This is a genomic window from Ercella succinigenes (genome assembly GCF_900002895.1).
In genome coordinates, this window is sequence record NZ_CDHP01000072.1 from 57672 (window position 1) to 158462 (window position 100791).

The window sequence follows — 100791 nt, forward strand, 5'->3', positions numbered from 1 at the left end:
TTTTTCTATTTCCTCTAATAAAGACATAAGGTCTGTTGATGTATTATTACTGAACCAGAGACCATAATCATCTGACTGATTTTGAAAATTTGCCTTGCCGGATTTAATAGTTGGGTTTTGCAGAAGAGAATTATTAACTGTTTTTATCTGTATTCTTGATTCATTTCGTGCTGCTGCCGTTATTTCAGCCGGGGTTCCTGTTTTGGCAATTCTGCCTTTTATCAAAATAGAAATACGATCGCATAATGACTCTGCCTCTGCCATGTCATGAGTTGCCAGAATAATAGTTTTGCCTTGGTCTTTTAATTCTCGAATAGCACGATGTAATTCGGATCTGCCTTGTATATCCAGACCAGCTGTAGGTTCATCCAGAATAATTAACTCAGGATTATTTGACAGTGCCAAGGCAAGATGCAACCGTCTTTTCTGTCCTGTAGACATTTGTCTGTATTCTTTTTTTCTCAGTTCTGCCAGTCCGAATCTTTCCAAAAGATCATAGCGGACAGATATTTTGTGATGTGAACAGACCAGCTTCATTGCCTCATAAGGTAGAATGTTTTCTGGTAAAGACGAAACTTGAAGCTGTATACCAAGCAGTTTGCGGATTTCTTTTTCTTGCTTTTGTGAATTAAACCCAGAAATTATGATTTCTCCTTGATCAGGTTTTCTAATTCCTTCCATACATTCCAGAGTGGTTGTTTTTCCGGCACCGTTAGGGCCTAAAATACCATGTATTTCACCTTGGTTAATATTTAGAGATATATTGGAAACTACCTCTTTATTGTTATATTTTTTTGTTAGTGATTTGATTTGCACCATAGTTTTATGGTTTTCAATTATTTTTAACATTATAAAAGCACTCCTGTTTTTTATTGTTTGTTCAGCCTGATAACATACTGTATTTCTATGCTATATCTCAGGCATTTCAATTCCCTGACTAGCAAAATAAATGCTTAATGCTTCGCCCAGTAATTCCATTGCTTGATGAAGATCATGTGACTCTTCAGGCCAATTTGAAGTATCGGCACCCTTGGCAAACATTTCTGTAATCCTGGTCTGATCACCGTTTGTAAGTTCCAACACAATATCCCACCAGTTTTTAGCCATAATCTGACAAACTTGACTATCAGGACTCTCTTTTCTCTCGTATAAAAGCAAAAGCTCGGCTGTAAGGTCTTTAAGTTGATCATTTAATTGCCGAAGTTTATTGCTTTGATCAATCTGATCAGCATAATAGACGATGTCTTCTTTGGGCATGTTTCTGAGCATAAAAGCATAAGGGTTGTTTTGCATAAGAGCACCAACTATGGCAAATAAATTATCCAGTTCGGCTGTTTGTCCTGATTCAATTTCATTGAGAGTTTGATCAAGAAGTTTTTTGCCATTACGAAGTTGTTTAATCTGATCGTCCATCATCTGCTTTTGCTTTTTCAAAAGATAGGAAATTTCTTTTGGTGAGGAGGACGGCAGAATCTGATCACGTATTTCTTCCAACGAAAATCCCAATGTTTTCAGAAAAAGTATTTGCTGCAGCTTTAACCCATCTTGTCTGGTATACATACGCCTGCCGCCTTCGCTGTGACTGCTCGGTTTAAGAACATCACATTTGTCATAGTATTGAAGAGTTCGCACAGTAACACCACTTTTTCTGGCAAGTTCTCCTACAGTAAAAAGTGTTTTTGGCATTTCTGACATTTAATCACCTCCGCTTAATGGTAATCAATAAAATCTTCTGGATTTCAAGACAGATCACCTTTGTTTAAGCAGATTATATAACGTTACGTTACGTCATGAGCAAGAGGTTTTTCAGAAATATTTTCAGGAAAATATTTTTTCTGTTTCAATGCAGCAATAATAGCAATTGCTGCCATCAAGATCAGTATCCCTTCTACTACCCAAACACTCAAATTCAAGTAGGACATAAGTGCGGCCGGAGCATTTACCAGACCGTGAAGTATGATTGCAAGAATAAGAAGAAGGGGCTTGCCTTTGGCAACAGCAAGACAGACAATAACTGAAAATAATATATGAATAGGGAAAACTGCTAGTCTTTCAATACCTGCAAGGAAAAAATGAGAAGAAGGTGTAGATATTAAAGCTTCGTAAACAGTATCTGCCTGTTCCCCAAGCGCTGGCGCGATTAGTGTGGCAAAACTTCCTGTGTTGATTAATAAGCTTATTATCAAGTTGTTTAATGTAGTCAACCCTGTTAATACCAATGCTTCTATGCCGGCATGTCCTATGCCGAAGGCTACAGCATTTTTCCAATCCAGATTGTTTTTTCTCAAAAATCTAAATCCCAGAAAACGCCCGCTTTCCTCAAATACACCTGCACTTAAGGCATAAACCAGCAATAAAAAAAGCACATTATTACTATTTTGTCGATGCCAGTCTGTTAAAGAGATTACACTTAGCAAAGGAAGACGGATTAATATTTGAGTGACAAAGAAAACCAGTGAACCTATGAAAATTGATGAAATGCGATAGCGATAACGTCTATATAATAGAATGGCTAGAATTAAAGGAGTAATCAAGACGACCAATAATGTAAAAAACATCCCCATAAAGGAAAGTTGATTAACCATAGTACTTCCTCCTCTGGATTTAATCTATTGTTGTATTTTGCAATTTTAGCAAAGCAAGTAAATGTTTAATTTGAAATTCATTAATTTTTGCTTATAACAAGTTTAGTATACTATAATCTTAAAGAGATATGCTTTTTCAATGATTTTAATTGAAAAATTTGAATGAAAGATGTAAAAATGAATCTATCTTTAATTAATAAGGACAAAACGAGACAAGAAATAATTGTGTATCAGGAGGAATAAAAATGGCAAAGATATCTATGTATGGACAAGGCACAGCTTATTCGATAGCAAATATAATTCAACAAGGAATGCAAAGAAGTGCTCTTTCCTGTGAATTGGTAGATAGCGTAGGTAGAACGGTTGGAGATACCAATATAATTGTTCTGGTTTTTGATAAATATTATATGCGTACATCAAACAGAGCCAGTCTTACAGCAGTGATTACCGAGAATAATAATCAGGTAACTGTAGATGCAATCGGAGCTGGTGGCGGACAAGGTGCGGTTTTCAGATTCTCTTGGGGGGCAGAAGAGGATTTTGTTAAAACAGTTGCCTCTATATTAAGCCAGCAAGGCTTTAGATAAAAAAAATAGGGGGATAAAGATATGAGCAGGTGTGCAGCTTTTTTCGATGTAGATGGAACAATAACCCGTGAAGGTCTTATTAGTGAGCTGTTTCGCAAAATGGTCAGATATGAATTGATCGATGAAAGCAAATGGCATTTTCAGGTTAAACCAGCTTTTACACGTTGGAACAGACGTGTAGGTGAATATGATCACTATTTGCAGAAGATGGTAGATGTTTATCTTGACGCAGTAAAAAATACTGATTCGTATCTAATGAATTATATTGCCAAAAAAGTGATTGAACAAAATTATGAACGCGTATATACATATACACGTGATAAGCTAAAATGGCATCGAGAGCAGGGGCATCTCGTGATTGCTATTTCAGGTTCCCCTGCGGAATTGGTTCGTGAAATGGCTTCAAAATATAAAATGGATGATTTTAAAGCAACAGTATACGAAATAGATGATGATGGTAAGTACAGTGGTAAAATAATCCCGATGTGGGATTCTCGCAGCAAACGGGAAGCAGTGTTAGAAATGGCGGATAAGCACGATTTGAATCTAGATGCTTGTTTTGCTTATGGAGATACTGCGGGTGATTACACAATGCTGGATATGGTTGGCAACCCTTATGCTATCAATCCAACCAGAGAGCTCTTGAATAAAATCACGGAAAATGGTGAGTTGCGAGGTCGTGTAAACATAATAGTTGAGAGAAAGGATTCAACTTACCAGCTGGATATTAATTCTTTGAATCTGATTTAATATCTATGCAGATGTTTGATCACAATCTTTTGATATTAATCAATACAAGCGGCTTTTTTGTATATTTCTACATAAGTAGCAGCTGAGAATATAACAATAGTAGCTGTTAACATTTCGGACAAAAGAGGTGTGAGCCAAATCCCGATAGATCCGATCTGAGCTGGCAAAAACGATAGTATTATGGCTGGAAACAGAAGACTTCTGACTATCGCGATAAACAGTGACTTGCCAGCCTGTTCAATAGCCGTGAAAAAAATAGAACCAAACATAGCAAGAGGCATAAAAATAGCCGACCACTTAACATATTTGGCGATTTCTGCTGCTAGTGTAATTGCTGCAAAATCTTCTGGCAGAAAAAGTGTAAAAAGAGGGGCTGTCTGAAAAGACATTACAATAAAAATTATAATTCCTGTAAAGGTAGATGCGAAAGCTGCTGTAAGAGATATTGATCTTACTCGATCAAAGCATTTGGCTCCGAAATTAAAACTTATAGCTGGCTGAAGACCGTTTCCTATACCCATAACAAATGCCATTCCTATCATAAGCAAGAATTGAACAATAGTAAAAGCTGCAACTCCAGAAGAGCCTACATAAAATAAAATCATCCTATTGAACAAAAAAGTTGTTACACCTACTGCTAAACTATTGAAGAACTCAGAAGATCCATTAAAGGTTATTACTAATAACCATTTCAATTTAAACTCCGGCCTGCCAATATATAAGCCTGGTTTTTTGCTTGTTTTCTTGTGCAAGAAATATACTAAAAAAACAAAAGCTCCTGCTGTCTGAGAAATGCCTGTTGCAAGAGCAGCTCCTTCTATGCCCATATCAAGAATAAAAAGAAAGAACCAGTCAAGCAAAATGTTTGTAATGGCAGAACCAGCCATTACAAGACTTGATAAAACCGCTTGTCCATCGTTTCTTACAGACTGGGATAAAATAAACATAAAAACCATCGGAGTGAAAAAAGGAAGAAGCTGACGCAGATAATCTGTGGCAAAAATTCCCATTTCACCTGAGCTTCCCAGTATATTCATAATGAGTGGCATTCCTAGTAAAGTAATTAAGCTGAGAAAAACACCTATAACTGTTGCTATAGACATGACCAGACCCAAAAATCTATTTGCCTTTTCTGTTTTTCCTGCTCCCAGCAAAATAGCGATTCTTGTATTTCCGCCAACCCCTATCAAAACTGCAAGCCCTGATAATAAAGCGATAACAGGGTACAGAATATTTACGGATGCGAGTGCTTCTGCACCTAGTTTTCTTCCCACAATCATACCGTCAATTATTTGATAGAAAGCCATAAAAAGCATAGAAACAACTGCTGGTCCACCGTGCTTGAAAAGAAGATTAACTGGTGACATTACGGCAAAATCGGACGAGGTTTTATCGATCATTTTGATTTAGCCTGCCTTTCAATAATTTTTTTTGCGATCTTTATCATTTTTTCGGTAGCCAGATTCAATTCTTCCTGATCTTCTGCAGGCAGTTTGTGTATAAAAACACCAAATTGATCCAAAATAAATTTGTCGGCTTTTTTGCATGTTTCAATCCCTTTTTCGCTCAGTCTTAAAAGCACTTTTCTTCTATCATCAGGATCAGGAACTCTCAAAACAAGTCCTTGCTCAACCATTGAATTAATCATGACCGATAGATTAGAAGGTGCTACCATTAAGTTTTGAGAAAGTTTTTTCAAACTGATGTCTGGTTGGAGATTTAATTCGTACATTGCGATATAGCGCTCTTCGGTAAGTTTAATTTCGGTAAAAAGGGATGGCAGCCAGTCATTCATAGTAATTCTTGTAAAAAGAGACAGAGTGCTGACAAGTTCCATAAGATTTTTGGCTTTGTTTTCAAAATTATTTTTAGCAGACATTTTTTGTTCTCCTCCTGTTATTTTAAAACTACGAAACTTTAATAAGAGATTTGATCACACTATAATTGTTCTTAATAATGATTATGGTTAATAACTATTATTATGCATATCTAATTCACTATGTCAAGTAGAAAAACTATTCTGGATTTTAGCATTTGCACAGCGTCAATCATCTCCTCAGGACGATTAAAAGTTGTATAATTATAGTTAGTAAAAATGAAATCTGAAAAAGATTTTTAATTTATTTAGATTTTCTATAGTAGAAATATTTTGACAAGGAAGAAGGTATGTTTAATGGATAGAATTAAATTTGGGTTTTTAGGAGCCGGTGGAATTGCAGAAAAAATGGCACAGACTATAGCAGGTATACCTGATGTTGAGGCATATTCAGTAGCGGCTAGAGATTTAACCAGAGCACAGGATTTTGCCGATAGGCATGGTGTTGAAAATGCTTATGGTTCTTATGAAGAAATGCTTTCAGACCCGGAAGTAGATCTTATTTATGTTGCAACTCCACACTCTCATCATTACGAACATATGAAGTTGTGTCTGAAATATAATAAACATATTCTTTGCGAAAAAGCTTTTACCCTAAATGCAAATCAGGCCAGAGAGATAACAAAACTTGCAAAAGAGAAGAATATTTTATTGACTGAAGCCATCTGGACCCGTTACATGCCGCTCTCTCTAAAAATAAATGAATTAATTGCAAATGGAGCAATAGGTAAAGTTACTGGTTTAACAGCTAATTTAGGATACAAAATTTCTCATGTGGAACGCCTTAGGAAACCAGAACTTGCAGGTGGTGCTTTGCTTGATCTGGGTGTGTATCCGATAAACTTTGCCTCAATGATTCTGGGTACAAAAATAAAATCCATAACTTCGTCGGTGACAAAATTAGAAACAGGTGTTGACGCTCAAGATAGCATCACTCTGATATTTGAAAATGATGTTATGGCTGTTTTATACGCCAGCATGATGAGTAGGACGGATCGAAAAGGCATTGTTTACGGAGACAATGGGTACATGGTAATAGAGAATGTGAATAATCCTCAAATTATAAAAGTTTATAATTTTGACTGGGAGAAGGTTGCTGAATACCCTGCACCTAAACAAATTACCGGCTATGAATATGAGGTATATGCCTGTGTTCGTGATATCAGAGCAGGGAAAACAGAATGTGTTGAAATGCCGCATGCAGAAACCATCAGAATAATGGAATTAATGGATGGCCTTCGTAGTGAATGGGGTATTCGCTACAGTGCTCTGGGAGAGTGAGAATATATTTACTGGCAGATTTTTGCCTATCCTATACCTTTAGTGATCCACGAAAACCCCTGCTGCTATAGTATGAGTCTGCACCATTATGAAAAACAAAGACTGTATCATAACGACGATCACAAAAAAGAGCACCTCCTAGTTTTCTGATTTTTTCAGGAGTTTTAACCCAGCTGGAAGTTTTAGTATCAAAATTTCCGTGCTTTTGTAATTCCCTGTATTCAGCCTCCGATAGGATCTCAATTCCCATTTTTGCTGCCATCTCCAAAGCGCTATTTGAAGGAGGGAACTTTTTCCTTGCCTCCAAGGCCTCTCTGTCATAGCAAAGATTTCTGCGTCCAGAAGGACTTTCTGCAGAAAAGTCATAAAAAACATATTTATCGTCTGCTTTGTCATAATTTATTATGTCAGGTTCTCCACCTGTTATTTCCATCTCATAAAGTGAATATAGTTTTTCCGGATTTTTTTCAAGTCTGGACTGAACATCTTTCCACTTAATTCCCTCATGTCTATGCATGTGTTTCAAAAAGCGTTTTTCTAAAATCGCTAAAATCTCCTCAATTTGTTGATTTGATAAATTAACAGCTTGTTTTGCTTTGTTTTCAGACATTTGCTATACCTCCTTTTATGAACCGCTTCTGATTGCATAAATATTGGTCAAAGTGATTATTAATAATTTTTACTCTACTATATTTTACTGGAAAAATACCGCAAAATGCGTATCGTGTGAGCATATAATAACTTGAATAGATTTTTCTTTGACCGTATGAACAACAATTGCATATATAGAAGTTAATTAGCTAAATGATATATAATTAATTGACTGGCAAAACAAATTTGTTTTAAAAGATAATTGTTGCTTAGTAGATTTCACAGTGATAAAAAGCAAAGCAGGTGTACTATGAAAAAAAAGATATCAAATCTGATTGAGCTTAACAACGACACTCAGACGCATCTCTTTGATGGAGCTGCATTCTGGGCAAAAACAAAAATTAGACTTTTGGTAGCAATGTTGCCTGGATTCGCCGTCTCTCTTTTTATCATTTACCGCTGGATTAGTATGTACAACATAAAAGCGGCAAGAGGAATAAGTCTGGGAGAACAACTGTTCGAATTATTTGTGTTTCTTTTGTTGATTTTTTTGTTTCTGCAGTTGGGTTGCCTAATTGTTTTTTTCTCTGTTAAAAAAGCAAGAAGGTGCAACTGCTTTTTCACAGAATCCGGTATCCCTGTATGGCGCAAAAGCAGTACAAATTTGGGAGATGAACATGATCCTGATTTTATAATTCGTGATTATAGAATCAAGAGAATAAAGTCCCTATCAAAGAAAAGTAATGGGACCATAATCGTCCAAGGTGAAATAGATAGCGTAGAACTCCATAATGATGGTGAACCGAAAAAAACTGTCATAAATGATAAACTCGTTGATGACATTAAAACAAGAAAGAGAATTACTATTCCTCCATATTATCAAAAGATGGATGTTATCTGGAATATTTTAACCACTCATTATCAAAAAGTAGACCCAGAAAAAAATATAATATCTGCCAAAAGCAACTGCTGCAAAGAGGACAAAACTGCATCTATCGACTCAAAGCAGAATCAACAGGAAGAGGAAATCGATGCTTTGATAGCTGCGGCTGCAAAGCAAGATCCGGAGGCAATGTTTAAGATAGGCCTTTTGTATTATGTTGGTAATGAATCATCTGCATTGCAAAAACTAGGCGATTATTATTATGGAGGGAAAGATGTACGGCAAGACTATGCCAGAGCCTTTGAATGGTTTGCCGATGCTGCCGATGCAGGGCATAGTAAAGCCGCCCTCTATGCAGGCAAGATGCTGCAAGACAAAGGCGGCTCTGTTATTAAAGGTAAAAAAGGACAAGCACGAGCTTACTTAACCATGGCAGCAAATGCTGGAGATGAAGAAGCCAGAATAATTCTTGGGCAAAATGAATAATTCAATACTTTATTCCCAGACCTTTATCCTGTTATGTCCTGCTTGCAGTTTTTCAAATGGTCCGGCAAGAGGGTTGATGCCTCGTGAATTAGACAAATAATCTTTATCCAAAGTTATAGGATTGCCATTTGGATCATCAAAAATTGCATCAACTATTCTGACGGTGCCCAGAGAATCTGTGGAATGAATTTTTGTAGTTAAATTCTCTATTTCTTCAGGAATGGTTATTTCCAGATATACACCGTCATTTTCTTCTACGATTGCAACTTTGGGATCAAATTTTGGCAAAACAATATTATTCTGTTCACTATTGAAGGCTTCTGAACCATGAAAATAAACATTGCCGTCAATATATACGGGTTGCTCAATCTGGAAAAATTTCTCATGATCGCCATTTCCTGCGTCAAGAATTTTTTTGTGATAGTCTTCAAACGAGGGAGAAAAATCGTTGTAACCTGCTGTGCCGCTGAAAGATTCTTCTTCTGGTATTTCAAAACCGCCAACGAATATATTATTGTAAAGACGGTCGTCACCACTATAAATAACTGCTACGCCTGCAACCTGAGTAGAATGAGCAAAATGATAAGGTGTGGCTCTGTCCAGTGTTTTTATTCTCCTCATTGAGCCGCAGCAAAGATTATTTACATAGGCGCCTCCTTGAGCAACATTATCAAAACTATAGGTTGATGCAAAAATATTATTATCGACTAAATGTGGCCCATGTGTTACTTCTATAAACAAATCACGATCATTTCTATAATACAAATTGTTATTGACACGAGCTCCCTGAGCCTGCCAGTCAAGCCAGGTTCCGAGGGTGCAATCGTGAATTCTGTTATTATGTATTTGTACATCGATTGCAGCATGTAATTTTATTCCTGCAATTTCATAACCGAAAAACTCGTGCTTAACGGCTATATTATAAATATGATTATTATAAATCTCACTGAAGGCACAGCCCATATGACCAACTATTCCGTTTTGTCCGCAGTCAAAAATGACATTGTTTCTAATAATATGAGAACCGATTTTCTCTTTTGACCAGCCTATCTGAAGCGCACGGAATACTGCTTCCATCTGATATTGATAACCAGGTTTTTGCTGACGCCTTGTGCATAGATTGTGACCTGTTGAGGCTTCTTTACCAATGCTGATAGCACTGCATTTCGAATCATGAATTATATTGTCTTCTATGATCCAGCCTTTGCTCCAGTTTGCTCCGATTAAACCCGGCTGATCAGCGGTTGGCGGAGTCCATGGAGTAGCGGCATGTGCCATTTCAAATCCTCTGACCGTAATATAATTCATACCTGTTTTTTCTGGATAGAAACAGCATTTGCGAACATTTATTTCTACCAGCTCTTTGTTTGGATCAAAATTATGAAAGTTAGCGTAAATAGTAGTAGTTTTATCATCTGTTTCGCAGTACCACTGGTAGATTGAACCTTCAGGATCAAGCAGTTTTTCTGTACGCTTTGTCCATGGAGGATTTGTTCCAATTTCTCTTTTGATCGGATTGCGAATTTCTTCCAGAGATGCTGCTTCATACAGTGATTTGCCATTAAGATACACTTCGCCTGGATGCAAAACTCTATCTGCAGGGTGAATAAGCCAGTCACCTGATAAAATTTCTTTATAGGGATTATAGTCACCAAAAATTTCATTGGATAACATAACTTTCCAGACACCGTTTCCTAAGGCTTCCCAATTTTTAATAATCTCAGAGCCTTTTATTACGACCTTATCGCCTTCGGCAGCCTCATAAGTTATACGGTTTATATTGCTGTAGCCACTATGTGCTGGTTTAACCCATTCTCGGTATTCGCCTGCATGCACAATTATATGCGAACCGGTTTCGGCAATTTCAGCAGCTTTTGATATCGTGCGGAAAGGATCGCTTTGACTTCCGCCATTATTATCATTTCCATTAACTGAAACATGATAAATTTTATTCATTAAAAACACCTCTTTCTCAAATTCTATTGGATATTTTTTATAGATGGCATCTTTCAGCCTACATTCAAGATAATACTGCTGCTTTAATCAAACTACTTAATATTTGTGATGTTATGCTCAAATATTGCTATAATTAGTTAATATCAATATTTGTTTTTAGGCATAGCTGCTTTTATTAGAATAGGTTGGGGCTGGTAAAAATGAAAGATCCGTCTATTTTTGAGAATAATCATTTCTATAATGGCTATTCATATAGCATTTTTTATTTCCAGGAACTGGAAACTTTTCCGTTGCACTGGCACCATTATGTTGAAATCATTTACACTATGCAAGATGGTTTAATATATGAAGTAAATGGACAGACTTATAATATGAAAAAAGGAGATATTCTTTTCGTCTGGCCTGGAGAACTGCATTCCATTATTTATCAACCAAGACCAAATAATACTTTGATGTTGCAGTTTGATTCACAATTATTGACTGATAGGCTTGATTTTCAGAAAATGGCATATCTGTTTTACCGGACAAGATTAATCACCTCGACAAAAGACCTTGGTGCCAGTCTCAAAGATATTTTATTACAGATATTGGATGTTTCTGTTAATGAGAAAATTTTCCCTGAAATTAAATCATGTATGTTAATTTATGAATTCATCTTGTTGCTTGGACAAAATCTATTGTCTGAAGGTAGTATAAAAGACAGGAAAGTTATTAAACACAGGGATCAGGTTGAACAGCAGATGTTAAGAGCCTGCAATTTTATAACGACTCACTGCAATCAGAAAATATCTTTGGAAAATGCAGCCTCGGTAGCAGGATTTTCTAAATATCATTTTTCAAAATTATTTAAACAATATACGGGCCATAGTTTTCCGGAATTTCAGGCAAAGGAACGTTTGAGAATTGCCGAGGTACTTTTGATGGATCCGTCGATCACTGTAACAGAAGCTTCTCTGGAAGCTGGATTTGAAAGCATTTCTACTTTTAATAGAGTCTTCCGGCAGTTTAAGAAAGTAAGTCCGACACAGTTCAGAACAATGTACATGCTTTCTGATTCTGAAGACCGCAAGAAAGAAGGAACATAATAATGAACAACTTGCTTTTAGAAGAGTTAAAAAAAATAACATCAGAGGAACAAGATATATTGTCCGGCAAATCAGAAATCAACAGAACCTTATATATGAGTAAGGAATCCGATCAAATTGACTCTTCGATACTACTTGAGCAAGGCCGGTTAATTACTTTGCGTAAGCATACAAGATTTATTCATTTCCCGGAACATACGCATAATTTTGTGGAAATGATTTATATGTGTAATGGCAAGACCAGACATAAAATAAATGGAAATGACATAATTTTGAATAAAGGTGAGATTTTACTACTAAGCCAGAATACGACACAGGAAATATTTCCTGCGGAAATGGATGACATTGCGGTAAACTTTATCATTTTACCACAGTTTTTTGACACAGCAATAAAAATGATGGGTGAAGAAAAGAACCAGATTAGAGATTTTTTGCTTGATTGCCTGCGAGGAAATAGTGGAGGGAAAGGATATCTGCTTTTCAAGGTAGCAGACATATTACCAATACAAAACCTGATGGAAAATCTGGTCTGGATTTTTGTCAGTCAACAAGGTAACAAAAGAAGTATAAACCAATTAACGATGGGGTTGTTATTTTTACATCTTGCCAATCACACTGAGAATCTGCATGTAGAGCCTGGCGATGAAAGACAGCAGCTGCTCCTTCATGTTCTAAGATATATAGAACAGCATTACCATGATGCAGAATTAAGAAAGCTGGCAGAAGAACTGCATTGTGATGTAAGCTGGCTAAGCCGCGAAATAAAGAAACAATCGGGAAAAACTTTCACAGATCTCTTGCAGAACAAATGCCTTGATCAGGCTTGTTTTTTGCTAAAGACAACAAAATTCAAGATAAGTGATATCTGCCAAAGTGTCGGTTATAAAAACTTCAGTTATTTTCATCGTCTGTTTTTCTCCAGGTATGGTGTATCGCCAAAAAAATATCGTGATAACAAATAAGGACAGTTTTTTAGTCATCTCATGTACTTTTTAGCTGCCTCTTTCTCTATTAAAATTAGTGTTAACAGTTTATGATTCAGGACACTAATAATTTCAGTATTTCTGGTAAAAACTTACAGTAAATAAACTTGGACAGATCAAAATTCATTAAAAGGAGAATGTTTTTATGAGTAACAGATATGAATCTGCTAAAGAAATCTATGCTTCTGTTGGTGTAAACACTGACGAGGCAATAAGCAAGCTCAAAGATATCCCTGTGTCACTTCATTGCTGGCAAGGTGATGATGTTACCGGTTTTGACCATGATGGTCCTTTGACCGGAGGCATTCAGACAACAGGAAATTATCCTGGCAAGGCAAGAAATCCGGAAGAACTTCTTCAGGACATGGATAAAGTAATGTCACTTTGTCCTGGAAAGAAAAAACTGAATGTCCATGCCTGTTATGCAATCTTTGAACCAGGTGAATTTGTCGATCGTGATAAGTTAGAACCAAAACATTTCAAAAAATGGGTTGAGTTTGCTAAAGAACGCAATGTAGGTATAGATTTTAATCCTACATTCTTCTCACATCCAAAAATGAAAGATGGACTTACTTTGTCCAGTCCCGATAAAGAAATTCGTGATTTCTGGATAGAGCATGGTAAAGCTTGCGTACGTATATCACAGTATTTTGCTGAACAGACCGGAATCCCCTGTGTCATGAATATCTGGACAGGCGATGGTTTTAAGGATATTCCTGCCGATAGAATGGAACCACGTATACGTTATAAGGAATCTATCGAAGCGATCCTTGCAGAACCTTTTGATAAAAAGCTGGTAAAACCATGTGTTGAATCAAAAGTCTTCGGTATAGGCGTTGAATCCTATACGGTTGGGTCTGCCGAATTTTCGTTGACTTTTGCGGCTACTCATGAAGGATGTCTGCCACTGATGGATAATGGACATTATCATCCCACCGAGGTTGTTTCTGACAAAATACCTTCTTTGCTCAGCTTTTTCCCTGAAATTGCTCTGCACATAACACGCCCGATTCGCTGGGATTCAGATCATGTGCTGCTTTTTGAAGATGAACCGCGTGAAATGGCAAAAGAAATCGTTCGCTGTGATGCTCTCGATCGTGTTTATATGGCTCTTGACTATTTTGATGCCAGCATTAATCGTATATCTGCCTGGACAGTGGGTTTCCGTAGTTGGCAAAAAGCTTTGCTGATGGCTTTATGTACACCTCATAAACTTTTAAAACAGCTTCAGGATGAAGGTAGATTCTCAGAACTGATGGTTGTTCAGGAAGAACTAAAGACACTTCCCTTTGGGGATGTCTGGACAAAATATTGTGAAGACAACGGAATAATTGCCGATGCTTCATGGTTTGATGAAATCAAAAAATATGAGGCTGAAGTTCTTAGTAAAAGGCAATGATAGATTTAAGGTTTGCCCAATATAATAAATCTTGATTAGAAAAAGCCACTGTGTCTGTTCCCAAAGGTTTAGACACAGTGGTTTTTTGATAAATTTATAGTTTAGAAATAAGATTACACATTTCAACGGCCGTTACTGCAGCATCAAAACCTTTATTTCCTGCCTTGGTACCTGCACGCTCAATTGCCTGTTCAATACTGTCAGTAGTAAGCACACCAAAAATAACAGGTTTTCCAGTCTGCAATGTTACATGGGCAATTCCTTTTGAAACTTCATTAGCCACATAATCAAAATGAGGCGTGGAGCCCCTGATTACTGCCCCCAGGCAAATAACCGCATCATATTTATCGGATTGGGCCATTTTTTGTGCTATCAGAGGTATTTCATATGCACCAGGAACCCAGGCTATCTCAATATTGTTTTCATCAACACCATGTCTTTTAAGACCATCAAGAGCACCACCAATAAGTTTATTAGTTATAAATTCATTAAACCTGCCGGCAACAATGCCGAATCTCTGTTTATTGGCAATTAGATTGCCCTCAATTATTTTTACCATTTTTTTCTCCTTTCAAATTGCAAACCGCTTAAATTTATTCAAATTTTTTGAAACAAAATACTAAGGTATAAAAAAGCATTTTGGAAATTAGTCAGTTTTTGCGTGCTTCATTCAATCAAGTGTCCCATTTTATCCTTTTTTGTTTTCAGGTAAAAATTATTTTCAGCTTTTGCTTCTATTTCTATCGGGACTCTTTCGACAATTTCCAGATCAAAGCCGCTTAAACCGTTTATTTTCTGAGGGTTATTAGTCATAATCCGAATTTGGCGAATTCCTAAATCACTGATAATTTGAGCACCTATCCCATATTCTCTTAAATCAGCATCAAATCCTAAAGAAAGGTTTGCTTCCACTGTATCTTGCCCTTTATCCTGTAGCTGATATGCACGTATCTTATTAACAAGACCTATGCCACGACCTTCTTGACGCATATACAGGACCATACCTCGACCTTCCTCGGCAATGCGTTTCATAGCTGCATCAAGTTGTTCTCCACAATCACAGCGCAGTGAGTGGAAAGCATCTCCTGTCAGACATTCGGAATGTACTCTTAGTAAAACAGGTTCTTCTGAAAAACTTTCCTCACCAAGCGTAAGTGCAACATGATGTTCCCCTGTAATCTCATTTTCATAAGCATGAATTGTGAAATCACCGTATTGCGTTGGTAGTTTAGCTTTAGCAGCATGACTTACCAGCTTTTCCTGCTCGTTTTTTCGTCGCCACTGGATTAGATCGGCAACCGTTATCAAGCTCATCTGATGTTTTTGGCAAAACTCAATCAGCTGAGGTAATCTTGCCATTGTGCCATCATCGTGCATTATCTCACAAATAACACCTGCAGGTTTTAATCCTGCTAGTTTGGCAAGGTCTACTGCCGCCTCAGTATGACCTGCTCTTTGCAAAACACCACCTGATCTGGCAATGAGTGGGAAAATATGACCTGGCCTGACAAAATCATCGCTTGCAGCAGCAGGATTAATTAACTGTTTTATAGTTTCTGCCCTTTCAAAGGCAGAAATTCCGGTATGTACTGATTTGGCATCGACAGTGATGGTAAAAGCTGTACGCATGCTTTCGGTGTTTCTTTCTACCATCAAAGGTAATTCAAGCACATGTGCTCTTGCTTCCGTTAAAGGAACACATATCATTCCTTTTCCGTAGCTTGCCATGAAGTTAATTGCCTCTGGCGTAACCTTATCGGCTGCCATTAGCAGATCCCCCTCATTTTCTCGATTTTCATCATCAACGACAACAATCATTTTGCCTTGACGAATATCCTCAATTGCCCGTTCTATTTTTGTGAACATAAAAGCCTCCTTACCAGTCTTGTATTTGCTATCTTAGCTAACAGAATCTGTCTCTTATTTTCTGGTTTGTTTTGAAATTATTTTTGTTTTTAGTAAAAACCATGCTCTTTCAAATAATTAAAATTGATTGCCGAATTTTTACTTTCTCCAGATTTCATATCATTTGGATTATTATTATTTTTAAATGTTAATAAGCGTTCTACATACTTGCCGATCAGATCACACTCTATGTTGATGTGATCGCCTGGTTTATAACTGCCGATAATTGTTGCTGCTGCGGAATGAGGGATAATAGAAACTGAAAAATCATTGTTTCCGGCATTAATTAGAGTTAAGCTGACTCCATCTAGTGTTACCGAGCCTTTTTCTATCATATATTTCAGCAATTCCGCGTCGGCTTTAATTTTTAAAATTATTGCATTTTGCTCTTGAACAACAGATAGCAGAATGCCTGTTCCATCTATATGACCACTAACAATATGTCCTCCTAAGCGATCGTTCAAACGCAGTGCCCTTTCGAGGTTTACCTTGCTGCGAAGTTTCAGTTGAGATAAATTTGATCTTCTGATAGTTTCAGGCATAACATCTGCTGTGAAACTGTCTGTTTGCACCTCCGTGACAGTTAAACATATTCCGTTAACAGAAATGCTGTCACCCATATTAGTACCACCTAGTATCTTGTTTGCTTGAATAACCAGTTTAGTTTCTTTGCCAAAATTATTTATTGCTTTAATTTGACCTGTTTCCTCGACAATACCTGTAAACATTTTGCGCCTCCTGTAAACATTTTATGAGTGTCTCTTTTTGAAAAAATTAAAATTGTTATGTGTAAACAGGGTAACCCTCTATAAGCAAGTCTTCGCCACAACCAGTAACAGTAAGATCAGAAACCTCTATTGCCTGTGACATTTTTTCTATTCCGCAGCCATTAAAGCAAGATACAGCATTACAACCACCAATGATTTTTGGTGCCATAAAAAGCATAATTTTATCAATTAAACCCAAACGTAAAAACGCTTCATTTAATTTCCCGCCGCCCTCCAACATAATGCTGTCAATTCCTATTTCCCCAAGATAAGATATTAAGGAGCAAAGATCGATCTGTTTCATCTCGTTTTCCACACAGACAACTTCAACTCCTTTTTTTACAAGAGTAGCAGCTTTTTGAGGGCAAAAACGAGATGTAGACGCAAGAATGACCTTTGTCTGATTATCGCAATCAAAAACTTTGCTATCCGGATTAAGGCAATTGCTGCTATCTAAAATAATTCGAACGGGATTTTTCGTATCTTCGTCTGCCATTCTGGTGGTTAAAGAAGGATTATCAAGTAAAACTGTATTTTGACCGACCATTATTGCTGCAATTCGGTTTCGCCAGTGATGTACAATTTTTCTTGAATCAGTTCCAGAAATCCATTTAGAATCTCCTGAATTTGCTGCTATCTTACCGTCAATGCTCATTGCTGTCTTCATCAGAATAAAAGGCAGACCTGTCGTTATATATTTGATGAAAATTTCATTGAGTTTTTTAGCTTCTTTTTCACGAATACCTATCTCAACTTTGATTCCGGCTTTTTGCAGTTTTTCCACCCCTTTGCCTGTGACCAGTGGATTGGGATCCTTCATAGCAATGGCAACAGATTTAATACCTGATTCAATAATCAGATCTGCGCATGGAGGTGTGCGCCCTTGATGTACACATGGCTCAAGATTGACATAAAGTGTCGATCCTTCAAGGTTAACTCCTCTTTTTTTCGCGTCATTTATAGCTGCACGTTCAGCATGATCATGACCTAGTGCCGCATGGTAGCCTTCCGCAAGTATTTTGTTGTTTTTGACAATAACGCATCCTACCAAAGGATTAGGATTTGTTTTGCCCCAGCCCTTTAAGGCAAGATCAATTGCATAATCCATCCATTTATATTTCTGATCATTCATAGTAATCTCCCCGTTGCGGAGACAAAAAATCCCCGAAGTTAAAACTTCAGGGATCATAATCAGTTAATCTGAAAACCAGATGAATCGTAATTCAAATAACAGACTTGCTCTTCTTCCATCCAGACTTTACTGTCGGCTCCGGAAATTATCCGGATCTGCCTTTCGGCTCGCGGGCTTTACCGCCGGTAAGGAATTACACCTATCCCTGAAGAACTTTTATTTAATTATGTTAGAACTATAACACCACTGTTTATTTTCGTCAATATGATAAGTGCGGTATAGGAATGCTAAGAAGTATATTCTCATCAATGTTTTCAGGATTAATGCAAAAGTAACAAGAAATGGCAAATAAAAATTTTGGCGGCGATGAAAACAACATCTTAATTTTTAACAAAAACATTAAACAAATCTTAAGAAATTATACTGCTTGTTTTAATAAACGATACTGTATACTTGGCGTCGGAGGAAATGAAAATGAACGTTGTAACTGTATTTAATATCGTAATCGCCATATTGTTTTTTTCTTGTTATGCCTATCAGATAGCATATATACCGGTATCACTATTTGGCAGAAAATTTTCGAAAATGAATAAAACTAATAGACCAAGAGAAGACATAAGTAATAAAGAAAAACAACTACCTTCAGAAACAAATAATTATGCGATCCTTATTTGTGCCAGAAACGAAGAAAATGTTATAGGGGAACTCATAAAAAGTATAAAAAAACAAAATTATCCAGAAAAAAGCATAAAAATTTTTATAGTTGCTGATAATTGCACGGACAGAACAGCAGAGTTGGCGCGCAGTAAAGGTGCTTATGTTTGGGAAAGGTTTAATGAGCAAAAAAAAGGTAAGGGATATGCATTAGAATTTTTGCTCACTAAGATTGATCTGGCATTCAAGTTAGACAGCTTTGATGGCTTTCTGGTACTGGATGCAGACAATATTCTGGACGAGAACTTTCTCTATGAGATGAACGAAACTTTTTGCTCCGGCTATGAAATTATCACAAGTTATAGAAATTCAAAAAATTATGCTGATAATTGGATTTCTGCTGGCTATTCCCTCTGGTTTTTAAGAGAAGCACGTTATCTTAACGAAGCAAGGATGAATCTTGGCACAAGTTGTGCCGTTTCCGGTACAGGGTTTATGTTCAGTCGCAATATCCTTAGATCTTGTGGAGGTTGGCCTTTTCATCTTTTGACAGAGGACATTGAGTTTACAGTTCATAATGTAATAGGAGGCAAAACCATAGGTTATTGTAGGAAAGCAATTTTATATGATGAACAGCCTGTAACTTTCAGTCAGTCTTGGCGACAGAGAATGCGTTGGGCTAGAGGGTATTTGCAGGTTTTCGGTAAATATGGAAAAAGCTTAGTCTCTGGTATCGCTGGCAAAAGCTTTTCGTGTTTTGATATGACGATGACTATAATGCCGGCAATTGTACTTACTTTGCTTTGCATGTCAGTAAATACAGCATTTGGTGTATTCAGCTTGATTTCAGGAACTTCACCGATTGAGCTTATTCTGCCCTCAATTTTTAATGTATTAAGACTATATTTCGGCCTTTTCTTTATTGGAGCCATTACTACAGCAACGGAATGGCATAGTATCCATGCAAGTATCAGGCATAAAATAATCTATACATTTACTTTTCCGATATTCATGCTTACATATATACCAATTTCCGTTGCTGCTATGTTCAAAAGAGTAGAATGGCAGCCGATAACACACAGTAGAGCAGTTAATCTCGATCAGATAAGGAGGCGTAATATCTGTCTGCCTGATTAAAATCTTATAGGTATCAGCTCGACAAAATCATCAACAGTCCCATCAGACATACAGCAAGCAATTATTTTTCTGCCGAGTGGATGTAATTCAGGAACATCAAACTTAGATAATTCTCTCTTGAAGAAATCAGACAATATTTTAGCACCTTTGTTGAAGCCTTCATCACCTACCTCATGTTGTCTATTTACTTCAAGGAGGTCTTTTGGTAAAACTGTTCCTTCAACTTTTATACCCTTTAGAGAATAGCCAAGCAAAGAGCATTTTGACTCCTTAAGCTGATCTGCGCTGAATTTTGCACCACCACGTCTGGCCAGATATTCGCGAGCGATCCACTGCGACATAAAACCAACCTTATATGCACCTATATGCTGATTAGGTATCAGAATATAGCGTGTATTTGGTGTTTCAAGAATCTGCTCAAGCAAAAGATTTGCCTGATCGACCTGTTTTCCGGTAGCAAAAGGCCAATAAGAACCGATACCTTCACTGCTCATGCCTTGAGTATCCGTAATACTAGGATTATCATGTCCTCTTGGAGCAACCAAACGCCATAACCAAGCCAAAGCCGGAGGTAATATATGGAAAAGCCCAATTATGCCATAAGTTGGATGCTCTTTTGTACAAGGAGGAGTACGAACTCCAAAACTTCTAATATCAATTTCACATGGCTGATTTTCAATATTAGGAACAAATCTCCTCGGCATTATGACTCGAGGATTCGGACATGCTTTATCGGGCGTATCCATAATATGTTCCCATAAAAGACAAGTTGAACCTGGAACGGCATCATAATTCATAAAAATCAACGGGCCTGGTGGATGTATACACATACTCTCCAGATAGGGATCGGTATTATATTTTTTTATGTGATTGGTACGCAAAAACCAGCCTTGTTCGGCATCTGTTACAACCAATTTTTTGCTTTCGTTTTGCAACTTTGGATGACAAAGAGCCATATCATCTGTTACAGGTCTTAGCTCACAGGTATCTGCTATTTCTATATAGTTTTTGTCTTCAGAAATCACATTTTTTGAAAGAAGGATTCTTCCATCTAGTTCACGATGCATCTCTTCTATCATTTCGCTCTTGCCACCGCCGCTGGCACCTTCATGCATAATTGTAATTGAATTATCATAAGGTGTAACGATTTTAACAGTAGAGCCATGAGCTGTTATCCAGCCTTCTTCCTCGCCTATCTTTATTAAAACTCCATAAACTCCTTTTTTGGCACTGGGTCCTGGATAAAGATTATATGAGAACAATTCATAAACGTCATCAAGACGATTATGGACTACCATTTGTTTGCCCTCAAAATGAGTATGGCGAAATGTAGGTGCCAGATATATAATAGCTCTTGGCTCAAAATCATCAGGAATTTTACTTGCAGGAATAAACCCTTGAAGATCTGCCAGTCCTCCAGCGAAAAAACCAGCATTATGCGGCGCTACTAAAAGAGCCGGGTACCCTAATTCTTCTCCACCTGCCATAAAAGGCATCATAATCAGATCCTGACTAGCAAGCCATTCAAAACTTAGATTTCTCAGTGAATCGAAATCATTTCCATATCTATCTTTATAACGCTGCTTATCAGTTTTACCCTCGTCTGCAATAACCATGCAATCAGGATCGCGGCGTCTCATATATAAGTCTGTGTAATTCACTACCGCACCATTCTTGCATTTGGCAACAGTTGCCTCAACAATGCGTCCTTTGCCAGGTACATCATAAGCAACCTCGAAAAGATCATTATTTGCCGAACCCAATGCCATATGCAGCAAATCTTCGCGGCTTTCAGGGATTGTGATTTTCATTCCTTTACTGACAAGATTTTTTAGCTCCTCAGTTAATACAATTTTAGAAATTTCTACACTCATTTTTACTTTTCCTCTCTAAAAAATAAAAGCCAATATTTAAACTCCTTTAGGAATTTAAATATCGGCTTACTAATCGTCTTGTTGCGGCGCAACCCTACGACTGGTCTTCCAACAAAAATAGTGATTGTGTTTACATCTACCGTTTGAATCTGTCTTCCAGATTCTCACTAACAGTAATAATGATTATTTTTTCGCCTGTTTTAGTGCTTACATCAGAATGTGTGCTGATCACGTCAACATCCACAACTTCCTGAATCAGCGCCACAAGATAGTCACGAGAATTCTCAAAGAGCATAACTCTTACTTTTTTTAACAAATCAACTCCCTGACCATTCTCTGCCAATTTTTGTTCCGATTGACTTAGAAAGCCCTTGAGTCTAATGATTATAAGATCCTGAACAATTAAAGTTCTTATCTGTTTAGGACCACGTCCCATGAACTCGATCTCGAACTTACTTACTACTTCACTGATCTTTGCTTCTACTTGACCCTTTGTCATAATATCACCTGCAATTACCTCTCATCGTACCATGTTCATGTGTTTTGGTCAATAGCAACAAAGCAAAAACAAACAAATTATGCAAGTTGAATAATTTACAATTGCAAAAATAGTCGGTTGTTGGCTTGTTGCACGCTTTTGTGATAAATAAAATGAATAATTGTGCCGCGTCATATTCAAAAATGCCATTAGTGAATTTTTATGCTGCCCGCCCGGTTAAATCTTTCTGTAGTAAACATATCTATTTTCATTAGATTCAAAATAACATAGTTGTTTTCTGATATTGCGGCATCAGGCAATTGATGATTTGGTGATAAATCAACCTTAATTAGCTGAGAATCTATTTGATAGCTGCTATTTATATCAATCAGGAATAATCCATCTTTATTCTGTTGCATTATGACTTTCTTTATTCCGTCATTTTTGGCTTTGTTCAGCATAGGAGCAAAATATTCATTGATTGAACTATGAATACCTTCATTCGTTTTTACAATAGAAAAAATAGCAAAAATATTGCCTTGTTTATCTACCATAGGAAAATGAAGAGAATACAATTTTTCATTATTAGTCAGATCATTTCTTGTATGTTCTGGTGTTACCAATCTTACGGGGTGCAAAAAAGATATTTCTGAAAAACCTGTTGTATTAAAATCAAAAACATCAGGTCTTTTTTCAACAGATGATAACAACTCTGGATAATCACTTATAATTGTCGATAAAATTTCTTTTTCTGTTATAGAATTCAGATTCCTAGCTGCATTGTTATTTAGGCTAGGCAGAGTTACAGCATTCCCCCTCGTGACAAGGAGGAATACTACAACAAATAACAAAAATAAGGATAGCATAAGAATACTCAAATAATGCTTTTTCACTTTGGATACCTCAGGATCAGTGCCTGATTTCTGAACTATAACTGGTAATAGTTTCATAATTATTATTGTTATATACAGTAAAAACACTCTTCACGCGGTATGTACCACTTGCAACTGTCTTGGCTCTTGACATCGATCCCCGATGGCTGTTAAATGTTCCACTCCAGCTCTCTTCTGTAACCCACCATAAAAGCACTTTTCTTTCCAGAGTCATTGATATGTGTATCTGTGTTGTGATTCCCTGATAGCCCGTAACTGAACTTTCACAGATGACCTGTCCATTAACTGAACTTATTCTGGTAGAATGATTAGCAGTATAATCATACATCGGCAGAATTAGTACATTTTGAGACCCTGTCATTGTTTCTTGATCAGCAAAAACCGGAATAAACAGAAACAATGATGTTAATAGTATTACGGTGATGTAGGAAAAAAATTTCTTTTTAGCCATATTTGATCCTCCTCAAATTCGCTTATAAATTTATGCCTCTATAAACTATAACGATCGGGATGACCATTTTGTGACAAGATTTCGAAAAAATTTTTTTGATTTTTTTTTTGCCGCTTACAATTTAAATAAGAAACTTGAAAATTTGCGACTTTAGCTGCTGGAAGACTTTATTTACTTATTCCTTAAATGAAGTTTTATTTGCTTATTAATTTCAAATAAGGAACAAATTTAGAAAAATTTGCGTCTAAGCAAATATAAAGCTCGAGACTTTAAAAACTGAACACATGAAAAGGAGTTGTTTAAAATGAAAAAAGTACTTTCCGTTATCACATTATTGGCAGTAATATTTAGCTTTTCCGTAGCTGCGCTTGCTGAACAAGAGATTTTAGAAATCGAGTTGTATGATGTAGTAGAAGGAGTAACAAATGAAATTTTGTTAGAAGATGCGGTGGTAGGTGAAAATATTGAAATTAGTGATGATGAGATGAAAATAGTTTCAATTGACGAAGTATTACTCCAAGAAGAAAATGATTTAAGAGAAGAAGTACTAACTGAACTTCCACTAGATGGTTCTGTAGCAGGTGAAGATATTGAAATTAGTGAAGAAGAAATGAAAATAGTTTCAGCTGATGATGCCGTAGTAGGTGAGGATATTGATATTGGCGAAGATGAAATGAAAATAGTTTCTGCTGAAGAAGAATTTTTAATGGGAGAAAATGAATCTGCCATTGTTTCTGCTGGAGATGAAAAAGCGGAAAAAAATAATACTCAAACTATATTAATAATAGTTGCAGCAGCAGTTCTTGTTGTGATAGGACTATTTATTTCCCTTAAAAGAGTTTTTGCCAACAGAAAATAAAACAAAAACATTGAAAAAGCTATATCCCCCCACTAAATAGTTGATTTTTGTGGGGGGATATTAAAGCTTTCACTTAATTATTCTAATTCCCTGATTATTTTTATAATTTCATTTGGTTTAAGAACCTTTCCATATGAAACCACTTTGTTGTTTATAACTAGAGCAGGTGTAGACATAACGCCATAGGCAGCGATTTGAGCAAAATCAGTAATATGATCAATTTCGGTCTTTATTTCCAGCTGTTTAAGTGCATCTGAAGCCGCTGCTTCTAGTTTATTGCATTTTGAGCAACCACTACCAAGAACTTTAATAGAAGAAATAGCAAAATCTTTAGAGCTCAAATCAGCTTTCTCTACATTTGGGTTTTCTACATTTGAGCTGCCGCAGTTGCCATTACAACAACATTGGTTTGCCTCTTCTTTACTTTTTCTGCCAAAAAGTTTCATGATTTTATTCCCCTTTTCAATTAAATTTTTGTCTTAAACATAATGTTAGACAAGAAGTGTTTGTAAGATATTGAATAGATAGCCAACGATAACAATACCAATTGTACAAATAATAATAAAAACTGCTAAAAGTTTTGGCTTTACTGCACGGCGTAACATGATCATTGATGGTAAAGAAAGAGTAGTTACTGACATCATAAAAGCCAGAACAACACCCAGTTGAGCACCTTTTGCAAAAAGTGCTTCAGCTATGGGTATAGTACCAAAAATATCTGCATACATAGGCACACCGATAATTGTTGCTATGATTACTCCTAAAGGATTATTACTGCCAAGCGCAGTTTCAACCCAATTCTCAGGGATCCAGTTATGGATAGCTGCACCAATACCTACACCTATAAGCACATATGGCATGACCTTTTTAAAAGTTGAAATCATCTGATCTTTAGCAAAAATAAGTCTGTCTTTTTTTGTCAGTTCTGGCGAGTTTATATCAGTGCTGCCCGCGTTTATAATGAAACTTTCAACATGTTTTTCCATTTTAAGCTTTTCAATTAAGGATCCCCCAAAAATTGCGATAATTAGTCCTACTATGACATAAATTATGGCTACCTTTGGTCCAAATATACTCATCAGAAGAATTAATGAACCAAGATCAACCATAGGAGATGAAATAAGAAAGGAAAAAGTTACTCCCAGAGGAAGCCCTGCCGATGTGAATCCAATAAAAAGCGGAATCGAAGAACAGGAGCAAAAAGGTGTAACTGTTCCTAGCAGGGCAGCCATTGTATTAGCACCTATACCATGAAAACGACCAAGAATATTCCGGCTGCGTTCAGGAGGGAAAAAACTTTGAATATAACTGATCATAAAAATTAAAGAGCACAAAAGAATAGTAATTTTGATTACATCGTAAATAAAAAAATGCAAACTGCCAACCCATCGGTTGTTAAGATCTAGTCTCAAGACCGATAACAGTTTGCTAACTGAATCATAAAGCCAGTCCATCCCCAATATTTGATTTTGAATAAAGTCCCAGATGGTTTTTATACCTTGCATTTTATTTGCTGCTCCTCACTCAATTTGAACGATTTAGTATATTAAAAAAGTTAATTTTTAGCGGCAAATTAAATTAGAACATATTAAAGAGCTGCATAAAAAAAGAATATCAACATTACGAAAGCCAATATGATAATAAACTTTATATCGATACATGTCAATGTGTCAATATATCAAGTGGTTTTGAATTTGTCAGAGACTATATGTAATTTGTGATATTATAGATACGCCCAAAGTTTTTTTGATAATATACATCCAGTTGATAAGGAGAAAAAATTTGAACAAGAAAATATTTGTTAAAAAATATGATGACAACAATCTTCCGAAAAGTATAACACCGGAATTAGCAAATATGTATATACGAATTCATGGTGATGATTATCATGAAACCGGCAATACATATTTTTATGGAACAATACGTGTATTTGTTTTTGAAAAGAAACCGTTGCCGGAATTAATTGAAATGCTGACTAAATTGGAAAACCAGTCTTCATATAACTATCGCTTAAACAAAGAAGTTATTACAGTTGAGCGAGTAGATAATCCAAAACTTCTTAGTGGACGTTATAGATTTATTAGAAAATAGTATTTGATGAATTAGTAATTGGATTGATCAAACTTAGGTAAAAATAATTATGAGGGAGGGATTGAAGTGAAAAAAAGTTTTGTAATTAATACACCATGTGAAAATTGCATGATTGACATAACACAGCAAATCAGAGATTTTGTGTCTGAGACTAGAGTTCAGTCTGGAATTGTTCATGTTTTCATACCACACACAACCGCTGGTATCACAATAAATGAAAATGCTGATCCAGATGTTGTACATGACATTCTGATAGGACTGAATAAAGCATATCCTGAGCAAACGGCTTTTCGCCATTACGAAGGCAATTCAACAGCACATCTAAAAGCCTCAGCTATGGGTTCTTCCTGCACTATTTTGCTAGAGGAGGAGAAAATTTTATTAGGAACATGGCAAGGTGTATACTTTTGCGAATTTGATGGGCCAAGACAAAGGAAGTTCGTTGTTAAAGTGGTTGCTGACTAATTAGCAATATCTTGTTTAGTTTCACGGCAATTGGGGAAATTAGGGCAGCCCCAGAATGATTGTCCTGCCTTACTACCTCTTGAGGCTTTTCTTTTTACCATTTCGATATTGCATTTAGGGCAAATTACTGTTTGCTGGGCGTCGATATTAGTTTTATTGTTGTCTGAAAATTCTCCAGCACTTTCTTCGTTTTGTTGTTCTTTAATTATAGATTCATCATTAGATTGAACAGTCAAAAGTTCTGCTGCAATTAAATCTGTTAATTCGTGGATATTATATGTAGTTTTTACCGGAATCCGCACAAGCTTTAAATTTGCATCTTTTAATGCCCTGTCTTTTACCTCGTCTCTTTTTTGTGCGCTGATCTTTTGGTGAGAGCTATCATCTAGCTCGATTGCTAAAACAGGAGATAGTGACAGAGGATCCAGGAGTATAAAATCAATGTGTTTTCTGTTTATTCGATTAAGTAGTGATTGTCTAAGGCTTCTATCTATACCCTTTTGAATGAATAAGACATCCCCGAGATTAACCTTTGGACATATTAGATAATTGTTTCCTGTAATTTGCCTTAACACACCGAAAAAAGATTGCTCTGCTGCTGACAAAAAATTATTATTAACTCCCAGTGGCCAAGGTGTATCACTGTCTTTTGAGGTATTGGTTGCTGACCGTTTAATTAATAACACAATGAATAAAATAATGATTACTATGGCAATCACAAAGGCGAAAGAAAAAGTTTGAATGTGGTTTAATGCTTTCATAAGATTTGCCTCCCAGTTTTTTATGATGTGCTTTTTTGCGCTAGTTTAGAATGTCAATTAAAACAGAAACAATTTCAGGATCAAATTGCTTGCCGGAATATTTTTTCAGCTCATTTGCAGCAGTTACCTGATCTACTGCTTTTCTATACGGTCTTTCATTGGTAATAGCGTCAAAGGAATCTGCAATGGCTATTATTCTTGCACCCAAAGGAATTTCCTTAGCTTTTATCCCGTTAGGGTAGCCTGTTCCGTCATACCTTTCATGATGGGATAAAACGATATAGGCGATATCTTTGTATTCGGTAGTATTTTCAAGAATCGCTGCTCCTTTGGCAGGGTGTAATTTCATCATTTCCCATTCGTTATCATCAAGAGGGTAAGGTTTATTAAGTACAGGTTCATCGATGCCTATTTTCCCTATATCATGAAGATATCCTGCTACTCTTATTTTATCAGACTCAGATTTCTTCAAATTCATTTTTTGGGCAATTTTCTCAGCTAGTATACCTACTCGCTCTGAATGCATCTTTTCCCTTTCACTTTTGGTAAACAGAGTATCCATGATAATATCAATTGTGTTACTTCTGATACTTTTAGAACTATAAAATTTTCTGTTATACATAAATGCCTCAGCTTCTTCAAACACCTTGTCCAAAGAATCCTTAGAATCTCTTTGTATTCCATAGCCCCAAGAAATTGTAATTAATTCCTCTTTTTTAGAATTTTCTGAACTATCCTCAAAAAGCAGATTTAATCTATCCAGATATTTTTTTATTTCAGTTTCGGTTTGGCCTGATACAATAATAGCAAACTCATCTCCGCCTATACGTGCAAGCACATCATTTTTGCCGATGATAGACTTTATTCTATCTCCTGCAACTTTCAAAATTCTATCGCCTTCAAAATGTCCAAAGGTATCATTAAAAATTTTGAAACCATCCATGTCTCCCACCAGAATAGCAATAGGGAAGTCTCCTTTATCACTTCTGCGTTCAAAATCTTCTTCAAAAAATCTTCTATTATAAAGTCCTGTCAAAAAATCATGGTATGCCAGAAATTCGTTTTGTTTTGCTATTTCTTCTCTTTTAGTTACATCGAAAATTATTGAAAAAAGCACCTTATGCTGATCATACTCTATAGGTGTACTGTAAACATCAACAATCTTTATTTCTCCACTTTTTAATCGGTGTGGGAATGTGAATTTCTTTTTTTTGTCATTAAATTTATCTTTTTGCAAATCGCTGATCTCTTCTTTGCACAAAGTGTTTATATCCTGAATTGTCATGTTAAGCAGCTCTTCTTTTGAATATCCGTAAAAGCTTGAAGCAGCTTTGTTTGCTTCTATTATCTTACCTGATGAAGGTTCAATAAGCAGCATAGATGCTTCGTGGTTATCAATCATAGACTGTGTACGGTTAAGCAGATGCTTAAGTTGATCTTCGATTCCTTTTCTGTCTGAAATATCGAGAACTATACCTTCAAGAACTTTAACATTGCTTTGTTCATCATAAATGGGTTCCCCCATTTCTAAAACCCATTTCCTTTCGCCTGAAGCTGTTATTATTTCATATTCATACTTAAAAGACACTTTTTCTTTGATTACACGTCTCCATTCTTCGCTTAAAATTTCGCGGTATTGTGGCGATATTAAATCGTTAAAAGATAGGTCTCTGTTATATATAAGTCTGTCCGGTGTGTATCCTGTAAGTTCATAACAGCCTTCTGAAACAAAAAGCATTGTCCATTCGGAATCATACTTGCAGCTATAAGCCATGCCTGGAAGGTGAGCGAGCAATACGGATTTGCTTCTTTCACTTTCTGTTAAATGACTTTCTGCTAGTTTGCGTGCAGATATATCTTGTAAAAGACAAAGGTGCACATCGTTTTTATTGGAAGAACCGATAATTGGAGAAACACTCATATTTGTCCAGACGCTTGATCCATCGGGTTTTATAAATCTTTTTTCCATGGAATAGAAATTTTTTTGATTTTCCTTGAATTTCTTGAAGTTATTGATATCTTCCTCTAGATCGTCAGGATGTGTTATTTCTGTCCACTTGAGCCCTTCAAGCTCTTGTCTGGTTCTGCCCAAAATGTTTTCAAAAATTGGATTAATATTTGACTTTCCTGTTTCTGACTGAGATACAAAATTTTCATTGTGCACCAGAGCAATACCTATTGGTGCTTGTTCAAAAACACTTCTATATAAAATTTCATCCATTATTATTTTGTCGTTGAGTTTTTTTAGATCTTCGCGTTGTGTCTTCATAAGGACAAAAGCAAGAGAAATGATGATGATGCAAAAGACAACAATAATATCAGGTATCATCTGCTCCCATAGATTCAACTGCCACTCGGAAGCTGAAAAATCTATCCCCAAAACAGCAATAACCTCTTTGCTGTTTGGATCTTTTATCGGGGCAAGAGCGCTGATCCATGTTCCCCAACGATCGGTTACAGGCGAGGTTATAATTGTTTCTCCTGTAATAAAAGGTTGCCAGTAGTCATCCTCTGCTTCGTGAAAAATCTGACCTGGAGGCGAATAATCATCAGAACCTGGAGGCTCCGAATCTACAAGAAGTATTAAATGATCATTTTGCTCTTTCAATAGATATGCAAAATAAATCCTGTTCGATGTGTTTTTTAGGTCTTCTAAACTGCGTTTGAGCAAATTATAATCAGATTTTATCAGATCTTCGTTTGACCCTGACAATTCAGATATTTGTTCGTATTGTAGAAGTGCTTCCATAGATTTAGCTAATTGAATAGCTTCATGTGAAGCCATATTTTGATATCTTTGCCACTCGAAAAGCAAATACATGCTGCATAACAAGACAACAATTATCACAGAAACAGTCACGGTTAGTATTTGCTTTGATTTACTACTATTATCTGATAAAAACATGTTCAAATCCTTTTCTAATTTGCTGTTTCATCTTCCAGAATACTAATAAATATTTGTGCAATATCAGGATCAAATTGTGTGCCGGAACTTTTTTTGATTTCTTCTATTGCTTCTTTTGACGATCTTGCTTTGCTGTATACTCGATCAGACGTTATAGCATCATATGCGTCTACTACGGCAATAATTCTTGAAAGCAAAGGGATTTCTTTGCCATGCAAACCTTGTGGATATCCTTTGCCGTCCCATCTTTCATGGTGACAAAGAATGTATGTTGCTATAGGAGCCAGGTTTGGAGATGTCATGGCTATTCTATATCCTATTTCGGGATGCTTTTTCATTTCGATCCATTCTTCCTGCGTTAATTTGCCCGGCTTTTTTAAAATGCTTTCCGACACACCTATTTTGCCTATATCATGAAGCGTTGATAGAAGTTCAATATGGTCGAGTTCTATTTGAGATAATCTTAATTTTGCCCCTACTTTTTTTGCTAAATACGCAAGTCTTGCTGAATGTTCCTCGGTTTCAAAACTCTTTTCTTGCATTGCCGCTCTAATTGAAGTAATTATGGCACTGTTAGCACTATTTTTTTTGAGTAATTTGCTCTGCTTTAGAAAGTCCTCGGCTCTTTTATGGACTTGTATGAAATCGTCTGTTAATACTTTTCTTGTTTCAGTGCCAAATGCAAGGCTGATATGGTAAGCTTCATTTGAAATCTCAGAATTGTACCGGTCACATGCTGTTTGGATTGAGTTTATAAGAGCAACAGCTGATGGGTTATCCTTTTTAGGCATAAGAATGCTAAACTCATCTCCACCTGTTCGAGCGAGAATATAATCTTCCTTACAACAATTACTGATTATATTTGCTGATGTTGATATGATTTTATCACCTTCAGATATGCCAAAAGAATCATTGATAAGTTTTAGACCATTTATATCAACAATGACAATAGATAATGGTAAAGCATCTTCGTTATTGAGACGTTTTACCTCTTTTTCATATCTTCTGCGATTATAAATTCCTGTAAGATCATCGTGATCAATAAGGTATTGGAGCTCTTCTTGTGCTTTTTTCAACATAGTTATATCTCTTGAAACACCAAGAAAACCAATTGGTTGATCTGATAGATCCCGTATCATAGAAATATTCATACCTACCCAGATAATAGTTCCGTCTGCACGATATTGCTCTAGTTCAATAATACGAGTTCTGTCTTTGTCGCGTTGGCTGTCGTACTTGATTTCTTCAGCTAAAATATCATGAATTTTAGCTAGAGAAGCAGGAGGGAATTTTTCTTTAAGAGAACGACCTATATGTTTTTCGATACTTTCTCCCAGTAATTTTTCGATTGAAGGGCTTATAAAAGTTGATTTCAAATTCAGATCAGTCGTCCAAACCACATCAGTTATATTTTCAGTAATCTGTCTATATTTTTCCTCTGATTGCTTCAAATCCTTCTGCGCTTTTCTTATTTCCTGCTGGCGCTGTAACAACAGATTTAATATAACGGAAGCAACAGGATATATCAGCATTACAGGTGCGGTTATATTTTTAATGACATTAATATTAACAGGGTAGGGCAGCAAAAGCATACATAAAATCATTACAATATGAACCAGCACACTCATCAGATAAACGCTTACCCATTTTAATTTTTTTGATTTGGGATATATCCATTGACGCCAGGCAAGGCCTATAATAGCACTAGATATTATTACAGCTACACCAGGCACAGCCCCTGCACCGCCGCCGATCAATCTGTACATGACAGCAGTTATAGCCGTGATAATTGTGGGGATTGGTCCAAAAATAAGCCCTGTGATGCTTATTAGAATTGATCTGGCATCATAAACTATGCCGGGCTGCAGGGTAAAAGGCATACTCATTGATAGCGACACATATGCCGGCGATAAGAAGACCGCTGAAAAAAGGTCTTATTTTACGGTGTTTTTGAGGAATGAAATATGTTATTTCATATATAACAGACAGTACAAGTAAAAGAGCCACATTATTCAATAAAGCAACTACTACTATTCGCTCCATGCTACCTCCTGGTGTTTTGAGGGCTGTCATTAATGAAACAGAAAATCCTTTTCTATTGTTCCATTAGCTTAACAAAAGCGTCTACAACCTTAGGATCGAATCTTATTCCTGAATCTTTTATGATAATTTCAAGAGCTTTTTGCTTGCGTTTTTCAATAGGTTCAATTCCTTTGTTGAGAACTCGATCATATACTTCAGCTACTGAAATAATTCTTGAAATCAAAGGAATTTGTTCACCTTTGATTCCTCGAGGATAACCCTTGCCATCCCAGCTCTCGTGATGATTATAGATATATTCGGCAATATCAAGTGTATCATCAAATAAATTCAGTAATCGATATCCTACAATTGCATGTTGCTGAATAGCGGCTTCCTCTTCAGAAACTAGTTTGTCGCTAAGCAAAAGATCATTATTTAGTGAGATTTTCCCAATATCATGAAGGTAACCAGCTCTTTCAAGCTTAACCAAATCGGATTCTGATATTTTGAGAATTTTACCGATCTCAACACATAATTTTGCAACAGCACTAGAATGATGTTCTTCGCGCTGGCTTTTCAAATGAATAGATTCCAATACCGTATCAATTAAATCTTTGCTGGTACTTTTGCGATTTATGGTTTTATCTTTGTACATAGCGTTTTCGGCATTGGCCATGACTTCTTCTATTGACTGTGTATGATCCGTTTTCACATCATGCCCTAATGCAACGCTGCACTTAATTGCATCTAACTTGGTTGCCTGAAATTCTTCTCTGATCCTTTTTATTATAGATTCTGTACTTGCACTGTTGGTTTCTGGCAGCAAAATAACAAATTCATCGCCACCTATTCTAGCAATAATATCTTTGTCGCGGCATGAATTTTTTAAGATATTGGCAGATGTTTTTATTAATTTATCACCCGCATCATGACCAAATATATCATTTGTCATTTTCAAGCCGTTTATATCTGCAAATATTATTGATAAAGGCAAACTTTCAGGAATATCAACACGTTCCTTGTTAGTTTCAAAGCATCTTCTATTATAAAGACCGGTCAAAGGATCGTGACAGTTCAAATAATCTATCTCTTCTTTGCGCTGCTTCTTTTCAGTATTATCCATAAAGGTTACTACACCACCTACGATAACACCGTTTTTTATCTGAGGATAAGACCTGTACTCAACGTCAAAAGTTGTGCCGTCAGCTCGCCAAAAAACCTCATCCTCTGCTTGTAGGCCTTGTCCGGATTTTATAGCCTTGAATATTTTACATTCCTCTATAGGGAAAGGGCGACCGTCTCTTTTTGAATGATGAATTAGCTGATGCACATTTTTTCCGATCAAATAACTTTGATCTTTATACCCCAGAAGTTTAATGCAGCTGATATTGCAAAAAGTACAGTTGCCATTTAGATCCACTCCGAAGATAGCTTCTGCTGTGGAATCCAAAATCAATTGCAGTTCGTCTTTTTTTTCGTTTAGCTCTTCGGTTCTTGAATGAACACTGTCTTCCAGATTATCTATAAGTGACTGCATCTCATCTGCAACATGGTTGAAACTTTTAGAAATCATGCCAATTTCATTACTGCCCTTAAAAGTAAAACGCTGAGATAAATCGCCGGCTGCAAAAGCAGAAATAGTCGCCAATAATTCATACACCGGCTTTGCAAGTTTTTTTGCCATGTAATAATATATCCATATTAATAATGTTAAAACAAAGAAAGATAACAAAACAGACCAGAGCATGCTTTTATAAATATCTTGCATAAAAAAAGATTCAGGGAGAGCAGACAATAAAATCCATTCGATGCCATTGATATTTATTTCTGCAACATTTATGTAGAGGTTATTCTGCACGCCGTTGAATAAAAACTGACTTTCACGTTTTTCTAAATATTGATTATATGAAGCTAATATATCTTTGTTTTGAATATCATTTAGAGTTTTTCTTGTAAGGGTACCATCTGAACTCTCTGTAAAGATATCTTTATTGGTTGATGTTGCAATAAGGCTATTTGTATCCTGTTCAAAAATTATTGCAAACCCATTTGTTTTTTTCATAGCTTCCTCAAGATAATAAGATATATCTGAAAGCAGCAAGTGAGTTCCCATGACGCCTTGCAAAGAGCCGGAACTATCATAAATCGGCCATGAGGCAGAGACTGTCAGGTCGTCCATTACGAAATGTTTATATATTGGAGAGAAGACAGGTTTGCCTGTGTCAGCTGCAGCTTTATACCAATCACGTGTACGAGCATCAAACTGACCTGCATCTACAGCAAAATCTGCTGCCGTCATATCATCATTAACGGAGTAGTACCAGGAGTTGCCACCTGTGCTGGAATCATTGCGCATGATTTCTATATCGCCGTTTCCGTTTCTGCGAGCACCATAATATTCACCATTAACCGTGCCATAACTGAAACTATAAACTGGCCCATCGTGAGTTTTAATAACACCAACAAAAAATTTTTCCCGCATTATCTGATCGGACATATCAAAGATATTATTTTCGATCAGCAAATGATTTGTTTCATTAATATGGTAAGGGACATGGAAAAATGATTCTAGCTGTCTTGTTATATTATAATTAATATCTGAAGCCAATGTTCTGGTTGTGGTCTCTGCCGATTTATACCACTGTGTATAAACTAGAAAACCATTACTGAATATTGCTAGCAACATAAAAAAAGCAAAGACGATTACAAGAATCTTCCCGATTGAAAAATTATATATAAAATTCCAAATTTTTTGACTCTTCTCTTTGACTTTTTTCAATTTGCACCACGCTTTAATTAAAAATCAGATATAAAATTAGACATACAATCATTATAACATCGAAAACTGGATTCAGAATAGCAATATTGAAATATCTTTATACCGATTTGCGGAATTGATTCAAGTAGAAAAGTGCCGCTCCTACGGCAGGAGCATATTGCCCATATGTACCAATAATGAGCTGGTCTTTTGCCATTGGGAAAGGAAAATTGTTAATCTTTTTTAACAAAAAAAGGATATCTTCTTCAGTAAAGAATGGCGCCAGATACCCGCTAATAATAATACTGCCGTCGATAATTATACTGAGATTTCTAATTGCCAGAGCAAGCTTATCCAGATAGTCCTCCCATATTCTGACGCAATCTGAATTTATCCGATTCCCCTGACTGCTGGTAAAAATGTTTTCTTTGTTAATATTATTAGGCATATCCTGCAGAATTTTCTGCTCGCATCTTAGATTTTCGAAAAACTCCCTGATACTTATTCCGGCTGCCTCTTCTAAAGCATTAGCTGAACAATATGTTTCCAGACAACCACGACTGCCACAATAGCATTTAGGTCCGTCTCGACTGATGCATAAATGTTCTATTGCACCGGCATGCATCTGTAAACCGTTTACGATTTTTTTATTTATAATCAGGGAACCGCCAAAATTGCGATTTAAAAGCAAAACCACAGCATTGCTTATCTCTTGATTATTCCATAGCTCCAGATAAGCTGCAGCTTTTGAGTCGTGCTCAAGATGACAAGGGTATTTAATGTGTTTAGCAAAATCAGCCAGCTTCATATCATAGTTGTCCATAATTTTTCCATAATTTATAGATTCGCCACTAGCCGAGATAGTTCCTTGAGTTGCGATAGACACCCCTAGAATAATTGATTTGTTCCAACCGTTATTGTCAGCAAAATCAGAGATTATTTTACTTAATCTAACATAGTACTCTGAAGTATGTTCATATTGAAAATCATGTACTGTCGACTGTATTATCTCTCCGTATAGATTAACTGCAACGATATAAATTGATTTTTTTAAAATTCCAACTCCTATTGATATTCTGGCATTTCTAACAATCCTGATTATTTTTGCTTTGCGACCGCCTGTTGAATTGTAGCTGCCACTTCTTTCGATCAAACCGGCATCTTCCAATAGTTTTATGTTTTGACTTACGGTTGATAAACCTAAATTAAGATCCTGCACTATTTGCTGCTTTGAGACCTCGTGTTGATCATAAATAAAATTATAAATATTATTCCTGTTTAGAGTTTTTAGGTTTAAAAGACCCGGGCTTTTCTTCATGATCTGCCTCCACTAAAGTTTGTGTTTTAAAATAGAATACACGATAATTACACTAGCGTGTAAGATTTTGCCAAAAAAAACAACTTATGATTATGTGTTAACAAAAAGATGTGAAAAATTGTGTGCATAAAAACAATAAAGTCTATTGAAACATTGATAATACCAGCATATAATCAATATGGGCTTAAAGTTACAGTTTTTGTCTAATCATAACTTGTTGAAATATTTATGTTCATGGGTATAAAGACTGTTATAAAATCTCTGAATAAAGACTGATTTAGCAAGTTGAACCGTTTTAAAATCTTATATCCATTATGGATATGTAGTTTGCCGAAAGGAAAAGGTGAAAGAGATATGAAGATCAAAACATTCGAAATCAATTATGACCGTAAACAGGTTAAACCGGGAATACTGCATTTTGGCGTTGGTAATTTCCATAGAGCACATCAGGCATACTATACTAATCTTCTGCTTGAACATTCCGATCAGTCACAATGGGGCATTTGTGGTGCAATGATCCTTGAAAGAGATGAGAAAATATACACGGGACTAATAAAACAGAACTGTGAATATGGTTTGACTGTTTTTGGAAGAAAAGGTGAAAATGAATATCGCCGCATTGGTTCAATAGTTGAACTGTTGTGGGGGAGCCGTGAAGCTGAAGCTATAATAAATAAGATCGCAGACCCAGATATTAAAATTATAAGTCTGACAATAACCGAAGGAGGGTATAACCTCGATAAAGAAACAAGAAAATTTGATTTTGCCAACGAGGATGTTATTTATGATCTGACCTTGCCTGGTGATCCAAAGACCGTATTTGGTTATGTAGCTGCAGGTTTACTAAAAAGAATTGAAAATGAGGCTGGGCCGATTACTATACTCAGTTGTGATAATTTGCCGCATAATGGTAAGGTCTGCCGTGAATCTTTCCTTTCGTTCTTTGAAAGAGCCGATGAAAAAGTTTATTTATGGGCAAAAGAGAATATTAGTTTTCCAAGCTCAATGGTAGACCGTATAACCCCTGCTACCATTGAGGAAGATATTGAAAAACTACAAAAAATAACAGGACAGAATGATATTGTGCCAGTTTATTGTGAAGATTTTGTACAATGGGTAATAGAGGATTCTTTTGCCGCCGGCCGGCCCGAATGGGAACGCGTTGGTGTTGAATTTACTGATGATGTGGCAAAATACGAGAACATGAAACTAGGTTATGTTAATTCTACGCACCTGATGCTTTCTTTTCCAGGTTTTATGGCGGGGTACCGCAAAGTAAACGAGGCTGTTGAGGATCAAAGAATTCAGACTTATCTGCGTCAGTATATGGATAGCGATGTTACTCCTTATATGGAAGCCCCACCCAAAACTGATATAAAAAAATATAGAATTACTTTTATGGAACGTTTGCTGAATAATTCGGTAAGTGACCAGCTTGCCAGATTATGTTTTGACGTAGCTAACAAATTCCCTGTTTTTATTAAACAAACTATAGATGCCATGATTGAAGCTGATGCTGACATGAAAAGAGTTGCTTTTTTCATTGCTTCCTATCGACTCTTTTTAAGAAGAGGAGTTGATGATAAAGGGATTGCTTATCAGGTAAATGATCCTGGACTTGTTACTGAAGATATGACACTGATTAAAAGCAATGATCCCAAAGACTTTCTTAAATTATCTTGCATGGCCGATGTGAAATTTGAAAACTCTCCTTCCTTTGATAAGAATTATCAGTATTTCTGCAAGTCTTTTGAAAATCAAGATGTACTAACGATACTTGAAGAAGTGATTGCTGAATAAAGCAATAAAATATTTGATTTTCGATACTCTATTATTTTAATCGTGCATCACATCGATCCATTTTTCAGGGATTGATGTGATGCCAAGTTTAGCACCAAGCAAAGCTCCGAGGATCAGTGCTCTACTAGCTGAATCACCGCCGACCCTGACATTCAATTCCATTACCTTCTGATAATCGTCGGGTTGTTTTAATGCAGCAAAAATAACCGGTAGAGAGTGTCTGGCATGGCAGCTTTGGCCGAGCTTTTCTGCAATGGATGCAGCAGAACTGTCTTTAAACTTAATCGCGGCATCGAAAGAATCATTTATTAGCTTCATATCATATTTGTCTTCTGCTATCATTTGAATTCTGATTTTGTTAAGTAATTCAAGAATGGTTAGAGTTGAATCTTTTTTATTATCTTGAACAATTGTTTCCAAGGTTTTGGCTATCATAACTGTTATTGCTGTAGCCTGACTGTTATTGTGTGTCATCATACTCTGATCAATAGCTGCAGACAATGCCTGTTCCGGATTATCAATCCAATAATATATCGCTGCCAACCTTGCTGTACCGCCAAGCTCATCTGAAGCAGAACCAAATTGCAGATTTTTTTTCAATGCCGATAATGACTCTTTGCTGGCTGCATCCATATACCCGTCATAACTGGAGATAAATCGAATCCATTCTTTTCTGTAAAGGGCAGAATCATAATTGCCTGAGTTATTTGCCAGAAACTGCCATAGATGACGTGTCTGGTCGCCGTAGTGAGTTTGATCACCAAGTTTTCTGTTTTTATGAAATGAGTCTGGCAAAGGAGCCTGAGGGGTGTTATACTCAGGAAATTTTTCCTGAAGTTTATGTATGTCATATATCCAGTGTCCACCCAATACAAAAGCATCTCCTGCAATACTACCCAACCATAGAGCTTTTCTTTTATCATTATTGTTTAGATTACTGATATTCATATCTAAAACCTCCTAGAAAGCCAATTTTCTGACTATGCTTCTAAATTCCAGTCTGATATTGTCTAATTGCTCTCTTGGAGTCATTTTATCATTTTATGCAAAAATAAGCGTAACCTATATATAGGTTACGCTTATTTGACTGAAGTTTAATCTAAAAATCTGTGTCGGCTTTCTTAATTGATCTCTTGTTAAGTATTAAACCAATTAGCAGTAAAACGGGAAAAACAATTGCTGTTAATATTCCTTTTTTTAGATCATTATTGAAAATGCTGGACATCATCCCGACAAGAGTGGGGCCGGCAGCACAACCGACATCACCTGCTAAGGCAAGAAATGCAAACATCATTGTACCTCCGAGCGGTATATTGCGTGCGGCTGTACTAAAGCTGCCCGGCCACATTATTCCAACCGACAGACCGCAGATGGCACAGCCGATCAAACTGACAAAAGGCCATGGAGAAAGAGAGATAATCAGATAACTGCCAAAACAGACTAAACCGCTTAATATCATAAATCTCTGTAGTTTTATTTTGTTGCCATATTTGCCATAAAACAACCGAGAAATCCCCATCATAATTGCGAACATCATTGGTCCGGTCAAATCACCGATTGTTTTATCAACGCCAAGACCGCTTTCGGCAAATGCCGATGCCCATTGACTTACTGCTTGCTCACTGGCTCCGGCGGCAATCATCATAAGTATCATTATCCAGAAAACCTTATTAACCAGTAGCTGTTTAAGAGAGAAACCACGTTTATCATGTGCGATCACATGTCTGATTGGTACTTTTGAGAAGAAAAATGTATTTGCAAGTGGTACTAAAGCCCAGAAGATTGCTAGATAATGCCATTTATCAATACCTACAACTGCAAAAAACAAAGTTGAAACTAAGACAACACCCACATGCCCCCAGCAATAAAAAGAGTGCAGCAGACTCATAACAGATTCCTTATTATCTGTTGGACAAGCCTCAACTATCGGACTTACTAATACTTCCAACAGTCCGCCGCCTACGGCATAGATCAAAACGGCTATCAGCAATCCGTAAAATGGATCTGCAAACAGCTGTGGCAGGAAGGTTAATGAGACAAGGCCGGCAGCTGCAAATATATGTGCAGCAACGATCGAAATTCTGTAACCGATTTTGTCAACAAATCCTGCTGCTAGTAAATCAACGATTAACTGAAAACCAAAATTGAAAGTGACGAGCAAAGTGATTTTAGACAAAGGTATACCATAACTTGTCTGGAAAGTAAGAAATAACAGTGGTATAAAATTATTTATTATCGCCTGTACGATATAACCGGTAAAACTTGCATAGATGGTATGTTTATACGTAAAACTCATGTAAAAGCCTCCATATTAAATAACATAAATAATTTTGGCATAAGACTGAGTATAACCTAAACTTTCTTTCCCGTGAATAGCTGCTGGGCTTGGCAACTATGCAGCTGCCTGGAAAATAAACCAGCCATCTTTGACAAAAAAATTGTATACGCCTCCATGCTTTTCAGTTATATGAGCCATGTTTTTTGTACCAAAACCATGTCCCTGTTCTTTTGTTACTGGGAAACCATTAATAAATAGCGGCTCTATTTGATATCTGTTGCGGATATCAATGCAAAGTTTGTTGTTTTTGGAATAAATACGCAGCTGGATAATTCGTTTGTTTTTGTCAGGAATATCTTTTGAAGCATGTATGGAATTTTCTAAGGCATTTGACAGTAAAGAACAAATCTCGGTGTCGCTAAATGATAGAACAGCAGGTAGCCTGGCTTCTATATTTAATTGGATTTCCGCTTGTCGGGCTTTTTTAACAAAAGCGGATAAGATCAGATTTACGGTTTCATTTTTGCAAAATCTTACAGGGGTAATGGCATCAATATCGGATTGGGCAGTTTGCAGATATTCTCGGATATCTTCTATGCGTTCTTCTGAAGCCAAACTCTGTAAAAGGGAGAAATGGTGGCGCATATCATGCCTATAGGCCATAGCATTTTGCTGAATTTGCCTTAAGGAAGCAAATTCTATTTGGGCCTGCCGAAACTGTATATCCAGCATATCCCGTTCCCTTTGAAGATTTGATTGTTTTTGCGTTTCAACATAGTAGATGAGAACAAATATAAAATAAAAGGTAGCTGTTACAAAAGGTATGAATTGTAAAGCCGTTCGTGTCCCACTGTAAATATAATTGGTATATACAGAGATATAATCAAAGAGGTAGTAAAATGCGGGTATTACACCAAAAAGCAAACAGGATTTTACAGATCTCTCCATTAGATGTCTGGCAGAGTCAAAAACATATTTTTGCAACAAAAAGAACATCAGAAAAGCTGTCGCAATATAACCAATGTGATCCATAGCGGCACTGTCGAAGATTTCACCTGTAACAGCACCGATCCAACGCGGAGGTTGGCAACACAAAAAAGAAACAAACATACTTGTTAGTGAAATCAGCCATGTACGCTTCAAAAACACAACGATAAGAACAGCAACCGGTAGATGAGAAAGCAAGGGATAGATTTTTATCGTTATGCTCATGCCCCAGATCATTAAACAGATTACCTGCCAAACAAACAAAATCACTGTAAAACATGCTACAACTAAATAATTTTTCCATATACGAGCCATGCCTGCAAAATTAACGGCGACAGCAACACCAAACAATAAGGCTACGAAATATCGAGAAAATTCAACAAAAGTTTCTATCATTTATATTCTAAGCCTCCATATGATAATTAAGATATTTTTGCTTGATTTCGCGTGCTTTTCCCTGCGCAATCATACTTCAAAACATAATTAATTGCATTTACAGAATAACTTTCCAAAACAGAAATCAGTTCGATTCCGTTTGTAAATACTGCATATTCGAAATTAAAATTTTTTGAGGATTTATATAAGGTAATTAGCTGTATCATATTTGATAGCTCATTAATATTGTCATCACATAATGCAATTTGCAGCATAAATATATCCGCCTTTTTTAACACCAATTTTCCGAGCTAATTTTAACACAAAAACTAATCCGGAAATATGATTCATGTCAAAAAAAACATGTTTCGTGCACTTGCCAGAGTCATAAGAGACATCTTTATTAGACTGATTATCAGAAAAAATTTCCTTTGTAATAAAAACGTATGCCATGGGGGAGTTTTCATTATTTATCAATATTGAAAACCCTTATAAATTCCTCAATTCTTACTTTTATTTGATCTCTTAAAGTGTTTGTCATAGCTAGTTTTTCGATGTCAGTTCCTGTAAAAGTAGCAGGGTCTGCAAAACTCCAAATTAGTGTCATTGGTGAAGAAGGAAATATCGGACATTTTTGTCCGCTTGCCTGATCACATACCTTTATTACGATATCATACTTTCGTCCTTCTTTGAAAAATTCAAATACCGAATTTGTAGGTTTTTTTGAAATATCATAACCTATCTCTGCCATTGACCTGACAACTATAGGATTTATATTGCCTGGTTCTATACCAGCACTTTCAGCAATAAATTTATCTTTGCCCAATCGATTTAAAAACGCTTCAGCCATCTGGCTTCTTGCTGAATTATGAATACAAACAAAAAGAACTTTTAACATAGTTTCACCTCGACAACTAACAAAAGTTGAATATCCATAGTAATAATTTTTTCTTTATATTAGTAAACAGAATATTAGTTCCTGATGTACAGATAAAGACTTTGTATGTTAACAGTATGTATATTCCATGTTAAGTATTTTTTTGAAAAATTCTTAACATCAGGTCTAATAATAGCCATGCCATTGTTGTCGATATTTGAGATCATAAGTAAACATAAATACTGATTCTTGACCTTATGCAATATATATATTACAATTCTATGTAACATATATATTGCATTTAGTTTTTAAACCGAGGTGATTTTTATAGTTAAGAATAGCGTTAAACTAAGCCGCATTGAAAGTCAACTTACCCAGGAGGAACTTGCTGAAAGGGTTGGTGTAACAAGACAAACAATAGGGCTTATAGAGAAGGAAAAATACAATCCCACCATAGCTTTAGGTCTAAAATTATGTCAGGTGCTGAATAAGTCCCTTGATCAACTATTTTGGCTGGAGGAGGAGTAACATGAAAAATGATGAGAGAGTAATTGCAGAAGCGATAAAAGCAAAAAGTATTGGATATATGATTTTCTGGTTTGGAACATTTGCCGTTTTGTTGTACAGGTGGTTTATTCTAAATCAATCACTTAAAGAAACACTAGACTTTTTCTTGGTTTGGTTAATTGCATCTTTGGTACAATTTATTATTTTGGCGATAAAAGGAACGCCTATAACCTATCCTTTTACAATGAGTAAAAAAGAACAGGGATATTTTATTTTTTTAGTTCCTCTGTTAACAGGGATACTTTCAGCTTTAGTTGTCTTTTTGCGAGTCGGTATGGATCTGAAAAAGATATCAGGTGCTTTTGGAATAAGTTTATTTGGTACACTTTTTTTGTTTTTTATTTACAAATTTATTCTTTATTTATGGGAAAAAAGGAACACGTAAAGCTTACAAAAAATCTAAATCTATTAGCAGTATATCCTGTTTAAGCAAAGCTGAATTGAGGAGCGAATTATGCTAGAGGTAAATAATATCATAAAAAACTATGGCAAAAAAAAAGCTGTTAAGAATGTTAGTTTTAAAGTAAATCCAGGAGAGATATACGGATTTTTAGGACATAATGGGGCTGGAAAGACAACAACCATAAAGGTATGCACCGGCCTTTTAAGACCCAATTCAGGAACTGCTGAAATTTGTGGCTATGATATTGTAGGCCAGCCGCTGGAAGCTAAGTCAAATTTTGGTTATGTTCCCGACAACCCATATTTATATAACAAACTCTCAGGCAGGGAATTTTTGAATGTAGTTTCGGACATCTATATAAAAAAAAGAAATATGAACACTGCAAAAAGAATAGATTCTTTGTTAGAAGAGCTTCAAATGACGAATGATGCTGACAAGCTAATCGGAACATACTCCCATGGCATGCGAAGGAAAATAACTCTTTGTGCTGCACTTTTACACAAACCTGCAGTAATATTTCTTGATGAACCTACAACTGGTCTGGATGCTTCCAGTGCTAAAGTAGCTAAAGATTTGTTTAGAAAACATGCTGATGAGGGATCTGCAATTTTATTCACAACCCATGTGCTTGAAATAGCCGAAAAAATATGTGACAGGATAGGCATTATTCATCAAGGAGAATTATTAGCAGAGGGCTCTTTTGAGGAATTAAAAACAAAGTACAATAATTTTGGTACAACACTTGAAGACATTTTTTTGGGTATAACCGAAAGCAGGAAGGATGGCTAAAAAGAGTGAAGTATATCATGTGGTTTGTTAAAGTGCGTTTTTTTGTCTTAAAAAATAGTCTCTGGAGAGATAAAAAAACAGTTGCTAAAACATTATCAATAACATTGGCAATAATAATAGGGCAGATTTTATTAACTAATATAATTTATAGAAATATTTTTAACAACATTTCTGCTTCCGACGAGATGATAAAAGCACTGCTGAATATATTCTTTTTTGCAACTGTTATATGGATATATTCAATATCTTTTATTCAGAGCATAAGTGCTTTTGTGCGAAATTTTTACAAGTCACCAGATATGAATTATTTGGTTTCAATTCCTGTTCCTTTTAACCATATTTTCTTGATTAAGTTTCTGGAACATATAATTAACAGCACAAAATCAATGTTGTTTTTGTTTTTTCCATTTCTTGCAGCATTAGGTATATGGGCAAATGCTCCAGTAATGTATTATTTTGTGATTATCCCTTTTTATATATTTATAACGATTATACCATGTGCGATTGGTGCTATTGTTGCAATGTCTTTTTTAAAAATCGTATCAGCAAAGATATTTAACATTATGACATCAATTATTGCTTTTGCTATAAATATCTTTTTTGCAATTTTCTTTTCACGAGCACAAGAGATTCTTGAACCTTTTTTGACAAAGCTTGTAGAATTTTTTGAAAAACCCTGGATTTCGGAATTAGTTCCTTTGACAGCGGCTGTAAAGCTTTTAAATTATGCAGTTGTTGGGAAATGGCCTTTATATGCTGTGCTATTTTTGCTTATATCAACTTCTATATGCTTGCTGATTGCATTTGTAATATCAAAAAAAATATACTTTGCAGGTTGGGTCAAAAATCAAGTTGTTGAGTCACAGAACAATAAAAAAAGAACAGTTTTTGTTGATAATTACAAAAAGTCGCATGCAAATGAAATTACAACATGGATAAAATCGGAGTGGAAGATGGCAATAAGAAATCACGAGATGCTTATCAGTTCAGCTTTTATGTTGTTTTTCTTTCTGTTTACAATATTTACATTTATATATGGCAACCTCTTTTCTGACAGTCCGATGGTAGGAGTTTCTTTACTTGTTACAATAGCTGCTATTTTCAATATAATAGCTGTATCTATGCTTTTTATACCAGTAGATACAAAAAAGGATAAAAGTCTTTGGAAAACCCGCTACTGGCTACTTAAAATTTTGCCGCTCGAAGGAGCAAAAGTGTTCACAATACAATGCAATATGTTTTTTATTCCGGGCTGTATCATAAGTTTTGCAGGTATTATTGCTTATTCTGTTTTTGTCGGATTAAGTTTTCATTTATTACTTTTATCGCTTCTGGTTTTGTTTTTTATTCTTTATGGCAGTTCAGCAATATATACTTCAGTCGAGCTGCTGTCATTGTCAGATTTTTTTGAAAACAATGAATTTTTGGGTAATCTTATAACAGTATTATTTCCTCTGGCATATGGCTTGTTATCTGCAGGTAGTATCACTTTGTTTTTGGCTGGTGACATCTTATCTGATATTATAATTTTATCCGATATCAGCGCCGTATTGAGTTTGCCTGTTGCCGGTACTATTTCGGCGGTGACAGTGTTTTTGGCATTAGTATTTCCAAAAATTATTTTTGCTAAGGTATGGGAAAATTTAGAGATATAAAATTTTTTTGTTTGCTTGTTAAGAGTAACATATGCGTTGACTATAATTAAGTAAATATGATAATTTTTTATTATGGAATTACTCAAATAGAAATTACAAATAAAAAATATAAGTATATTACAAAATCTTCAGAGCTGATTGAAGAGAATTTTGACTATTTGAGCTATTTCTTTTTCCGATAAGCATAGTGATCCATTTGAACAGGTGGATCTGGAGGTAGGCGAAGTGGGAAAAGATAAACTCAAGAGAATTGACATAAAATTATTTATTATACCTTTTGTGGCTTTATCATTAGGCTTTGCTTCTTTGTCTTATTTTACTGCTGTAAATCGCATAAATGCACATTATAGTTTTCTTGAGGAAATGACCATTAATGTAGCTGATAGCTATTCTCAAAGCTTCGAAAAGTCTGGAAAAGCACATGATATTATTACTGAATTGCTTGAGGAAAAACTCTTGATTGCAAGTCAGGCAATTATGCTGATAGAAAACAAAGAAAGCAATCAAATTCTTCGAGATATTGCAGAGAAATTTAATATTGATGAGATATATTTATACAACGACAACGGCGAAGTTATCTATAGCACATATGAACCTTATGTTGGCTGGAAAGCTTTTGACGGTCACCCGGTTTATGACTTTATGGTCAGTGATCAGAATATTCTTATTGAAGAAATACGTCCAGATAGCGAAAGTGGTATATATTATAAATTCGGCTATGTAAAAAATGGTGATGGACATTTTGTTCAAATAGGTGTTTTAGCTGAACATATACATGATTTTCTAGACTCTTTTGAAATTAGTAATGTTGTTGATGAAATTTCCGGCAGCCAAAACACTCATTTTGTATTTTTCATAGATTCTGAATATGAAATAGTTGCGAGCAATTTGCCTGATGCTGTTGGGTACAGGATAGAAGACCCCGAAGCTAGAGAAAATATTTCTAATAATAACTCAGATATAGTTCGTGGCAATATTGAGAATATTGATGTATATCAAGTTGCAGTACCTATATATTCAGATGAAAAGTATATTGCCACACTTGCCATAGCTTGGCCGGCAAGGGATATAGATAATGCTATCAGAGAAATCGTTGTGAATGGAATTGTTATATTTGTTGTAGTAGTTATTATACTTGGATTGGTTTTGTTTTATGCGTTCCAAAAAAATAGAGCGAACATAAAAATTGCTTATTATGATAAATTAACCGGATTGCCTAACAAAGAATATCTAGAGGAGTTTTTGCAAAAAGCTATTGCTAATTCCAGCAAAAAAAAGAAGGCTGTCTTGCTACTTAATTGCACTAATTTTAAAACATTAAACATGACATATGGCTTTTCATATGGCGATCAAATACTTAAACAGATTGCTGAGAAAGTTAAGCAGTTATTTGATTCAGATAAAATGTTCTTTAGGTTTAGTGCAGATAGATTTGTTACATTAATTGAGGATTATGAGGATAAATTCGAATTAAAACAGACAGCGCAAGCTCTTGTAAAAGTTTTTGAAAACCCTTTTGATGGTGGAAATCACCATCAATTTGTCAGTGCAGAGGTAGCGATAGTAGAAATAAAAAACGAAAACATAACCGTTGATAAAGTTTTGCAAGATGCAACAATGGCATTGGATAGAGATTATGAGAAACCAAATGGCGCGGTTATATTCTATAGTGATAGCATGGAACATAGTATTAAGCGAAAAGACAAAATAGAGAAGGCTTTACGGGCAATTGGCAAGGGAGAACTGTCCGAAGCATTGTATTTAGAGTTTCAACCGAAACTTGATCTTCAAACCAATAAAATTGTTGGTTTTGAGGCTCTTGCACGTCTTAATCATCCTGAATTAGGCAGAATATCGCCACTGGAATTCATTGCAATTGCAGAAGAAAAAATGCTTATATTTGATTTAGGAAATCAGATTTTAAGCAGAGCTTGTCAATTTGTGGCTAAACTGCGTGTTCAAAATATCGAAAATGTAAGTTTAGCTATAAACATATCAGGAGGGCAATTATTAAGAGAAGAGTTTGTTGCCACAATCAAAGAAAGAATTAAACTATCAAAAAATGATACAATCTCAATTGAGATTGAAATTACAGAATCAGTTCTTTTTGCTAATTTCAACCTTATTAATAGCAAGATGGATGAAATCAGGAAAATGGGAATAAAAATTTCTCTTGACGACTTTGGCACCGGTTTTTCATCTTTTTCCAGATTGCGTGAATTAAATGTGGATTCGTTAAAAATAGATAAATCATTTATAGATAAGATAGGTCATTTAAGAGAAGATGGTTTAATCACAGCCGATCTTATATCTATGGCTCACAAAATTGGTTTGACTGTAGTTGCGGAAGGTGTTGAACAAGAAGAGCAGCTTGACTATTTAAAAGCACATGATTGTGATGTTATTCAGGGCTTTCTTATCAGCAAACCTTTATCTGCAGAAGATGCAATTGCTTTTTTGAAAAATTACGGAGAAAAATAAAATTCAATTTAGATACGCCAGAAGAAAAGGATGCTTAAAATGATTACAATCTTCAACCGAAAAGAACTTATCATGACAACATCGATGGAAGAACAAGTAAGAGTATGTGATATTCTTGCGGCAAAAGGAATTGATTACACCATCAAATTAATTAATCGACAAAGCCCATCTGCATTTAGTAACAATCGCGCAAGAATAGCCACTTTCGGGGAAAATATGGACTATGCATATGAATATACGATTTATGTTCACAAGAACGATCTTGACGAAGCAGCTGCATATATTCATGGAAAAATTAAATAGATTTCTTCATAACTAAATGATGAAAAGTTTCTTGAACCAAATAGAGCATAAGTGAAGTAAAATACAATCATTGCAGCCAAGAACAAAATAGGCTAAACTATATTTGTAGTAAAGGTTTTGGGGGGTGGTTATTTTGCCAAGAAAAAGAAATATTGTTGACAATAATGATCAGGAAAATCAAATCAGTGAATCTGAATTAACTATTATGCAGGTAATCTGGCAGACAACAGATCCGGTATCAGTTCAATATGTGCATGATCAATTAAAAGAGACAGAAGGCTGGCAATATAATACGATAGCCACGTTTATGGTTCGTTTGGCAGACAAAGGATTTTTAAATATTTGTCATCAAGACGGACGTGGAAGAACAAGATTATTTGTTCCCATAATATCGGAAGATGATTATCTTAAAAATCATTTGAGTCAGACGATAAAACGTCAGTTCCGTGGATCAGCAAAAGCTTTTTTTGCTGCTTATATGTCACAAGAAAAACTGGATAAAGAAGAAATTGATGAATTGCGTGAGTGGTTAGATAAACAGTAGACAAAAATGAATGCATTTATATCGAGGCTTTTATGTTTAATAGTATTACATCATTGTTTCTAGTTCTTACAATAGGTTCTATCCCCGGCCAGTTAATGGTTTTGTTTGTTGTTGCTTTTTTCAAAAAAACACGATTTAAAAGTGTTGATGCTAAAGTTAAAAAATATCTTCTTCTAATTAGCTATTTCTTATCACTGCTTCCTTTTTTTTATATAATTGCTAATCAAATATATTCGTCATTGGCTGAAAAAGGGTATACTGCTTCTGCATTTGATGGGGATTACTATGTTTCTAATATATCAAATACATTTTTTAGAAATGAATGGGTGATGCCTCTGGCTTTTTTCTGGTTCGTTGGTGTCATTTTTAATTTATACCGCTCAAGGCGAAGGCTTATGGATTTTCGTGAAAAAGTAATGCTTGAAGGAATAACCTGTTCTATTCATGAGCTTGATATTGATTGTTCAGAGCTGCCTGCACAAATTATAAATTATCTTTCTAAATCAACAATTATCAAACATCCGGCTGCTCAAAGCCCTTTGGTTTTCGGATATAGAAAGAGATTTTTGATTATCCCAGATCAGACATTGACACAAAATCAGCTGCATATGATTATTTGCCATGAAATGACACATCTCAAGCATAAAGATTTGTGGGCAAAACTGCTAGCAGAGATAACACGTTTAGTTTTTTTCTATAATCTTGTTTTTATTTACGCATCTCAGATGCTAGATGAAATTTGTGAGCAGTTATGTGATCGAGCGGCAACTGCAGAAATGTCACCAGAACAAAAAAAGGAATATGGCTATCTGCTTTTAAATATGCTAGAGCAAGCGGAACCAGGAAACCAAATGACGCAAGCTGCCTTGTCAAAAGATAAAAAACAATTGAAAACCCGTTTGCAGGCAATTGTTAATCCTTTAAAAGTTTCACCATTAAGACAAAGCTTGGTCGCTTTTTTGGCAGTTGCTGCTATATTAATCTCTTTGATAACAATTGCAATGATTATTCCCGAAGTAAACGAATGGGATAGAAATCGTCAATTATTGTCTGACATTGTTGTTGAAGAAAATATTTATCCGACCTCTACCTATATCGTGGATTATAATGATGAACAAGAAATGACTTATGCCAATCCGATTGATAATTATGCCTATGAAGATGATGGGATATATGAGACCACAACTTTCGTCACATATGATGAACCCATTATTGTCCAAACTACAACTGTAGTTGACTAAATCCCGAAAAACAGTTAAACTACAAATGTAGTATAAACGCTCAGTCTTTAGGCTGAGCTTTTTAATCGTGTTTTGACGATATAAATTGTCTGATAAACGCCAGTAGCTAGGAAAATAATTATGAGAAATCGGAAAAATAAATTTAGTCTTGGCATAGAACCCAAATATCAATTTGTTTATAGCTTTCTGACTCCAGTTGCCATTATGATAATTGCTTTCATTGTCGCAGGCATTGTTCCTTTTGGCAATCGCAATTTAATGGCTATGGATGGATACGCGCAGTATTTTCCTATGTTGCGAGAATATGTACGTACGAAGTCCGACTGGTCATTTGCAGGCTCGCTAGGCTTCAATCAATTGACACAATCTGCCTACTACACAAACAGCCCGCTTTGGGTTTTGCTTCATTTTGTACCTGCAAAAAACACTATTGAAGCTATTCACTTCATTGTTATTCTCCGCTTTGGTTTAGCTGGTCTTAGTTTTGCTTGCTTTATTATGCGATTTTACCAGTTCAAGTCAAAATTTGTTTTTGTTTTTTCTGCTGCATACGCCTTATCCGCTTATACATTAGCTTTTATTAATCAGTTTATGTGGATGGATATTGTGATTTTGCTTCCTCTTTTAGCATTAGCACTCCAGCTTTTGTGGGAAAAGAATCAGTTCCTTCCGTATATTTTGGTTCTAGCAATTGCATTGTATTCAAATTTTTATCTTGCGTATGTACTCTGTATATTTGCGGTATTATGGTCTTTATACCTGATTTTCCGACAAAAACATTCTGTACAGAGGCGATTGCTTTATCTATCTAGGTTTGCTCTTGCTTCAATTATTTCAGCAGGTTTGGTTGCTTTTATTTTATTTCCTACATATATAAATTTGCAAAACACTTTGGCTGCTAGTGTAGGTTTACCAGATAAATTAAAACTATATCATCCGGTTTGGAAGTACTTGTTGCATTTTTTCCCGTTTCAAAAAATATCCTTGGCTTACGAAGAGGCTAATATTTACTGCGGTTTAATATCCTTCATCTTAGCTGCTTGTTATTTGCTGTATAAGCGAAGGTCGGTTCGCGAAAGATGGATTTTCATCTTGTTTGTTTTGACCTCTTATTTTTGTTTTAATTTAAATATTCTGGATTATCTGTGGCATGGATTTCACTATCCAAGCCAATTGCCTGCCAGGCAAAGTTTTGTTTTTGTTTTTGTCTTGTTGATCTATGCCTATAAAGCATATAACGAAAAAAATTTTGTACTACACCTTAAAATTAAAGGATCATACAAGCGAATAAAAAGCTTTGACCTTAAAACATTGATTGCTATCGTACTTCTTTTTGAAATACTTGCGAATTCTGTTTTTACATTGGCTGCATATACTTGGAAAGCAAATCACAATCAATACATTAATTATGAAACAGAATTACAGTATCTGATAGAAAATTATGCGCCACAAGAAAACGAGTTTTATAGAATGGAGTTTTTGCAGCCTACTCATAATCAGGGATTGCGCTATGGTTACAATGGATTAGGATATTACTCTTCCTTAATGTCTGGACAAAATTATCAGTTTTTTAAAAATATAGGGATGGATATTTATGCTCAAAATGTGAGCACAAATTATGTTGCCGATGATCTCTTGAACGACATTTTTGCTGTACGTTATCTGATTCAAAAAAATGATGATCCAGTTGATATTAATAATCTGAATTTGGTAAAAATTGAAGAATTAGATAAACTGACATTGTATGAGAACCCAGACTATTGTTCGATAGGCTTTGCCATAGAAATGGTGGATTTTAGAGAAGTCAGTGCTTCACAAATAAGAGAACAGCTGGCTTTGGCAATAGGAACAAGTTTACCAACAACCGATGTGAGCTTTTTGGAAATTAATCAATATACTCCTGAGAAAATACAAGGAACTCTATCTGTTGATCAGGATGCTCAATTTATTACAAGTATAGGTGCTGAGGAGGGTTGGAGAATCATTGTGGATGGGGTTGAAGCTAACACTTTCGCAGCCTTTGATTATATGTTGGCTGCTCCAATCACAGCCGGTGAACATGAAATAGAAATAGTATATGAGACTCCAGGAAAGCTTTTTGGTTCAAAAATATCATTTATGAGCATAATCTTTTTATTCGTTTGGGTGTGGGTGGAAAAATATAAACGAAGCTACAATGAAGCACATCAATTTGGATACGTTAGAAGAAAGCCAGTTGTATTGAGAATGAGAATTTAGTAAAACAGATCATCAAGCTTAAATTAATAAGATCCTTCACTAGATTAATCTATCTTGCCCTGAAACACAGTATTTGTATCTTTGCATAGATATTGAACTGCTTTACGCCCTGTTTCTGCTGCTACGGGCAGACCGCCCGGATACATTAAGCGCTGACCGGCAAAATAAACTTTTGTAATACTTTCGGGTTTTGAAGGATAACTTTTCATTTTGTTTCCTTTTGCGATCATTGACATCCACGATCCTTTATATGAATGTAAATACCGCTCATATGTAAGAGGTGTTGCTACATCCCAAACTGCTATTTTCCCGGCTGTCTTTGGATATTTTTTTGCCAGTATAGCAATAAATTTCTCTGCTAGCTTTTGTTTTTCGGATTTATATGTACCGTTTTCTTTGCAATTTTTCCAGAAATCATAGCTGTCGCCCATAATTGTAGATGTTATGGCGGTACAACCTTCAGGTGCGTACCCGTTGTAGGTTGCATAATTATTGATACCTATAATGGTTTCTGACACACCGCCGCAACAAATAGGCTCTTCGGATACGAATGTCAAACTTTCTGGCATATCTGACAAATCTGCCTCTACCCCCACACTGATAAAGGTATTGAGCATAGGTTTCGTTTTTTCGCGCATTTCTTTTGCCCAAGGTTCTGAAATAGGCGTGTCAAACAAAGTATCAATGGCAACAAGCGTATCATTGGTCACTATCACCGCATCTGACAGTATGAGCTCATCGTTTGCAATAATTCCACAAGTAACACTGTTTTTAATCGATAACTTACTCACCTTTTGACCGTATTTTATAGTTCCCCCTAGCATTTCAAAACGGTTTGCCATACGTTTTGCCATGCCTAGAGAACCTCCCTCTGGATATCCTCCGTCACCGGAGGCAAGTGTTGAAATGGTAAAGGTCATTCCAGAAGCATTATTATCGGCGCCTACTATATTTTCAAGCAAAAGCTGTAATAGAGGACTTTTAAACCGCATCGAGAATTCTTTTGATGATTGGTTTGCGTAAAAAGAGATTCGGAGTATAGCTGGTAACATGTCTAAAAGTGTAGATAAAGACATAGAAGACTTTTGCTTCACCTTAACATTCCTGATATCTTGAATAGGCATATCCATTCTGGTGAATTTCTTTAAATCTCTGCATAATCTAATGATTTCTTTTTTATCCTCCGGTGATATTTCTAAAAAATGTTGACGAAGCTTATCAATATCCCGATAAAGGTACGCAATTTGGCTGTCATACTCAAAAGCAAAAAAAGGATCACGATTATAAATATTAACACTATCATCTAAAGCACCCACTTCACGCCAAAGCTTGTTAAGAGAGGTCTTTGGTGATGACCCTGTTAGCCAGTGCATTCCACCCTCAAACAAATATCCTTTTCGTCGCCAGCTGGTAGAAGCGCCTCCTGGAATAGTGTGACTTTCATAAATTTCAACATCAAATCCGCTTTGAAGTGCATAAATGCCTGCCGTAAGTCCAGCAATACCTGCTCCGACAATAATTACTTTCTTCATTACGATTTCCTCCTAATAATATCAACAATCCAGTCGCTTTCAGGGCAGGGAGCACCAGGATTCAAAGCTACTTGCTCTGCTATGCCCTGAATAGAACACCAATAAGCGATTGCTAGTGCATATGGGTCACCTTCCCGAATAGTACCGTTTGTCTGACCTTTCTGTATTAACATTGTTGTAGGCGTATAAATATCAAAATTCAATAAGATTTCTTTAATGCTCTGTGGCGCTGCCTCATTACAAAAAGTCTGACTCATAAGTACAAACATTTTTGCGACAAAAGGATTGCTTTGAATATAATGAAAAATCTGTTTTGCAGTAGTTTCGAAAAATTCAAGTGGTTCCATATCTGTAGGATTCATCATGCTCATAGGACCTGAAACGCCTATTTTTATTAGCTCTTCATACAGTTTTTCCTTAGATTTAAAATAATGAAATAAAAGGCCTACACTCATACCGACACGTTCTGCAATATCGCTGATTTTAGTAGCAGTATATCCTTTCCGTATAAACAGATCGAGTCCGGCTGCAAGAATTTCTTCCCGGCGTCTTTCTTTTTGTTCCTCACGAATACGCATATTGTTGAGTCCTCGTTCATTGAATTTATATTCAATAATATAAACACAGATAAGTTGTTTGTCAAGAAAAAAGATTTGCAGATTAAAAAGATTTTATTTTACTAACTTTTTTTAACAATACAAAATATATGAATATCATAGCCAATCCTACAGCTGTGATCAGTCCCATTAGAACGAATGACAATCTATAACCATATTCTGATGACATGGAACTAATTACCATTGGAAAAATAACGCCGCCTAATCCACATGCTGAGCTCATAAGGCCGGAAGCAAAACCAGGTCTGGCAGTGTTTTCTGACGCACTACTCATAAGGTTAGGCCATATTGGACCTAAGCTAAAACCAACTAAGAGTATAAGTACAAAACTCAATACAATATTTGTGTTAAACGCAAATATTGTTAATGCGAATACTGAAATGAAATAGCACATCAGTAAAATAATTCTTTTATGCTTGTAGAGATAACCGCTTAATATCCTTGACGGAATCATTGCAAACCAAAACAAAGATAGGATATAAGCGGAGTAGGAAGATGATTCGAAATTGAAATGCACAAAAGAGTCAAGGAAAAAACCTACACCTACTTCAATCCCAGCATATATAAGAATTCCAGCTGCCAAAAATAACAGGATAAACTCTTTGTTTAATTTCGATTTTTTTATGCTGCTTGTAGTAAACACCTGACTTTTCTCTTTAACATCTAATAAAGAAAGAATTAAACTCAATAGTAAAAAAATCGAACCTGCTACTACAAAAACAAATCGCCAAGTTGCTCTAGTATTTTGCATTATCCACGAATTTATTATTGGGCTTACTACAGCTCCTAAACTAAATAAACTCTGGGAGATGTTAACGTATTTATTTGCCTTTTGCGGATATAGTGTTGTGAACAAAGATACGGAAATACTCTCACTTACACTGTACCCGCAACCTATAATAAATATCCCGGCAATCATAACAAAATAACTCTGGGAGATGACAACAATTAGACATCCTATCGAAAAAACTACGCCAAAAATACTGACTATTTTTTTCTTTCCAAGACGATCAGCCAAAAAACCTAATATTGGAGGGAAAATAATAATAGCAAAATATTGAGAAGAAACAAGTGCGCCTTGCCTTATACCACTCAATCCTAATTCTGCAGCGATTGGTCTTAAAGCGATTTGAAAGCCACTAGCTTCATAACCTAAAAGAAACATCATTGCGGAAACAATTATTACTGGCAAATATTTTTTTTCTTTCATTAGTATATCCTATTCTGCAACAATACTTATTTACTTTAAATTATGATGTAATAAGCAGACTCTAACCTCGTGACTTAAATCATCATTCGTGAAATCGAAAGACGGTTATTGAAAGAAGATTGTTTTGGTATGACATATCTGCTTTGTTTATCATGCTTCCAAGCAGATTAAGTTCGTCGCGTTTAAAGTCGCCGCCAAGGAGGCTGTAGTAATATTCCTCAAGCTCGGGACGGCGTTCTTCGTTGAATACTTCATATAGATCATCGTAGTCTTCAGGCTTTTTAGAGCATGCCCCTTCTATATGAATGATAGTTTCCTTTGCCGAGTATTCAAGCGACATATTAATTTTATATATTTTGTTGCGAAAGAAATAATCTACTAGCTCACTAAGAATTTTTGATGCCTTGTTCTTTTCCGTTGCCATATTTCCTCCTTAATTTGATTGGTAATTTTTGTTCTCTTCTAACCTGTTTCTAATTACTATTCTATTACTAGATAAAATCTAATTTTCAGAATGATTATCCTTATTTGTCAGAATTGTCATCGTCGTTTTGATGACGATTTTTCAAAAGATCGAATAATGGTACCAGTAAAGCAGCCACAAACCCTCCGGCAAAGCCGTTATTGTAAAGATTCATTCCGCCATGTATATATCCGACATTCATCACTACCGATGAATGTATAAAGCCGGCTGCAATTCCATATGTCCAACCATAAGCTCCGGCAATAGGTGCTAGTGTTGTTCCAAAAAGCGCTGCCAGAAGGGCTTCTGTAGAGCTTGTATCAAAGATTTTTAGCAAAGTTGCCAAGAAAACACCAATAATTATCGGCATGACATTGAGCAGATGTTTACCAAAAGCACCAAAACCAACAATTGTAAAAATCCCGCCCACTGTTAGACCATTTAATTCTCCTCCTATCAGGAGAACATAACCTGTAGACAGATAGCCAAGAAATGCCATATTCACAAGACTAGGTCCAAATCCGGCAATCTTGACGAAATCGGATACCAGACGACCCTCCTGACGCCAAACAAGAGCCATGCTTTTGGGCAGATTATTAGTCATGAGAAGCCCGGCTATTAATATCATAGCAAAAAATGAGACCAACCATATGCCGAGTTGATGATTATAGCCTGTTGCTACAATTCTCGTGCTCTCAGCTACATCATAACCAAAAGCCCTGAACATAGACATTATTGCCATACCTATTATGCCAGAGGTGAACCCAATATTATATAAATTAAAACCCTGGTGAAAAATTACGAATTGGTTTGCTAGTGGTGGAAGTGCGAAGCCGATTGCTATGCCGACTGTGATGGATAGAAAATAAGCAAGATTGACTGGCAGGTCAAACCCAAAAGCGATCTGACTGACAACAGGTGATAATGCAGTTCCGAATAATGCCGGCAAGATATATTGTCCGAATTTTTGTTTGCGCCATCTAGAGTGAAGCCAGACTCCCGCAATTATAGGCCATATATTTATCATGTTTTTGCCAAAGAGTGCGAATCCGCCAACAGTAAAAATTGCTGCGATTACAGGTCCTTCCATCACGATTTTACTAATCCTGCTGATACCTATGCATATTAGCATCAGAAGGCCTGCATTAAAAAATGCTGTCCCCAGATTTGAAACTGCTATATAATCAGTGAACAACACACTAGGTACTATAAGAATAGAAGGAATGCCTCGAATTATGTCTAAAGGTCTATCAAAAATAAATGCTGACAGCAAAAAAACAAGGCTAAAAAAAGAAACAAACAGGTATCTTATATTGTCATTGACATCAAGATATGATTTGCTTCGATGCAGCGAAGTTTTAGGAAACAGTTTTTTCTGAATGAACCCAATTATTACTGAGTATCCTCTTTCCAAACAAAACACCTACCTTCTCAACTTTTATATGCTCCTTTCCATTACCTCTATATTATGAAGTTGTCTGTTATTTTAGCATAGATCCTTTGGTGTTTCCCACAGAATCGTTGAAGATGTTTTGTATAGCAAGCTGTTATCACCCTTCTTAAAATAATAAAGTGAGTCGTCTTTTTTCGAAAATAATTGTCTCTCAACTTGTTTTTCACCATTAAAAGTTCTTTTTTTGCTCTCCACGATAAAGTATTCACAAGAGTTGTCAGGCACGATTTCTTCCGGTACTTTTTCCGTTATACTTGTAGAGTCCTCGATAGTGCTGGTAAAAACGCCACCCTCGTCATTATCCACACTGGTTGAAAACCCTTGGCCGCTTAGTAAATATACCTTACCGTCATTGCTTTGATAGACGGGATTTGTATAAAGTGGGTTTGACATTTCTTCTGACTGAATATATATCGTTCCTTCACTTTCTATGCCTTCCTCCACATTTTCAAAAACATAATCGTAATGTGTATACTTTTCACCATCTGTTGCAGTAAGCTCCTCATTAACCAATGTTGCATATAACCGATTGGCACATTGATTGCTTGTATCCTCCAAAACTCCATCAAATTTTAATATGTCACCAACATCACATTCGAGGTAGTAGCAGATTTTATTAATTGTACCAAAGCGAACACCTTTTGCTTTTCCGCTACGGAGTATGGAGAGATTGGCCTCGGTAATAATGGGGAGGTTAACATTACTGTCGATTAGATGAAGGTGCGAAGCAAAGATAAATTGTAAAATATTAAATATCATTGAACTTAAAGCCGTCACTATAAGAGATAGTTTGCAAGCACCAGAAAGCTTATGCGCTGATATAATCGTTTTGTCAGTGTATCGTTCTGTGGAAAAATTCTTCACAAATACAATAGCAAAAAACACGATTACAATATTGCCTATCAGTGGAATAATATCCACAAGCACACCCAAAAACATAAAAACATATGTCATTCCAAGCAAATCATGATTTCCCCCATTGGATGCCTGCAAGGATTTAATAGAATCTCCAAAGCCAATAATAATGGTGTAAAAAACAGAGTAAGCAATTACAATATTAACTGCCCAAAGCAATAATATAAGATATTTACAAAGCTTATCAAGACTCTTGCCATTGAATAATTCCAGCATCTTCAATATGACATAAGTACAAAAAATGGAGTGCAGAGTAATACATGGAAATGCTTTCGTTGCAGCTAAATTAGTAATAAGGCCGGGGTTAACCAGCTGATACATTACCACAAATAGTAAAACTGACATAAGCGGCAGTAATGCATCAATATAGCTTAGCTTTTGCTTTGATCTTTGTATTATCAAAAATATAATCGGAAGCGATAGTGTGACTTGCAAATTTTATGGGAGAGCGAAGAGAAATAGAAAACCTGAAATCAAATTAACCCATATGTTTACTAATTAGTTCAATTGCAGTATCCTCATCAAGGGGTTTAGCAATCAGATATCCTTGTATTTTATCGCAATCGTTATCTAATAAATACTGCCTTTGTTTTTCGTGCTCGATGCCTTCTGCCACGACACTGTAACCAAGCTTATGTGCTATTGATATAATATCTGCGACTATAACCTCATCTGCGTTCGATAATAAAAGGTTATCAGCAAAATATTTATCAATTTTGAGGCAGTTAACGTTCAATTCATTTGCTCGTGCAAGTGAAGAATATTCTGTTCCAAAGTCATCTATCGATATTTCGATTCCTATACTCTTTAATTTCCCAAGCGACTTATTGATTTCTTGATAATTTGAAGCAAATATAGATTCTGTAATTTCGATGCTTATATTTGTAGGGATAACCTGCATATTACTAATCATACTTAGTAAAGTTTCTATAAAATCCTTCCTTAATAATTGAATTGCTGAAATATTAATTGAAACGCTAACTTTATCATAACCATGCTCTTTCAGTCTGTTTAGAAATTGGAATGCTTTTATCAATATAATATTACCCAAAGGCACAATTAATTTTGTTTTTTCAGCTATAGGTATGAACTCTAAAGGGGGGACTTCTCCCAAGCTGGCACTGTCTAATCGTGCCAAAGCTTCAAATCCACATATATGATTAGATTTAAGGGACAAAATAGGCTGAAACTGCAGATAAAAGCCATTGCTATTTTTGTCTGTCGTGATTTGAAACAGCTCACGTTGGATAGTCTCTTCGCGTATCTGCTGCAATTCCATTTTCTTGTCATAAAAACAAAAACCAAAGTCTCTGTCATAAGAAACAATCGCTTTTTCAGATGCAATCAGTACATTTTTCAAAATATGGTTAAAATCATGTTTACTATTATTATCAAATTCAATTATTCCTATACCACCTCCAATTCTTTCGGCAGCAAGTACGGATTCCAATGAATTTATAACAGAATTACAAAATTCCACCAACTCATTTTTATTATCATAAGCTTTTATATAAAAAACGAATTGATCTGGATATGTACTAAATAATTGATGATTATCGGTGCAAAGCAACATCAGTATGTCAGCAGCTTTTTTTATTAATCCCTGACTATAATAAAAACCATAAGTTGTGTTCACTAAATTCACAGTGCTAAGGTTTATATTTATAATTGCTTGTTTTTTCCCTTCATCAATCATTTCATCATTTTTTAAAATATTTTCTAAATATCTACGGTTATATAAACCTGTCCACATATCATGATCGTTGTAGTATCTGAGAGCATTTTCAAATTCTTTACGATCTGAAATATCAAGAATAATTCCCTCAAGCATCTCTACTTGATCTTTATCGCTATAAATACCTTCGCCCAATTCTAGAACCCATTTACGATTTCCATCAGCAGATGTTATTTCGTATTCAAACCTAAATGGTAATCTTTTAGCGAGAACGCGTTCCAAATCACTCCATAAAAGTTTGCGGTATTCAGGAGAAATCAAGTCATTGTATGATATATCTTTACTGTTAATAAGACTTTCGGGAGCATATCCTGTCAATTTAATGCAACCTTGAGAAACAAATATCATTGTCCGATTGCGGTCATACTTACATCTATAAGCCATACCAGGGAGATTTGAAATGAGAACAGCCTTGCTGCGTTCGCTTTCTGCAATTATTTTTATGCTTTTTTCATTCTCTTTAATCTTATTTTCAATATTGCTAAGTATACTGCTAATAATCAGTACAAATAATGTGCCCATAGATTGAGTGGAAATAGCTACTATATACCAAGATTTGCCATATCTATATATTGCCAGACTATCTAAAAGCCTAAAGTGAAGCAAAAGTGAAGTGATAAAAAACACTAACAAGCTGATGTAGGTAAACGTTATGCTTTGTTTTCTATAAAGCAAGCAAGCCGCTAATCCAAATGCCGAAAGTATAACAAGTAGTCCGGCTCCTAACGGACCAACTACAAACAGTAGCATTAAGCCCAATAAATAAACGCATAAAATAAAAATATATCTCTTTTTCGATATAGTAATTCGATTGCTTACCAGCAAAATTAAAACAACAAAATACGACAGGAGCTCTATAACACCAGCGATAATGTTATTTTCCCGAAAAAACAAGTATGCTCCATAACAAATTGGGAATAGACCCAGGGCAATAAAAAGCAGAGCAAGTTTGTAAAACACTTCATTTCTAAAGCGTTCCAAGTCTTCTTTATTCTCAATATCAGATTTATAGCGTGATGACCCCAGAAGTAATTTAGAAAAGCCGTTATAAAGCCCAGAAAACTTTTGATGAATTTTCTCGTTGAATTTGCTTTTCATATTCTCTCCTCTTCTTGGTAGAATATGTAAGGTCATTCCCAAATTGTGAATCAAGTTTAATACGGTAGTTTTTATTTTATCATTATTCTGTCAAACTTGAACATCAACAGCTTTAATAATGATAAATTTTAAAACATATTCAAACAAGAAAAATTATTTTGAACAAGTCTATGGTCTTACTATGGAGTGAGATCTGCTAAAAGCGACACTCTTCCAGTTAGCATTTTCGTGTTTTACACTTTTTGAATTATTCGGATTTTTGGGAATGTGTGTTATTATTTGAAGAAAGGCAGGCGATTTCGTATGTCGTTAAAAGTAATAATTAAGGCATTTAGACCACTTAAACCACTACTGATTACAGTTGTGTCTATTCTGTTTGCAACGATTATTTCATTTATAATTCAGCATTTTGGGTTTACTGAAGTAAATATTGTCGTTATATATATATTGTCTGTCCTTATGACATCACGATACACAAAGGGTTATAAATACGGTGTAATCGCATCTGTAATAGCTATGCTGGCTTTCAATTTCTTTTTTACAATACCAACCTACACTTTTAATGTGGACGATAGCACTTATATATTCACTTTTGTTATCATGCTATTGGCGGCTATAATGACTAGTACTCTAACAAGCAAACTTATTCATTCAAGTGATCATGCAAATAGACAAGAAAAGCAGGCGCGTTTTTTATATAAAATTGCAAACTCGTTGGGACAAGCGAATTCAAAAGAAGATGTAGCAATACTTGTTGTAAAACAGCTAGTCACCCTGCTGGGCTGGGAAACAACCTGTATTATCACTGGTCAAAGCAAATCTGAGTTCGATCAGATTATCGTTAACCAAATAGATCAAAGCACTCAAATTATTCCCATTAAAGGCAGTCTTGTTGGAGACATCGTCAGTGAATACTATTCATTACCAATTAAAGTACGTGATAATTTGATTGCGTACTTATGTTTACCCAAAAACAGTAAATATAGTGATGATGAAACCACATTCTTAATAGAGTCTATAGCTATGCAAATGACTATCGCAATGGAACGTATAGTACTCGCAAGTGAAAAGGAATTGGCTAAAGCTGAAACGGAACATGAGCGATTGAAAAGCAACCTGCTACGCGCAATTTCACATGACTTAAGAACTCCTCTAACAGCAATATCAGGTGCATCAGAGATGCTTCTACATAAAGCTGATGATGAGGATATTAGAAAAATTGCCTTAGGCATACATGAGGATTCTAGTTGGTTAATTAGATTGGTTGAAAATATTTTAAGTTTGACCAGACTTCAGGAAGGTAGATTATCTGTTCATGTTAAGGATGAGATAATTGAAGAAATTGTTGGAGAGGCGATTAGTCGTATTTCAAAATACTCACCAGATTATAAAATCGTAGCAAAGATCCCCGATGGTGTTATAATAGCACCAATGGATGGGAAGTTGATAGAGCAAGTTATTATCAACCTCATTGAAAACGCTGTGAAGCATTCTAAACCGAATGAGGAAATCTTTGTAAGCGTATGGCAAGAAAAAAATAAAATATGGTTTGAAGTAAAAGATCAAGGGCGTGGTATCAATAAAAAAGCATTACCTCATATTTTTGATCTGTTTTATGTGGCTGATCGAAATACTACTGATTCAAAAAGAGGTCTTGGACTTGGGCTTGCAATCTGCAAAGCGGTTGTTCAGTATCATCACGGAGAAATTGGTGTTGAGATAAACCCAGATTCTGGAACAACATTTCGTTTTTGGATACCATCGACCAATGAGACGGGAGCGAATAAATGAACAAGCAATTTCTAATTGTAGAAGATGACAAGCAGATTCTGAATTTTATTCAGTTTGCTCTAAAAACACAAAATTACAAATGTTTTGAAGCATCTGCTGGAGCGGAGGCTCTTGATCTCATAGATACTGAGAAGTTATCTGCCATTATACTTGATCTTGGCCTGCCTGACATGGATGGTATTGAAATAATCAAAATGGTTCGTGAAAAGTCACAAATACCTATAATTGTAGTATCAGCTCGTGACCAAGACCAGGATAAAGTGGAAGCACTTGATTCTGGTGCAGATGATTATCTAACAAAACCATTTAGCATTGATGAACTATTAGCTAGAATAAGAGTAGTTTTCAGGCACCAAAGCTTTTTAAGTAATGGAACAGAAACAATTTTTAAAATCGGAGATCTGGAAATTAATTATGACAAACATCGTGTTAATCTCGATGGGAGCGAAATACATCTCACACCCATTGAATACGAAGTTCTAGAATTAATGTCTAAGAATGCGGGCAAAGTATTAACACATAATCAACTTCTAAAAGAGGTTTGGGGAAACCATATTGATAGCGATACTCAAACACTTAGAGTTTTCATGGCGAACATTCGCAGGAAAATCGAGAAAAATCCTGCAAAACCGCGTTATATTTTGACTGAAATAGGTATTGGATATAGACTTGCCGAAGACTAAATATTTAGTCTTAATGATGATTTTTGATAAAGTCTTTTAATTTTTATATTTAATTTATAGCCTGTTAAGAAAAACAGGTTATTTTTGCTCTTGTTTGTGCGCATATCTTTAGTTCTTTATGAAATCTTAATGTATCAATTAACACCTTTTTTAGCCGTCTCAACATACAATTATGTTGAGGAAGGTGATAATATGCATTTTTTAAAAAGAGAAAAATCACAGAACATTATAATTGTAGGCTGCGGTAGATTAGGATCATCTCTTGCGACAATGATGTCAGAGCAAAACAGAAACGTAACTATCCTGGATATTGATGAGAATTCTTTCAGAAAATTGTCATCGTCGTATGGAGGATTTACTCTGGAAGGTGATGGTGCTGATATTGATCATCTTGCATATGCAGGCGCTAACTCGGCTGATGTATTGATAGCGGCAACTAATGACGATGATACTAATATCATGATTGCTCAGATTGCCTGCCAAGTATTTGGGATTAAAACTGTACTTGTAAGAATATATGACACTTCTAAGCAAGTCGCTTACGACGATATGAATATCATTTCAATTTGCCCGGCTAATTTATCAATTGAAGAGTTTAAGCGCCATGTACCTAATGAATCGAGGCAGGTAATATGAAAATAATTCTTGTAGGTGGTCACCAAAAGCCGAACTTTCTAGCTAGATCTCTAAAAGAGAAAGGGCACAATATCATAATAATTAACGATGATTGTGACTGGTGCAAAATGTTGGCAAATACACATGAGGTAACATGTGTTTATGGGGATGGAACAAAACCTTTTATTTTAGAAGATGCAGGAGCTGCACATGCAGACATGGTTATTGCCTTAACCAACAAGGATGCGACAAATTTAATTGTTTGTGAGCTGGCCAAAAAGCAGTTTAACGTTAATATTACGTTCGCAATAGTTAATGATCCTAAAAATATGATTTTATTTAAGGAACTCGGTGTAAATAAATGTATCAGTGCAACCCAGATGCTTGCTGACGTTATTGAACAAGAGGCAATCATAGACAATTTAAAAAGCTATTTGCCCATGGAAGAGGGTAAAGTAGTTGTATGTGAGGTAGAAATAGATCACAAATCCTCGGTAATAAATAAAAAAATTTGGCAGATTGGATTTCCAAGTGAAAGCAATGTAAGCTGCATTATTAGAAAAGACGAAATAATAATACCTCAGGGTAATTCTGAGTTGCATGAGCAAGATAAAGTCGTCATAGTAGCAAAAGCAGAAGTAATTGATCGGGCGATAGCACTTTTAGTTGGGAGACGAAAAAAATGACGCGCTTTCGTTTGCTGATCAAACACTATTTGAAAATTGACTTTACTGCTAAATTATTCTTTTTGTTAGCCTTTATTTTGCTCATTCCAATCATAACCGTTTTGTTTAGTCCAGATGAGACTAAATACATTGCCAGTTTTGCATTACCCGCGCTAATAACAATTACTATTGGACTATTAATCAGCATAAAAAAGTATCATTTGGATTCACGCCAAATATTTGGAAGGCAACATAGCACTGTCGTGGTTGTTTTTATATGGATTTATGCTTTCTTGATCGGATCCCTGCCCTTTATATTTTCAAAACAACTACCACCTCTTTTGGCATTGTTTGAATCTGTTAGTGGCTGGACAACTACAGGTCTGTCTGTGATGGACGTTGAAGAAACACCCAATATTTTTTTGTTCTTTAGAAGTTTAATGCAGTATTGTGGTGGACTTGGTTTTGTATTGTTAATGCTATTGTTTTCAAGTGGGCACAGTGCAATGCAGTTGTTTTCTGCTGAAGGGCATGCAGACAAACTTGAACCTAACCTGCGAAGCACTGCAAAAGTAATGATGCTAATCTACCTTGGTTTTACAGCTTCTGGATCAATAATATACATTTTTTTAGGGATGACCTTTTTTGATGCGATTAATCATGCAATGGCTGCATTATCAACAGGAGGGTTTTCGACAAAGACTGATAGTATAGGCTATTATCAAAGTGCTCCGATTGAAATAGCAACTATTATACTGATGCTTTCGGGAACTACCAATTTTGCAGTTCTTTCGTTACTTTTACAAGGGAAATTTAAAATAATCAAAAAAATCGGCGAGCTCAAATTCTTTTCGTTTCTTCTCATATTTAGTGTGCCGATTATGTTTTTTGCAGGACTAAAATCAATGTATGGCAGTATGCAGGAACGAATTAGGATTGCAGTTTTTCAAATAGTATCAGCGTTGTCGACAACTGGTTTTTCAACTGCTACTTTTAATGAATGGAAGCCGGGTATGATCATGATAATTATTATCCTGATGATCATTGGCGGTGGTGCTGGATCAACTGCAGGTGGAATAAAATATAGCCGCGTTTACTTAATGATCAAGTCAATTTCCCATAATCTTAAATCCAAGTTTTTGCCAGAAAGATCAGTCTCCGAAGCACACACTTGTAAGCCTCAAGGTAAAATTTATTTGACTCCCTCTTATACATTAGAAATAAGCAGATTTGTTTTTGCATATCTATTATTATTTTTTGTCGGCACATTAGCAATTTCTCTAACAGGTGTACCGATAGGTGACGCAATGTTTGAATTTGCATCATCTTTGGGTACGGTAGGACTTTCAATAGGTCTTACTAATTCAGATAGTCCAGCTTCAATGCTGATAACTCAAATGTTTGGCATGATGCTTGGCAGACTAGAAATATTTATTGTTGTAATTACAGCTATATCTGTAATGATCCGAGCCAAAAAAATTATTCCTCACAAATAAGATAAATATTGATAATAATCAATAATCAAAACAATATTATTGTAATCAAACAATATTATTGTAATCAAAAAATATCATTGTAATCAAAAAATATCATTGTAATCAAAAAATATCATTTAGTGTTTTCCTTTTTTACCATACTGAAAACATATGTGACTTCAAAATATATGTTTCTGTAATACAATAGACGTATTGAATATTCAGAATAGCAATCTAATTTCCTAACATGAGAGAGGATGAATGATTATGAATGAGCACAAAATATATAACATGAGCTTCGCCAGTGTATATCCATATTATGTTGCAAAAGCTGAAAAGAAAGACCGTACAAAAGCTGAGGTTGATCAAATAATCCGTTGGCTGACAGGATATAGCCAGGAAGAGCTTGAAACCATACTTACAAGTCAGATCAGTTTTGAAGTGTTTTTCGGGCAGGCGCCCAAACTAAATGATTCACGCAAACTGATAAAAGGTGTGATTTGTGGTATTCGAGTAGAAGAGATAGAAGAGCCACTCATGCAGGAGATTCGATACCTGGATAAGCTTATTGATGAGCTGGCAAGGGGCAAGGCGATGGAAAAGATTCTGCGCAAGTGATAGTAAAAAGTACAAGATCTAATTTTGGCCCTCCCATTGCCCCTAGGCTGTATTAATAATACTTATATATGCTCACAGAGATATTATGCAGGGAAACGGACAAATTACTTTGGCAAAAATCTTTTTTTGCTTGCTGGAACTATTTTTTCTGTAGAGTCCTTTGGCTCTTATGTCTTCATATCTATGCAGGTTCAATGATTTCTCGCTTTTTGACTAAAACCACCTATTCTTTTTGAAAAAAACGATTGTCAATACGAATATTATAATGCTGATAATAATGACTAATGGATAACTCCAAATCCAACTATACTCAGGCATCTGCAAATTCATACCATACCACCCCACAATGAGTGTCAATGGCAAAAAAATCACAGTTACTACCGTGAATAACCGCATTATTCTATTTAGACTTATATCAGTTTCTGCTTCATATGATTCTCGAACCTGGGTAACATATTCTCGAAGAACCAATATATTTTTTAATAGTCTCTCAATACGACGGGTGAATAAAGTAAACAGCTTCGTATTATCCTCATCAATCAGTCTATACTTGGACTCTTGTATATCATCTGAAATATGCTGCAGTTGTTCGTAAAAACGCTTAAATATCAAAAGTTTTTTTTGTAAGACAAGAATTCTGTCCGGACCAATATTTTTTCTTTCCGTTAAGAAAGCGTTTTCCAAAAAGGCTATCTCATCCTCAATTAACTCATGTTGCTCTATATGTCCGACAATAGTTTTCTCAACAAAAGTAATAAACAGGTTGCTGATGCTTGTCTTCATATAAGTTGGCACTGTTATGAATTCGCTGATTGTTGAATTAATTCTATCGGCATTATCATGAATAAAAACAAGCAGATTATTTCCAGCACAAATGCAAACCTTATCACTTGATTCATTGATGTTATCTTTATCCAAAAATAAAACACCAATATAGTCAATAGAATCGTGATGGTCAAAAGTAAAAGCCTTTCGCTGAAGGCATTTAAGGATAATAGTTTTATCCAAATTTAAAGTGCTGTCTAGATGCATAATACTTTCGATATCCATCATGCAAATAAACAGTTTATTCGAGTTCACATTGACTAAATTAGCTTTATGCCACGAGCCTTTATCAAATATAAAAATCACGAAATCACCTGCTTTTATCTTGCTAAAACGTCTTTTCATATCACTGATTCAAAATTACCTCAGGTACGTTTTCTCCCAAGATATCCTCTATTTTAGCTTTGAAATTTGGGTTTTCCCACATCAGCATAACATAATAGGTAGCACAGAGACATCATAAAAATCTATATGAGGAACAGTATTATCGATATCTGTCTGGTTTACTGTAGCTTTTCAAATCATTAGGAACAAAAAACAATAAATTGAGGACATATTTAGTTTTAAATTAGTTTTCTTATCTTATACTTGTTCATCAGGGTCAGGCATGCAATTAGTATTTGTTTATTATTAAAATTAAACAAAAATATATATAGAATATTATGCAAGCAATTTAGGAGGAATCTTACACGATGTCCAGTGAACTCTATTTAGAAATTATTGAAAATTTATACGATGGCATATATTTCGTTGATCAAGAAAGACGCATTACATTTTGGAACAAAGCTGCAGAAAAAATTACAGGGTATAGAAAAAAAGACATTTTGGGTAAATTGTGTCAAGATAATTTGTTAAATCATATTGATTGTGAAGGTCATCCTTTATGTCTCTTAAGTTGCCCACTGTATAGAACTCTCGTTGATGGTAAACAAAGAAAAGACAATGTTTTATTACGGCATAAAAATGGACATCGCATACCTATTTTAGTAAACATATTTCCTATAAAAGAAGGATCCACTATAGTAGGTGCAGTGGAAATATTCACCCCTAAGTCCACAATTGTATATGAAGATGATTTTGTTGAAAAATTATCAGATTTAGCAATGATTGATGAACTTACTCAACTTGCAAACCGAAGGAAAATAGAAAGTTATCTTGAATATACTTTCCATGAAATGATAAAATTCCAAAAAAAATTTTGCATTATATTCTTAGATATAGATGATTTTAGTGTATTCAATAATTTATACGGTCATAAAACAGGAGATAAAGTACTCCAAAATATTTCTAAATCCATTCTTCTTAGCATAAGAAAAAATGATATTTTCGGACGTTGGGGCGGTGAGGAATTTATCGGTATATATGAAATTGAAAATGATCAAGATGCTGTGCTAATTGCAGAAAAAGTCAAAGTATTGATATCTAATACTGAAATTACATATAAGGGTAATAATCTTTCTGTAACTGCATCTTTAGGTGTGACTTTGGTTAAAACAATTGATACGATAAAATCATTAATTGACCGTGCTGATTCTTTAATGTACCAAAGCAAAACAAACGGCAAAAACTGTGTTTCTTCAGATATTTTATAAGCTATATATAAATATTAAGTTTTCGCGGATAACAAGTAAAAAACATTTTAAAGCCATAGAGAGGATGTTTTTCTATGATTAAAAAAAATCTTTCAGCAAACTTGATGGAACAAATAGTCGATTGTAAACTTTCACAAATTATAAAATTATCAAAAATGTGTACTTGCAAACAATGTTGTGCTGATTTGCGAGCATTGGTATTGAACAATCTTCCTCCCCAATATGTAGCTTCACACATAGACGAGATCATAACAAGTTTTGATCTTTCAACTAATCAAATACAAGCAGATGTTACAAAAGAAATAATGTTTGCAATAAAAAAATTATCTGAAAATCCTCGTCATTGAGACTAATAAAAATAGTCTCAAGAAAAAGCATAATGCCTTTTATAGTCTGTCTAATATCATAAGTTTTTTATTAAGCAATTTATCTATTGATAATTTTGCTATGGACATAGATGGTGAAAATCATTAAATTTCTAAGTGTCCATTTGTGGTTCTGAAGAAGCTCTAGGAAAACAAAGTTTGATTTTAAAAATTCTATTCACCTGATCCGGTTCTATGAATAGCAATCCGCCTAAAGATTCAACTGTATCTTTCACAATTCGCAAGCCAAAACCATGATAATCTCTATTTTCTTTGGTGCTTTCTAAATCGCCATTTTTAATTATTAATTTGCCATCAAAAGAGTTGGAAAATTCAACAACTATCCACTCGCTAATACCACTGCTTTTGATTTCAATAAAACGTTCTTGACCAAACAATTTATCACAAGCATCGATTGCATTATCTACTAGATTAGAAAAAATATGGATGATTTTTAAATCGGTCATGGCAATTATTTTTGGCATGTGAACATGTGCTGAAAAGCAAATGTTTTTTTCTTCGCAAACATTTGCTGCGTCCTGAAAAATAGCATCTAACAATATATTATCAGAATAATTTTTGTGATTAAGTACTTCTTTTTGGATAGTATCGTGAATACTATCCAATACTTGTGAAGCTTTTTTATACTCTTGATTACGCAATAAGTTTTTTACAGAAATCATAAATTTTTCATGCTCATGCCGAAATATTCTATAATTTTCCGTGAATTTTTTGTACGATTGATAATGTCGAACTTGGCGAGAAAGTTGTTCTTGTAATTTATAGTTATGTAATTCGTACTCAAGCAATTCGGATACTTTTGATGTATGGCTAAAGACAAACATTAACCAAATTTTACTTATAATACAAGATCCTAGATACAAGGAAGAGAGCCAATATTGATTTATATCATCATGATATCGCCCGTCATTTATGAGTGTAAGAAATATTAACTGGAAAATTAGATAAATCACTACAAATCTAAGTTGAGACCTGTTATTAACTAAGTTTTTAGCTTTGCTATTTGATAGTATTGTCTTATTAATGAAAATATAAAACAGTATTGAAAGAGACACAGAGAACAAAAAAATTACATCATAGTAATTATCATTTTCTATAACATCTTTTATACTTATATTCAAAAAAATTGAATATATAGACATTACAATTCCGCGACTGCTATATAATGAGAACATATATATGCTACCTGCATAAAGATTTTGAATACGATTACCTTTGAAAATCAAAAAAAATGAAGTAATCATAGAACCCATCATGAGATAAACACCAAATTGATTTTCCCAAAAAAAGTAGTACATTATAGAAACGAAAACATTAATAGAAATTGCAAATATATAGATAAACCAATGATTTGTTTTAAGTGTAAATATTGTTTTAAAATATAAAAGCACAAAGATACTATAAAAAACAAGGGAAATAAGCCCTAAAAAATGCATATTCGCTTCCTCTATTCGTTAAAATCATGAATACTAGCACGATGGATATATTCTTTAAACTGCTGTTTTAGTTGATTAATATATGTTATACCAATTGGAATTTCTATGCCCGTTTTTAAACTGACACTATTTTGCCCAAAACTTACTATATAGTTTAAACTTACAATATAAGATCGATGGATTCGAACAAAATCCTTGTGTAAGAGTTGGCCGTCTAATTGTTTCATTGTTGAATAAAAACTGAAAGTTTCACTACCATTGTAATGAACTTTTACAATCCTTTTCCAAATTTCAAAATATGCTATTTCGTTTATTGGAATTAGTTTTTGTACATTGCCGGATTTACAAACAAACATATCTGTTGCTTTTTTCTTAGCCAAAGCAACGACACGGAGAAAAACTTCTTCAAACCTTGCCAAAGAAGTTGTATCTTTTAGTAAATAGTTGATTGGTGAAATATCATAAGCATCGAAAACATAATCTTTAGTTGTAGTAAAATAAATAATTTCTGATTCACAACCTAGTTCCCTGAGTTTTTTTCCTGTGCTAATTCCGTTTAGCTTTCCCATGAGTACATCCAGATATATTATATCTGCGTAATCTGTAGAATTGGAAAGGTTAAAAAGCAAAGCTTCTCCACTATTAAAAGAAGAAATTGTAATCTCAATATTATTTTTTTGGGCTATTGTTTTAAGTGTTTTTCCGTATTGGTTAATAGTTTCTTGATCATCATCACAAATATATACTTTTAACACAATCATTCCCCCGACTTTCATGTTGCATCGAAAACTCTTTGTTAATTATGACAAGAATTGAGTTTGCTCTTCAATTTAAGGCATGGATTATAGGACGGTCGTCCCATAATTAATTGCTCTATCTGCCTAAATCTAAGCCGATTAAAATCAAGACCTTCAACATACTATATAGTATTACCCTTGCAAAATGACTGTTGCCAGTATTTTTAGTTATTTAAATTATATCATTGCTATATAATAATTACATTTACTTTCGATGGACTAAATAATGGAGATAAAATAGTCATTGATATCGAAACTGTGGGGGATTACATGGAAGCAAATAATAATTTGCAGAGTTTTCGGAAACAGCAACCGGTAATGCCTGAGAAAGCGATCTACATAAGCGTCAGCCTTCCGGGTGGCGTTTGGCATATCGAGTATTTTTAGCAGATGTGGGATCTGGGTAATACGACATTTTTCTGGTATCATAATAGTGAATCATTTAATTTAAGTAGTTGATGGGGAATTGCGGTCATGATTGAAAACTTGAATGCACTGTCTTTTGGACATTATGGAAGGGTTTTTAAGGAGGCCGATATTAGCGCGGTTGAATTGCTTACCGCGGTTCGGCCGCCTGTTGATATTATGCCCGTACCCCTCGCCACGCCCGGGATCGCCGCTGCGCCCACTCCTACTACGCCCGCAGCCGTCATGCCCGCCGATAACGACCTATATTCTGGGATATTAAGCTTTGCCGAATCAAACAATATGATCTACAAAGTGGTTGGCGGTTCGCTGCTGCTCGACATTATCGAAGGACAGGCAGTTCTTATAGTCTCCAAATCGGAAGAAATGCTCGATTCTCAAATGTTTTTGCTCGATAAGCGAGCCGAGATATACGAGAACGTATGCCTGTGTATCTACGCGATGTTCGGAACCTGCAGGGTCTCGGTTTGCCATGGTGCAGGAGCTCAGCTGAGAGAGTTGAGTCCGATCGATGACGCAGCATTACTGTATCGCGAAAACCTACGTCTTTTGCCGGCGATAGAATTAAAAGGAATAAATACTCTTTTCTATCAGGAGAAGGATCCGGGCTTCTATTTCAAAGGCGAAGTTCATTCTTTTTGGGAGCTGACTTATATTGACAAAGAAAGCATGATTACCAACATCGATGGCATCACTTATAGTCTGAAAAAAGGTGATGTGATTTTCTATGGACCGGGTCAGCACCATTCGCAAATGGCCGAGCATGATGTCGCCGTAAGCTTCGTAACTGTGACTTTTGACATGGACATACAGAATCCGGAGACCATACAGAATAAGGTTTTCCAGATTTCGCGCGAACAGGCAAATCTGCTTGACAAAGTCCTCTATGAACGCGAGCACAGCCTGTTCTTCTCGGAGGACCTCATCCTCTGCTATCTAAAAGAACTCATTATTACCATGATTCGAGCCGATCGGCTCAACTATTCAGAGGTCTCGCTCGATAGTCAGCTACGTTTGAACATCGAGAATCATGTAGCCGACGCCGCCGGCGAGTTCATACTAAGCAATATCTGCAACCGAATCACCGTTGCCGACATAGCCGCGGCCGTCAACGTCAGTTCATCGTACTTATCCGTCATGTTCAAGAAACGCAAGGGCATGACCCTCATCGAATTCGTCAATCATCATAAGCTCGAGCGCAGCCGCCAGATGATCAAGGATGGCAAGCACAACTTTACTGAAATCTCCGAGCTTCTGGGCTTCAACTCGGTTCACTACTTCTCGCGCCAATTCAAGAATAAATATGGTCTGACACCAACTGATTATGAGAGGGCACTCAGATAAACTGGCAAAAGTCGAGCTCTCGAGCTGCGAAACAAAAGAATCATGCAAATAATTGAAAAGATAGTTCAAATACTTTTCTGCTTCTTAGTCTTATGATAGAGAAAACGCAGAAGGGGAGTATTAGTATGAACAATTCACCGACGCTTGTGGTTATGGCTGCCGGGATGGGCAGCAGATTTGGAGGGCTGAAGCAGCTTGAGCCGGTTACGGAGCATGGCGAGCACATTATCGATTTCACTGTCCATGATGCTTGTCGCGCAGGCTTCGAGAGGGTTGTATTCATTATTAACAAGTCGATTGAGGCTGAGTTCAGGCTCGTGGTTGGCAATAAGCTGGCCGAACATGTCCGCATAGACTATGTTTTTCAGGAACTTGATATGCTGCCTGAGGGCTTCGAGGCTCCTGCAGAGCGCAGAAAACCTTATGGAACTGGACATGCGATCTTAACAGCAGCCAGTGCGATCGACGGGCCTTTTGCTGTGGTCAACGCTGACGATTATTATGGCATTGAACCATTTTTCTTCATGCACAAATTTCTGAGTGAGTCCGGCAGCGCTTCATCTGCTGACGATTATGCCATGGTTGCTTATCAGCTGGCGAACACGATTTCCGAACACGGTTCAGTTTCGCGCGGTGTTTGCCAGGTTTCTGAGCAGGGCTATCTCGAGAACATCGAAGAAAAAACGCAGATTGTGCAAACCGATTACATAATATATAGTATCGAACAGGTGCCGGGTCGCTCCGCAAAGAATGCTACTACGGAGAACATGACAGAAAGTACCGTGTCGATCGAGATGAGTCCTGAGCAGCCGGTTTCGATGAATTTCTGGGGTTTTAAGCCGGATTTGTTTGAAGATCTGGGCAAGCGTTTCGAGGAGTTTTTGCGCATAGAGCTTCCTGCCAACCCAGCAAAAGCCGAGTTCTATCTTAATGCTTTGCTTAATGAGAGGATTGCTGAAGGGTCGAAGCGCTTAAGGGTATTTACTACTCAGGAGAAATGGTTTGGCATCACATATAAGGAAGATAAACCTGCAGTAGTCGCGGCTTTGAAAGCTATGACAGAACGCGGCCTTTACAGCCAGCCGCTTTGGCAGTAAAATGAGGCGGTTTAGGCTTATGCAGACTATATTATATACGAATTGTCCTCGCAAAATGCATACTATATTAGTTTCTTCTATCAGAAGAATTGTGCAAATTCATTAAATAATTGTATAAATACGCGATGACAAATGTCATATATACTTATGCCAAGTTCTTAAGGAGAGCTTCTAATAAAAATCCGAGAAAAGATAAGCACGAGGAGGACTATTGAAATGAGAAGAGCAATTTCCATTATTCTGGTCTTGGTTATGGCCGTGGCTCTGTTTGCGGGCTGTGGTGGTGAACAGACCACTACAACCGGAACGACAGAGAAGGCAGGCGACACAGATGCCACTACGAATGATTCAGGTGCCATCGAGGACGGAGCGAAGCTTGTCTACTGGCCAATGTGGGCTGAGACAGAACCTCAAGGGATCGTTCTTGCTGAAGCAATCGAGGCTTTTACCGATGAAACAGGTGTTGAGGTTGAAATCAACTGGGCTGGTGGCCGCGATACTCGTAAGACACTTCAGCCAGCACTTGATACTGGTGAAACGATCGATATCTTCGACGAGGATGTCGAGCGTGTCAATATTACATGGGGCAAGTATTTGCTCGATATACAGAAAATGTATGATGCTTCCTATTTGAACGGAAGTCAAAACGCCACACTTATCAATCTGGCAAAAGACTTGGGTGATGGTTCTCTTAAGTCAGTGCCTTATCAGCCATCAGCTTTCCTGATGATGTACAACAAGGATGCTTTTGACAAGGCTGGCATCAGCGCTGTTCCGACAAGCTGGGATGAGTTCATGACCGCTTGCCAGAAGCTGGTTGACTCTGATTATATACCTCTTACAGTAGACGACGCTTACATGGCATCCTTTTTCGGCTACATGGTTAACCGTGTTGCCGGTGAGGAAGCAGCGGAAGCTATTGCTGCAGGTGATTTCTCAAATGAAGCTGTTCTTAAAACCGCTGAGGTTATAGAAGAGATGGTTGCTAAGGGATTCATTGATCCTCGCGCTGCTGCCAATGTATGGCCGGCAGGTCAGGGCAATATCGCAGATGGCACTGTAGCAATGTACATGAATGGCACCTGGCTGCCAAACGAGATCAAGAACCAGACACCGGAGGGCTTCCGTTGGGGCTCGTTTGCTCTGCCGCAGATCGCAGAAGCTGGCGATGGTGCAGAGGCCAACAACTTCGGCGCACAGTGCTTTGCTATCAACAAGGAAACGGAATATCCGAACGCGGCTTTTGCCCTGATCGAATGGCTGACCAGTGGTGAATGGGATCAGAAGCTTGCTGACCAGACACTGGGTGTACCGATGGCCAATGAAGCAACCTGGCCGGAGGCTCTGGCCGAGGCCAAAGCTGCTATAGATAATACAACTAAGCGCCTTAACTGGGCAGTTGGCATGGAAAACGAAGCCAATGTCAACGCTTCGATCAAAGAAAATCTCTCTAAGATGATTAATGGTTCAATGGATGCTCAGCAGTTTGCTGATGCTTTTTCCAAAACACAGCTAGGTTGATATTATACTAGTATAAGAATTGTTAGTGCAGCAGGGCGGCGGCATCGGAAGCAGCCGCCCTTTTGAGAGGAGCAAGTTAAGATGAAATGCAAGCAGAAAACCGGTGGCAACCCTCTGCGCAGGAATAATTTGTCTATGATCTTCGTGTTTCTGACACCTGCCGTGTTACTATTCGCGACAGTTTTCCTGTATCCGGTTGTCCGAACACTCGTCATGAGTCTTAATGTGGTTGAGGGTGTGACAGATCCCGTATCGACCTGGAAATTTAACGGGATTGGTAATTATACCAGGGCTTTTGCCGATTCGATGTTCCGTGCCGCGATGATGAATCTCGGACGATTATGGTTGGTCGGAGGACTGGCTGTTATGCTGCTGGCTTTAATATATGCGGTTATACTAACAAGCGGCGTACGTGGCAAGAACATGTTCCGAAGTATCATCTATCTACCGAATCTTGTTTCCGCTGTGGCCATGGGTACCATGTGGCTCTACTATGCACTGCGCAAAGAGGATTTCGGACTTCTTAACAGCATTGTTACTTTCTTCGGCGGTGATCCTGTGATGTGGACCGACCCGACTTATAAATTCTGGAGCATGCTACTTGCTTACAGCTTCGGTATGGTGGGCTACCACATGCTGATCTTCATGAGTGGCATTGAGCGGATCGGCAATGATTTCTACGAAGCCGCTATGATCGAAGGTGCCAATGTTTTTCAGAAATTTTTCAGAATCACACTGCCGCTTCTGCGTGGCACCATCCGCACGAATATCGTTATGTGGACAGTTACAAGTGTTGGCTTCTTCATCTGGGGACAAGTGTTTGACCCCGTCAACCTATCCTATCAGACCGTAATGCCTCTGAATTATATGTATGAGCTCGTGTTTGGTTCATCCAATGCGGCTCAATCCGTACGCAATTCCGGTATTGGTGCTGCTATAGGTGTCATGATGGCCGCTGCTGTTGTTATCGTATTCGGAGCAACCAATTTAATCGTCAAGAACGATGATGCCGAGCTATAGGAGGGGATTAGGTGGCTAAACAACTTAAAACAATTAATAAAAACAAGTTCAATCTCAAACGTGAAAGTGCTCTGATCCCCGGATACATTTTATGTGCAGCCTGGGTCATATTCACAATTGTACTCGTCGGCTGGGTCATATTGGCCTCGCTTTCGACCACATCCGAAATAACAACCGGCCGGCTCTTCAAATTCGAATCGGGCTTCAACTGGGGCAATTATGCAAACGCATGGAAGAGTCAAAAGGTCAGTGTCTTCTTCATGAACTCTTTGATATATACAGCCATATCCTGCAGCCTGATCATCTTTGTATCTGCTCCTGCCGCCTATGTGCTCTCACGCATCCGCTTTCGCGGCAATATGTTTCTGCAGAATATGTTTGCGTCGGCACTTGGCATTCCGGTAATCATGATTGTAATGCCACTATTCTCTATTATAACCAGCATGAACCTGACTAACACCCGTGGACTCATAATATTCCTCTACATCGCGATGAATGTGCCTTTTACCATTTTCTTCCTCTTATCTTTCTTCAAAAATCTCTCATTTACCTTCGAGGAAGCCGCTGCTATCGACGGCTGTAGTCCGATGGGTACCTTCTGGAAAATAATGCTGCCGCTGGCACAGCCTGGCATCATCACGGTCACGATTTTCAATTTTATCACCATCTGGAATGAGTTCTTTATGTCGATGCTCTTCGCCTCTAAGCAGAAGGTGCGGCCGATCGCTGTAGGACTCTACAACATGGTAAAAGGCATGCAATACACGAATGATTATGGTGGTATGTTTGCCGCTGTTATCATAGTATTCGCGCCGACTTTTGTCCTCTATTTGTTCTTGTCTGACAAGATTATCGCCGGTGTAACCGGAGGAGCGATCAAGGGTTAATAGAGAGTATCCGCAGATAATCATCAGAGGAGTAAAGTTATATGGATAACAGAACGATCGAACAAGCCATCTCGGCTTTTGCCTATGTGGGCGTGCCGACAAACTACGAGCTACATGGACTTGGACACATAAATGATACCTATGCGGTGACCTGCACCCAGGGATCGGCCAGCAGAAGATATATTCTCCAGCGCATCAACAAAGATGTTTTTGCCGAACCAGTAAAATTAGTGCGCAACATCAAGCTCGTATCGGATTATGTCAGAGAATCCGTGCGCAGTGCCGGCGGAGATCCCGATCGCGAATCGCTGACACTGATCCCGACCCATGGTGGTATGGACTATTATCTCGATGCGCAAGGAAACTACTGGCGAAGCTACATTTTTATCGAGGACTCTATCTGCTATCAATCAGCACATGATCCTGAAATATTCTACAACTCCGCCCGCGGTTTCGGCAGATTTCAGCTTCTGCTCGATGGTTTCAAAGCCGACTTACTGCACGAAACCATTCCTGGATTCCACGATACAAGACGCCGCTACGAACAGCTACGCCACGCCCTCGACAATGATAAATATATGCGAGTATCACATGTGGTCAAAGAACTGGAATTCGCCCTCGACCGCGCATCATCGGCAGCAGTTCTTATGGACGGGCTCGAAAACGGTTCGCTGCCGTTGCGCGTAACGCATAATGATACCAAGCTCAACAATGTCATGATGGATCATATTACAAAAAAAGCAGTATGCGTGATCGATCTTGATACCGTCATGCCCGGAACGTCCCTTTTTGATTACGGCGACGCTATCCGCTTCGGTGCCTCAACAGCCGAAGAAGACGAAAAGGATCTCTCGCTAGTCCGCCTTGACCTAAAACTGGCCGAAGCTTACACCCGCGGATTTCTCGAAACTGCCGGCAGCATCATGATAGACAAAGAAATCGAGCTTATGACCTGGAGCGCCAAGCTGATGATGCTCGAATGCGGTGTTCGTTTCCTCACCGATTATATCAATGGCGACACCTATTTTAAGATACGCTACCCTGAGCAGAACCTCGACCGCTGCCGCACTCAGTTCAAGCTGGTGGAGGACATCGAGAGCAAATGGCAGATATATCAGCAGATGGTCATCGATAACTACACGCGAGTTTCGAATGCGGTCAAAGTTTAAGCCGCATAAATTGTGATACTGAAAAAAGACGATCCATTGCTTTCCCTGAACAAGTTCCGTCAAACGAGAGGTAAAGAAATGAATACTATCAGGTATGAGGAAAAAATATACAAAATTTCAAGACTAGGATCCGAGAGCAGCGTACCGCCACTAAACAAAGCCATCAACGTTCAGAATAAAAAAGATAATTCTCTGACCGAGGATGACGGCCTGTTTATCGGCTTCGGCGCTGTCAAAAACTCCTATCCGTACAAACAGCAAAACGTCTACGGCGAGCTGGAAGCAACAAAAACACAAGTTGCAATTCTGGAGAACAAATACCTGAGAGCTACCTTCCTTTTAGAATACGGCGGCAGACTATGGGAGCTGCTCCATAAGGATAGCAATCAAAATCTGCTATATACAAACGATGTCATACGCATGCGCAATCTGGCCATAAGAAACGCCTGGTTTAGCGGCGGCGTAGAATGGAACATTGGGTCTATAGGGCACTCTCCTTTTACCAGTGTACCTATGTACGCGGCAGAGTTAGAAGACGATCAAGGCAATAAAATTCTCAGACTATATGAGTTTGAAAGACTTAGGCGCGTCGTGTTCCAGATAGATTTCTGGCTTGACAGGGATCGCTTGCTCTGCAGAGTTCGGATCGACAATAAAAATGACACAACAATTCCGATGTATTGGTGGTCAAACATCGCGGTGCCTGACACTGAATCTGGCCGGATCATTGCGCCCGCGGAATCGGCCTACAAGACCGATGGCACCTCTGGAATTACCAGAACCTCCATACCATATGATCAGAACGCAGATGTCACTTTCTACGACAACATACTGAACGCCGCCGATTATTTCTACAATATAGCCGATGACCACAAAAAATACATAATCAAAACGAACAAACATGGAAACGGTCTCCTGCATTGCTCGTCTCGAGCCTTGAGAGGCAGGAAGCTCTTCTCCTGGGGACATTTGCAGGGATCAGAAAACTGGCAGGAATTCCTTACGGAAAAAGCCGGGTCATATGTCGAGATCCAGGCCGGCTACGCGAAAACCCAGTACGAATGCATGCCCATGCCACCCAACACTGTTTGGGAATGGATCGAGTGTTACACAAAATTCGAAGCCGATCCCGACAAAATCATGGGCAACTATACCGAAGCAATTGCCTACACAGACACGATCGTTGAAGATATTTTCCACGACTTTGATTTTGATAAACTCGCAAAAATTGACTTGGATCAGCTTGTTATTTTGACTAAACCAATGGCAAAATCAAAGGCTAAGCTTATCTGCAAGGGCAGTGGTTTTGGCTGTATCGAGAACCTGATAGCCAGCAAGAAAACTGCAGATCACCTAGAATTTGTCGACGATCCATACCTCAATGAATGGAAGCAACTGATTACAACAGGTAATCTACCTGTGTTACAGGATCACGAAGCGCCAAGAGCGTTTATGTTCGGAGACGACTATGAAAAGCTTCTCCTCGAAGCATCTCGCAAAAACGGCCATGATAACTGGTATGTCTGGTACCATCTTGGCATAATGCAGCATAACAAAGATCAGCACGAAGCCGCCGCAACAAGTCTCGAACGAAGCATATCGATCAACTCAAACCCATGGAATAACAATGCAATGGCATTCGTTAAGCATGCACAAAATGATCCAAAGGCCTATAAATACGCGCAAAAAGCCATTGAGATCGACGCCAAAGACTACTCTCTTGTTGAAAGCTCGCTCAAGCTATTACTGGATTGCAAAAAATACGACCTTATCCTGAAGCTCCAAGCACAGATTACCGGAGCTGTAGTCAACAATAGAATTAGAATGTACTACGCATTTGCCTATGCTCACACAGGTCATATTAACGAAGCAGAAAACATCCTCTACCGAAACGGTGGACTCGTTGTCACCGACATGCGAGAAGGTGAACAATCCATCGGCGAACTATGGACACTGATTTATGCCGCCCGCAATCCCGGCAAAAACATCAACTTCGATGACATGCCCAAAATATTCGATTTCCGCATGTATCGAACGAAGTGATTGGCTAAGAGAATTCCACTTATGTAAAGGACGACTTTCGAACAGAATAATCATTCAGACCTGTCACTTCCGAGCCAGGATACCCTCCGCTTATCATTCGCTTAACGTCGCCCAGGGTCACTTTGAACAACCGCCGATCCCCCTACACACCAAAAACAGAGCGCCTGAGCGCCCTGTTCTCAACTGTCGGATAACTGCCGGATACTCACAATCACCTGATCGACTCAACATCAACTGAATAACCCATAACCTCACCAACATTTTTAATCGTTCCAACCACGGTAACTTCCTGACCCTTGTCAAGTTCAGAAACGAACTCCAGGTGTTCAGACTTGATATAACACATGATAAAAGTAAAGTTATAATCGCTGGTAATAGGATCGATGGTGAAGTACTTGCCCGAGGAATCAATATTTGAAAGCTTGCCATTAATCTCAACATACTCGCCTTTGTAAGTATTGGCTGCCTTAAGCGCATTGTTCTCAAGAGCATCAACAAGCTCTTCAGCAGAAACAATAGTCGCAACCTGCGGCACCTCTGTAGTAGTCACAGCAACTTCAGTCTCAGCTGGCTCAGAAGACACCTCTCCAGCCTCAGCCGAACTCGAATCGGTACCTGTCGCCAGAGCGGTAGTTGTAGTACCAGTTCCAGCCGCCGTATCAGAATCTTCTCCGCCCAAAGAAGATATAACCCCAATAGCAACAATGATAACGATCACAATAAACCACCATCTCAAATAAACAGGCTTTTTGTTCTTTGCCCCACAGCTCGGGCAGTGCTTTGCGTTCTTCGCAATTGGTGCATTACAGGATTTACAAGTTGTCATTTTATCAGTCATTTTTCATACCTCTCTCTTTCAAATAACTAGAAGTCACATTTGAATCTTAAACAAGTCACTTTCAAATCAATCTCTAACCCTAAGACTAAGCTCTTGATATTCCGGCTTAACATCAACATAGCTAGCAAGCTTAATGCCCTTGCTAAGCTCGGGAACATATCCATCACTTATGCCAGCCAAGCGAACAATATCACGCGGTCTGTATTTCTGCTTATCAATCTCACCCGCAAAAAGAATCGCAAACAAATGGACCTGGCATGAAGCTTCATTACGCCGGGCATTCTCATACATTCTCTTCAATTGCTCACTAAGTTCTTCGATCGTCACTGGAATCACCTCATTTCTCGCCTGACCCATAGCCATTAGCTAATAGCAATATAACAAGGTGACGACATAAAAAATCCCCCATTAAGGGGGAAAATCATTCAACAGAAATTCATTTCTCACCACTGCGTTTAAGCAAAGGCAAATCGTACTTCATCAGCCAGTCATTAACCGCTTCGATATCGTTGACTCCCTTATTGATCGCTGTGATTAAAACCGCATCACGCCGTGTTTTAGCATACAAAGGACTAAACCCATACAACACAAGAGCTCTTTGTGTTTCCTCAAGACATAAACCAAGCGCAAAGCAAAAACGAAGAATATAATCACGCTCACGCGTCTTTTTCTCCTCAGACAACAACTTATAACCAAACTTCAGAGGGAAATCCGCCTTAAGAATCAGCTGCTGCCGACTCAATTTACGCTCCGTAATCATAAGATCAATATACTGGGCAAAAGGGCGGAAATCGTTATCACAAACGTCCGGGTGACTTTTGCAATAGTCGTCAATATCCGACAAATCAGCACTCCGCAATACTTTCAGTAAATAATCAGTTTTCTCACTATGCAAGATATCTCCCTCTCTTTACGCACGTCCTATGCTATAATCAAATGAATATTAACACAATTATACATTACGAAGGTGACACAGTGAGCATTGAATCAGAATACGCCTTATCATTTTACCGAAAATTGGTAAGCTTGCACGACCGAAACAATATTTTCATTGTTCAACACATAGAAACAAAAAGGCTCTATGTCGAAAAACGTTTGTCCATCTTTGACAAGCAAGTCTATGAGTATCTGAAGGCAAATCACCATCCTAACATACCACGTGTATACGAAATCGTATCAGACGGAAATCAACTGATAGTAATAGAAGAATATATCAACGGCACATCGGTAAAAGACATGCTTATAAAACATGGCTTCATTGCCGACAGTCAATCTACGGATATAATTATGCAGCTTTGCGATGTGCTAGACTGGCTGCATAACGCGAACCCACCCATAATTCACCGCGATATCAAGCCCGAGAATCTGATAATAACAGACAACGGGAAACTGAAATTGATTGATTTCAACGCCGCCAAAAAATCAGATGGCTACAAAAACCAAGACACTGTACTGATAGGCACAGCCGGCTACGCAGCTCCGGAACAATACGGCTTCGCCTCATCAAATGCAAGAACAGACATTTATGCTGTCGGCGTTTTATTAAACGAAATACTCACAGGCAAACATATCAAAGAAGCACTTCACTGCGGGAAATATAACACGATCATCAAAAAATGCACCGCCTTCGATCCATCAGACAGATATTCAAATATTAAGAAACTAATGAGAGATGTTCAGAAACTAAATAGGAATACAAACCAAAAACACAAAAAAGTGGTAGATAAATCAAGATTCCTACCACCTGGTTTTAGATCAAAAACACGCTGGAAAATGCTTGTTGGAGGGTTGTATTATGTGCTTATATTTCTCGTAACAATAATAAAGTACGAATCATCGACAGACGCATCTCAATACGATATATGGTACAACAAAATATCAATGTTCATTGCTTTTATCGCAACAGGCTTCTTCATCGGCAATTATTTTGATGTACATAGCAAACTTCCACTGACCTCAAGCAAAAACAAAATCATCCGATTCGGTGGAATCGCCATTGGCGCCTTTCTAACCTTATTCACAACATTAGTTATTATCGTAATAATTGAAATGCTGATATCAATGTAGAAAAAGTAATCCCAGCGTCAATAGACTTCTTTACTCGGAAAATGCCATCAATACTTGAAGTGGTAGCATTTTCCTGAACTTTCCCAACTACGTCGACTGGGCAGGGAAGCGCGCTTTACAATTCTCAGTACGAAATCAAAAAGCTGCAAAGAGAAAACAAAGAGTTACAGGAAGAACTTGCACTATTAAAAAAATTCCAGGCCTTCTTGAAGAAAAAGAATGTATAAGATTTCAGTATCTGAAAGAAAACCAGAAGAAGTACAATATCAAGAAGGCCTGTTGAGTATTGGAAATATCCCGTTCTGGTTTTTATGAGTATCTCCACCGGCGACCATCGAAAAGAGCCTTGGAGAATGACGTTCTAAGGATGGAAATCAAGTGTCTTTTTGAGGGAAAGAGCCGGTTAATCTTGCGCCTGATAAGTTTGTATCGTTTCAGACAATACAGCTACTGGAATGGCATATCCAAAAGGATGCTCACCTTCAGCAGGCGGCTGTGATGATGTCGCGAACAAGACACCAATGACCTTTCCTTCCCGATTGATCAGCGGACTACCGCTATTACCTTTATGAACAGGCCCCTGTATTTTGATCAGCGGAACTGACCCGCCAGACAATTCTGTCAGACCTAGATAAACAGCTTCATTAACAATATTAAAAAAGCCGAGCGGATTGCCGATCATGAGTACTGTGTCACCTAATTCAGGCAGACTGCCTGTTTCCAGTTCAAGCGTATCAACTACTTTGTCGCTCAGCTCGATTAGCGCCAGATCGTAATCAGGATCAGCATACCAGTTAAAATATGATTCTGTCCTGCCGTGGGTGTCGCGAATATCGATTCGCAAAGCGCCTTCAACTAGATGTTCATTGGTAACGGCAAGATTGTAGTCAGCCACCACAAACCCTGTGCCACGACTATCACCGGCATGAACTGACAAAACAGCAGCCTTATACTTCGAAATATCATCATCCTGCGATAACTGGTGTGACTCGAGGAGAAATTCGAGCGATGGCAGGCCTAGCAGGCGCAGCGATCCGCTAAACGCAAGCAGAAAAAACGCAACTACGGTGACGGATGCCAGAAGTCTGATCATGAGTTTTTTTTTCTTTTGACGCTTTTCCTGACAATCATTCAGATCAGCCTGAACCTGACCTGAAGAAGATTGCTCGTTCTCTTGATCATGAGCAATAAAAGTATTGTCTGGATCTTCCATCTTGTAGCCTTCCTGAGCTTTAGCATAATCCAAAGACGACTGCCTAGCTGATAATTCAAGAAAATCGCAAGCAAACCGTATTTGGTAGACTCTGTTTTTTTGTTTAATGAGCAGGTGGGTCAGCGTTTATTTTGATAAATCGTCAGGCAATTTATTCAGATTAGAGTAGCGCGAACCCTACCAGAAGTCCCGCAATCAGACCAGTATTGGCCAAATGACTATGCATGGAATTAGCTTGCGGGATCAGTTCGTCGTTAACGATATAAATCATGGCACCAGCTGCGAAGGCAAGAGAGCCGCCAACAAATACCGGTGAAATGGCAAAAAACAGTAGACCGATCGCTGCGCCAAGCGGTGTCATCAGCCCGGCAGCTAACGTAAAGAGTACTATTTTAATATTTGATAAGCCGCCAGCCTTCAGCGGTCCCGCAATAGCCAGGCCTTCTGGCACATTGTGCAGACCAATCGCTACAGCGATAACCAGCCCCAAATCTGGGCTTGCTTCAAGACCGGCACCAATTGCCAGACCTTCAGGCAGATTATGAAGCGCTATCCCAAAAAGGATCAGAAAACCAGTTCGAGCAATCGGATTCTTCATTTGAGCCATTTTTTCAGGATTCTCAACAACCATATGATCACTTTCCGACATATGCGAATGCGGCATGATTTTATCAAGTGCGAACATCATACCTGCGCCCAGCAGAAAACCTACAATAGCGCTGATCATCGAGCCAAGCTCAACCGCTTCCGGCATCAGTTCAAAAACAGATATGGCAGTCATTATACCGCCGGCAAAACCAAGCAGTGCAGCCAGAACTTTTTCTGACGGCTTGCCAAAAAGCATGAGAATAAATACACCCAGAACGGTTGATGCACCAGCTAAAAAACTATAGAGAATGCTTTCCATTATTACCTCCTGATCGCTTTTCAATGATTGTTTTTTCTGAACAGATACTCGCAGACAAGTCCATTTCTGGTCGGTGCAGGATCAGATGTGTCAGTTGATCAAGTGCAAGTTTTCAGGCATTATATTAATGACTTCCTCTTTATAAAAAAGTGATGTCATCAATGCTCTCAATTGCCACGATTATATCATACCCAATTTGCCATGTGATTCTCTCGATTTTTCTTTGTACTTACCGCGATTCGCATCATGCTTTTGATTTGTTTTTCTTGCAACTTTCATTTTAGCGTAAACAAACACACTGAATGGTTTTAGGAAGAACCTCTTTTTTGCTTTCTGAATTTTTCAGGCCAGGCATTTTTCATACACTGCCTTATGAGGATAGTTTTCTGACAATTTCATAATGACCTATCTGGCGGTCTTGATTATTTTGGCGGCCAGAAATACATACTTCAAACGAAAGGCCTTTATTCGCTGCCTGTATTCGGAGATATTTAAGCAATCAAATTTGAACAGCAAAAACAGATTATACGAAAACATCATCATCTGGAACACAGCTTCGTTTGCCAAAACAATACAATGCCAATGGAGACGAAAGTTCAGGCCATCTTTATTGAATACTAGAATACTGATTTTTATTACAAAAAACGGATACAGCGATCTTGTTGTAATGAGTGCGGAATTGTACGGCAAGTTTGCAAAGATTAATAGAATTGACCAAGCTATTTTTGAATCGGATATACCAAACGCATCCGAAAATTTGTCGTTATTCTGAAGGATAACCAATCGGAAAAATGTATAGGGGCGTTGTGCCTGCAGGCATTCCAATCGCCTTTTTTATGTCCTGTTCATGGAACGCGCCAATCGGAACAGTAGCCATCTCCAATGAAAGTACCTGTAAGCAAATATTCTGGCCAGCATGGCCAGCTTCCATATGAACATACTTTTCCGCATTTCTGCCATACCGATCCTTTGTTCTTTGATAAACAGCAGCAATAATTATACTTGCCGGAGCGTCAAGGATCGAGCTCTGACTTAGCGCTGCCAGATAAATATCTTCACGTCTATCACCGTTTTTCAATTTAAATAACTGATTTTGCAGCGGATCGTATTGATAAACTCCTGCATCCAATCCATCAATGTGTCCTGCGACCAGATAAATCTCCAGCGGATACAATGCCCCGGCTGATGGTACAGTACGGAATTCGTTTGCCGAATCTGTTACCCCTTGCGCAGACCAAAGAATCTGGCTGACAGAATGAATAGGTAAGATTTCATCCTTACAAAAAGATCGGACCGAACGTCGCTGTCGGATCGCCCGCTCCAATGTCAGATAGCCGTCCAGATCCGGTTCAGGCAGTTGAATCGTTTCCATTTCGCTGTCCCGATCAATCTGTGACACATCCGTTGTTCTGGAAACTTCCTGTATCTGATTAGCAATAACAATGCCTACAATAACCAGAGTTGCTATAGCAAAGAGTACAAAACCTGCAAAGACGAGGCGTTTCACGGAATCACCTCCCATATAGTCCAAATGCCAATACATGCTAGTTTATTTTATCATATCGAAACACTTTGTCACCTGATTTGATTTCTGGTGGCATTACACTTTTTTGTATCGGTATCATTTGTTTGTCAGGAAGTTCGACAACGACCATATCACCTTCAAGTCTATCGATAGTGGAAAACTCAATATTTTTCATTTTTATAACCATTCCTTTCGCTTTCGCTCAAGGCACAAAACGATATGAATCGTCGGCTTTGAGCGTTATAATTTAAGTGGTCGGACAGACATACTACAGAGCACGAGGAGGTGAGTGCGTCTCCTCAAGGGAAGACCGCATTTTTATATGTGCCGCCAACCCCCCTCAAGCACAAATAAGTGTGGCATTGACCACGTAGTTTTATCTTTGTATAAACAAATCTCTTGTTAAACGGGGTGGCAGTCACTGTCTGTCTGCCGAATATATTTATCCAGAGAGGTGGTGTTTATGCTAAAAATCGTATTCCCTATTTGCTGTGGTATTGACGTTCACAAAACCTTTCTCGTTGCCACCATTGCATCTACTGACCGATCCAGCGTGACAACTTATCAAACCAAACGCTTTTCTACCTTTACTAAAAACTTAGAGAATCTGTCAAAATGGCTTCTTGACAACCAATGTACCGATGTGTGTATGGAGTCTACAGGAAAATACTGGATTCCCGTTTACAATGTATTGGAGTTAACTTGCGAAGTCATACTTGCTCACCCTAAGTATGTTAAATCCTTACGAGGGAAGAAAACTGACAGAAAAGACTCTGTATGGATTGCGGATCTCTTTAAGCACGGACTTGTTAAAGCAAGCTTTATCCCTGAAAAAGCCATTCGTGACCTAAGAGAAGTCATGCGTTACCGCACAAAGCTTGTCTCCATGAAAAGCAGTGAAAAAAACCGCTATCAGAATGCGCTGACAGTCTCCAATGTGCAATTGGCATCTGTTGTGTCGGATACTTTCGGAAAATCTGCTCAGGCTCTTATTAATCAGTTGTTGCAGCAGCCAAAAGATACGTCTTTTGATGTTCTGCCGTTCCTACACGGCTCGCTGAAGAAAAAAGCAGAACAGATCTCCGAAAGCTTGAACGGCTCGATTGATGACATTCAAGCACAGAAGATTCGGTCGTGCACCTCACACATTGCAGAGCTCGATTCTCATATTGAAGATTTACAGTTTGCTGCGGATTTGCTTGCCTCTCCGTTTACTGCTGCTCTTCGTATCATAGAGTCTGTACCGGGAATCGGTCATCTATCGGCACTAACTATTTTATCAGAAATCGGGACCGATATGTCTAAATTCTTATCCGCAAAACATCTGTGTTCATGGGCGGGGCTTACACCTTGCAACGACCAAAGCGCAGGAAAGAAAAAATCCACTCGAATCTCTCGTGCAGGCTGTTACATAAAGCCTATTATTGTTCAATGTGCACTTGCTGCCATTAAGGATAAGAGCTTTCCCTATTACAGACAACGTTATCAAGTACTCAAGCATAGACGGGGACATAAGAAAGCAATTATCGCCATCGCTCGTATGATGCTTTCCGTCATTTATACACTTTTGTCCAGAGGAGAGCTTTTCTCAAAAGAGCTATATGAGGAATCTCTTAAAAATCCTATGGTTATATTGTCTCCGGAAGAACAGTTCCAGAGACTGGCAAAAAAGTTTGGTTATGTAGTTGTCAAGGTTCATGAGCCGGTTCCTGTATAGGTAAGGCTCAACATTATTTTCTTCTTAGTCCGTTCCTAACGGCTTTTTTCTGTTGCCGTTAACTCGGTGAATGACTTCTTTATTAAATGTGCCTTATGATTCAGTTTTTCAACCTTACGTTCATTTATACATTTTTTTTATCTGTATTTCTTGCTGCTAAAATAATCAAACCGCCAGAAATGAGTCTAAAAAATGATGTGGAGAGAAGCAATTTTCAAGATCTAGGGGTTAATCACATTACAAATATTGTATAATAGCGAAAAGGTTGGTTAAATTCATTGCGAACTGGCCTACGGGAGACGATGAATTTTAGCAGACGTGGAATCTGGGGGGAGTAGTAATGGACATAAAAATAGAAGATAAGTTTCTTAATAATGCTATTGAAGAAATTGCTAACAAAAAAGGTGTTTTTAGTACGGTGCTTTGTGTTGAAAGCGGAGATAAAACCTTTTCTTGGACAGGAGCCGCGGGCGATATGCAAAAGGACAGCCAATATTTTATTGCTAGCGTAACAAAACTATATATTACTTCAATTGTTATGATTCTAATGGAGGAAGGAAGATTACAACTCGATGACCATATTGCAAAGTATTTACCTGAAGGATTTATGCAAGGACTTCATGTATTAAAAGGAGTTGAATACTCTGAAAATATCACTGTTAAGCATTTGATTTCAAACACATCGGGTATACCAGATTATTTTTTTCACAAACAATCTAATGGCAAAACATTTTCTTCTCAAATACTTGAAGGAGAAGATGTGTCGTGGCGACTTGAAGAAACAATTAATTATGTTAAAGAGCTTACTCCCAAATTTTCACCAGGAAAAAAGAGAAAAGCGGCATATTCCGATACCAACTATCAACTACTTGGGAGAATAATTGAAATAATTACTGAAAAACACATTGGTGAAGTTTTTCAAGAGTATATTTTTGATAAGCTTAATATGAATCATAGCTATGCTTATAGAGACATCTCCGACACTAAACCTGTTCCATTTTATTTTAACTCGAAACAATTATGGGTTCCGAATTACATCGCATCAGTAACCGCTGAAGGCGGTATTGTTTCTACAGCAGAGGAATCCATGATTTTCTTAAAAGAATTTTTTAAAGGACATTTTTTCCCTAAAGAAAATATAGAACACTTCAAGAAGTGGAATTTAATTTTACCCCCACCTAGCCTTTTCTTCTATGGTATAGGGTTGGAAAAATTATTTATTCCTAGAATTGTCTCTCCGTTTAAACCGATAACAGAAGTTTTGGGTTTTTGGGGACAAACCGGTTCTTTTGCTTGGTATAATCCCGATACGGACTTATATTTTACCGGAACTACTAATCAGATAAACGGAGCAGGGCATTCTGCTGTCGTGAAAGCTATTATAAAAATTATTAAGTCTGTATTATAAGACATGTTTCTCTTGCTGAAACTTAGTGTCCAGGAGTGCTTAGGACGAAATATAGCGTCGTAGAGCTACCGGCTATTGCCTGTCCAAAAACAGCCGAATATAATGATCCCACAGAGTGAGATACAGAATCAATAAAAGCAAGTATTGAGTGACTTCGAGTTCGGAATGGTTTAAATGTATTTATGCAACAAGAAAGTTTGAGGTTAGAAGTGATGCGAAAATCAAAGATGGAAATAAACACTACTGGCAATTCAACAAACGAAACCAGACACGAAAAGTTATTTCTTGTGGTTTTCAGTTTCATCGCTTTACTAAGCGGCTGGATCGGCCATGCCGTTGACCTGTTGCTGCCAGATCAACCTGACGAGCAAACGCTGGGAATGGGTATCTGGCTGGCTCTGCCTTTCTTATGCGGTATCCTGATAAGGCTTTTTCGAAATAAATGGAATGATTTTGGTCTGAAACCAAACTTGAAAGGCAACATTAAGTGGTATGGTCTTGCTATTATTGTGTTTCCGGCTGTAATGCTTGTATTTACGTTGATAGCCAGGCTTTTTGGGCTGGTCAGTTTTACGTCTTTCTCAATTTCTTCCTTTATGCCTGTGTTCGCGTCGATGTTTGTGGGTTTGCTTATCAAAAATATCTTCGAGGATTTTGCCTGGCAGGGTTACCTGACGCCTAGACTTGTTGCTGCAAAAGTAAGTGATGTCAAGCTTTATTTGGTTGTAGGTTTGGTTTGGGCATTCTGGCATGCTCCATATTATCTTTATTTTTTGCCAGAAGATTTTTACAGTTCTTCCTCAGCCAGACTGGTTGATGTCTTTATAACAAGTCCTGTTGTTATTCTCATCTGGGCTGTCCTGTTTGTTGAAATAACCAGACTGACACGCTCTGTCTGGCCAGCCGTTATCATGCACACAGTAGAAGATGCGGTCCCTAATTATTTCATTTTCGAGGAAAAGATCATAGTTTTTAACGAAGTTGGGGATATTCTCTTTAACCCGCTGAGAGGGATTCTGCCATTGGCTGTCTTCCTGGCCTTAGGGCTTTGGTTAAGAAAGAAGCGCATTGAACGTGATCGCAGAGTCTTTTGAATGAGCTACTACTTCTGAGAGCAAAGTAGTGTTTATCACAAAGATTATAAAAATCTAAATGTCCGAGAACAAGGATTTGTGTAAATCCATACTGTCCAATCTATAGTGGTTCGGATTCCGATGGTCAATTCACGTTTTTGTATATCGCTTATTTTTACCAGATCCGACACGAAGCAGAAACCGGACTCAATCAGTTGAAATCAAATTCTTATAAATTTTTGATACAATGCAAGCATTACAATTGTTTTCCGTATATAATATATATACCTTCACATTATTTTTTGAGGTAAAGCAACATGGATGACATCAGGATAATCGATATGTTTTGGCAGCGAGATGAAGAGGTAATCAGGCAGACTGAAATGAAATACGGCAGGCTGTTAATCAGTGTAGCCGATAATATACTAAGAAGCCGTGAGGATGCCAGAGAGTGCCTGAATGATACATATCTAGGTGTATTGGGAGGCTATACCTCCAGCAAGGCCTCAAGTGCTGTCAGCTTACTTGTGCCGAATCGCCCGCAACCTTGCGCTTATATACACGCAGCTAAAAGAAATCCTGTTGTAGCAGTATCTTTTGACGAACTTGAAGCTGTACTGGCTGATAAAGAGACTGAAGAAACAGTAGAAGAATTCAACGGTGGCGATGAGCCGTCAGAGATTGCGGTTGAATCAACCATGTCATCGGGCGCTCTGCCCGCACACAGTTCGAATATCCACCTGCTGTAATCAGAAAGGGAGAGAGACGTGAAAAATTTTCATTTAGTCATGATAGTTGGAATTACGGGTTTGTTATGCTTGTTGTGTATTAGTTGCGCAGATTCTGAGACTAAAACAAGCAGAGAGAACTTTGTTCATGCTGAAGGCTATTTTCTTGAAACGGATGAAAACTATTTCTTTATTGCTGATGGTGACTCGCCTATGTTTACCGATAAGGAGTTCATAAAGATTTTCCCTGTCGATGAAACCATTACTTTCGATGGGCTAAATAATGGAGATAAAATAGCGATTGATATCGAAACTGTGGGGGATTTAAATCCTCGGGTAATGGACATCCATCAGATCGAATTGGTTGAAGCGGGTGATATTTCAAATATAGATAAAGCAGTCATTTCTCAAATAAATGAACTGGGATTCCATGTAAGCAAATAAAAAATTTGCAGAGATTTTGTCGGAAACCGTAACCAGTAATGCCGGAGAAAACGATCCACTTAAGCGCCATCGTTGCTGGATGACGTTTTTGTATTATTGCGTGATGTTTGAACGCAAATGCGAATGATAATATTTGAGTTCGTTGAAAACCAGTGCTTGCAAAGACTATACAAGCCACAAATGCTTAATGCTACCCTACAAAAGCGAATACATTCGATTGTTCTGAGGTCATCAACATCAGTTCCAGCTTGAGGGGACTTGAGGGGTAGCTTGAGTTTAAAAAACCATTTTATTCTCCAAATCTCAGCACATGTTGATTCTAATAATTTAAATGAAGCTCAGTCAAGACACTTAAGCGTCATCCTTCCGGGTGGCGTTTTTGGTTTATCGCGTGACACTTGAGAGAAAACGCGAACGGTAATTTTTGCGTTCGCTGAAAAGGCTATAATTACTCAGATCGAGATAATGGATAAGCATATGTCTTAACTAAGTACATGTACCTGATACATCATCCTAATATGTGCGATACAGATTACACTCTCTAATCTACCGCTCATGTTCCGATTCTACCACCTATGTTCCGACAGGGTGGTAGTAAGGTGGTAGAAGGATAGGCAAAAAGACTACATATGATTCCGGGCTATAGAATTTGTTATAATCCGCCTAGGGAAGTTCTTAGCTTCTATTTTGAGCATTTCAATTATGTCATACACATTTTATGTCTTTGTGTCCAATTTATGTTTGAGAAGCAAAGAGCTAGGTAGTGTCACCTTAGTGCGTTTCAAAAAGAAGACCATCGCTGTCCAAGTCCACCAAGAAGTTCGTACTCAGGTGTTCTTTTCACAAGCATATCTATTTATGCAGATAATCTGCCTGATGATGCCTGCAAAAACTAATTTAAAAAACAATATTATGAAATTCATAGCATACTGAAAGAAGGTTTTTGGTAATTTCTGAAGTGTAAGCTAAATATAACTTACAAAGGTTGCTGACTTGTATTGTTCGAGTAATCAGTCAAAATCCTTTGCATATACATAGATAGTTTAGGACTTTCAATTCTCATTATACTATCATTTTCATTAATAAAGCCAAGTGGAGCCAGACTGCCATACCAAAGGATTCGCTGGTCAATTACGACTGCGTTACAGCAAAAATTTACATTTGGTTGAATATGAATGTTTAGATTCTGAACGCACTTATTTATTTTTGCGTTAAATTCAGGTCTATCTGATGATAGTTCATCAAAATATTTAGTAGGTGCAAACAGAATTATTTCTCTCTGGTCATTTGGAGTACGTGAAAGTACTTTTTCTAGCATAAACATTGATCGAATATTTATTGTACGAGTTGAAATCCAGATTGTTTCTCGAGCATTATTCAAATCATTTTCAAGAGATTGCCAATACTCACTTTTGTCAAATATAAAGTTTGATCTTGCGGGTGGCAAATCTGGCTCTACTAGTTGATATCCGAGATCTCTATATCCCTTAAGCCTTTTCCCATACATGCGTTCAAGAACTGGAACATGAACGTCAACATAGTCATAAATCCGAACGTTATTTTTACCGCTGTATAGTCTATGAAGTCTTCCTGCATACTGAGCAAGTGTTCCTTTCCATGAAAAAGGCATAACCAGAAACAATGTGTCGAGTCTTGGCACATCAAAGCCTTCTCCAACATATTTTCCTGTTGCGATAATTAATAGTGGCTGATCAACCGGATATTGTTCAACCAAAGTCAACTTTTCTCTTTTTTGTTTTATAGTACCTGTTCCTGTCAATGAAATGACCTTTGGAAATAATGGTTGGACTTCCTTTGTCAGCCTTTCAACGTGCTCTTTGCGATCAGTCAAAACAATTACGTTTCTCCCCTTTTTTATTTCCTTTACTACATCAAAGATAATCTGTTGATTTCGACTACTGGAGATTGATAGATCAGTAAATATATCTTGAATTTGTCCGTCTTTTGTTAGATAATCTTGCGCTGGAAATATCCGATCATATGAATTGAAACCAATTTCATGTCTTTGTTACATAACTGCTGTAATCAGTCCTGATCCAAACTTGCGAGCTTTTGAAGCAGGAATCGGTTCGGAAAAGAAAAACCAGATATGGGCACCATTACCTGAGCGAGATCTTTCTAAAGTAAAAGGTAACTCATTATCCGAACAATATTTCTGAAATGCACTAGTGTCAGCCTGCCAATCACCCTTATCAAAGTCAATAACTATAAACCAGCAGCGGTCATCATCAAGCATGGGATATACACCTATGACTTTTTCGCCGCGCAGATGTTCTTCGATGACTTGATCATCGATTGGCAAATAATCTTTGCGGCTGCAATCTTGACATTTGATTTTCGGCTTAGGACATAAACCAGATTTCCAAGTATTCCTGCAGGCTGGTGTATATCCGGCTTTCCCGTCACCTTTTCTTTCGTACCTTAATGCATATACATCATCACGACCTTTGAATATAGATCTGAACAACGCAATTTTCTGTATCAGCGCACTATCTTTGGTTACTACATGGTCACTAATTTCATGCAAATAATTATCAGCTAGTTTGATCTGCGCAGGTATTTTTTCATTACCGTAATCTTGTTGAGTTTTGTTAGGGCTGTTTTCAATTATTTCTTTTAGTTTTTCGATCTCTTGACGCAGGAAGTCATTTTCTGTTTCTAAACGCTGACATTCCAAACAAGTATGTTTGTCATAACTGCGTTTTTCTTTCGCCATGATGCTCCTCCGATGGTTTGCTTGAATCAACCATAATATATTTGTATTAAGTAATGTCTTTGCATTTTATCTATTTGCCACCAGAATAATACTTTTGATTTGGGCTTGTTGGTTTTTCAGGGTTTGTAAGTTTTAGCAGTCCCCCTTTAACAAGAGGATTTAAATATCTGTTTTTGAAATGTCTTCGATCTTTTATATTTAAGAAATCCTGAATCTCTTGTCTGCTTCTTGCCACCTCGCAAAAATTCAAAATTTCCCTTGTCCTGTGATCGTCATCTATAGATTCAGCTTGGGGGGTAGCTTGGGGGGGTAGCTTGGGGGGTAGCTTGGGGGGGAGTTTGAGGGGTAGGTAAAGGAACAATTGTAATAAACACATTGCCTTCGATAAATGCAGGTTCAGTGCCCGAGTACATTTTGCAATATTTATAGGTGTTGCGAACTCCAGAACCCAACTCATCGACCCAACCAATTTCTTTAAAAAACTTAGCGATCGTTGGATTTTTAGGATAAGGAGAAAAACTTTCAGGATCAATACTACCATTGCCGTGAGGTTTATTGCTGTTTTCTATATAAACTCTATCTTTCTCAATTATGAGTTTAGCTGGATAAGGGTTTGCAAATTCTCTGTGAATTAAAAGGTTTGAAATTACTTCTCGAAATATTTTATCTCGTAAACTGATACGTTGATCTCCTTCGAGATAAAACTTATCATTAAGGTGTTTTGCGACGAAATTCATCAATCTGTCATAACTATGGATCAGATTGGTTCTAATATCATCACGATCATCATATCTATCCAAATTTTCTTTTCGCAGAATAGCATCGGTTTTATAGTGTGGCAGAGCCGCCTGAATTAAATTTTCTTTGCCAAACAGCAATATTCCGCCAAGAGTGATACCTTCTTGTCCAGTAAATGGATCAATACGGTATAATCCAGCACTCTTTAAGAGTTCCAAATCCGACGTAGAAATCCAAGGATGATTAGGCTTTTGGTTTGCTTCTGTTTTCCTGACTTTGGAAAATAAATCTAAATCAAGTTCATCAAGAGTGGCAAAAGGAAAGATCTTATTTTCGGTATAAGTGCTTTGCTTTCGCAAATACAAATTTGATACTAAATTTGTGTTATTTGTTATATCAAAATCGCCGTCTTCATTTCTATCATATATTTTGTTCCTACAACGATGTACCTGTGAGCTTTGAGGCACATTAATATATAGAATTAGTTTTCCATCTATCATGGCATCCTGAATAGAAAGATAGAATGTAGGACTTAGTTGCTGAAGATTGTTTATAGCGGTAGTAAATTCCTTTTTTATCTTATCAGCACTTGGTATATCTACGCCAATAATGCTGCCATTATCAGAAACGCCAAGAAATAAATGCCCACCATCTCGATTAAGAAACGCACAAACTGACTCAAGTGCGTCTTTGCTAAGCTTATGCTTGCTTTCCTTAAACTCAACTGTCAAGCCTTCTCCCTGGGATATAAGCTCTTTCATTTTATCGATATGCATTTTGATGATCCTTTCATAAAATCGCATTAATCATCTTTAATTATTTCTGTAGACTTAAATGCTTCATTATTGAGCACCAATTGTTCAAAGGTTACTGGCTGGTATTGATTTACCTCTACACTTGCGTTTAACGCATGAGGCATAGATGCCAACAATGGCCAGTATGCAGCATCACGATTATTGTGGATATGACCATGAATCAAGTAACTGCCTTTGCCAGTTCCTCCCCATGTCATCATGGGGTAGTGACATAATGCAAGCTTCCTTTTGCCATCACTTATTTCCACATATTGTTCAATAGACTTGAAATAAGTATCAGCATTCACTTTATTGAGCCAGCTGCTATCGTGATTTCCAACTATCAGATGTTTCTTGCCTTTCAACCTTCTGAGAACACAATTTGGATCAGTTTGGGTACGAAACATTAAGTCGCCAACAATGTATATAGTATCTCCATTAGTAACTACCTGATTCCAATTTTTAATAAGCGACTCATCCATTTCTTCGAGCGAAGAAAACGGCCGATTACATAGCTTGATGATATTCTTGTGGCCAATATGCAGGTCAGATGTGAAAAAGATCATTTCGCTCTCCAAACAAGTATATTTGATTATATCTGTATCCACAAAGGTCAGCGATGACAATTTCTTATATTATAGTTTATTAAAGAAATTGCATTGCAGACAATCTGATTATATCATGTAACTTTTGATCGTTTATATTCCAAGGACTCAACAAACGCAGCCATCGCTTGTTCTCCTGAAACTACTCCCCCTATAGTGAATTATCAAAATTCAGGAGGATACGATATGCACGAGAAACACAAAGAAGAAATCAGAACAACCGCCATTGACCGATATTTTAGCGGAATATCGGTAAAAGAATTGAGTCACCAACAGGGTGTGCCAAGAAGCACGATTTATCATTGGATACAAAAACACAATGAGCAAATCAATTCAGCGAAGAAAAAGAAAGTCAATCTTCAGAATTTCAAACTTCTAGAGAACAAAGTTACTCGACTCGAAGGAATTATTCAGATCATCAAGACTGCAGGCTGCGCTATGGACGCACCACTGCAAGAAAAACTCAACGCTATCGAAAAACTGAGAGAGTCATATAGTGTACACATGTTATGTGAAGCATATGACATCCCGAGAGGCACCTTTTATAATCATGTATTTCGCAGCAAGCGTGACAATGTATGGTATGTGAAGCACCGCGAAAATTTAAGACTTAAGATCCAAAAAGTATATGAAGACTCGAAGCAAATTTTTGGAGCTGGTAAGATATGCGCCGTTATTGTCAACAACGGAACAAAAATGCAAAAAAATAGCGTTTAAATTTTGTAGTTTTATGGCAAAAAAATAACTAATTATTACTTGGCTCAAACAATGTGTTCATCTGCTGTCTTTGTTTCATAAATTCTTTTCGCTCTTTGAGCCTATAGCTATCACCTTTTATATTGATAACAGTGCAGTGATGCAAAATTCTATCAAGTATAGCGGAAGCTATTGTTATATCTGAAAAAACCTCATTCCATCCAGAAAAAGGCTTGTTTGATGTTAGTATTGTAGTATTTTTTTCGTATCTCTTTGCAATGAGCTGGAAAAAAAGGTTTGCACCCTGTATGTCCATTGGCAAATATCCAATTTCATCAATGATAAGAACTCTGTACTTGGCATAATTTTTAAGTCTTTCAGCAAGTCTGTTCTCGTAATGTGCTTTATTTAGGTTTTC

General features: G+C 37.1%; 92 protein-coding genes, 2 pseudogenes and 1 riboswitch (1 of these 95 cut by a window edge). Of the genes and pseudogenes, 43 read left to right on the forward strand and 51 right to left on the reverse strand.

The window, feature by feature from the left end; genetic code table 11:
- The 3 genes from AC0KSB_RS14840 to AC0KSB_RS14850 all read right to left on the reverse strand — a co-directional run.
- A protein-coding gene (locus AC0KSB_RS14840; RefSeq protein WP_472310537.1) for an ABC transporter ATP-binding protein crosses the window boundary here: on the reverse strand, nucleotides 1-849 show its 5' portion. The gene continues 90 nt to the left of window position 1, outside the view; only the first 849 of its 939 coding nucleotides appear in the window; it begins with the start codon at nucleotides 847-849; its stop codon lies off the left edge, out of view.
- A 60-nt stretch (nucleotides 850-909) separates the two neighbouring features.
- Nucleotides 910-1695, reverse strand: coding sequence for a MerR family transcriptional regulator (locus AC0KSB_RS14845; protein WP_472310538.1), 786 nt, complete (start codon nucleotides 1693-1695; stop codon nucleotides 910-912).
- Nucleotides 1696-1778: 83 nt separating this feature from the next.
- A complete protein-coding gene (locus AC0KSB_RS14850; protein ID WP_472310539.1) occupies nucleotides 1779-2585 on the reverse strand; it encodes a YhfC family intramembrane metalloprotease in 807 nt (268 codons plus the stop codon).
- Between the two features lie 245 nt (nucleotides 2586-2830).
- On the opposite strand from AC0KSB_RS14850, the gene AC0KSB_RS14855 reads away from it, so the two are divergent.
- Together AC0KSB_RS14855 and AC0KSB_RS14860 are read left to right on the forward strand one after the other, a co-directional pair.
- Nucleotides 2831-3172: a DUF6054 family protein gene (locus AC0KSB_RS14855; protein WP_472310540.1), complete on the forward strand. Its 342-nt coding sequence runs from the start codon at nucleotides 2831-2833 to the stop codon at nucleotides 3170-3172.
- A 21-nt stretch (nucleotides 3173-3193) separates the two neighbouring features.
- Nucleotides 3194-3922 (forward strand): HAD family hydrolase, encoded by a 729-nt coding sequence (locus tag AC0KSB_RS14860; protein ID WP_472310542.1) that lies wholly within the window; start codon nucleotides 3194-3196, stop codon nucleotides 3920-3922.
- Between the two features lie 35 nt (nucleotides 3923-3957).
- Here AC0KSB_RS14860 and AC0KSB_RS14865 read toward each other — a convergent pair whose 3' ends face one another.
- Both AC0KSB_RS14865 and AC0KSB_RS14870 read right to left on the reverse strand, forming a co-directional pair.
- Nucleotides 3958-5322: an MATE family efflux transporter gene (locus AC0KSB_RS14865; protein WP_472310544.1), complete on the reverse strand. Its 1365-nt coding sequence runs from the start codon at nucleotides 5320-5322 to the stop codon at nucleotides 3958-3960.
- Nucleotides 5319-5801 (reverse strand): MarR family winged helix-turn-helix transcriptional regulator, encoded by a 483-nt coding sequence (locus tag AC0KSB_RS14870; protein ID WP_472310546.1) that lies wholly within the window; start codon nucleotides 5799-5801, stop codon nucleotides 5319-5321. The genes AC0KSB_RS14865 and AC0KSB_RS14870 overlap by 4 nt, the downstream gene beginning before the upstream one ends.
- Before the next feature lie 294 nt (nucleotides 5802-6095).
- Between AC0KSB_RS14870 and AC0KSB_RS14875 the strand changes: the two genes are divergently transcribed.
- On the forward strand, nucleotides 6096-7079 hold the full coding sequence (locus AC0KSB_RS14875) for a Gfo/Idh/MocA family protein (protein WP_472310548.1): 984 nt from the start codon (nucleotides 6096-6098) through the stop codon (nucleotides 7077-7079).
- A 31-nt stretch (nucleotides 7080-7110) separates the two neighbouring features.
- On the opposite strand, the gene AC0KSB_RS14880 is transcribed toward AC0KSB_RS14875, so the two are convergent.
- Nucleotides 7111-7689, reverse strand: coding sequence for a DUF4256 domain-containing protein (locus AC0KSB_RS14880; protein ID WP_472310550.1), 579 nt, complete (start codon nucleotides 7687-7689; stop codon nucleotides 7111-7113).
- Between the two features lie 291 nt (nucleotides 7690-7980).
- Between AC0KSB_RS14880 and AC0KSB_RS14885 the strand changes: the two genes are divergently transcribed.
- On the forward strand, nucleotides 7981-9039 hold the full coding sequence (locus tag AC0KSB_RS14885) for a tetratricopeptide repeat protein (RefSeq protein ID WP_472310552.1): 1059 nt from the start codon (nucleotides 7981-7983) through the stop codon (nucleotides 9037-9039).
- Nucleotides 9040-9048: 9 nt separating this feature from the next.
- Here AC0KSB_RS14885 and AC0KSB_RS14890 read toward each other — a convergent pair whose 3' ends face one another.
- Nucleotides 9049-10995, reverse strand: coding sequence for a DUF1565 domain-containing protein (locus AC0KSB_RS14890; protein ID WP_472310554.1), 1947 nt, complete (start codon nucleotides 10993-10995; stop codon nucleotides 9049-9051).
- A gap of 200 nt (nucleotides 10996-11195) precedes the next feature.
- On the opposite strand from AC0KSB_RS14890, the gene AC0KSB_RS14895 reads away from it, so the two are divergent.
- The 3 genes from AC0KSB_RS14895 (at nucleotide 11196) to AC0KSB_RS14905 (ending at nucleotide 14462) form a co-directional block, all read left to right on the forward strand.
- On the forward strand, nucleotides 11196-12080 hold the full coding sequence (locus AC0KSB_RS14895) for an AraC family transcriptional regulator (protein WP_472310556.1): 885 nt from the start codon (nucleotides 11196-11198) through the stop codon (nucleotides 12078-12080).
- A 2-nt stretch (nucleotides 12081-12082) separates the two neighbouring features.
- Nucleotides 12083-13042: an AraC family transcriptional regulator gene (locus tag AC0KSB_RS14900; RefSeq protein ID WP_472310558.1), complete on the forward strand. Its 960-nt coding sequence runs from the start codon at nucleotides 12083-12085 to the stop codon at nucleotides 13040-13042.
- Between the two features lie 166 nt (nucleotides 13043-13208).
- Nucleotides 13209-14462 carry an L-rhamnose isomerase gene (locus AC0KSB_RS14905; protein WP_472310560.1) on the forward strand — a complete coding sequence of 418 codons (1254 nt, stop codon included), beginning with the start codon at nucleotides 13209-13211 and terminating at the stop codon, nucleotides 14460-14462.
- Between the two features lie 94 nt (nucleotides 14463-14556).
- Here AC0KSB_RS14905 and ribH read toward each other — a convergent pair whose 3' ends face one another.
- The 4 genes from ribH to ribD form a co-directional block, all read right to left on the reverse strand.
- Nucleotides 14557-15021 (reverse strand): 6,7-dimethyl-8-ribityllumazine synthase, encoded by a 465-nt coding sequence (ribH, locus tag AC0KSB_RS14910; protein ID WP_472310562.1) that lies wholly within the window; start codon nucleotides 15019-15021, stop codon nucleotides 14557-14559.
- 107 nt (nucleotides 15022-15128) lie between these two features.
- Entirely contained in the window at nucleotides 15129-16328 is a 1200-nt protein-coding gene (locus AC0KSB_RS14915; protein WP_472310564.1) for a bifunctional 3,4-dihydroxy-2-butanone-4-phosphate synthase/GTP cyclohydrolase II, read from the reverse strand.
- Between the two features lie 89 nt (nucleotides 16329-16417).
- Nucleotides 16418-17095 carry a riboflavin synthase gene (locus AC0KSB_RS14920; RefSeq protein WP_472310566.1) on the reverse strand — a complete coding sequence of 226 codons (678 nt, stop codon included), beginning with the start codon at nucleotides 17093-17095 and terminating at the stop codon, nucleotides 16418-16420.
- 55 nt (nucleotides 17096-17150) lie between these two features.
- Nucleotides 17151-18266, reverse strand: a complete 1116-nt coding sequence (gene ribD, locus AC0KSB_RS14925) for a bifunctional diaminohydroxyphosphoribosylaminopyrimidine deaminase/5-amino-6-(5-phosphoribosylamino)uracil reductase RibD (RefSeq protein ID WP_472310568.1) — start codon at nucleotides 18264-18266, stop codon at nucleotides 17151-17153.
- A gap of 103 nt (nucleotides 18267-18369) precedes the next feature.
- A riboswitch (FMN riboswitch) is annotated at nucleotides 18370-18483 on the reverse strand.
- 257 nt (nucleotides 18484-18740) lie between these two features.
- Here ribD and AC0KSB_RS14930 point away from each other — a divergent pair.
- Entirely contained in the window at nucleotides 18741-20057 is a 1317-nt protein-coding gene (locus tag AC0KSB_RS14930; protein ID WP_472310570.1) for a glycosyltransferase family 2 protein, read from the forward strand.
- Here the strand turns inward: AC0KSB_RS14930 and AC0KSB_RS14935 are convergent.
- The 4 genes from AC0KSB_RS14935 to AC0KSB_RS14950 form a co-directional block, all read right to left on the reverse strand.
- The gene (locus AC0KSB_RS14935) at nucleotides 20054-21931 is read right to left on the reverse strand and encodes a DUF4914 family protein (RefSeq protein ID WP_472310572.1); all 1878 of its coding nucleotides are present in this window, start codon (nucleotides 21929-21931) and stop codon (nucleotides 20054-20056) included. The genes AC0KSB_RS14930 and AC0KSB_RS14935 overlap by 4 nt on opposite strands.
- Before the next feature lie 136 nt (nucleotides 21932-22067).
- Nucleotides 22068-22430, reverse strand: a complete 363-nt coding sequence (locus AC0KSB_RS14940; protein WP_472310574.1) for a Na-translocating system protein MpsC family protein — start codon at nucleotides 22428-22430, stop codon at nucleotides 22068-22070.
- Nucleotides 22431-22618: 188 nt separating this feature from the next.
- Nucleotides 22619-23302 (reverse strand): hypothetical protein, encoded by a 684-nt coding sequence (locus AC0KSB_RS14945; RefSeq protein WP_472310576.1) that lies wholly within the window; start codon nucleotides 23300-23302, stop codon nucleotides 22619-22621.
- Nucleotides 23303-23318: 16 nt separating this feature from the next.
- Complete coding sequence (locus tag AC0KSB_RS14950; protein WP_472310578.1) at nucleotides 23319-23753, reverse strand: hypothetical protein; 435 nt, start codon at nucleotides 23751-23753, stop codon at nucleotides 23319-23321.
- A 304-nt stretch (nucleotides 23754-24057) separates the two neighbouring features.
- Here AC0KSB_RS14950 and AC0KSB_RS14955 point away from each other — a divergent pair, with 304 nt between their 5' ends.
- Nucleotides 24058-24612 (forward strand): hypothetical protein, encoded by a 555-nt coding sequence (locus AC0KSB_RS14955; protein ID WP_472310580.1) that lies wholly within the window; start codon nucleotides 24058-24060, stop codon nucleotides 24610-24612.
- 77 nt (nucleotides 24613-24689) lie between these two features.
- Here the strand turns inward: AC0KSB_RS14955 and AC0KSB_RS14960 are convergent, their stop codons facing one another.
- Nucleotides 24690-25058: a thioredoxin family protein gene (locus AC0KSB_RS14960; RefSeq protein ID WP_472310582.1), complete on the reverse strand. Its 369-nt coding sequence runs from the start codon at nucleotides 25056-25058 to the stop codon at nucleotides 24690-24692.
- A gap of 45 nt (nucleotides 25059-25103) precedes the next feature.
- Complete coding sequence (locus AC0KSB_RS14965) at nucleotides 25104-26117, reverse strand: permease (protein WP_472310585.1); 1014 nt, start codon at nucleotides 26115-26117, stop codon at nucleotides 25104-25106.
- A 277-nt stretch (nucleotides 26118-26394) separates the two neighbouring features.
- Here AC0KSB_RS14965 and AC0KSB_RS14970 point away from each other — a divergent pair, with 277 nt between their 5' ends.
- The gene (locus AC0KSB_RS14970; protein ID WP_472310587.1) at nucleotides 26395-26703 is read left to right on the forward strand and encodes a hypothetical protein; all 309 of its coding nucleotides are present in this window, start codon (nucleotides 26395-26397) and stop codon (nucleotides 26701-26703) included.
- A gap of 66 nt (nucleotides 26704-26769) precedes the next feature.
- Complete coding sequence (locus tag AC0KSB_RS14975) at nucleotides 26770-27168, forward strand: secondary thiamine-phosphate synthase enzyme YjbQ (RefSeq protein ID WP_472310589.1); 399 nt, start codon at nucleotides 26770-26772, stop codon at nucleotides 27166-27168.
- Here AC0KSB_RS14975 and AC0KSB_RS14980 read toward each other — a convergent pair.
- The 6 genes from AC0KSB_RS14980 to AC0KSB_RS15005 form a co-directional block, all read right to left on the reverse strand.
- Complete coding sequence (locus AC0KSB_RS14980; RefSeq protein WP_472310591.1) at nucleotides 27165-27929, reverse strand: DUF2726 domain-containing protein; 765 nt, start codon at nucleotides 27927-27929, stop codon at nucleotides 27165-27167. The genes AC0KSB_RS14975 and AC0KSB_RS14980 overlap by 4 nt on opposite strands.
- Before the next feature lie 40 nt (nucleotides 27930-27969).
- Nucleotides 27970-30834 (reverse strand): PAS domain S-box protein, encoded by a 2865-nt coding sequence (locus tag AC0KSB_RS14985; protein ID WP_472310593.1) that lies wholly within the window; start codon nucleotides 30832-30834, stop codon nucleotides 27970-27972.
- Nucleotides 30835-30848: 14 nt separating this feature from the next.
- The gene (locus AC0KSB_RS14990) at nucleotides 30849-32720 is read right to left on the reverse strand and encodes an HD domain-containing phosphohydrolase (RefSeq protein WP_472310595.1); all 1872 of its coding nucleotides are present in this window, start codon (nucleotides 32718-32720) and stop codon (nucleotides 30849-30851) included.
- Entirely contained in the window at nucleotides 32680-32877 is a 198-nt protein-coding gene (locus tag AC0KSB_RS14995; RefSeq protein WP_472310597.1) for a hypothetical protein, read from the reverse strand. The genes AC0KSB_RS14990 and AC0KSB_RS14995 overlap by 41 nt, the downstream gene beginning before the upstream one ends.
- 52 nt (nucleotides 32878-32929) lie before the next feature.
- Entirely contained in the window at nucleotides 32930-35635 is a 2706-nt protein-coding gene (locus AC0KSB_RS15000; RefSeq protein WP_472310599.1) for a diguanylate cyclase, read from the reverse strand.
- A 97-nt stretch (nucleotides 35636-35732) separates the two neighbouring features.
- Nucleotides 35733-36932, reverse strand: a complete 1200-nt coding sequence (locus AC0KSB_RS15005; RefSeq protein WP_472310601.1) for an ROK family transcriptional regulator — start codon at nucleotides 36930-36932, stop codon at nucleotides 35733-35735.
- A 354-nt stretch (nucleotides 36933-37286) separates the two neighbouring features.
- Between AC0KSB_RS15005 and AC0KSB_RS15010 the strand changes: the two genes are divergently transcribed.
- Entirely contained in the window at nucleotides 37287-38732 is a 1446-nt protein-coding gene (locus AC0KSB_RS15010) for a mannitol dehydrogenase family protein (RefSeq protein ID WP_472310603.1), read from the forward strand.
- A 36-nt stretch (nucleotides 38733-38768) separates the two neighbouring features.
- Here AC0KSB_RS15010 and AC0KSB_RS15015 read toward each other — a convergent pair whose 3' ends face one another.
- From AC0KSB_RS15015 to AC0KSB_RS15030, 4 genes are all read right to left on the reverse strand, one after another.
- Nucleotides 38769-39680, reverse strand: coding sequence for an ADP-ribosylglycohydrolase family protein (locus AC0KSB_RS15015; protein ID WP_472310605.1), 912 nt, complete (start codon nucleotides 39678-39680; stop codon nucleotides 38769-38771).
- Between the two features lie 151 nt (nucleotides 39681-39831).
- A complete protein-coding gene (locus AC0KSB_RS15020) occupies nucleotides 39832-41028 on the reverse strand; it encodes an MFS transporter (protein ID WP_472310607.1) in 1197 nt (398 codons plus the stop codon).
- Between the two features lie 96 nt (nucleotides 41029-41124).
- On the reverse strand, nucleotides 41125-42393 hold the full coding sequence (locus AC0KSB_RS15025) for a sensor histidine kinase (RefSeq protein WP_472310609.1): 1269 nt from the start codon (nucleotides 42391-42393) through the stop codon (nucleotides 41125-41127).
- Between the two features lie 445 nt (nucleotides 42394-42838).
- The gene (locus tag AC0KSB_RS15030; protein WP_472310611.1) at nucleotides 42839-43270 is read right to left on the reverse strand and encodes an arsenate reductase ArsC; all 432 of its coding nucleotides are present in this window, start codon (nucleotides 43268-43270) and stop codon (nucleotides 42839-42841) included.
- Between the two features lie 306 nt (nucleotides 43271-43576).
- Between AC0KSB_RS15030 and AC0KSB_RS15035 the strand changes: the two genes are divergently transcribed.
- From AC0KSB_RS15035 to AC0KSB_RS15075, 9 genes are all read left to right on the forward strand, one after another.
- A complete protein-coding gene (locus AC0KSB_RS15035) occupies nucleotides 43577-43777 on the forward strand; it encodes a helix-turn-helix transcriptional regulator (RefSeq protein ID WP_472310711.1) in 201 nt (66 codons plus the stop codon).
- Between the two features lies 1 nt (nucleotide 43778).
- Entirely contained in the window at nucleotides 43779-44201 is a 423-nt protein-coding gene (locus AC0KSB_RS15040) for a hypothetical protein (protein ID WP_472310613.1), read from the forward strand.
- Between the two features lie 69 nt (nucleotides 44202-44270).
- Entirely contained in the window at nucleotides 44271-45008 is a 738-nt protein-coding gene (locus AC0KSB_RS15045; protein WP_472310615.1) for an ABC transporter ATP-binding protein, read from the forward strand.
- Nucleotides 45009-45013: 5 nt separating this feature from the next.
- Entirely contained in the window at nucleotides 45014-46663 is a 1650-nt protein-coding gene (locus tag AC0KSB_RS15050) for a putative ABC transporter permease subunit (RefSeq protein ID WP_472310617.1), read from the forward strand.
- Between the two features lie 225 nt (nucleotides 46664-46888).
- Nucleotides 46889-49144: a putative bifunctional diguanylate cyclase/phosphodiesterase gene (locus AC0KSB_RS15055; protein WP_472310619.1), complete on the forward strand. Its 2256-nt coding sequence runs from the start codon at nucleotides 46889-46891 to the stop codon at nucleotides 49142-49144.
- Between the two features lie 39 nt (nucleotides 49145-49183).
- Nucleotides 49184-49447 carry a hypothetical protein gene (locus tag AC0KSB_RS15060; protein ID WP_472310621.1) on the forward strand — a complete coding sequence of 88 codons (264 nt, stop codon included), beginning with the start codon at nucleotides 49184-49186 and terminating at the stop codon, nucleotides 49445-49447.
- Nucleotides 49448-49580: 133 nt separating this feature from the next.
- Nucleotides 49581-49991, forward strand: coding sequence for a BlaI/MecI/CopY family transcriptional regulator (locus tag AC0KSB_RS15065; RefSeq protein ID WP_472310623.1), 411 nt, complete (start codon nucleotides 49581-49583; stop codon nucleotides 49989-49991).
- A 32-nt stretch (nucleotides 49992-50023) separates the two neighbouring features.
- A complete protein-coding gene (locus AC0KSB_RS15070; RefSeq protein ID WP_472310625.1) occupies nucleotides 50024-51232 on the forward strand; it encodes a M56 family metallopeptidase in 1209 nt (402 codons plus the stop codon).
- Nucleotides 51233-51352: 120 nt separating this feature from the next.
- Nucleotides 51353-53470, forward strand: a complete 2118-nt coding sequence (locus tag AC0KSB_RS15075) for a YfhO family protein (protein WP_472310627.1) — start codon at nucleotides 51353-51355, stop codon at nucleotides 53468-53470.
- A 44-nt stretch (nucleotides 53471-53514) separates the two neighbouring features.
- On the opposite strand, the gene AC0KSB_RS15080 is transcribed toward AC0KSB_RS15075, so the two are convergent.
- The 7 genes and pseudogenes from AC0KSB_RS15080 to AC0KSB_RS15110 form a co-directional block, all read right to left on the reverse strand.
- Nucleotides 53515-55002: a phytoene desaturase family protein gene (locus tag AC0KSB_RS15080; protein WP_472310629.1), complete on the reverse strand. Its 1488-nt coding sequence runs from the start codon at nucleotides 55000-55002 to the stop codon at nucleotides 53515-53517.
- Nucleotides 55002-55580, reverse strand: a complete 579-nt coding sequence (locus AC0KSB_RS15085; RefSeq protein WP_472310631.1) for a TetR/AcrR family transcriptional regulator — start codon at nucleotides 55578-55580, stop codon at nucleotides 55002-55004. The genes AC0KSB_RS15080 and AC0KSB_RS15085 overlap by 1 nt, the downstream gene beginning before the upstream one ends.
- Before the next feature lie 82 nt (nucleotides 55581-55662).
- Nucleotides 55663-56829 carry an MFS transporter gene (locus tag AC0KSB_RS15090; RefSeq protein ID WP_472310633.1) on the reverse strand — a complete coding sequence of 389 codons (1167 nt, stop codon included), beginning with the start codon at nucleotides 56827-56829 and terminating at the stop codon, nucleotides 55663-55665.
- An 82-nt stretch (nucleotides 56830-56911) separates the two neighbouring features.
- Nucleotides 56912-57253, reverse strand: coding sequence for a hypothetical protein (locus tag AC0KSB_RS15095; protein WP_472310635.1), 342 nt, complete (start codon nucleotides 57251-57253; stop codon nucleotides 56912-56914).
- A gap of 100 nt (nucleotides 57254-57353) precedes the next feature.
- Nucleotides 57354-58706 (reverse strand): DUF1576 domain-containing protein, encoded by a 1353-nt coding sequence (locus tag AC0KSB_RS15100; RefSeq protein WP_472310637.1) that lies wholly within the window; start codon nucleotides 58704-58706, stop codon nucleotides 57354-57356.
- Nucleotides 58707-59294: 588 nt separating this feature from the next.
- A pseudogene (locus AC0KSB_RS15105) lies at nucleotides 59295-59429 on the reverse strand (helix-turn-helix domain-containing protein); the annotation flags it as partial.
- Nucleotides 59430-60138: 709 nt separating this feature from the next.
- Entirely contained in the window at nucleotides 60139-62493 is a 2355-nt protein-coding gene (locus tag AC0KSB_RS15110) for an EAL domain-containing protein (RefSeq protein ID WP_472310639.1), read from the reverse strand.
- A gap of 303 nt (nucleotides 62494-62796) precedes the next feature.
- Between AC0KSB_RS15110 and AC0KSB_RS15115 the strand changes: the two genes are divergently transcribed.
- The 6 genes from AC0KSB_RS15115 to AC0KSB_RS15140 all read left to right on the forward strand — a co-directional run bounded on the left by AC0KSB_RS15115 (nucleotide 62797) and on the right by AC0KSB_RS15140 (nucleotide 68340).
- Nucleotides 62797-64284 carry an ATP-binding protein gene (locus tag AC0KSB_RS15115; protein WP_472310641.1) on the forward strand — a complete coding sequence of 496 codons (1488 nt, stop codon included), beginning with the start codon at nucleotides 62797-62799 and terminating at the stop codon, nucleotides 64282-64284.
- Entirely contained in the window at nucleotides 64281-64967 is a 687-nt protein-coding gene (locus AC0KSB_RS15120; protein ID WP_472310642.1) for a response regulator, read from the forward strand. Before AC0KSB_RS15115 ends, AC0KSB_RS15120 begins: the two co-directional genes overlap by 4 nt.
- Nucleotides 64968-65159: 192 nt before the next feature.
- Nucleotides 65160-65603 (forward strand): potassium channel family protein, encoded by a 444-nt coding sequence (locus AC0KSB_RS15125; protein WP_472310644.1) that lies wholly within the window; start codon nucleotides 65160-65162, stop codon nucleotides 65601-65603.
- Entirely contained in the window at nucleotides 65600-66268 is a 669-nt protein-coding gene (locus AC0KSB_RS15130; RefSeq protein WP_472310646.1) for a potassium channel family protein, read from the forward strand. The genes AC0KSB_RS15125 and AC0KSB_RS15130 overlap by 4 nt, the downstream gene beginning before the upstream one ends.
- Nucleotides 66265-67743 carry a TrkH family potassium uptake protein gene (locus AC0KSB_RS15135; protein WP_472310648.1) on the forward strand — a complete coding sequence of 493 codons (1479 nt, stop codon included), beginning with the start codon at nucleotides 66265-66267 and terminating at the stop codon, nucleotides 67741-67743. Before AC0KSB_RS15130 ends, AC0KSB_RS15135 begins: the two co-directional genes overlap by 4 nt.
- 246 nt (nucleotides 67744-67989) lie before the next feature.
- Complete coding sequence (locus AC0KSB_RS15140) at nucleotides 67990-68340, forward strand: DUF2200 domain-containing protein (protein WP_472310650.1); 351 nt, start codon at nucleotides 67990-67992, stop codon at nucleotides 68338-68340.
- 213 nt (nucleotides 68341-68553) lie between these two features.
- Here the strand turns inward: AC0KSB_RS15140 and AC0KSB_RS15145 are convergent, their stop codons facing one another.
- Nucleotides 68554-69471 (reverse strand): CorA family divalent cation transporter, encoded by a 918-nt coding sequence (locus tag AC0KSB_RS15145; RefSeq protein WP_472310652.1) that lies wholly within the window; start codon nucleotides 69469-69471, stop codon nucleotides 68554-68556.
- A 386-nt stretch (nucleotides 69472-69857) separates the two neighbouring features.
- Between AC0KSB_RS15145 and AC0KSB_RS15150 the strand changes: the two genes are divergently transcribed.
- Together AC0KSB_RS15150 and AC0KSB_RS15155 are read left to right on the forward strand one after the other, a co-directional pair.
- Nucleotides 69858-70757, forward strand: a complete 900-nt coding sequence (locus AC0KSB_RS15150) for a GGDEF domain-containing protein (protein WP_472310654.1) — start codon at nucleotides 69858-69860, stop codon at nucleotides 70755-70757.
- Nucleotides 70758-70831: 74 nt separating this feature from the next.
- A complete protein-coding gene (locus AC0KSB_RS15155) occupies nucleotides 70832-71104 on the forward strand; it encodes a late competence development ComFB family protein (protein WP_472310656.1) in 273 nt (90 codons plus the stop codon).
- Nucleotides 71105-71235: 131 nt separating this feature from the next.
- Here AC0KSB_RS15155 and AC0KSB_RS15160 read toward each other — a convergent pair whose 3' ends face one another.
- Entirely contained in the window at nucleotides 71236-72579 is a 1344-nt protein-coding gene (locus tag AC0KSB_RS15160) for a sensor histidine kinase (RefSeq protein ID WP_472310658.1), read from the reverse strand.
- 11 nt (nucleotides 72580-72590) lie between these two features.
- Entirely contained in the window at nucleotides 72591-73334 is a 744-nt protein-coding gene (locus AC0KSB_RS15165; RefSeq protein ID WP_472310660.1) for a LytR/AlgR family response regulator transcription factor, read from the reverse strand.
- 516 nt (nucleotides 73335-73850) lie between these two features.
- Here AC0KSB_RS15165 and AC0KSB_RS15170 point away from each other — a divergent pair.
- The 7 genes from AC0KSB_RS15170 (at nucleotide 73851) to AC0KSB_RS15200 (ending at nucleotide 82883) form a co-directional block, all read left to right on the forward strand.
- Nucleotides 73851-75146 (forward strand): AraC family transcriptional regulator, encoded by a 1296-nt coding sequence (locus AC0KSB_RS15170; protein WP_472310662.1) that lies wholly within the window; start codon nucleotides 73851-73853, stop codon nucleotides 75144-75146.
- 125 nt (nucleotides 75147-75271) lie between these two features.
- A complete protein-coding gene (locus tag AC0KSB_RS15175; RefSeq protein WP_472310664.1) occupies nucleotides 75272-76243 on the forward strand; it encodes a nucleotidyltransferase family protein in 972 nt (323 codons plus the stop codon).
- Nucleotides 76244-76459: 216 nt separating this feature from the next.
- Nucleotides 76460-77764 (forward strand): ABC transporter substrate-binding protein, encoded by a 1305-nt coding sequence (locus tag AC0KSB_RS15180; RefSeq protein WP_472310665.1) that lies wholly within the window; start codon nucleotides 76460-76462, stop codon nucleotides 77762-77764.
- A gap of 81 nt (nucleotides 77765-77845) precedes the next feature.
- A complete protein-coding gene (locus AC0KSB_RS15185; protein WP_472310667.1) occupies nucleotides 77846-78784 on the forward strand; it encodes a carbohydrate ABC transporter permease in 939 nt (312 codons plus the stop codon).
- A gap of 11 nt (nucleotides 78785-78795) precedes the next feature.
- Complete coding sequence (locus AC0KSB_RS15190) at nucleotides 78796-79671, forward strand: carbohydrate ABC transporter permease (RefSeq protein WP_472310669.1); 876 nt, start codon at nucleotides 78796-78798, stop codon at nucleotides 79669-79671.
- A 41-nt stretch (nucleotides 79672-79712) separates the two neighbouring features.
- Nucleotides 79713-80840, forward strand: coding sequence for a phosphotransferase enzyme family protein (locus AC0KSB_RS15195; protein WP_472310671.1), 1128 nt, complete (start codon nucleotides 79713-79715; stop codon nucleotides 80838-80840).
- 78 nt (nucleotides 80841-80918) lie between these two features.
- Nucleotides 80919-82883, forward strand: coding sequence for a DUF5107 domain-containing protein (locus AC0KSB_RS15200; RefSeq protein ID WP_472310673.1), 1965 nt, complete (start codon nucleotides 80919-80921; stop codon nucleotides 82881-82883).
- A 211-nt stretch (nucleotides 82884-83094) separates the two neighbouring features.
- On the opposite strand, the gene AC0KSB_RS15205 is transcribed toward AC0KSB_RS15200, so the two are convergent.
- The 3 genes from AC0KSB_RS15205 to AC0KSB_RS15215 all read right to left on the reverse strand — a co-directional run bounded on the left by AC0KSB_RS15205 (nucleotide 83095) and on the right by AC0KSB_RS15215 (nucleotide 84616).
- Nucleotides 83095-83721, reverse strand: a complete 627-nt coding sequence (locus AC0KSB_RS15205) for an OB-fold protein (RefSeq protein ID WP_472310675.1) — start codon at nucleotides 83719-83721, stop codon at nucleotides 83095-83097.
- A 66-nt stretch (nucleotides 83722-83787) separates the two neighbouring features.
- On the reverse strand, nucleotides 83788-84048 hold the full coding sequence (locus tag AC0KSB_RS15210) for an HTH-like domain-containing protein (protein ID WP_472310677.1): 261 nt from the start codon (nucleotides 84046-84048) through the stop codon (nucleotides 83788-83790).
- Between the two features lie 109 nt (nucleotides 84049-84157).
- The gene (locus tag AC0KSB_RS15215; RefSeq protein ID WP_472310678.1) at nucleotides 84158-84616 is read right to left on the reverse strand and encodes a hypothetical protein; all 459 of its coding nucleotides are present in this window, start codon (nucleotides 84614-84616) and stop codon (nucleotides 84158-84160) included.
- Nucleotides 84617-84696: 80 nt separating this feature from the next.
- Here AC0KSB_RS15215 and AC0KSB_RS15220 point away from each other — a divergent pair, with 80 nt between their 5' ends.
- Nucleotides 84697-85788: a serine/threonine-protein kinase gene (locus AC0KSB_RS15220; protein WP_472310680.1), complete on the forward strand. Its 1092-nt coding sequence runs from the start codon at nucleotides 84697-84699 to the stop codon at nucleotides 85786-85788.
- 403 nt (nucleotides 85789-86191) lie between these two features.
- On the opposite strand, the gene AC0KSB_RS15225 is transcribed toward AC0KSB_RS15220, so the two are convergent.
- The 5 genes and pseudogenes from AC0KSB_RS15225 to AC0KSB_RS15245 form a co-directional block, all read right to left on the reverse strand.
- A complete protein-coding gene (locus tag AC0KSB_RS15225; RefSeq protein ID WP_472310682.1) occupies nucleotides 86192-87001 on the reverse strand; it encodes a S1C family serine protease in 810 nt (269 codons plus the stop codon).
- A gap of 160 nt (nucleotides 87002-87161) precedes the next feature.
- Complete coding sequence (locus tag AC0KSB_RS15230) at nucleotides 87162-87908, reverse strand: ZIP family metal transporter (RefSeq protein ID WP_472310684.1); 747 nt, start codon at nucleotides 87906-87908, stop codon at nucleotides 87162-87164.
- Between the two features lie 408 nt (nucleotides 87909-88316).
- Nucleotides 88317-88472: pseudogene (locus AC0KSB_RS15235) on the reverse strand (IS1380 family transposase); the annotation flags it as partial.
- 199 nt (nucleotides 88473-88671) lie between these two features.
- Complete coding sequence (locus AC0KSB_RS15240; RefSeq protein WP_472310686.1) at nucleotides 88672-89415, reverse strand: SagB/ThcOx family dehydrogenase; 744 nt, start codon at nucleotides 89413-89415, stop codon at nucleotides 88672-88674.
- 37 nt (nucleotides 89416-89452) lie between these two features.
- The gene (locus AC0KSB_RS15245; protein WP_472310688.1) at nucleotides 89453-89608 is read right to left on the reverse strand and encodes a DUF3006 domain-containing protein; all 156 of its coding nucleotides are present in this window, start codon (nucleotides 89606-89608) and stop codon (nucleotides 89453-89455) included.
- Nucleotides 89609-89896: 288 nt separating this feature from the next.
- Between AC0KSB_RS15245 and AC0KSB_RS15250 the strand changes: the two genes are divergently transcribed.
- The 5 genes from AC0KSB_RS15250 to AC0KSB_RS15270 all read left to right on the forward strand — a co-directional run bounded on the left by AC0KSB_RS15250 (nucleotide 89897) and on the right by AC0KSB_RS15270 (nucleotide 94803).
- Entirely contained in the window at nucleotides 89897-91150 is a 1254-nt protein-coding gene (locus AC0KSB_RS15250; RefSeq protein WP_472310690.1) for an IS110 family RNA-guided transposase, read from the forward strand.
- A gap of 340 nt (nucleotides 91151-91490) precedes the next feature.
- Nucleotides 91491-92558: a serine hydrolase domain-containing protein gene (locus AC0KSB_RS15255; RefSeq protein ID WP_472310692.1), complete on the forward strand. Its 1068-nt coding sequence runs from the start codon at nucleotides 91491-91493 to the stop codon at nucleotides 92556-92558.
- A 212-nt stretch (nucleotides 92559-92770) separates the two neighbouring features.
- On the forward strand, nucleotides 92771-93652 hold the full coding sequence (locus tag AC0KSB_RS15260; protein ID WP_472310694.1) for a CPBP family glutamic-type intramembrane protease: 882 nt from the start codon (nucleotides 92771-92773) through the stop codon (nucleotides 93650-93652).
- A 296-nt stretch (nucleotides 93653-93948) separates the two neighbouring features.
- Nucleotides 93949-94380: a hypothetical protein gene (locus tag AC0KSB_RS15265; protein ID WP_472310696.1), complete on the forward strand. Its 432-nt coding sequence runs from the start codon at nucleotides 93949-93951 to the stop codon at nucleotides 94378-94380.
- A gap of 18 nt (nucleotides 94381-94398) precedes the next feature.
- Entirely contained in the window at nucleotides 94399-94803 is a 405-nt protein-coding gene (locus AC0KSB_RS15270; RefSeq protein ID WP_472310697.1) for a hypothetical protein, read from the forward strand.
- A gap of 976 nt (nucleotides 94804-95779) precedes the next feature.
- Here AC0KSB_RS15270 and AC0KSB_RS15275 read toward each other — a convergent pair.
- The 5 genes from AC0KSB_RS15275 to AC0KSB_RS15295 all read right to left on the reverse strand — a co-directional run bounded on the left by AC0KSB_RS15275 (nucleotide 95780) and on the right by AC0KSB_RS15295 (nucleotide 99638).
- On the reverse strand, nucleotides 95780-96820 hold the full coding sequence (locus AC0KSB_RS15275) for a helicase-related protein (RefSeq protein WP_472310713.1): 1041 nt from the start codon (nucleotides 96818-96820) through the stop codon (nucleotides 95780-95782).
- Nucleotides 96821-96832: 12 nt separating this feature from the next.
- Nucleotides 96833-97540, reverse strand: a complete 708-nt coding sequence (locus tag AC0KSB_RS15280; RefSeq protein ID WP_472310699.1) for a TOTE conflict system archaeo-eukaryotic primase domain-containing protein — start codon at nucleotides 97538-97540, stop codon at nucleotides 96833-96835.
- Nucleotides 97541-97610: 70 nt separating this feature from the next.
- Nucleotides 97611-97916, reverse strand: a complete 306-nt coding sequence (locus AC0KSB_RS15285; RefSeq protein WP_472310701.1) for a Fic family protein — start codon at nucleotides 97914-97916, stop codon at nucleotides 97611-97613.
- Nucleotides 97825-99054: an RNA-binding domain-containing protein gene (locus AC0KSB_RS15290; RefSeq protein WP_472310703.1), complete on the reverse strand. Its 1230-nt coding sequence runs from the start codon at nucleotides 99052-99054 to the stop codon at nucleotides 97825-97827. Before AC0KSB_RS15290 ends, AC0KSB_RS15285 begins: the two co-directional genes overlap by 92 nt.
- Before the next feature lie 26 nt (nucleotides 99055-99080).
- Nucleotides 99081-99638 carry a metallophosphoesterase gene (locus AC0KSB_RS15295; RefSeq protein ID WP_472310705.1) on the reverse strand — a complete coding sequence of 186 codons (558 nt, stop codon included), beginning with the start codon at nucleotides 99636-99638 and terminating at the stop codon, nucleotides 99081-99083.
- 225 nt (nucleotides 99639-99863) lie between these two features.
- On the opposite strand from AC0KSB_RS15295, the gene AC0KSB_RS15300 reads away from it, so the two are divergent.
- Complete coding sequence (locus tag AC0KSB_RS15300) at nucleotides 99864-100394, forward strand: transposase (protein WP_472310707.1); 531 nt, start codon at nucleotides 99864-99866, stop codon at nucleotides 100392-100394.
- Between the two features lie 28 nt (nucleotides 100395-100422).
- On the opposite strand, the gene AC0KSB_RS15305 is transcribed toward AC0KSB_RS15300, so the two are convergent.
- On the reverse strand, nucleotides 100423-100791 hold a 369-nt coding region (locus tag AC0KSB_RS15305; protein WP_472310709.1), incomplete at its 5' end, for an ATP-binding protein.

Coding starts and splice junctions, on each gene's coding strand:
- AC0KSB_RS14845 (WP_472310538.1), bottom strand. CDS start 1,695: ATGTCAGAAATGCCAAAAACACTTTTTACTGTAGGAGAACTTGCCAGA.
- AC0KSB_RS14930 (WP_472310570.1), top strand. CDS start 18,741: ATGAACGTTGTAACTGTATTTAATATCGTAATCGCCATATTGTTTTTT.
- AC0KSB_RS15130 (WP_472310646.1), top strand. CDS start 65,600: ATGAAAATAATTCTTGTAGGTGGTCACCAAAAGCCGAACTTTCTAGCT.
- AC0KSB_RS14955 (WP_472310580.1), top strand. CDS start 24,058: ATGAAAAAAGTACTTTCCGTTATCACATTATTGGCAGTAATATTTAGC.
- AC0KSB_RS15290 (WP_472310703.1), bottom strand. CDS start 99,054: ATGCATATCGATAAAATGAAAGAGCTTATATCCCAGGGAGAAGGCTTG.
- AC0KSB_RS14885 (WP_472310552.1), top strand. CDS start 7,981: ATGAAAAAAAAGATATCAAATCTGATTGAGCTTAACAACGACACTCAG.
- AC0KSB_RS14880 (WP_472310550.1), bottom strand. CDS start 7,689: ATGTCTGAAAACAAAGCAAAACAAGCTGTTAATTTATCAAATCAACAA.
- AC0KSB_RS15045 (WP_472310615.1), top strand. CDS start 44,271: ATGCTAGAGGTAAATAATATCATAAAAAACTATGGCAAAAAAAAAGCT.
- AC0KSB_RS15295 (WP_472310705.1), bottom strand. CDS start 99,638: ATGATCTTTTTCACATCTGACCTGCATATTGGCCACAAGAATATCATC.
- AC0KSB_RS15095 (WP_472310635.1), bottom strand. CDS start 57,253: ATGGCAACGGAAAAGAACAAGGCATCAAAAATTCTTAGTGAGCTAGTA.
- AC0KSB_RS15020 (WP_472310607.1), bottom strand. CDS start 41,028: ATGAGTTTTACGTATAAACATACCATCTATGCAAGTTTTACCGGTTAT.
- AC0KSB_RS14905 (WP_472310560.1), top strand. CDS start 13,209: ATGAGTAACAGATATGAATCTGCTAAAGAAATCTATGCTTCTGTTGGT.
- AC0KSB_RS15225 (WP_472310682.1), bottom strand. CDS start 87,001: ATGGAAGATCCAGACAATACTTTTATTGCTCATGATCAAGAGAACGAG.
- AC0KSB_RS15115 (WP_472310641.1), top strand. CDS start 62,797: ATGTCGTTAAAAGTAATAATTAAGGCATTTAGACCACTTAAACCACTA.
- AC0KSB_RS15120 (WP_472310642.1), top strand. CDS start 64,281: ATGAACAAGCAATTTCTAATTGTAGAAGATGACAAGCAGATTCTGAAT.
- AC0KSB_RS14855 (WP_472310540.1), top strand. CDS start 2,831: ATGGCAAAGATATCTATGTATGGACAAGGCACAGCTTATTCGATAGCA.
- AC0KSB_RS14920 (WP_472310566.1), bottom strand. CDS start 17,095: ATGTTTACAGGTATTGTCGAGGAAACAGGTCAAATTAAAGCAATAAAT.
- AC0KSB_RS14980 (WP_472310591.1), bottom strand. CDS start 27,929: ATGAAAGCATTAAACCACATTCAAACTTTTTCTTTCGCCTTTGTGATT.
- AC0KSB_RS15060 (WP_472310621.1), top strand. CDS start 49,184: ATGATTACAATCTTCAACCGAAAAGAACTTATCATGACAACATCGATG.
- AC0KSB_RS15135 (WP_472310648.1), top strand. CDS start 66,265: ATGACGCGCTTTCGTTTGCTGATCAAACACTATTTGAAAATTGACTTT.
- AC0KSB_RS14870 (WP_472310546.1), bottom strand. CDS start 5,801: ATGTCTGCTAAAAATAATTTTGAAAACAAAGCCAAAAATCTTATGGAA.
- AC0KSB_RS15175 (WP_472310664.1), top strand. CDS start 75,272: ATGAACAATTCACCGACGCTTGTGGTTATGGCTGCCGGGATGGGCAGC.
- AC0KSB_RS14935 (WP_472310572.1), bottom strand. CDS start 21,931: ATGAGTGTAGAAATTTCTAAAATTGTATTAACTGAGGAGCTAAAAAAT.
- AC0KSB_RS14875 (WP_472310548.1), top strand. CDS start 6,096: ATGGATAGAATTAAATTTGGGTTTTTAGGAGCCGGTGGAATTGCAGAA.
- AC0KSB_RS14990 (WP_472310595.1), bottom strand. CDS start 32,720: ATGAGTATGCCTTTTACCCTGCAGCCCGGCATAGTTTATGATGCCAGA.
- ribD (WP_472310568.1), bottom strand. CDS start 18,266: ATGAATGATCAGAAATATAAATGGATGGATTATGCAATTGATCTTGCC.
- AC0KSB_RS15185 (WP_472310667.1), top strand. CDS start 77,846: ATGAAATGCAAGCAGAAAACCGGTGGCAACCCTCTGCGCAGGAATAAT.
- AC0KSB_RS14895 (WP_472310556.1), top strand. CDS start 11,196: ATGAAAGATCCGTCTATTTTTGAGAATAATCATTTCTATAATGGCTAT.
- AC0KSB_RS14900 (WP_472310558.1), top strand. CDS start 12,083: ATGAACAACTTGCTTTTAGAAGAGTTAAAAAAAATAACATCAGAGGAA.
- AC0KSB_RS15085 (WP_472310631.1), bottom strand. CDS start 55,580: ATGCGTATTCGTGAGGAACAAAAAGAAAGACGCCGGGAAGAAATTCTT.
- AC0KSB_RS15180 (WP_472310665.1), top strand. CDS start 76,460: ATGAGAAGAGCAATTTCCATTATTCTGGTCTTGGTTATGGCCGTGGCT.
- AC0KSB_RS15230 (WP_472310684.1), bottom strand. CDS start 87,908: ATGGAAAGCATTCTCTATAGTTTTTTAGCTGGTGCATCAACCGTTCTG.
- AC0KSB_RS15300 (WP_472310707.1), top strand. CDS start 99,864: ATGCACGAGAAACACAAAGAAGAAATCAGAACAACCGCCATTGACCGA.
- AC0KSB_RS15155 (WP_472310656.1), top strand. CDS start 70,832: ATGATTAAAAAAAATCTTTCAGCAAACTTGATGGAACAAATAGTCGAT.
- AC0KSB_RS15280 (WP_472310699.1), bottom strand. CDS start 97,540: ATGGCGAAAGAAAAACGCAGTTATGACAAACATACTTGTTTGGAATGT.
- AC0KSB_RS15195 (WP_472310671.1), top strand. CDS start 79,713: ATGGATAACAGAACGATCGAACAAGCCATCTCGGCTTTTGCCTATGTG.
- AC0KSB_RS15150 (WP_472310654.1), top strand. CDS start 69,858: ATGTCCAGTGAACTCTATTTAGAAATTATTGAAAATTTATACGATGGC.
- AC0KSB_RS15070 (WP_472310625.1), top strand. CDS start 50,024: ATGTTTAATAGTATTACATCATTGTTTCTAGTTCTTACAATAGGTTCT.
- AC0KSB_RS15200 (WP_472310673.1), top strand. CDS start 80,919: ATGAATACTATCAGGTATGAGGAAAAAATATACAAAATTTCAAGACTA.
- AC0KSB_RS15005 (WP_472310601.1), bottom strand. CDS start 36,932: ATGAAGAAAAGCCCGGGTCTTTTAAACCTAAAAACTCTAAACAGGAAT.
- AC0KSB_RS15250 (WP_472310690.1), top strand. CDS start 89,897: ATGCTAAAAATCGTATTCCCTATTTGCTGTGGTATTGACGTTCACAAA.
- AC0KSB_RS15245 (WP_472310688.1), bottom strand. CDS start 89,608: ATGAAAAATATTGAGTTTTCCACTATCGATAGACTTGAAGGTGATATG.
- AC0KSB_RS14965 (WP_472310585.1), bottom strand. CDS start 26,117: ATGCAAGGTATAAAAACCATCTGGGACTTTATTCAAAATCAAATATTG.
- AC0KSB_RS15260 (WP_472310694.1), top strand. CDS start 92,771: ATGCGAAAATCAAAGATGGAAATAAACACTACTGGCAATTCAACAAAC.
- AC0KSB_RS14860 (WP_472310542.1), top strand. CDS start 3,194: ATGAGCAGGTGTGCAGCTTTTTTCGATGTAGATGGAACAATAACCCGT.
- AC0KSB_RS14960 (WP_472310582.1), bottom strand. CDS start 25,058: ATGAAACTTTTTGGCAGAAAAAGTAAAGAAGAGGCAAACCAATGTTGT.
- AC0KSB_RS15140 (WP_472310650.1), top strand. CDS start 67,990: ATGAATGAGCACAAAATATATAACATGAGCTTCGCCAGTGTATATCCA.
- AC0KSB_RS14915 (WP_472310564.1), bottom strand. CDS start 16,328: ATGTTCACAAAAATAGAACGGGCAATTGAGGATATTCGTCAAGGCAAA.
- AC0KSB_RS15205 (WP_472310675.1), bottom strand. CDS start 83,721: ATGACTGATAAAATGACAACTTGTAAATCCTGTAATGCACCAATTGCG.
- AC0KSB_RS14985 (WP_472310593.1), bottom strand. CDS start 30,834: ATGTTTTTATCAGATAATAGTAGTAAATCAAAGCAAATACTAACCGTG.
- AC0KSB_RS14940 (WP_472310574.1), bottom strand. CDS start 22,430: ATGACAAAGGGTCAAGTAGAAGCAAAGATCAGTGAAGTAGTAAGTAAG.
- AC0KSB_RS15040 (WP_472310613.1), top strand. CDS start 43,779: ATGAAAAATGATGAGAGAGTAATTGCAGAAGCGATAAAAGCAAAAAGT.
- AC0KSB_RS14865 (WP_472310544.1), bottom strand. CDS start 5,322: ATGATCGATAAAACCTCGTCCGATTTTGCCGTAATGTCACCAGTTAAT.
- AC0KSB_RS15160 (WP_472310658.1), bottom strand. CDS start 72,579: ATGCATTTTTTAGGGCTTATTTCCCTTGTTTTTTATAGTATCTTTGTG.
- AC0KSB_RS15030 (WP_472310611.1), bottom strand. CDS start 43,270: ATGTTAAAAGTTCTTTTTGTTTGTATTCATAATTCAGCAAGAAGCCAG.
- AC0KSB_RS15015 (WP_472310605.1), bottom strand. CDS start 39,680: ATGAATATCAGTAATCTAAACAATAATGATAAAAGAAAAGCTCTATGG.
- AC0KSB_RS14890 (WP_472310554.1), bottom strand. CDS start 10,995: ATGAATAAAATTTATCATGTTTCAGTTAATGGAAATGATAATAATGGC.
- AC0KSB_RS15110 (WP_472310639.1), bottom strand. CDS start 62,493: ATGAAAAGCAAATTCAACGAGAAAATTCATCAAAAGTTTTCTGGGCTT.
- AC0KSB_RS15090 (WP_472310633.1), bottom strand. CDS start 56,829: ATGAAAGAAAAAAAATATTTGCCAGTAATAATTGTTTCCGCAATGATG.
- ribH (WP_472310562.1), bottom strand. CDS start 15,021: ATGGTAAAAATAATTGAGGGCAATCTAATTGCCAATAAACAGAGATTC.
- AC0KSB_RS15125 (WP_472310644.1), top strand. CDS start 65,160: ATGCATTTTTTAAAAAGAGAAAAATCACAGAACATTATAATTGTAGGC.
- AC0KSB_RS14850 (WP_472310539.1), bottom strand. CDS start 2,585: ATGGTTAATCAACTTTCCTTTATGGGGATGTTTTTTACATTATTGGTC.
- AC0KSB_RS15170 (WP_472310662.1), top strand. CDS start 73,851: ATGATTGAAAACTTGAATGCACTGTCTTTTGGACATTATGGAAGGGTT.
- AC0KSB_RS15285 (WP_472310701.1), bottom strand. CDS start 97,916: ATGTGTTTATTACAATTGTTCCTTTACCTACCCCTCAAACTCCCCCCC.
- AC0KSB_RS15075 (WP_472310627.1), top strand. CDS start 51,353: ATGAGAAATCGGAAAAATAAATTTAGTCTTGGCATAGAACCCAAATAT.
- AC0KSB_RS15025 (WP_472310609.1), bottom strand. CDS start 42,393: ATGATAGAAACTTTTGTTGAATTTTCTCGATATTTCGTAGCCTTATTG.
- AC0KSB_RS15255 (WP_472310692.1), top strand. CDS start 91,491: ATGGACATAAAAATAGAAGATAAGTTTCTTAATAATGCTATTGAAGAA.
- AC0KSB_RS15080 (WP_472310629.1), bottom strand. CDS start 55,002: ATGAAGAAAGTAATTATTGTCGGAGCAGGTATTGCTGGACTTACGGCA.
- AC0KSB_RS15010 (WP_472310603.1), top strand. CDS start 37,287: ATGAAGATCAAAACATTCGAAATCAATTATGACCGTAAACAGGTTAAA.
- AC0KSB_RS14950 (WP_472310578.1), bottom strand. CDS start 23,753: ATGGCTAAAAAGAAATTTTTTTCCTACATCACCGTAATACTATTAACA.
- AC0KSB_RS15265 (WP_472310696.1), top strand. CDS start 93,949: ATGGATGACATCAGGATAATCGATATGTTTTGGCAGCGAGATGAAGAG.
- AC0KSB_RS14995 (WP_472310597.1), bottom strand. CDS start 32,877: ATGGAGCGAATAGTAGTAGTTGCTTTATTGAATAATGTGGCTCTTTTA.